Origin of the sequence: Marinobacter similis (assembly GCF_000830985.1) — a bacterium.
Classification (GTDB): domain Bacteria; phylum Pseudomonadota; class Gammaproteobacteria; order Pseudomonadales; family Oleiphilaceae; genus Marinobacter; species Marinobacter similis.
In genome coordinates, this window is sequence record NZ_CP007151.1 from 3,388,538 (window position 1) to 3,503,880 (window position 115,343).

Here is a 115,343-nt window from a genome sequence, read left to right on the forward strand (position 1 = left end):
CGGTGTTGGTGCGAACCAGGCAGAAGATCATGTTGGCGTGCTGGCCCAGCGTGGTCCAGGTCTTCTGACCGTTCACGATGTAGTGATCACCGTCACGCACGGCGCGGGTTTTCAGGGACGCCAGGTCGGAACCGGCGCCGGGTTCAGAATAACCCTGGCACCACCAGTCTTCGCCACTGAGGATGCGGGGCAGGTAGGTCTGCTTCTGCTCTTCATTGCCGAACTTGATGATAACCGGGGCGACCATGTTGACGCCGAATGGCACTGAGCGGGGAACGCCGTAGCGGGACGACTCTTCGTCCAGATGTGCTTCTGAACCGGTGACCAGGAAACGCCGCCGTACTCTTCTGGCCAGTGGCTGGCGTACCAGCTGGGCGCTGAGGATCTTTTGCCAGCGCTGGTGGTCGTCCTTGGTCAGTGGGCGGAAAGCTTTGACCTTGGCGGCGATGTCCGCCGGCAGCTTGTCATCCAGGAACGCGCGTACTTCGTCGCGGAAGGCGAGCTCCTCGGCTGTGTAGTTCATGTTCATGGGCAACCTCGTTTGGCGTCACAGCGAAAATATATACCGCATAGCAGAATTACCTAATGATCCGTCACTAATAGCGCTCCTGTCAATGTCAATGAAACATAATCCCTGAAATCCAGCAAAAATGGCTTTTAGAAATATGTATAAAGTGATTCTGACAGACAAAATCGTTATGAGGGCGAAAATATACGGAAGCATATACCGCCAAGCGGAACGGAGGCGCCAATAACTCTATCGGCCAGGGGATCGATAACGAGGCGGTTGCCTTGTTAGTTCAAAGCTAAGGTAGGAGTGTTCTTTTGGCGGTAGGGAGGATTCAGGCCCATGCCGGGCCTGATGGACAGTCCCGGGATTTTGCTGTTGCTAGAGGCGAACGGACACGCCAATGCTGGCTGTTCGCCTGTCGTAATCGTAGCGGGCAATGTTGCTGTCGTTTTTCACAATCTGCACATCCAGGATGACGGAGAGTGTGGGATTGACCCGGTATTCACCATCAATGCCTGCCGTGTAACGGTGATCCTTGCGGTTGATCACCAGCAGGCCCTCGCGCGTCTGCAATCGGTGGGCGGTACGATAATAGTTGAGACGATAGCCTGCGGACGTGCCCAGTTCGAATGCTGGGGTGAACGCGTAGCCAATGCCGAATCTCAGGGTCTGGCCCATTGGCGAGACGCTGTAAAACTCGGTGGCAGTGTCAAAGTTTTCCCGATCATCGTAATCCAGTCGATAGCGGACATCGCCGCGCCAGCCATCCTTTTTAGCCTTATAGCGTAGGTCCAGACGGTAGTGCTGACCATCGTAGGCATCTAGCCGTGTGTCGGCGTAGACCTGTTCCGCGTCGACGGAAACGATGCAGCGAGCGGCTTCGGACCCTAGCTGGCAGGCGCTGGTGGCAATCTGTCCGGACAGGCGCGCGCGCTGCTCCTGGGAGCTTCCTCCGCGCCAGAGCTGGTCGCCGCCAATGCCAAGGCTGAATCGATAAGGGGCAGAGGACCGTTCCCAGGCGGTGTCGAACCGGGCGAGGTGGGTGTTGAAATCCTGTTCGTCGGCGTACTGGCGACCGTAAAGTTGAAGTTGTGCCTTCATGCGTCGTTGCCTTTGCGCACCGGGTAGCCCGACACCACGCCGACCGATTCCAGAAAGGTGTCGTCGACACTGCTTGGCGCGGTATCCGGGAAAAGTCCGATGTTTTCTTCGTAGCCACCGGCGAGGGAGATCAGGCCCTGCCATTGGCTGGGAGGTGGAATCTCGCCCAGGTCTTTGAGTTGGGCGCGTGCCAGTTTGCCAAGTTTGTCTTCGGCGCCTTCAATGGCGGCATTGCGGAAAGCGGAACGGGCTTTACGTGGGTTGTCCTGAGCCAGCGCTACCAAGCCCAAATTATAGAAGGCGAGTCCGTGTTGTTTGGTGTCCAGGAGTTGGCGAAACTCGTTCTCCGCCAGGTCATACTCACCCAACTTGTAATAGAGCACGCCGAGGTTATAGGTCAGAGCTCGGGAATCAAGCTTGGTTGCCGCGGCCTCCAGGAGTTTTCGGGCCTGCTCAAGGTTATTGTTCTGAAAGGCGGTGATGCCCGCTCGCATCTGCTGTTTGGCTGTCGAGGTTTCGGTGTCGGAAAATGCTGTTCCTGGCGTGAGCAGGCACAGCATCAACAGCAGCAAAGAAATTCGAGACAACAAGCGGATTTCCCTCGAAGCTGAAAAAGGTTAAGCCTATCGAACGTTCCATGTCTCTGGCACGAAGGCTTAACCTAGCACAGTAAGGATCAATCACATAGCAATAGGGAAGTCTACGTAAACGGATTCGTTACGCATCTAGAGAGCTTGCTGGAGTATCGGGCAAACGCTTTTTATTGGCCCGTTACGCCGTCGATAGTGGAGGTGCTGTCTTTCAGCAGATCCAGGTCGGTATCCGGCAGTTCGCCAATAGGCAGATCTGGCTCAGGCAGATCGCCTCCGGGCAGGTCTACGCCCGGCAATTCAACACCCGGTTGTTCAAACTCGGATTCACCCGGCAGTTCAACGCCCAGCGCATCCCGTGTTTCTCGGGCTTGCAGCGAGAGGCTCTCGGACAGCTCTTGGGCTTCCGTTGAGAGCTCGCTTGCATCCAGGGTCTCGAAGCCTTCATTACCTTCCAGCTCGGTGACCGAATCCGGAATCTGCATTTCCTGCACAAACGAGGAATCAAGCTCTTCATCATCCGCAACCATGCGCATGGTGATGTCGAGATCCGATTGTGCCGAGGCCAAACCCGGCGCCAACAGCAGTCCCATCAAGAGGACTTTCGTGAGCAGTGAAGTGTGTATCTTCCATGCTGTCATGACGATGGCTCCATTAGTTTGCCAATGTCAGTTTTAAAGGTCTTTCTCTTTTCGCCATCGCCCAAGTGGGCGACGAGCGTTCCCTCGCCCGGGAAGAGCACGTTCACCGGCAGTGCCAGCAGATTGTCCCCGGGTTTCAGGTTCACTTTCCAGCTTACCTTGTGGCGCCCGGGGAACGGTGTGAGCTCCATGTTGGGCGGCAATTCAAGAGTAAGCGTTACATTCTCTACTGCCTGCGCAGATGTAAAAGCAACACGCACCGTCTGTTGCTGCGGGCTGGCTATTTCGGACGTTGCGGGCTGTGTGCTGTCGGCAACCTCGGCACCTACATCTACGGGCGTCGCCGAAAACTGGCTGCCAATAAAAACGCCCACTGCCAGTGCCGCTGCAATCGCACCGCCCCAGACAGGGGAGTGCCCGGATTTTTTTGTTCGCCCGGTCGCCTGATTCAGGATGCGCGACTCAAAGTCGCTGTCAGGCTCGGGCGCACGATCATCAGCAAGCTGTTCGGCAATGTACTGCGCGGTGGCCAGGGCCATGGCGCAATCGTTGCACGATGCTGCGTGGTCGCGCAGAGAGCGTTCGGTCGTTTCAGACACCTCGCCAGCGGCCAGGGCATCAACATCGTTTTTAAAGTCGCTGCAGTTCATCGCATTCACCTCACTGACATCCACGTCGCTGTGGCTCAAAAGGTTCCAACTCCTTTTGCAATTTTTCGCGCAGTTGGGCCCGCACTCGATGAAGTCTGGATTTGATGGTCCCCAGGGGCACGCCCAGTACTTCGGCGATGTCCTCCTGGCGCCAGCCTCGGAGTCGTGCATCAGCAGCAGGGTTCGCTGGTCGGGCTGTAATTCACTGATCAGCCGGCGGAGCAGGGTGCTCTGCCGATCGTTGTCAGTGTGGCTCATGGGGTCCAGCTCATTACTCGGTAGTGACTCGAGGAATGTAGTCTGCTGGTCGGGCCGGTCCAGGGCGCTGGCGCTGGTTTCACGGCCAGTCGGCCGCTTGCGCAGGGTGTCCACAAAGTGGCGGTACAGCACTCGGTGCAGCCAGGGTCGCAGCTCTTCTACCTGCTCAAGCTCGTCCACTTTCGGGAACAGTTTGGTCACCACGTCCTGAACCAGGTCTTCCGCATCGTGCTGGTTGCCGGTCAGCCGGTACGCGAACGTATGCAGAGTTCGGAGGTGTGGATGAACCAGGTGCTCGAAGCGTTTTGACTTGGACTGGCGAAATGTAAGCAAGGCCAAATGGCTACCCCTGATGATCACCTTGCATGGAGATCATGCGCTAGAAAACTGATGTTGTTGCTATTAGTAGCGCGAGTTTATCAGTGTGGGCACTTCAGGGGTATGCCGAAACTGTAAAAAATCCCGGTGCCCGCAAGCGATCAGACACACTTCCGCACAAAAAAATACGAGATTTCCCGTAAAAAAACCGCTTAACCTTGGAACCATTGCAATTAGACCTACGTGGAAGGATCCCAAAGGCGAAGGATCCGCTGAACTACAAAAAACCCTATAAAGGTGATTGAGTATGTTTATCCGCAACGTGTTGTTCACTGCCGTGTCGGCAGCCACGCTAGGTTTGACAGGCTGTCTTGACAGCGGCGGTCAGACTAATAATAACGCCAACCCCGAGTACCGGATTAACGGCAGCCAGACCGTGAAAGGCACTCATCCGCTTTTTGATCCACTGGAAACTGAATTTGTCATTCCCAGTGACGCTCTGTTCTTCCTGAGTGAAGTTGACGACGGCACCATGTTGAACGGAAGCGATCCGGCCAACCCTGTTACCCAGGGTATTGGTTTTCTGGACGGTGCCTCGGTGCTTGCGCCGATTGATGTCAAAATCAGCGCCAGTCTGGACAGCCAGCAGGTTCTCGATGCCCGGGATTTTGTTGAGGTAGATGGCGAAGTGGTTCCTAACCCGGACCAGAACATCTTCCTGATTCCGGTTGAGTACGCCAGTGGCGATACCGTGCGGGCGCTGATTACCGAAGCCCCGGGCCTTACGCCTGCAGCGCGTTACCGTGAAGCTCTGCGCCTGCAGGACGCGGGAGATACTGCCGCTGCCGATGCTATTTTCAGCGACCTGCTGGCCGAGAAGGTGCGGGTTGAGTTGCTGGATATTGACGGTGGCCAGAACAACTTGATCCGGGTATTGCCGCTGACCCCGCTGGCCGCCAAGACCCAGTACGTGCTCGCCGTGACCAACGACATTGTGGATGCCAACGGTGAGCCCCTGGTTGGTTCTCCAACCTATCAGTCGGTTGCTGATCCCGATCGGGTTCTGTCGAACGGGGCTTTCCAGCCGTTCCGTGACGCAATGCTCCCGGCCCGGAGACTGGCCGCCGATTATTTCGATTTCAAACGTGAGTATCCGGCGTCTGCCGGCTTCGCCGCTGATTTTGACGATGTGCCTTACGCAACAGCCATCACCACCACCGCGGTGGAAGATGTGTTGCTGGCCAATGCCGCGCCAGTCACTTACTTCCGTTCGTCGTTGAAGGTTGAGCAGCGTCAGGAAGAGCTCGAGAAGCTGTTCGACGGCTTCTACAACCTGAGCGATCAACCCCTGGCTGAGGACGCGAGCACTGCCGAGGCGAACCTGAACTCTGCGATTTTCGCGACGCTGACCGATACCTCGTTCCGTCTGTACGACGAGGCGCTCGCCACCATCCTCGCCGATGCCAACACCAGTGCACTGCCGTGGCGTACAGCGATGTCGTTGCGGACGAAGACGCTGACCGTCGCCTGGCTCACGCTATCCAGGTTGCGACCGCATTGGCCACCGACGCCAATATCGATGTGGAAGCCGACGCGACGGCCATGGCCACCGCGCCGATGCTGTGCTGGATTCCCCCAAGCCACGGCCGGTAACCATTTTCAGCCAAAAAGACGGCGGCGATGTGAATCCGGCTCTGCGCCAAAGTGTTGGTCTGGGGGAGCTCGCGGTTGATCTGGATATTCGCGTCTACGAGGGTGAGATCACGCTGCCTTATTTTCAGGCCCTGCCGGAGGAAGGCAGTGGTGATGTCTTGAAAACGTCTAGCTGGCAGCCGGCTGATTTTTCCGGAGAAGAGAGCCTGGATGCGGCACCCTCTGATCGTATCTCCTACCGTTTCCCATTCGCCGGCAAAACGGCTGATACTTCAGTTCCGATCGTCGTAGCGGCGCCAGAGGAAACCCAGGCAACGCCGACTGGCGGATTCCCGGTCATTATCTATCAGCATGCAGCCACCACGGACCGCTCGGCGATCCTGCCATTGGCCACAGCTGCCGGTCTTACCTGTATTGCTGAGCCGGCTGATGATTGCTTCGTAACCATTGGTATTGACCAACCGCTGCACGGCATTTTCGATACAGGGATTGTCGGGCTCACGCCCATCAGCTCGCAGGACGGAGCTTCAGCCGAGGCTACAGAACGTCATTTCGGCTTTGCTGCTGACGCAGATCTGAATGCAGTTGCGGCGGCAGAACTTGAAGCCCCGGAGTCTGGCAGCCTGTTCCTGAACTTTGCCAATTACGCCAATACCCGGGACAACATGCGCCAAGGCGCTCTGGACCTGTTCAATGTCAACGCGTCGTTGCAAGCCATTGAAGATGCCATCAACAACTGTGGCCCCTGCACCGGTCTGCAAATCAACACTGACCGGGTCTACTTCGTAACCCACTCCTTGAGCGGTATGGGCGGCGCGGCTGTGCCTTACGTGACCAACGTTGCTGCGGCTGACAACGCCAACCTGAACCCGATCACGGCGTCCAATTTCCTTAACACAGGCGGTGGCTTCGCGCGCCTGGTGGAGAACTCCCAATCCGTGGCGCCACGTGTGTTGCCTGGGCTGGACGATGCCTCGGACGGCATCCTGACCCAGGGCCGGACCGAGTTGAACATCTACTTCAACGTGTTCCAGGGCCTGCTGGATTCCGCCGATCCGACCGCCTTTGCGCCTCTTTACAGAGATGAACGAGTCCTACTGACAGAGATTGTCGGTGTTCCGGATGACGCCGATCGTCCGACCGATGACACGGTTCCAAATGCGGCAGATGCTGTCGAATACCTGCTTGGTCCGCTGGCGACCACCATTCCGGAAACCGGCTTTGTGATTGAGGGCGAGAATATGCCTCTGGCGGGCACGGATCCACTGGCGGCTGCGATGAATGCCGAGTCGACACCAGATGCGGGTGCGACCCTTCCGCTGATCACTCGTTACCTCGAAGGTTCTCACGGTAATCCAATTTCCGCCGGCCAGAAGGGTGCGGATGCCTTCTCCTCAAGTGCAGTGTTCACCGAAATGACTGCACAGATGCTGGAGCTGTTTACCCAGGATGCCGAGGCCGAGAACAGTCTTACTGTTGATAACCCTTGCGTGGTCAAAGGTGCCGATACCTCAGGCACCGACTGCTCTGCCGAGGGCAACAGCGATGCCGGTGACGGCAGCGAAGGTGGCTCCGGTGGCGATTCAGGTGATGACGGCGACACTGGTGGCGGCGCTGGCGACATCATCGGAGACATCTTCGGAGCCTGATGACAGTGGTGGCCCAAGCTTGCGGGCCACCTGATCAGGACACTCTTTCGAATTCAAGTAAATCAAGGCGTTAGCCTCGCCACACGGGGGAGGCTTTGCCCAAAACTTGCGGAGCAAACGCAATGACAACAAAAACTTCTAAACTGCCCAAGTCGATTCGCCTGGCAGTGGCTGTGAAGCTGGCCTGTCTCTCGGCCACGGCCGCGGCCTTCGATTTCAGCATCTACGAGATTGATGCCTCCTTCAGCACCACGCTGACCGTCGGTACCGCCTACCGCCTGGAAAATCAGGACAAGAGCCTGATCACCCAGGGTAACCTGGGTCCAGAATTCGCTTTCAGCAACGAAGGTGCGTCGTCCAACAACTTCGACGACGGTAACCTGAACTTTGAGAAGAACGAGCCTTACTCCACCATCGCCCGTGGCCGTAGTGAGCTGTTTCTGGACTACGCGCCAGACAGCGACACCCTGACCCGGGTCGGCGCACTGGCTCGTGCCAGCTACTACTACGACTTCGAGCTCAAGGATAACCCGCGCGCAACGGACCCGGTGGGCCAGCAGCGTGAGCTGAACCCCGAGGCGAAGGACAACGCTTCTGGCGTTGATCTGCTGGACGCTACGTGTTTACCGACTGGTACTTCGGCGATACCCCGGTATCCATCCGTTACGGCCGTCAGGTGGTGAACTGGGGTGAGAGTACCTTCATTCTGGGTGGTATCAACGCCGTCAGCCCGATCGACGTGCCGGCGTTCCGCGCCCCGGGTGCCGAGCTTAAAGACGTACTGCTGCCGGTTGAGATGCTATACACCTCAGCGGGTGTGACTGAAGAAATTACCGTTGAAGCCTTTGTCCAGACCGATTGGGAGCCGTTCCGCATCGACGATTGCGGCACCTTCTTCTCATCTGCTGACGTAGCTGCCGATGGCTGTGGCCCGGTACTGCTGGCTGGCCAGGTACCGGATTCCCAGGCCTTCGAAGAAGGCTTCATCGCACCACGTATCGGCGATAAAGAGCCTGGTGACAAGGATCAGTTCGGTGTCGCGGCCCGCTACTTTGCTACGGATCTGAACGCTGAGTTCGGTGTGTACTACACCCGTTACCACAGCCGCCTGCCGTACATCAGTGGCATCGTGAATAATCCCTCGGATGCGGACGAAACCCAGCAGTTTGATCCGTCCAAGCCGGCTTCTCGGTTCCCCAGTTACTTCATCGAGTACCCGAAGGGCATCGACCTGTACGGCGTGAGTATCAACACCACGCTGCCAACTGGCACCTCGCTCGGTGCAGAGTACAGCTACCGTCCGAACATGCCGATCCAGTGGAACACCTTTGAGCTGATCTACGGTGGCCTGCAGCAGCGCGGTCCGGATGGTCAGATCATCAGTAAGTTGGAACAGCGCCGGGCAGAAAAAGGCGGCACCTATGCTGGTACCGCTGTTGATGGCTATGACCGTTACGGCGTATCCCAGGCCCAGGCCACCGCGATTCACTTCATCGACCGTGTTATGGGCGCAGCCCGTTTCATCATCGTGGCTGAAGTCGGTGCGACCTACGTGCACGATCTGGCAGACAAGTCCGAAGCTCGTTACGGCCGTTCCGGTATCTACGGTGTAGGCCCGGTTCCCCTCGAAGGTGAAAACTTTACCGGCGATTTCTGCAGCAGCGGCCCGAGCAATGGCAACGAAGACAATAGACGGCGTGAAAGTGGCGATCCGACGCGCCTGAATATCAACCCGACCAACTGTGGCGGCGACGGCTTCACCACCTCCTTCTCCTGGGGCTACCGGACTCTGTTCGTCTGGGATTACCCGGATGCCGTGGCCGGTATCAACATGCGTCCAAGGCTGTTCTGGAGCCACGACGTTAAAGGTTATGCGCCGGATCCAGGCGGCAACTTCAAGGAAGGCAACAAGTCGATCGGTCTGGGGCTCGAGGCCACTTACCAGAACGCTTACAAAGCCAACATCAGTTACACCAACTATTTTGGCGGCGATTACAACGAGACCAGCGATCGCGACTTCATCGCGGCCTCCGTCTCCTACTCATTCTAAGCAACCAACGACTCGTAAAAGGAGTTAACTCGATGAGCACCATGAGAACCCTGATGTACGGCGCTGTAGCCAGCGCCCTGCTGACCTCGGGATCCGCCCTCGCGGCGGTCTCCGCCGAGGAAGCGGCCAAGCTTGGTGATACCCTGACTCCGATGGGCGCCACCAAAGCTGGTAACGGCGACGAAATTCCGGCCTGGGATGGTGGTTTGACCCAGGCACCTGCGGGCTTCAAGGGCGACGGCCGTTATGTGAATCCGTTCCCGGAAGACAAAGAGCTGTTCCGCATTGACCAGAGCAACGTGGATCAGTACTCGGAGAACCTGACTCCGGGCCAGATCGCGATGATCAAAAATTATGACGATTACTTCCTGCCGGTCTACCAGACCCGTCGCACCGGTACCTATCCGGCCGAAGTTATGGAGCAGACCATCGAGAACGCCAGTAAAGTAGAGCTGGTGGAAAGTGGCAACGGCCTGAAAAACTACCAGACCGCGACTCCGTTCCCGATTCCGCAAAACGGTCTGGAAGCAATCTTCAACCACATCACCCGTTACCGCGGTGGCTCGTTCACCCGTAACGTGGCTCAGGTTACGCCGCAGCCTAACGGTGACTTCAGCCCGGTGAAATTCACCGAGTCGTTCACTGAGCGGGTCGCGCTGACCGACTACGATCCGTCCGAAGATCCGAACGTGATGTTCTACTTCAAGCAGGCGATCACTGCGCCTTCACGTCTGGCCGGTAACGTTCTGCTGGTTCACGAGACCATCAACCAGGTTAAAGAGCCGCGCCGGGCGTGGTTGTACAACTCTGGTCAGCGTCGTGTTCGTCGCGCACCGAACGTAGCCTACGACGGTCCGGGTACTGCGGCCGACGGTCAGCGTACATCCGATAACCTCGACCTCTATAACGGTGCACCGGACAAGTACAACTGGGAACTGGTGGGCAAGAAAGAAGTGTACATTCCGTACAACTCCTACCGTGCTGCCAGCGGTGAGCTGGACTACGAGGACATTATCAAGCCGGGTCACATTGACCAGAGCCTGACTCGTTACGAGCTGCACCGTGTATGGCACGTCAAGGCGACCCTGAAGGACGAAGAGCGTCACGTTTACGAACAGCGTGACTTCTACCTGGATGAAGACACCTGGCAGATCTCGCTGGTCGATCACTACGACGGCCGTGGCAACCTGTGGCGCGTAGCTGAAGCACACACTATGCAGATCTACGATGCCAACATCCCGGCCTATGCCTTTGAAACCCTGTACGACCTGCTGTCCGGTCGCTACCTGGTGATGGGCATGACCAACGAAGAAGATACGCCGTACGAATACGGTACCGAGCGTAGCTCGCGGGAGTACACCCCTGCAGCACTGCGTCGGTCAGGCGTTCGCTAATGACGTACTGATAGTGACTACCCCCCGGCAGCGGTTTCCGCTCCCGGGGTTTGTCGGTTAACGGAGGTAATAAGCGATGATTGGAATCATGGGTAGCCGACCGTTGGTCGAGATCGACAAACGCATGCTGGCTCGGGAAGGGGAGTGGCTGGTGAAGACCCGGGAAATTCCGGAGCTTGGTCCCTATCGGTCACGACTGGAGGCTATTGAGGCGCTCTACCGTCACGTGACGATTTGTACCGGGGTATTGAGAAGGGAAAATCCGGAGCGTGTCCGGCAGTTTGTGCAGCATTCGATCACCGAGTGCAAAGAGCCAGACTGCGAGCTGTGTAACGCCCTGCTGGCTCTTGCACCCGATGCGAACGTGGTTCAGCTAAAAGCCTGAATGCCGGTCTGGCCACGGCCAAGGATCAGGGCGTGAACGTCGTGAGTACCTTCGTAGGTATTGACGGCCTCAAGATTCATCACGTGACGAATAACGTGGTATTCGTCGGCAATGCCGTTGCCGCCGTGCATGTCACGGGCAACCCGGGCAATGTCCAGAGATTTACCGCAGTTGTTGCGCTTGAGCAATGAGATAGCGTCGGGCGTAGCGGTGCCATCGTCCATCATCCGGCCCAGCTGCAGGGCAGCTTGCAGGCCCAGGGTGATTTCCGTCTGCATGTCGACCAGCTTCTTCTGGATCAGCTGATTGGCCGCCAGCGGCTTACCGAACTGGATGCGCTCCAGGGTATAGCTGCGAGCTGCGTGCCAGCAGAATTCGGCTGCACCCAATGAACCCCAGCTGATGCCGAAACGGGCTTTGTTCAGGCAGCTGAACGGACCTTTCAGGCCTTCCACATCCAGTTTGTTCTCGTCGGGAACAAACACCTCGTCCATGAAGATGGAGCCGGTTTCCGAAGCTCGCAGGGAGAATTTGCCCGGAATCTTGGGCGTGTCCAGCCCGGTGGCGCCTTCGCGCTCGATCACAAAGCCGGTTACCTTGCCATCCAGCTTGGCCCAGACCACGAATACGTCGGCAATGGGAGAGTTGGTGATCCAGGTTTTGGAACCGCTCACCAGGTAGCCGCCATCAACTTTCTTGGCACGGGTTTCCATGCCAGCGGGGTCGGAGCCATGGTTGGGCTCGGTCAGGCCAAAGCAGCCCACCAGTTCGCCGGACGCCAGCTTGGGCAGAATGCGCTTTTTCAACGCTTCCTGGCCGAAGGTGTAGATCGGGTGCATAACCAGCGACGACTGCACGCTCAAGGCAGAGCGATACGCCGAATCAACCGCTCGACTTCACGGGCAATCAGCCATAGCAGACGTGGTTCAGGCCCGGGCCGCCGTACTCTTCCGGCAGGGTAGCGCCGAGCATACCCAGCTCGCCCATCTGGTTGAAGATAGTGCGATCGAAGGTTTCGTGCCGGTTAGCCTCAATAATGCCGGGCATCAGGCGTTGGTCACAAAAGCTGCGGATGCTGTCCCGAACCTGACGTTCGGTCTCATCCAGTTGCTTGTCGAATTGCAGCAGGTCATCCCAGGGTGCAGAAGCCAGAGCCATGGTGTTTCTCCTCAGTAAAATTCAGTGGTTAACGCGTTCGATCACAGCAGCAATGCCCTGGCCTACACCAATGCACATGCTGATCAGCGCGTAGCGTCCGCCGCTGCGTTCAAGCTGGCGGGTAGCTGTGAGAGCGATACGAGCGCCGGACGCACCCAGTGGGTGGCCCACTGCAATGGCGCCGCCGTTCGGATTCAGTCGTGAATCGGTTGGATCAATGCCCAACCGGGTGGTGCATCCGAGGACCTGTGCAGCAAAGGCCTCGTTGATTTCGATAACGTCCATATCCTTGAGCGTCAGACCGGCCCGGGCCAGGGCTTTCTCACTGGCGGGAACCGGGCCATAACCCATGACCTCGGGCGAGACGCCGGCGATGGCAGACGACACAATGCGCGCCCGGGGCTGGATGCCGGCACGCTCGCCGGCCTCGAGAGAACCGATGATCAGGGCCGCGGCACCGTCGTTGATGCCAGAGGCGTTGCCGGCGGTTACTACGCCACCCTCAAACAGCGGGCGCAGGCCGGACAGGGCTTCCGCCGTGGACTGTGGCCGCGGATGTTCGTCTGCGTTTACGGTCAGGGCTGGCTTTTTGCGGCCCTGGGGAACCTCAATGGGCAGGATTTCGTTGTCGTAGAAGCCGTTTTGACGAGCGGCTTCGAACCGGGCCTGGCTCTGGGCGGCGAACTGGTCCACCAGCTCCCGATCCAGATTCAGTTCCCGGGCAATATTATCGGCGGTCTCCGGCATGCTGTCGGAGCCGAAGTCGGCTTCAATGCGCGGGTTCGGGAAGCGGGCACCAATAGTGCTGTCGAAAGCCCGGAAATCGCGGCTGAAAGGCGACTCGCTCTTGGCCATAACAAATGGGGCCCGGCTCATGCTCTCAGCACCGCCGGCAACAAACAGCTCGCCTTCGCCACAACGGATGGCGCGAGCCGAATCGATGATCGCCGCGAGGCCGGAGCCGCATAGGCGGTTAACCGTCAGGCCGCCGGTCTCAACCGGCAGGCCAGCCAGCAGGCCGGCGTGGCGGGCCAGGTTGCGGGCATCTTCGCCGGCCTGATTGGTGCAGCCGGCGATCACGTCTTCATAGGCGTCGAGTGCGAAAGCGTTGCGCTCCACCAGGGCTTTGATCACGCTGGCAAGAAGGTCGTCTGGTCGCACCTTGGCCAGGGCACCGGCGTGACGGCCGAAAGCGGTTCTCAGGCCATCGTAGATGTACGCGCTCATGGCGGCTTCCTCTATTTAAAGCGACTGTATGTCATTGTGGGCGGATTAAACCGGCGAAGATAGTCGCCGGCCAAACCACGTAATTTATGCTAATATAGTTTCATTCAGCGAAACAGAGTTTTGTAATGAGTTGCGAAAAGACTAATCCGGGTGTGTTTAAAATGCAAGCAGTCGCTAAGCTTCCATCGCTGGGTTCGGTGTGACGAGCTCAGAACTTCGAGTGATTCGTGTGAAAGGTATCGAGCACTGGTTGCTGACCATCGCCGTGGCGCTGCAGTTGCTGGCTATGTGCGTGGCCAGCAAACCCCTCAGCGCGCTGGCCGGCGGGCTGTTCCTGGTTGGCTTCCTGTTTGCCGGTCGGCGTCTGCAGGGCTATTCCCGTGGCCTGTTATTGTTGGCGCTGTCGGTCACGGCGTGGCTGACTTATCACGGCGAGCTCGCGGTACCGCAACTGATGAAGGCGTCGGCCGACGCCGGCTTTTACGCCGCATTCCTGGGTAGCCTGGGGCTGATGCAGTGCCTCGTTCGGCGTTTCGAGGTGCTGCGGCAGATTCACGATGTGCTGCTCGGAGGACGCCCACTCTGGCTGTACCCGAAATACGCGGTCGTCAGTTGCGGCGTCGCCTCGGTGCTGAATTTCGGCATGATGAATCTGCTCTGCGGCACCTTGTCCGAGACCCTGCGTGAGCGGGGCATTACTGGTCAATCGCGGTTGCGCTGGTTGCGCAGTGTGCTGATCAGTGTGTTGCGGGGCTTTGCCCTGGTGCCTTTGGTAGCTCCGACCAGCGTAGCGGTGGCCATCCTGACCCGCGAGCTACCGTCGCTGAACTGGTCGACGTTGTTGCCGTTCGGTGCCCTGGTTGCCGTGGGTCTGATCCTGCTGGGCTGGCTGCTGGAGCAGCGCCGGTTCCGGCAGGTCAGTGCTGAGCGGGTAGCCCTGGAGCGGTGGCCCGCCGGTACGTTGGGGTTGCTGGTATTGATGCTGGTGGTGTTCACCGCGATGGCGGTGCTGGTGGTACTGACCGGATTAAAAGTGTCTGCCGCGGCGATGCTGGCGGTGCCTGCCATTACCTTGTTGTACATGCTGTGGAAGGAGCGTGCCCCGGCGGCCATTGTCCGGGAGAGTGCCGAGCAGGTCGTCTCCATGAGCAATGAGATGGGAATCTTTGCGGCCTCTGCCATCCTGGGCGTGGCCCTCTCCAGCGTCATCCCGAGCGACGCCCTCAGCGGGCTGGCCAGTGCTGACGGTGGCGTCTTCCTGCTTGCCGCCGCCGGTTTGCTGATACTGCCGATGATGTCGGCGATCGGCATCATACCGATCACGGTGCTGAGCATACTCGCCGGCCTGCTGCCGCAGCTGGTGGCTGAGGGAATGAATCCGTTGCCAGTGTCAGTGGCTCTGGTGATTGGCTTCTCACTGGCCATGATGCTGTCACCGTTCGGGCCCTCGGTCATGCTGCTGTCCCGGTTTGGCCAGGTGTCCCGATGGAAGGTGGCCTTCCGCTGGAACGGCCTGTTCGTGGTCATTGCCGTACCGCTGTTGCTGGCGTTCCTGGCCTTAATAGCCCCGTGACCGATCAACCACGCCGGTGATGGTTTCGCCCTGAGCATGGGCCCGGATTTTTGCGGTGATTTGTTCCAGCGTCGATTCCCGCAGCGAACGCGCCGAGATGTGGGGCGTGACGATGATGTTCGGATGCTGCCAGAACGGATGATCCGCTGGCAGCGGCTCCTGCCGGAAAACGTCCAGAGAAGCCCGGGCTACCCGCCCGTCATCCAGGGCTTTGAGCAGGTCGTCTTCCACCAGGTGCTCGCCCCGGCCGACGTTGATAACCACCGAATCGGGCTGGAGTTGGCTGAGCAAGTCGTAATTAATCAAATCCCGGGTGTCGTCTGTGAGCGGCAGAGTGTTCACCAGTACCCGGGAAGCCTGCAGAAATGGCGTCAGGCCGTCGGGGCCGGCAAAGGTGGTTACGCCCGCCAACGAGTGCTCGCTGCGTGCCCAGCCGTTTACCTGGTAATCCAGGCTGGCCAGGGTGCTGGCGACCCGTGCGCCAATCTGGCCCATACCCATGACGCCAATGGGCCACTCACTCCGTTTGATCGGGCGGTGAAGCTGCCACTGGTGCTGAGCCTGCTGGGCGCGGTACACCTGCATGTTGCGACTGATTTCCAGTAGCTGGTGCACCACGTGTTCGGCCATCTGCACCGACATGCCGGCATCTTCAAGGCGAACCAGCGTGAGGTCGGCCGGCAGTTCGGGCAGCGACATCAGGCCGTCGACGCCGGCGCCGAGGTTAAAAATCGCTTTCAGGTGCGGCTCCCGGGTGAACAGTTCCGCCGGTGGCCGCCAGACAATGGCGTAGTCGGCGTGGACCGGGTCGCCGTTCGGAGCCCAGGTCACGATCTCGGCTTCGGGCAGAAGCTCTTGAATGGGCTGGGTCCAGCGTTCGGGTTTGGGGTCCCCGGCGACAAAAAGCACTTTCATGAAGCCTCCGTGTTCGAAAAAGCGAAACGATCTCGCTATGCTGTTCTGCTTGGCAGAATATTATCCCGAAAAGTACCGGTAGTTACCGTTAATGATGACCGAAATCACCCGTTAGCTTGAGACATTGGGGAATAGTGTTTCAAAATCGGCACGAATTTTGAACGTTTTTTGACGTGTGTCTGTGGTACTTGATTTTACCAACGATTAAAATACTGCATCTTTTCTATTCATGGGACTTATATCCCGGATACCTGATCAGGCGACGCTGTCGGAGGGCGCCCCTTTATGTCGAAAGCAGAAACCACCTCACCGGAACTGATGGTTGCCTCCGGTGACGGCGAGCCGGTAAAACCGGAAAAAGACCGCAAGTTCGTGGAGGCACTGTCACGCGGCCTGGACGTTCTGCGCGCCTTCAGTCAGGGCTCGGTCATTCTGGGTAACCAGGATATTGCCCGGATTACCGGTCTGCCCAAGCCTACCGTTTCGCGCATGACCTACACCCTCACCAAGCTGGGCTACCTGAGTTACAACGTGCAGCTGGAGAAGTACCAGCTCAGCTCCGGTGTGCTGGCGCTGGGTTACGCCTACGTGTCGAACCTGAAGGTGCGCCAGCTGGCCAAGCCGTACATGGATGAGTTTGCCCGTCAGACCAACATGTCCATTGGCCTGACCTGCCGGGATCGCCTGCACATGATCTACGTGGAGAACCGCCTGCCCCCGGAGGCCTCCCTGCTGCGCATGGACATCGGCCTGAAGCTGCCGATGGCGACTACCTCCGCAGGCCGTGCCTAGCCTCTTTTTAGGAATGTCCGCAGTAGCGGGGTAGAACCCGGCCATTGAAGCTTCGCCCAAGGATTTGGCTAAATGTCGAGGCGACGCTTTGCGACACTGTCCGTGAAGGCGAGAAGCATAGGACGAAATCAATTTTATTGCGTTCCAGAAGGGCCTTGGCCACCGAAGCAACCATGACGGTTTTGCCTGCCGCTGGCGTCGCGTGACATAGAAAGTGGGTTTGGTACTCAAACGCCTTGAGTGCCTGACCGACGCACTCGCTCTGCCAAACGCGCAATTGGATCATGCGGGAGACCCAATTTTCGTGATGACCGACTCTACAGCACGGAGTTGGCCAAGAGGCTTCGTGCTTCTCTCGCGAGACTCTAGGTACTGCTCCTTCACGGCGCTTCGAAGTGCAGGGTATTTTTGATACAGGCGTTGGTATTCCTCGGCTTCACCAATACTGGCAATCAATTCGACCTTCCTTTTAGAAAGGTCCTCCTGCAACGCCCGCTGTGTATCACCATCCATCGACGATTCAACGTGCCCATATGCAGCCCTAAATGGAGAAGGCTTGGCTTCCAGGGAAACGTCTTGGTTGTTTGAACGGTAGATAAATTTGCATCCGCGGCCAGTCGATCCCTCGTAGCGATCGATAACCTTTGCCTTTTCAAGGCGTAGAAGTTCTCTGTATATGTGCTTGCGAACTTGGTTTCGGCTTGGCCGCTGAACTTCGGGTATTTGAAGAAGATACATATCCCGAATGCTGGTATTGGAAAAAGGAGTATCTGGCTGCCGTCTCAGGAGTTCGATCAGGATCTTGTCGACGTGCAGTCGCTGTGTTTTTTTCATAGGGCGGTCCAGTTGGTCTCTAGGTCGCTCTGGTCGACCTTGAAAATGGGTAGTATATGCCGTGGCTCGCCATGCCTCAAGAAACCATAGTCTTGCCTTTTGTGAGGGCAAGAAATGGGCTCACCAGTTTGTGAGGCGTTTGGCCGGAATCTGCGGGCGATTCGAAAATCGAAAGGGTTTTCTCAGGAACGACTCGCTCATGAAACGGGAATTGATCGAAGTTATGTGGGGAAGATTGAGAGAGGAGAAGTGAATATCACTATCGAAAAAATCTACCTGCTAGCAGATCATCTACAGTGCTCACCTAAGGATCTGCTCACTTAGCCGTTGACTCCAGGTCGGCTGTTCTTCCGCTCTGGTCGATTGAATTTCAAATGCCAAAAACCATTCAGGCATGTTGTCCAGCGGCTACTCCAGAAGCCCAAGCCCATTGGAAATTATGACCGCCCAGATGACCAGTCACATCCAGCACTTCGCCAATGAAAAAAAGCCCTGGCTGATTGCTTGCTGACATCGTTTTTGATGAAAGGTCACGAGTGTCCACTCCGCCCAAGGTAACTTCGGCTGTTTTGTATCCTTCCGTTCCTGCGGGTCGCACTTCCCAATGACTTAGAACGTCAGCTATCGCCTCTAAGTCTTCATTGCGGCAATACTGGAATGGTTTGTTCCACTGTTGGAGTTCGCAGAAAGCTTTTGCAAACCTTTTCGGCAAGAAATCTTCGATAAAATGGCGGATATGGCTCTGCGGTTTTGTTTTGCGATGCTCGTGCAGCCTATCACAAACAGATACGCTCGGAAGAAGGTTGATCCTTATTAAATCTCCGGGGTGCCAGAAGCTTGATATTTGCAGCATGGCGGGGCCGCTTAGACCACGGTGAGTGAACAGCATCGGTTCGCGGAAATGTTCGTTGTTACAGTGCACGTCCACAGGGCAGCTCACGCCGGAGAGTGGCGCCAGTTGCTCCTTTAGTTCTGGATGCAGGGTAAAGGGTACAAGTCCTGCGCGGGTTGGAAGCACGGAAAGCCCAAACTGCCGTGCAACGTCGTATCCGAAGCCTGTGGCGCCCATGGTGGGGATAGACAGCCCACCGCAGGCGATGACCAGGGATTCGCAGGTAAGGGTGCCGCTGCTGGTTTGTAGCTGATAGCCGTGATCGACACCGCTGATTTTATTCACGCTTGTTTTAAGTCGCACTTCTGCGCCGGCCCACTCGCACTCAGTGAGTAGCAGGTTGAGGATATCCTTGCTGCTGTCTTTACAGAAAAGCTGGCCTGCCGCTTTTTCTTCATGCTCAATGCCGTGGCGATCTACCAATTCTAAAAAGTCTTGAGGCGTGTAACGCTTGAGCGCCGAAATGCAGAAATGGGGATTGTCAGACAAGAAATTCGCCGGCGTGCTGTTCAGGTTGGTGAAGTTGCAGCGTCCACCACCGGACATGAGGATTTTCTTGCCCGCCTTGTTGGCGTGATCGACGACCAGCACCTTGCGCCCACGGTAGCCCGCGGTTGCAGCACACATGAGACCGGCGGCACCGGCACCAATGATAATTACGTCGTAATCCGAAGCCATGAATTATCGCAGCGAGGGGAATGTGCGGGGCATTATACGTGGGGGTGGAAGCAGATAGAAATCAGTAGGAACACAGGCCCGACGATGACCGAATCAACGCCGGGCCTTTGTGCCTCAGCTGTCTTTCAGCGTTGCCATATCAATGACGAAGCGGTATTTCACATCGCCTTTTTTCATCCGCTCGTAAGCGTCGTTGATGTTGTGGATGTCGAGCATTTCCACGTCACAGCTGATGTCGTGCTCGGCACAGAAATCCAGCACTTCCTGGGTTTCTGGCATGCCGCCGATCAGCGAACCGGCCAACACCCGGCGTTTGAACACCAGGGCCCCGGTTTGCAGTGCCGGCTCCAGGGGTTCGAGCAGTCCCACCATGATGTGGGTGCCGTCGTAGCTCAGGCAGTTAAGGTACGGATTGATGTCGTGCTGAACCGGCACGGTGTCGAGCATGAAATCAAAGGTTTCCGCTGCTGCCGCCATCTGGTCTTCGTCGGTGGAGACCACCACATAGTCGGCGCCCTGTTTTTTGGCTTCGCCAACCTTGCTCTCGGAGCGAGTGAAGATGGTGACTTCCGCACCCAGTGCCTTGGCGAATTTAACGCCCATGTGACCGAGACCGCCCATGCCAATCACACCAACTTTGTGACCGGGTTTCACGCCGTAGTGGCGCAGCGGCGAATAGGTGGTGATACCGGCGCACAGCAGCGGTGCAGCCTTCGTGATATCCAGTTTGTCGGGAATGCGAACCACAAACCGTTCACTGACGACAATGCGCTCGGAATAGCCGCCAAAGGTGATGGAGTGGTCCTGGCGATCTTCGCCATTGTAGGTACCGGTCATGCCTTCGCTGCAGTATTGCTCCAGGCCGGCTTCACACGCCGAGCAGGTGCGGCAGGAATCCACCATGCAGCCAACGCCGACAACGTCACCCTCCTGATAGGCTTTCACGCCTGGCCCCACCGCCGTTACTCGGCCGACGATCTCGTGACCGGGGACGACTGGGTACTGGGTAACACCCCAATCGTTCTGGGCGAAGTGGATGTCGGTATGACAGACGCCGCAGTAATCGATTTCAATGGCAATGTCGTCGTTTCGCAATGAACGCCGGTCGATGTCATGTGGTGCCATGCCAGAGGTTGAAGACTGTGCCGCATAGGCCTTGGTCGCTGTCATGAGCTGGGCTCCTTTTTCGGGAATGAACCTGAATATACTCCGGATAGCGCCGAATCTATCACCCTCTGGCATTGCCATTATGTAACTGGCGTCTGGCCAGCGCCGCTTAGAGCTGAACCGAACCTTCCATGAAGAACGCGGCCTGCCCGGCGATGGCCACCCGGTCGCCTGTAGTTCACAGCGCAGCACGCCCCCGCGTTTCGAAACCTGCCGGGCATCCAGCTTCGTTTTCCCTAGCTGTTCTGCCCAGTAGGGCACCAGTACGCTGTGGATCGATCCGGTTACCGGGTCTTCATCGATACCCGCACCCGGGGCAAAGTAGCGGCTGACAAAATCGCAGTTGTCGCCTTTTGCCGTCACGATCAGCCCCTGGTTACCCAGCTGCTTGAGTTTGCGTAAATCGGGCTGGGCGGCGCGTACGGCCGTTTCACTGTCTAGAACAATCATGTAATTAGTGTCGTTGGGCACGAAATAGGCCGTGTCCGGCGCTGATTCAAGAGCGTCACGGATGACCGTTGGGGTTGCCTGCTGTTCAAATGCGAGGTTGGGAAAGTCGAGGACCAGCCAGCCATCGCTATTCTGGCGAACACCAAGCGGCCCGCTCTTGGAGGCAAAGCGAATGCTGTCTTTGTGCCAGCCCAGCTTGTTGAAAATGATCCAGGCACTGGCCAGCGTGGCATGGCCGCACAGGGGCACTTCGATACCCGGGGTAAACCAGCGGATGTGAAAGTCGGCGTCATCCTGTTCGGGCAGTGGCACGAAGAACGCAGTTTCGGACAGGTTATTTTCAACGGCCAAGGCCAGCATGGTGGCATCCGGCAGCCACTCATCCAGCGGCATGACAGCAGCGGGGTTTCCGCCGAAAACCCGGTCGGTAAAGGCGTCTACCTGGTAAATGGGGTAAGTCATAGTCGGTTCTCCTTCAAAGGTGTTGTCAGCATGGGATTATTGTGCCGAATGGTCAGGGCCCAGTGTGAAGCGTCACAGACACGCGTAACAGATTCAGTTAGGATTTCTTTGAACCGGTACAGATTGTTCTGACAAGAAACTGTGCTGGTCATATTTCCGGCAAGCTGTGCTCATGGGGTAGCCCGGAAATCTGTTGCAATGGCAGTCTGGCAGTCAGAACCCAGGGCGTGTCAGGGGTGATGGAACGAGGGCGACAAGATGGGCGTTTTATACAACCAGGTGGCGGATCAAATGCAGGCCCTGATTCAACAGGGTGTCTATCGGGACGGTGACCGCCTGCCCGGCGTGAGGGTGCTCAGCCGGCAATTCGGCGTGAGTATCTCCACTGTCCTGCAGGCGCACCAGACACTCGAAGGGCGCGGCTACCTGGATGCCCGGGAGCGCAGCGGCTACTTCGTGCGTCTGCCGGCCCTGGATGCCCCGGAGCCGGTCATGCAGAAACACCGGGCCAAGCCGGTGCCGGTGACGGCGCGAGAGATGGCGCTGGACCTGTGTGCCGACGAGCAAAAGCAGATGGTGCCCCTGCTACCGCCATTCCGCACCCGGATTACCTGCCGCTGCGTCAGATTCAGCAAAGCACCCTGTGGGCGGCCCGACGTGGCCTGGAAATCATGGATTACGCGTTTCCCGGCAAGGAGTCATTCCGGCGCCAGATTGCCCAGCGCATGGCGACCCTGGGGGTGCCGGTTTCGCCCGACGACGTGCTGGCCACCAACGGTGCCCAGGAAGCGATTATTCTGGCGCTTCGGGCGGTGACACAGCCGGGAGACATAGTTGCGGTGGAGACACCGTCGTTTCCGGGCATTCTGCAGGCCCTGGAAGTGGTGGGGCTTCAGGTTATCGAGATTCCGACCCATCCTTCTGACGGTTTGAGCCTGGAGGGATTGCAGCTGGCCCTCGATAAGTGGCCCTTGAAAGCCTGCGTGGTGGTGACCAATCATAGCAACCCCATGGGCGCGAGAATGCCCGATGAGCGCAAACAGCAGCTGGTATCCATGCTGGCCGCGGCCGGGGTGCCACTGATTGAGGACGACATCTACGGCGATCTGTACCACACCGGCGACCGGCCAAAGCCAGCCAAGGCATTTGACCGGACTGACAACGTTATTTACTGCAGTTCGTTCTCCAAGACTATTTCGGCGGGGCTGCGCCTCGGCTGGATGCTGCCCGGGCGGTACATGGCGGCGGCCCGTCAGCACAAGTATTTCGCGAATCTGGCGACGTCGTCCATTTCTCAGCTGGCGGTGGCGCATTTTCTGGAACAGGGCAGTTACGACCGCTACCTGCGTTCAGCCCGGCAGCACTACCGGGAATCCTGCGAGCGTATGAGAGCGGCCATCACTCGCTCGTTCCCGGAGGGAACCGCAGTCAGTCGGCCCCAGGGTGGCTTTGTGCTGTGGGTGCAGTTGCCCGATAACATTTCCGGCACTGGCGTGTTCCAGAAAGCCCGGGCCGAGAATATCAACGTCTCGCCAGGCCTGATGTTCTCGACCACCAACAAGTACGACAACTGCCTGCGCCTGAACAGCGCCAACCCCTGGACCGAGCGGATCGAACAGGCAGTGGCCCGGCTGGGTGCACTGGCACATGCGGAGCGGGATGGCAGCACCTAGGGTGGCATTGGGCGCTGAGGTCATGCGCCTTTGGTGTGATATATCCACTGTTCCAGTTCAAATACTATGCTTTGAAGAGCAAGGACACGGAAGCGCTGTGAGCGTCCCGAATCCGCCATAAAAATATTCGCCATAAGAACAACAGTGCCCAGAGAGGAACCCCTTATGACCTCAATCTTCGATCAGGCCTTGCGCCCGTTGACGCCAATTACGCCGTCCAGTCCCCCGTCGATTTCATTGAACGCACCGCCAGTGTGTACCCGGAGTTCCCGGCAGTCATCCACGGCAAGCTGCGCTACACCTGGGCCCAGACCTACGAGCGCAGTGTGCGCCTTGGCTCGGCGCTGAAGAAACGTGGCATTGGCCGGGGTGACACCGTCGCGGTGATGCTGCCGAACATTCCGGCCATGGTGGAGAGCCATTTCGGGGTGCCCATGATCGGCGCGGTTCTGAATACCCTGAACGTGCGGCTGGATGCCGAGGCCATTGCCTTCATGCTCGAACACGGCGAAGCAAAAGTCATCATCGCCGATCGCGAGTTTGGCGCGGTGATCAACGACGCGGTCAGCCGGCTCAAGCACAAACCCCTGGTGATTGATGTTGATGACCCGGAATACGGTGAAGGCGTTCAGGTCAGTGACTTCGACTACGAAGCATTGCTGAAGGAAGGCGATCCCGACTTTCAGTGGAGTTTCCCGGCGGATGAATGGGACGCCATATCCCTGAATTACACCTCGGGCACCACCGGCAACCCCAAGGGGGTGGTCTACCACCACCGCGGCGCCTACCTGAATGCGCTGGGTAACCAGGCGGTGTGGTCCATGGGCATGCATCCGATCTACCTCTGGACCCTGCCGATGTTCCACTGCAACGGCTGGTGTTTCCCCTGGACCATTACCGCCATGGCAGGCACCCATGTGTGTCTGCGCCGGGTTGATCCGGAAAAGATTCTGCAGCTGATTCAGGAGCACCAGGTGACCCATATGTGTGGTGCACCGATTGTCCTCAATGGTCTGCTTAATGTGCCTGAATCCGCCCGGGCATCCATTGATCACGAAGTGAAGTCCATGACCGCCGGTGCGGCGCCGCCGGCCCAGGTGATTGGTGCGATCGAGGAAATGGGTATTCAGGTGACTCACGTCTACGGCCTGACTGAAGTGTATGGCCCGGTCACCGTGTGTGCCTGGAAATCGGAATGGGATCAGCTGCCCCTGCATGACCGCGCCCGTAAGAAGGCCCGTCAGGGCGTTCGTTATCAGACCCTCGGTGGCACCATGGTGGGTGACCCCAACACCATGGAGCCTGTACCGAAAGATGGCGAAACCATTGGTGAAATCTTCCTGCGCGGCAACACCGTGATGAAGGGCTACCTGAAGAATCCAAAGGCGACCGAAGAGGCCTTCCGGGGTGGTTGGTTTCACACTGGAGATCTGGCGGTGTGGCACGAGGATGGCTACATGGAGATCAAGGATCGCCTGAAGGACATCATTATTTCCGGTGGCGAGAATATTTCCACCATTGAGGTGGAAGACACTCTTTACCGTCATCCCGGAGTCATGGAAGCGGCTGTAGTGGCCCGCCCCGATGAGAAGTGGGGTGAGACGCCCTGTGCCTTCATCACCCTGAAGCCGGATGCGGGGGAGGTCAGCGAGGCGGATATCATTAGCTTCTGTCGCCAGCACCTCGCCGGCTTCAAGGTGCCGAAAACCATTGTTTTTTCAGAGCTGCCAAAGACCTCGACCGGCAAGATCCAGAAGTTTGTTTTGAGGGATCAGGCGAAAGATCTGGACTGACTTTGCGGTGGCGATCTCTGGTTTAACGCTGGAGACCGCTGCTTGAGTGATTCCATAAGGAGGCGAAAGCCTCCTTTTTTTGTGCCTGTCGCTTGTCATGACAGGATGTCATTTGGTGACAAATTGTCCTGCTGGCCCCGCAAGGCCTTTCTCTGCTTCAAAGTTCGGGTTTAAACTGAACTTGATGGCGAATTTTTGACCGCTGTTCGCAACCAATAACAATACGCCCCAGTGCAATAACAACAGGAGGCAGCCATGACCATCAGTTCCACACCTGAAGGGGTGTCTGTTCAGCCCAGGCACATCCGGTTTGATGTCAGCGAGGATCTCAAATCCTTCTGGCACGGCAACAACGCGTTCAGAACTGCCTTTTTCAATGCCTTGTCACTCCAGTTTCCTGATGGCGAGCAGCAGTTCATTAACGCGGTTCGTCTGTACCGCGATCGCATTGACGACCCCAAGTTGCAGTCGGAAATTCGGGGATTTATCGGCCAGGAAGCCCTGCACAGCCGGGAGCACAGAAGCTACAACGAGGGGCTGAAGGCACGGGGCTACGACATCGATGCCATCGACCAGCGTTTCGCCCGTCATATGCAGTGGGTTGGCAATTTGCCGCCGAGCCGGCAATTGGCGGGCACCTGTGGTGCCGAGCATTACACGGCGGTGCTGGCTAATGCCATTCTCGAACACCCGGAATGGATGGAAGGCGCGACGCCGGCCATGGCTCGCCTGTGGCGCTGGCACGCAATTGAGGAAACCGAGCACAAGTCGGTGGCGTTCGATGTCTATCGTCAGTGTGTGGGTAACGAGCGCCTGCGTCGCATCGTATTCCTGTTCGTGACCTGGAATTTCTTCAAGTACACCTTCCTCAATACCTGCAGTCTGCTGAAAACAGACGGCAAACTCTGGAGCCTGAGGACATGGCTGGGAGGACTGAATTTCCTTTGGGGCAAACCCGGGATTATTCGCAAGTGCCTGCCTGGCTTTCTTGCCTATTTCCGAAGGGATTTCCACCCATGGCAGCAGGACAATCGCCGGCTTCTGGAGCGCAATCTCAAGGAGCTTGGAACGGTCTGAATTGGAAAAATGTGAGGTGCTGAATTATTAACCGGGTTGTGCAAGACTGACAGACCTGAAAACAATAATGACAATAAAGGGCCCCTCCCATTGAGGATCGGTCCGCCTTTGGAGACGTAACCATGCGAGTTGGTCTGATCGTCGATTCCGCGTGCGACTTGCCCTATGAGTTCAGTCGCAAGCACGACCTGTTTATCCTTCCTGTGACCGCCGTTATTGATGGCGAGACCTACATAGACGAACACGATCCAGTCAGAACCCAGGAGTTCTACCAGAGTGGATTATTGAAAAAAGGGCACCACGCTGAAACCCGAGCTTTTTCCCCGGAGCAGATCCACAGCCTGTTCATGGAAAAGATAGTGACTCAGTTTGACGTCGCCTTCTGCGAAACCGTCGCGCGCAGCCGCAGCCTGATCTATGACAATGCCACCGAGGCGATGAACACTGTCATGGCAAATTACGACAAGGCCCGATCGGCGGCCGGCCGCGAGGGCAAATTCTCCATGCGGGTGATCGACACTAATCAGATCTTTGCAGGGCAGGGCCTGCTGGCGGCTCACACGCTGAAACTGATCGAGAAAAAACTGTCGAAGAATGCACTGCGCCATGAGGTTGAGACCTTCTCGGAAAGCATCTTTACCTGCGTGATTCCCCGGGATCTGCATTACATCCGGGAGCGTGCCCGCCGCCGGGGCGACAAAAGCGTCTCGGCCTTGGTGGCGTTTCTGGGTAAGGCACTTAACATCACGCCGGTGCTGTTTGGCAAAGGCGCCGAGGCCCAACCGGTGGCCAAGACCCGCAGTTTTGATGTGGCCGTTGAGAAGGTCATGAACTATGCCGCCGCCCGTGTAGAGGCAGGCCTGCGTACCCCCTATGTGAGCTTGTCCTGTGGCCTGACCTGGACAGAGATCGAAGACCTGCCCGGGCTGAACGTGCTGCGGGAGTCTTGCGAACGCAATGGGGTTGAGCTGCTACTGTCGCAGATGGGCATTACCAGCAGCATCTACGTGGGCCCAGGCAGTCTGTGCCTGGCGCTGGCGGCTGATCCTCACAGCTTCAGCGATTTCCAGTAGCCTTCCAGAAATAATCTAACAATCGCGATTGATCGGTGTTCGCTGTGGCTGGGATTTGCCCCGCCGCAGCGATAAACCGGTAACTACGGCAAACTCTTCCGGTGCGCCATCGTGTTAGCCTCGCAGTTCTTCCTCAAACGTTTCCACAAACAGGACGGTCAAAGCCATGAGCGACAGCAGCGCGGATCTCGCCAGCCAGCTATTGGAACAGCACGTGAAACACGAAATGGCGGCTTTAAAGGGAGCAAAGCTGCGCAAGTTCCTGGAGCGGGAGGTGTCTGAGCTGTTGAACTACGCCGAGTCGATCACCCTGAACCGGCTCAGTTCCGTGGACCAGGTGATGGGCGTCATCCAGCGGGTGGTGGTGAATATGGAGCTGGACGCCGGTATTCCAGAGCTTGCCGCTGAGATGGCCACCGAGGTGATGAACGCACCGGTTCAAGCCAAGACCACACTGGGCGAAGTTATCACCCGGGAGCAGGCCACCGGTTTTGTTGAAGAGGTGCTGGAACTGCGGCAGCAGCGGGAGCGGGTGATCAGCGAGATCATGGCGCATCCGGTGTATCAGGAACTGGCATCCAACTTGGTCTACACCGGCCTGGTCAATTACTTGTACGAAGACAACCTCATCACCAAATCGGTGCCCGGGGTCGGGTCGATGATGAAGTTCGGCAAGAAGATGGCAAACAGGGCCGTGCCCGGACTCGATGAGACCTTTGAGCGACGGCTTAAAAACTGGCTGTCCGACAGTCTGCCTGGATTGATCTCGCGCAGTGAGCAGTTTCTCAACCACGCGCTGTCTGATGATGAAGTGCGCGACAGTGTGATGGCAGCCTGGGTATCCCTGGAGAATCGCACCATCGCCGACTTGCGCGAGGGCCTGGGCGATGTCGAGCTGCAGGAGTTTGTGGTGCTGGGCTACGATTTCTGGCTGCAGTTCCGGCAAACCGCCTATTTTGAGGGTTGCGCCCGGGCCGTGGTTAACCACCTTTTTGCCAAGTACGGAGACCAGCCGATTGCCGACCTGCTGGGTGATATCGGTGTTACTCGCGAGGTGATCATGGCCGAGGTGGACGCGTACGCTATTCCGGTTATGGACGTATTGCGTGAGGAGGGCTATGTTGAGGCCCTGGTGCGCCGCCGGTTAAGTGGGTTTTACCACTCAGCCGCCGCGAGCAAGATTCTTGAACCGAAGGCCTGACGTGCAGGGCTTTCGGAGCATTAGCGGAGATTTGCAGTGTTTACCGAATTGTTCTGGGCTTACCTGGTGGCTATAACCCTGCTGACGGTGACGCCGGGTGTCGACACCCTGCTGGTGATGCGCAATACCGGGCGCGGTGGCCTGCGCGATGGCTGCGTGACCAGTGTGGGCATCTGCAGTGGTCTGTTCCTGCACGCGATTCTGTCGGCGCTGGGTATCTCCATTCTGCTGGTGGAGACCGCCTGGGCCTTTTCGGCACTGAAATGGGCGGGGGCCTGCTACCTGGTGTGGTTGGGGCTGGTGTCTCTGCGCCAGGCGATTGTGCGAGAGCGAGAGCAAGGGCCTGCCGCCGAAGCGCCGGCTGAGCGCAAACGCCGGGTGTCTGCGGTGATTTCTTTCCGGGAAGGGGTGCTGTCCAATGTACTCAATCCCAAGACCGCCTTGTTCTACATGGCGTTGCTACCCCAGTTTGTTGATCCCGCTGGCAATGCCTTTCAGCAGTCGCTGCTGTTGGCCAGTGTGCACTTCTTCCTGGCCATGCTCTGGCAGTGCGGGTTGGCGTTTGTGGTGGTCCGGTTCAAGGGCCTGGGGGCCAGTCGGCGGGTACGGCGGGCGCTCAACGCCACCACCGGTGGTTTCTTTGTCGCTATGGGTGCGAAGTTGGCCAGTAGCTGACTGAATACCAGGCACAAAAAAGGGAAGCCCGAGGGCTTCCCTTTTTAAATGGTCTCATTCTGCCGTCAGGCTGCGCCGCACTTCTCCAGATACCTTCTCCTGGTACCTTATTTTTCCAGGTACTGGAGCTTGTTGGGCTTGCCATCCCACTCTTCGGCGTCCGGCAGCGGATCCTTCTTCTCGGTAATGTTTGGCCATTTACCGGCTAGGTCAGCGTTGAGCTCAACAAACTCGACCTGATCGGCCGGAAGCTCGTCTTCAGAGAAGATCGCTTCCGCCGGGCATTCTGGCTCACACAGGGCGCAGTCGATGCACTCGTCGGGATCAATTACCAGAAAGTTCGGGCCTTCGTAGAAGCAGTCTACCGGGCAAACTTCCACGCAGTCTGTGTATTTGCACTTGATGCAGTTATCAGTAACGATAAACGCCATAATCAGATCCCTGGTCCAGTGGTCAATCTCATCCGGAGCTTGTGGTCACGCTCCATGGTTATGTTTTAATGCGCGATATTGTAGGGAGCACCCCGCAGACCCGCAAGCGTTAGCCCGCTATATCCTTATTACTCGCCTCAATATTCCGAAATTTTCTGTTATTTGGCCATCAGAGCCTTCAGTTCATACAGCCGATTCATGGCTTCCCTCGGTGTCAGGTCGTCCAGGTCCAGTGTCTTCAGCGCCTGCTCGACCGCGCTCGGCTCCAGGCTGGCAAACATGTCGCCCTGCATGACCGGGTCGCTGGCTTGGGTGACTGGCTTGGCCGGGCGTTCGGATTCGCCGCTGGCAGCGATCGGTGACCGGGTAGCTGTCGGTGTTGCACTGCCTTCCAGGTGCGCCAACTGGCCCTTGGCGTTGCGAATCACGTCCTGGGGTACACCGGCCAACTTTGCCACCTGTAAGCCGTAGCTTTGACTGGCCGGGCCATCGTGGACGTTGTGCAGAAACACAATGCTGTCATCGTGCTCGGTGGCGGTCAGGTGCACATTGACCGCGTGCTGGAGATCGTCAGCCAGCTGGGTGAGCTCGAAATAGTGCGTCGCAAACAGGGTGTAGCAGCGAATGTTCTTGGCCAGGTGCTCGGCGGTGGCCCAGGCCAGTGACAAGCCGTCGAAGGTACTGGTGCCGCGACCCACTTCGTCCATCAGCACCAGGCTGAATTCGGTGGCGTTGTGGAGGATGTTGGCGGTTTCGGTCATCTCCACCATGAAGGTAGAGCGGCCACCGGCAATGTCATCCGAGGAGCCATGCGGGTGAAGATCCGGTCCACTGGCCCGAGTACTGCCCGGTTTGCGGGTACAAAACTGCCGGTGTAGGCCAGCAGGGCAATCAGTGCGGCCTGGCGCATGTAGGTGGACTTACCGCCCATGTTCGGGCCGGTGATCACCAGCATGCGTCGCTCGGTGTCCATCAACAGGTCGTTGGGCACGAAGGGTTCGTCCAGCAATTGCTCCACCACGGGGTGCCGGCCTTCCTCGATGTCGAATCCGGGTTGGTCGCTGAACTCGGGCGCCGAAAAGCGCAGGCTCGTCGCCCGTTCGGCAAAGTTACTCAGCACGTCCATTTCCGCCAGAGCCTGCGCGGCGTCCTGAAGCGGGGCCAATTCCGCGGCCACGGTTTCCAGCACCTCGTCGTACAGGGCTTTCTCGCGGGCCAGGGCACGGCTCTTGGCACTCAGTGCTTTGTCTTCGAATTCCTTCAGTTCCGGGGTGATGAACCGCTCGGCGTTTTTCAGGGTCTGGCGCCGGATGTAATCCACTGGAGCCTGATCCGATTGGGCCCGGCTGATTTCGATGTAGTAACCGTGCACGCGGTTGTAGCCCACTTTCAGGGTGCTGATGCCGGTGCGCTCGCGCTCCCGGGTTTCCACGTCCAGCAGGTATTGGCCGGCGTTTTCACTGATGTTCCGGAGTTCGTCCAGTTCTTCATCGAAGTGCTCACGAATCACTCCACCTTCGCGAATGACCACCGGTGGATTGTCGATAATGGCACGTTCGAGCAGGTCGGCCAGTTGCGGATACTCGCTGATCACGGTTGCCAATTTCACGATGTGGTGTGAATTGACCGGTTTCAGTGTCTCCTGCAGCTTCGGCAGTGCCTGGAAGGCATCACGCAGGCGGGCCAGATCCCGGGGCCGGGCCGAGCGCAGGGCAACCCGCGCCAGTACCCGTTCAATATCACCGACGGCTTTCAGCAAATCGTGAACCGGCTCGTAATGGAAACCGTCGAGCAGGGCCGATACCGCCTGTTGGCGCTGGGATACAGTGTCGACATCCCGCAGTGCCGATTCAGCCAGCGCCGAAGCTCACGGCCACCCATAGAGGTGGCGGTGCGGTCCATTACCCAGGCCAGGGTGTGCAGGTGACCGCCCATCAGGTTGGTGTCGATTTCCAGGTTCCGGCGGCTGGCAGCATCCATGATCACCGCCTCGTCCCGGCGCTCCCGCGTCAGCTTGCGGATATGGGGCAGGGCGGTGCGCTGGGTTTCCTTGGCGTACTGCAGCAGGCAGCCGGCGGCACAGATGGCCAGGGTCAGGTCTTCGCAGCCAAAACCGGTCAGGTCCCGGACCTGCAGCTGGTGGGTGATGACCCGTCGCGCGGTGTCGGATTCAAACAGCCAGGGGCCCTGACGCCGAATACCGGTGAAGCCTTCCAGTACGTCTTCGTACGGGAAATCCTCGCTGATGAGGATCTCTGCCGGGCGCAGGCGCTGGAGTTCACCCTGAAGGGCTTCCAGGTCGTCCAGCTCAGAGACCGCAAAGCGACCACTGGAAATGTCCAGCGAGGCAAAACCGAACTGCTCGCGGTGGCTGTAGATGGACACCAACAGGTTGTCGCGACGGTCTTCAAGGTAGGCGTCATCGCTCAGTGTGCCGGGGGTGACGATCCGCACAACCTGACGATCTACCGGCCCTTTGCTGGTGGCCGGGTCGCCAATTTGCTCGCAAATGGCGATGGATTGACCTGCCCGAACCAGCCGTGCAATGTATCCCTCAGACGAATGAAATGGGATACCGGCCATGGGAATGGGGTTGCCCCCGGACTGGCCCCGGGCGGTCAGGGTGATGTCCATCAACTCGGCGGCTTTCTTGGCGTCCTCGTAGAACAGCTCGTAGAAATCCCCCATCCGGTAGAACACCAGTTCATTGGGGTGCTGGCCCTTGATCTTGAGGTACTGCTGCATCATGGGCGTGTGCTTGGAAAGATCGGTCTGGGCTGCTGACATGGACGGGTCCGGATTGCCTTGCTTTGGATGAAGGCGTGAATTGTAAGAAAATAACGCCTCGGATGAAATGAAGGAGGTCATTATGACAGCCACGGATCAGGAACTTTTCGATGCCGGCGAAGGGCTCGGCGAACTGCTTAAGCGCCAGGGACGTATGATTGCCACGGCTGAGAGCTGTACCGGCGGCTGGGTCGCCAAGGCTTTGACCGACAAGGATGGCTCATCCAGCTATGTACTGGGTGGCTTGGTGACCTACAGCAACGAGGCCAAAGAGGCATTGCTGGGGGTTACCCGGAAATCCCTGGATGAGCATGGTGCCGTCAGCGAGCCCGTGGTTCGGGAGATGGTGGCCGGTGCCCTGGCGGCTACCGGAGCTCAGGTGGCAGTCGCGATCAGCGGTGTGGCCGGCCCCGGCGGAGGCAGCGAGGAAAAGCCAGTAGGCACTGTATGGTTTGCCTGGGGGGGCGATCCAGCGTCCACGGAAGCGGTGGTGAAGTACTTTGACGGTGACCGGGAACAGGTCCGGCGACAGGCCGTTCTCTTTGCCCTGGAAGGGGTTCGGGCGTATCTGGAAGAGTCCGAGTCGGTTTGAAAGGGCGGCACTAAACCGGGCCAGTGAGATTCACTGAGGAAGGGGTTGGTCTACTCTTCTGGTTATGTTTTAATACTGTTCAAATATACAGGGAATTTCCAGTTTTCTACTGTGCGAATTCCCGACTCCTTATTTCACGGCTGGTATTGAGTAGTTCCGGTCGTCATGGCGACAGAGGGTTTTGCACTGATGGAAGACAACCGTAAGAAAGCACTTAGCGCAGCATTGGGCCAGATTGAACGTCAGTTTGGTAAAGGCGCTGTGATGAAAATGGGCGATCAGCCCGCGAGGCCATTCCTGCGGTTTCCACCGGTTCCCTGGGGCTGGACGTTGCTCTCGGCATTGGTGGCCTGCCTTACGGTCGTATCTGTGAAATCTACGGTCCTGAAAGTTCCGGTAAGACTACGTTGACCCTTCAGGTCATCGCCGAAGCGCAAAAGCAGGGCAAGACCTGTGCGTTCGTGGACGCCGAGCACGCCCTGGATCCGGTTTACGCCGAAAAGCTGGGCGTAAATGTGGACGATCTGCTGGTTTCCCAGCCAGACACCGGTGAGCAGGCGCTGGAAATTTCTGACATGCTGGTTCGCTCCAACGCTGTAGACGTGATCATTGTCGACTCCGTGGCCGCGCTGACGCCGAAGGCGGAAATTGAAGGTGAGATGGGCGACAGCCACGTTGGCTTGCAGGCCCGCCTGATGTCCCAGGCCCTCCGGAAACTGACCGGTAACGTAAAGCACGCCAACTGCCTGATGATTTTCATCAACCAGATTCGTATGAAGATCGGCGTGATGTTTGGCAGCCCGGAAACTACCACGGGTGGTAACGCACTGAAATTCTATTCGTCTGTACGCCTGGATATCCGTCGTATTGGCGCGGTGAAAGACGGTGACGAGGTTGTCGGTAACGAAACGCGTGTGAAAGTGGTGAAGAACAAGGTTTCCCCGCCGTTCCGTCAGGCCGAGTTCCAGATCATGTACGGCAAGGGCATCTACACATGGCCGAAGTGCTCGACATGGGCGTGAAAGAAGGCTTCGTAGACAAGTCTGGCGCCTGGTACGCCTACAACGGCGACAAGATCGGCCAAGGCAAGGCCAACGCCTGCAAGTTCCTGGAAGAGAACATGGATATGGCGACCGAAATCGAAGCAAGGTTCGTGACAAGCTGATGCCCAAGCCGGAGAAGAAAGAAAAGCCGGCTGAGGCAGAGACTGAAGCTAACGGTGAGCTGCTTTAACTGAGTTAACCGGCGTTGGTGCTTTAACCGAAACCTGGGGAGGGCTATGGCTGACACAAAGCGACTGCTGATTGTTGCCCATGCGCCCTCCCCGAATACCCTCAGACTCCGGGACGCTGTGCTGCAGGCGCCCGCCACGACGATATCGAGAATGTCGAAGTGACGGTTCGCGCGCCCCTGGATGCCGGCCCGCAGGATGTGCTCGCCTGCGACGCCATCATCCTGGGCACCACCGAAAACCTCGGCTATATGAGCGGGGCATTGAAAGATTTCTTCGACCGCAGTTACTACCCCTGTCTTGAGAAAACCCAAGGCCTGCCTTTTGCCTACTATATCCGCGCCGGCCACGACGGCACCGGAACCCACCGTGCCATCGAAAGCATCACCACGGGGCTGCGCTGGCGGCGCATTCAGGATCCGTTGATCTGCCGTGGTGAATTCCAGGACAGTTTCGAGGATCAGTGTCAGGAGCTTGGGCTTTACGTGGCGGCCAGTCTCGATGCGGGGCTCATCTAGCCGAAGTGGTTAAATGAGGCTGCTAGCCGGCAAGCCGGCTGTAAAGCCCCTCAATCCGGGACAGGGCATTGTCCACAGTGCGTGAATAACCTTTCTTGTCCAGGCAGTAGCTGAATTGCACGCTGACCCGGTAACCCGTTTGAAACGGCTGACACTCCACTACTTTGGCACCAACCCGGGATTCCCGGATGTATTTGCCGGCGAAGTCCATGAACAGCCGAGCGCCGGGCTCTACCGGTCTCGGGCAGAGCACGGCCATCCCGTAGCGGTTGAGGTCGAGACAGGTCACGGGAGTCGTCTGCTTGCCCCAGCCAAAGAAGCCGCGTTCTCTTAAATGAACCTGAAGGCAAGATGCTGGATAGCGATCTTTGATTCTGCGATCTGTTGAATCACTCGTCATAGAAAGGCGTCCATTGCGTGTCTTGTCTTTGTTATCGGCCGGCTAGCGACGGCTTGGGGATAGCCGGGAAGGGAAGTTTAGTTCCGGTGCGGCTGTCTGAAAAATGACCGATCGCAAAACTGTGAACTGGGTGGCACTTCGGTAAAGGCGTGCCATGGCAGCAGAAATCTTATGCACACACGCGACAGGGGCCGCTCCAGAATCTACAATGACCGGCCATTGATTCAACCGTTACAGGACCGCACCTTGAAGTCACTGTCTCTGCACCAGCTGTACAAAGCCTGTGTTCTGAAAGACTTACCGTTTAAAACGACCCGGCAATTAAAGCCCCTCGCCGAGATTGTCGGGCAGAATCGGGCTCAGGAAGCCGTGCGTTTTGCGCTCGCCATGCCGCACGGCGGTTACAACGTCTACGCCGTCGGACGGAACGGGCTGGGTAAGCGGACCATGATGCTGCGCTATCTTGAGCATCATGTGGACACCAAGCAGAAGAGTCACGACTGGTGCTACGTGGCGAATTTTGAGGAGCCCCGGGTTCCCCGCCTGCTGCAGTTGCCTGCCGGACAAGGCACTCAGCTGAAGCAGGATATGGAAAAGCTGATGGCCCGGTTGGTCAAGGTAATTCCGCAAACCTTCGACAGCGACAGCTTTCTAGAGCGTTCCGAGCAGCTCAAGAACGAGTACGCCAAGATGCAGGAGGATGAGCTGGAGAAGGTGGCGGCTCAGGCCAGGCGCAAGAAGGTCAGCCTGACGGTATCAACGCCCGGCGGCTACCGCTTGGTGGCGATGAATGGCGAAGAGCCCCACACGGCGGAATCCTTCCAGGCGCTGACCGATGCACAGCGGGACAAGTTTGAGGATTCCATCAACCGGCTCGAAAAGAAGCTGCGGGCTGCCCTGCGCAAGCTGGCGGACTGGGAGCAGGAGTACGCCGATAAGCAGCAGGCCCTGAATACCGAGACGCTGGAAGGTATTTCCGGGCATCAGATCGACGAGCTGAAAGAAAAATACAGTGACCTGCCGGACGTGGTGTCGTTCTTTGAAGCTGTACGCAAGGATCTGGCTGAAAACCTGGACATCTTCCTGGATGACGACGACGAGCAGGCGGCCATCGCCTATGCCTCCCTCGACAAGAAGATGCCCCGTCGTTACCTGGTGAACACGCTGGTACACCAGAAAACCAATGAAGTGCCGGTGGTGGTTGAAGACAACCCCAACTACCACAACCTGTTTGGCTACGTGGAAAACGTCACCTATAAGGGCACGGTGTTTACCGACTTCTCCCTGATCCGGCCTGGCAGCCTGCACCGCGCCAACGGCGGCTATCTGCTGATGGACGCGATCAAGGTGCTGGAGCAGCCCTACGTCTGGGATGGCTTGAAGCGGGCGCTGCGTTCCAAGTCTATCCAGATCAACTCTCTGGAGCGCGAGCTGACCCTGTCCGGCACTATTTCCATTGAGCCGGAGGCGGTTCCCCTGGATGTCAAAATCGTCCTGTTCGGTGATCGTGAGACCTGGATGCTGCTGCAAGAGTACGATTCTGAATTTGCAGAGCTGTTCAGGATTACCGCTGATTTCGAGAACGAAATGTACCGGTCGGACGACAGTCAGCTGCTGTACGCCAAGTTCATTGCCAGCCTGGTGAGCGAGAAAGAGCTGCTGCATTGCTCCAATAAGGCCGTAGCCCGGGTGATTGAGCACAGTGCCCGTATGGCCGAGCATCAGGACCGGTTGTCCCTGCACGCGGCCGATATCGCCAATTTGCTGAGGGAATCCGATTATTGGGCCCGTCAGGCCGGTGCCAAGCTGATTCAGGACACCCACGTTGAGCGGGCCCTGGAAAGCGCGAAATACCGCAGCAGCCGTATTCGCGACCAGTTTTACGATTCCATTCGCGATGGCTCAACGCTGGTGACCACTCACGGCACTTGTGTGGGCCAGGTTAATGCGCTCTCGGTGTTGTCGACCGGCGGTTTCGAGTTCGGCTTGTCTAACCGTGTCACTGCGACCTGCTACTATGGAGATGGCGCGGTGATGGATATCGAGCGCGACGTCAAACTGGGCGGCAACATCCACTCCAAGGGTGTGATGATTCTCAGCTCATGGCTGGCCTCGCACTTTGCGGTTACTGATCCCATGCATCTGTCTGCCAGTCTGACGTTTGAGCAGAACTATGGCGAGGTGGATGGCGACAGTGCTTCTCTGGCAGAACTCTGCGCCCTGATCTCGTCGTTGGCGGAGATTCCGGTGCGCCAGGATCTGGCCATTACCGGATCGGTTAACCAGTTTGGTGAGGTTCAGCCAATTGGTGGCGTAAACGAGAAAGTCGAAGGCTTCTACACCACCTGCCAGCTCAAGGATGGCCTGACCGGAACCCAGGGCGTGATCGTACCCAGCACTAACGTTCAGAACCTGATGCTGGACAGCGAAGTGGTTCAGGCCGCCCGCGAGGGTAAGTTTGCGGTGTACGCGGTTAGCCGGCTGGAAGAAGCGGTTACCTTGCTGCTGGGCATTCCTGCGGGCAAAGCCGACGACAAAGGTAGGTACCCGAAGCAGAGCGTTTTTGGCATTATCCAGCAAAGGCTCGAGAAGATGCGCGAACATGAGCGCCAGGAGCACAACCGTGATGACCACAAAGATCCGTCAATCCACTGACCGGACATCATAAGAAAACGGACAGGAGAGAACACACAGATGACTGATATCCAGCAGACCGTATACGTAGTAGAGATGATGAGGCGGTTCGTGATTCATTGGAATTGCTGCTGAAATCCGACGGCAAGCCGGTTCAGACCTTTGAGAGTGCTACCAGCTTCCTCAAAGAGTATTCCGACAAGATGGCTGGCTGCATTGTGCTGGATATCCGCATGCCCGGTATGGACGGCATGGAATTGCAGAAGAAGCTGAACGACAAGCATTCGATTCTGCCCATCATCTTCGTCACCGGCCACGGCGATGTGCCCATGGCGGTGGATGCCATGAAAGAGGGCGCGGTCGATTTTATTCAGAAGCCGTACCGGGAAGAGGCGCTGCTGGAGAAAATCGAAGCGGCACTGGCGCAGGACCTTGAGCAGCGCAAGACTCTGGACGAAAAGCAGGAAATCATTCGCCGGGTGAAAAGCCTGACCCCACGTGAGCATGAAATCATGGATCGGATGATTGCCGGGCAAGCGAACAAGGTGATTGCGATCGAGCTTGAGATCAGCCAGCGTACGGTGGAGATCCACCGTTCCCGGGTCATGCACAAAATGGGTACCCATTCACTTGCGCATCTGGTCCGTATGGTCTTGTCCGTAAAGGACCTTATCGACGCCCGTTGATCCAGGCGGCATCATACGGAGACGTTTTTAACCGGCTCCCTTTATATGACTGAAGTTGTCAGTGAGAACTCGGAGGTGACGGTTCTGCTTGTGGATGACAATCCGCAGAACCTCAAAGTCCTCTATGAGACCCTGAAGGATAAAGCTATCGCCTGCTGATCGCCAACGAGGGCCAGAAAGCACTGGACCTCGCCCACCGGCATCAGCCCGAAGTGATCCTGCTGGATATCATGATGCCCGACATGGACGGCTACGAGGTGTGTGAGCGCCTCAAGGCTGACCAGGCGACCGCTGACTGTGCGGTTGTATTTCTGTCGGCGCTGGATGACCTGCAGGCCAAGGTGAAGGGTTTCTCGCTGGGTGGTGCTGACTACATTTCCAAGCCCTTCCAGTCCCTTGAGGTAATTGCCCGGGTAAAGACCCACGCCCGCGTCATCCGGTTGGAGCGCGAGCTTCAGGCCCGTAACCGGGAGCTGAAGGGTGATCAGGCCCGCATCCTGAACTCGATCAGCGAAGGTATTTACGGTCTGGACGAAAACGGTGTCATCGAATTTGCCAACCCGGCTGCGGCACAGATCATGGGATGTCCGGTTGATGAGTTGATCGGCCGGAATTTCTTCGAAACCCATTTTGCCACCTGCCAGGAAGGCCAGGACGGTTTGCCTGGTCACACTACCTGCAGTCAGGGCGTGGCTGAAAATCAGCGCAACATCCGGATGTTGCGTATGGACGGCAGCGGTTTTCCCGCCCAGTACCGGTCTACGCCAAAGCTGGACCAGGGCGAGCTGCACGGTGCCGTAGTGGTGTTCGATGACATAACCGCCGAACTGCAGGGCGAAGCCGCCCTGGAAGAGGCGCGGGCACTGGTGCAGGAGCAGCGAGATCAGCTGGCTCATGCCTCGCGTCTGACCACTATGGGTGAGATGGCAGCCGGTTTTGCCCACGAGGTGAATCAGCCGCTTACCGCGATCACCAATTACGCGCGTGTATCCAAGCGCATGATGGCCAAGGAAGAGCCGGATCTGGGGCTGCTGGGTGAAACCCTGGATAAGATTGAAGCCCAGTCACACCGCGCCAGTGAAATTATTCGCCGCATCCGTCGATTCATGAAAAAACCGGCCACAGGTAAGGAAGTCATCTCGGTACCGGCGCTTCTTGAGGATACTCGCCAGTTTGCTGAAGTGGATATGCGCAACAACGAGGGCGGCATTGATTTGTCAGTGCCCGACGACCTGCCCGACGTGACCGCCGATCCGATCCAGGTTCAGCAGGTTGCTCTCAACCTGATCCGAAATGCCCTCGAGGCCACCCGAAGCGCCGACGCTTCAGTTCCGGTCCATGTGAGTGCTGCGCTGCTGGGTTCCAGTTGTGTCCGGGTGCAGGTGCGGGATCACGGTATTGGCCTCCCAGACGACGCCGAGGACAAATTGTTCCTGCCGTTCTACACCACCAAGGACGAAGGCATGGGGATCGGCCTGGCAACCTGTCGGTCGTTGATTCAGCCCAAGGCGGCGATATAGGCTTTGAGCGTCCAGAAGGTGGCGGTGCCTGTTTTTACTTCACCTTGCCGATCGCGGGCTCCTCAGGCGCTCCCTGTGCTCCAGAGCAACCGTCAGGATTTGAACAGGGCTAGTGGCTCGGCTAGAGCCATTCAATGCGGCCGCTTAGATGCGGCGCATTGCCCTGGGCATTCAGCAATTGAAAGTCCCACCCGGATTCACCTGTCCGCCAGTTTAATTGCGCGGTTCCCGGCAGCAGTAAAGGTTTCTTGAACTGGCAGCTGATCCTTACCGGGCCTGGTTGCCAGTCCTTTTGCTGTTCCAGCATGGCCAGCGCCTGAGCTTTACTCCACATTCCGTGTGCAATGGCTTTCGGGAACCCGAAGGCCCGGGCAGTGACTGCGTGCATGTGAATAGGGTTGCGGTCACCGGAGACGCCAGCGTATCGACGTCCGGTCGGCTCGGGCGCGTTTATGCTGACGGTATTGGGGTAGCGCTCAAGTTCAGGTGGCGGGGCCTTCTTTGTGGTGGTGCTCTCGGTTCCCGATCCTCGGGACAGGTTTATGCTCGACTCCTCCCACACCAACTGCCCGGCTGAATAGACCTCGGTAATCAGGTCAAACTCCAGGCCCCGGCTGGTGCGTTCCTGTGCGCCCAGTCGCACCCTCAGGTCCAGAATTTCACCCCGCCCTATCGCTCGATGCTGGGTGATGGTGTTGCGCAAGTGCACCAGTCCCAATAGGGGTAAAGGAAAGCGCTTGTCGGTCAGCAGCTTCAAGTGCAGCGGAAAAGCCATAACATGGGGCCAGGTAACGGGCACCCGGATGCCGGGTTGGAAGCCGCAAATTGCATCGTACCTGGTCAGGGTTTCGTTGTAGGTGCTGGCGCCAATCAGTTCGGCTGATAGGGAAGGTAGGGCAATGTCACCGTTATTCTTGGGGTTCTTCGGTGCCAGGGCTCTGGTGTAAAGGGGCAGCAATTTCGGTGGCTGGCGGTAATAGATCAGCGGATCTGGCATGTCGTTATTCTCCTGGCTTGAATCGTGCCTTTTGAGTAAATTCGCATCTGATCGCTTCTGTTCAAGCCGCATGGGTACCAATCCTTATTTTCATTTTGGTACAACTGTGCCTCTGTGGCCTGATATGCTCTAATACCAGAGGTTAGCCTGCGAACATTTATATTACAGGTTTCAACTCTGGCAAATTCAGCCGGATCAGGCATTGACCGGCGTGCATGGCCGACTGTCCGGTGGGTCAAAGTGGTATTTGATAAATAAGAAAGCGGGATCGTATGCAGGAACTTCGTGACGCGGGAGTGATGTTGCGCCTGATCTATGAGGCGATGAAGCAAAAGGGTGTTGATACCGACGCGATATTCAGTCGTTTGGGTGTTGATGAAGCTTACGTTTACACCGAGCAGCTGCGGACACCCCACAGCGCCCAGCTGTATTTCTGGCAGGCGGTGGAGGACGTATCTGGCGATCCGGATATCGGATTGCACCTGGGTGAATTGCTCCCGGCCTACAAGGGCCAGGTGCTGGAGTATCTGTTCCTGAGCAGCCCCACCTTTGGTGAAGGCCTACGACGGGCGCAGAACTACCAGCGTTTACTCAGCGATGCCGCGAATACGGATTTCTTTATTGAGGGCGATGATGCGTGCATGGTGCTCGATGCCGCCTCCGACGAGGTTAGCCGCCTGAAGCATTTTAATGAATGCTTCGTGCAGGGTGTGATCATCTTTTTCCGCTCGATTACCAACAATTCGTTCTATCCGTCCAGGATTGAATTCGAACACGAACGAACCGAAGGGCAGGCGCACGTTGCTGAGATTCTTGGATGCGACGTGGTGTTTGGAGCCGAGGAAAACCGGCTCTACTTCCCGGTAAAACTGCTGGCTCATGCGTCGCCCCATGCCGAGCCGGAACTGCTGGATTTGCACGAGCGGTTTGCCAGTGAGCAGGTCGCGCGGTTGGAAAAAAGGGACATTGTTGGCCAGGTTGAGCGTATTGTCGCCGAGTTGCTGGACAGTGGTGAGGTCACTCTGGACGCGGTCGCCGGGCGCCTTGAAATCAAACCGAGGACTTTGCGCACTCGGCTGGCGGAGGCGGAAACCAGTTTTAACCAGGTACTGGCAGATTTCCGCTATCGGCTGGCCCGTCAGTTGCTCGCGACCACCGACGAGTCCATTGACGAGATTGTGTACCTGACCGGATTTTCCGAGCCCAGCACTTTCTATCGGGCCTTTAAGCGGTGGTCGAACATGACCCCGATTGAGTACCGGAAAACAGCGCAGGGCAAGGACGCGATGGTCGCTGCTATGTAGTTAATATGTAGCGAATATGCAGCAAAGACGGATTCCGAATATTTTTTCGGAAAAAGCGTTGACATAAATAAGGGCGTCTTTATAATGCGCCCTCGTTGTCACAGAGCAATCACACCCTTGATTGCGCAGCCCAAGTTGGGCGAGACGTGATGACCAACGCGGAGCGGTAGTTCAGCTGGTTAGAATACCGGCCTGTCACGCCGGGGGTCGCGGGTTCGAGTCCCGTCCGCTCCGCCATTTTTTCCTTCCCCGCTTTACCTTTTTCTTCTCTGTTTTATCGTTCTCAGCTCTTACATCATTTTGTCATTTCTTTGTCATCACTGTGCTTCAGTGTTTGCTTTCGTGTGTTGTAAAAAAACGGGAGTGACTCATGCTGGATTACGAGGAAGAGCTGATCGAAAGTCAGTTCGAAGAGTTTGACGACGACGATGGCTGTGACGACGCCACCGAAATCTGACTGACTGATCTTAGTTGTTGCCGGTGTTCGCCGGGACTGATTGCAAACCAGCGCTTGTAAGCTTTGTGAAACGCCGCCGGATTGGCAAAGCCCAATAGCCAGGCAATCTCTGCCAGTGAGGTATCCGTCTCCCGGATGTATTCGGTGGCCAACTGTTTCCGGGTATCATCCACCAGTTCTCGAAACCTTGTGCCCTCAGCGCTTAATTGCCGTTGCAGTGTCCACGGGGCCACGCCCAGTTTGGTAGCGACGATATTCAGTCCCGGGCTTTCGCCCCGGAACAGGGGGGGTAGCAGATGCCTTACCCGGTCGGCTGTCGTCCATCCCCGCTGTATTTGCTGCAGTTCCCGTTCACAGATTTCCACCAGTTGCTCATGCGTGGCCGGTTGCGCATTCAGGGACGCCTGCGCCCACGACTCGGGTTTCACGGTGATGCTGTTCTCCTCCGCGCCAAAGTGCACCGGGCAACGGAACCAGCTTTCAAACAGATCATCCTGACCGATGGAGGGATACTCGATGGTAACCCGTTCAAGCACCTCATACCGATTGGTGATAGTGCGAACGAACTGAGTCCACGCCGCGAGAACCGAATCCACCACAAAGTAGTTGAACGCGTTGTAGGGCCGGATCGAATAGAACAGAACTTGCCGATCCCGGGATCGCACCGAGGGGGCGCCTCGGCTGTTGTGGCTTGAAAGGGTGGAATAGCGCACCAGGGTGGGCAGAGCCGCTCCCACAGTGGGCGCGCATTGGCCTGCCAGTCCGGCAATGCCGGTATCGACCGGGCGGGTCAGTGCGCCCATGCGCAAGCCCAGAGCACGGTTGCCGGTTTGAGCAATAGCGGCGTGTCCGAGGCGCATATAGCGCGGAATACTGATGCGGGCGACCGGCGAGGTCAGGGTCTCGTTGCTCAGCCGGAAATCAGAAATCAGTTGTTCGATATTGACGCCTTCCGCCGCGGCAGCCCGCAACAGTACCGAGGCGTATCGAACGCTGATGTCGCCAAGGGCATTTTGGCGTTGTGGTTGGGGCGACGGTCGTGTGCTCATCGAGGGCTAAAGATAGATTCTGTCTGACATGTAATTTCAGGATAACAGAATGTTATCCACGGATATTGTTGATCGCAAGTTAGCCGGGTAGCTTAGAGCCATACAAAAAGCTGGACCCCTTGAAGGTCCGCCCCTGACGAGCATGAGGAGACCACCATGACCGCAACCGCCACGCCAGGCGTCGCCAAATACCCGAACCTGCTTGAGCCGCTTGATCTAGGCTTTACCAAATTGCGCAACCGGACCCTGATGGGTTCCATGCACACGGGGCTGGAGGAGGCCAAGAACGGTTTCGATCGGCTCGCTGCGTTCTACGCCGAGCGGGCCCGTGGCGGCGCTGGCTGATCGTGACCGGCGGTATTGCGCCCAACGTTGAGGGTGGGGTTTTTCAGCACGCGGCCAAGATGACCGGTCAGGACGAAGTCGAGCAACACAAGATCATCACCCGCGCTGTGCATGAGGCTGACGGTAAGATCTGCATGCAGATCCTGCACGCCGGGCGCTATGCCTATTCGCCGGAGCTGGTTGCGCCCTCGGCCATTCAGGCACCGATTAACCCGTTCAAGCCTAACGAACTGGACGAGGCCGGCATCGAGAAGCAGATTCAGGATTATGCCGACTGTGCGGCCCTGGCCCAGGGCGCCGGCTATGACGGTGTCGAGATCATGGGTTCTGAGGGGTATTTCATCAACCAGTTCATTGTCTCCCACACCAATCACCGTACCGACGGCTGGGGCGGCAGTTACGAGAACCGCATTCGCCTGCCCCTGGAAATCGTTCGCCGGGTTCGTGAGCGCGTTGGCGAGAAGTTCATTCTGATTTACCGGTTGTCGATGCTGGATCTGATTGAAGATGGTAGCACCTGGGAAGAGGTGGTTCATCTGGCCAAGGAAATCGAGAAGGCTGGTGCTACGATCATCAACACCGGCATTGGCTGGCACGAGGCGCGGGTACCGACCATTGCTACCTCAGTGCCCCGGGGCGCCTTCACCAAGGTGACCGCACGCCTGAAAAGCGAGGTCAGCATTCCGCTGGTCACCACCAACCGAATCAACATGCCGGACGTGGCAGAGAAGATCCTGGCCGAGGGTGACGCTGATATGGTCTCCATGGCTCGTCCGTTCCTCGCCGATTCGGACCTGGTATTGAAGGCCGCCGAGGACCGGGCTGATGAAATCAACACCTGCATCGGCTGCAACCAGGCCTGTCTGGACCATACCTTCAGCGGCAAGCTGACGTCCTGCCTGGTTAACCCGCGGGCCTGTCACGAAACCGAGCTGACCTGGGTGAAAGCAGCGTCACCGAAGTCGATCGCCGTGGTCGGTGCCGGTCCTGCGGGCCTGGCCTTTGCGTCGGTCGCGGCCGAGCGTGGCCACAAGGTCACCCTGTTCGACGCTGGCAGTGAGATTGGCGGTCAGTTCAATGTCGCCAAGCGTATCCCGGGCAAGGAAGAGTTCTACGAAACCCTGCGCTATTTCCGAGTCATGCTGGATAAGCATGGTGTTGATGTTCGGCTGAACACCCGGGTCGATGTCGAGGATCTCAAGGCAGGCGGGTACGACGACGTGGTTCTGGCGACCGGTGTTCACCCGCGTACGCCCGAGATTGAAGGTATCGATCATCCGAAAGTCATCGGTTACCTCGACGCCTTGCTGGAGCGTAAGCCGGTCGGTCAGAAAGTCGCCGTTATCGGTGCCGGTGGAATTGGTTTCGACGTCTCCGAATTCATCGTGCACAAGGGTACCTCAGCGGCCCTGGACACGGACCACTTCATGCGCGAGTGGGGTGTGGATCTCAGCGTTGAGCACCGTGGCGGTATTAAGGGGGTAACACCGGAAGTGCCGGAGCCGGCCCGCGAGGTTTACCTGCTGCAGCGTAAAGCGTCGAAAGTGGGTAAGAACCTGGGTAAGACCACGGGCTGGATTCACCGGACGTCGCTGAAGAATCGTGAGGTACAGATGGTGCCGGGGGTCAGCTATCGCAAGATTGACGACGATGGCCTGCACATCACGGTAACGCCCAAAGGCGCAGAGCAGGGCGAGGATCGTGTATTGCCCGTGGACACCATCATCGTCTGTGCAGGCCAGGAGCCTCTGCGTGAACTGCAAGGCGGGCTGGAAGCCGCTGGCGTTGCCGTGCACCTGATCGGCGGCGCGGATGTTGCGGCCGAGCTGGATGCCAAACGCGCCATTGATCAGGGCAGTCGCCTGGCCGCCGAACTGTAGGGTTCTGTGTGAGCGCCAGTGGTTTACCGCGGCGCTCACAAAACGTTGCAGTTTTTCCCTGTGCACAAGAAATTGACTGACTAGACTGTTAGCCGAAGTCTGCCAGTTTGTGGAGCCGCCCTTGTTGGATTACATTGGCGGTTCTGCCAGCACCGCATGCGTTGGAACATTCCGTGTGGTTTCGACGTGTTGGTGGTATATCTTGTGATATTTAGGGAGTAGTAGATGGTATCTGCCGACCAGTCGACGGACGGTTACGCGGCGGTCTTTTTCATGGACGAAGGTCAGGTCGTCCGCCAGATGCGCGCCAGCGAGTTTGGTGCGTTCCTGGATGGTTACGTGGGGTTGTCCGACCTCGCGGAGACCGATGTCAAAGCCGTGCTGGTTGAACTGGACCCGGAGCTGCGTGTCCAGGCGCTGGTGTTTTTCCGCATCTGGTTCGATGAAGAAGGGCGGGCGGACGCCAACTGGAACGTTCCCATCGAAGATCTCGCCAAGCGGGGTGCCAAAGGCCCTGATCTGGGCGGTGGTGCGATACGGCTGGTATGCCGTAGCCAATGCCCAGAACCGCGGTTCGCCGACGAGTTGTGGGATCCTGACATGACTCCCGGCAACAACCACTTCCAGGCCATCCGCAAGGCCGTTGACGGCAATTCCCTGAAATTCCGCAAGATTGAGGCTCGGCCAGCCCGGCGTGAAGAGGATATTCCGGTACTCAGTGCCGACTCCGACTCTGCTGACGATGATGAGGATTCGGGCACTTCCGCGGATCGCGTGCGCCTGGCCCAGGTCATCCGCGAGCAGCGCCTGCGCATCAAGACGTTGCAGAGTGTTCATCGTGACACCATGTCTGATCTGCAGCGCGAACACCGCCTGGAGCTGCAGGCCCTGCGGGGTGAATTCGCCGAGATTGAGCAAAAGTACGAGCGCCAGCGTCTGAGCAATGAGCAGCTGAAGAAGAGGTTGTCAGAGCGTAATGAACAATATCTGACGATGCAGGAGCAGATCGCGGAGGGCGGTGAAGCCAAGGAGCGGGAAGACGCCAACACCAATGCCGAGATGGTGTTGCTCCGGGAGCAGCTGGATCGGAAGCAGCGTGAGCTGGAACTCCGCGACGACCGGATTGTGGCGCTGGAGCAGGAAAATCATGACCTGAGAAATCAGGAGCCGGTCGAAAATTCGATCATGGACCACCTCAAGAAGCAGTCGGTGTTTCTGGTGGCCTATCAGCCCGGAGCCGGTCACGTCACCCTGAAGTTCGAGGATATCAACACCTATTTCGCCAATCCGGTGGGCTATGCGGCCCAGCGGTGCGGTATGAATGAGCCTGCCTATCGGGACTGGCTCGAACACTACGAGCATCCCGTCTGCCGGTATGCCGACAAGAATGGCAGCCCCTGTGGCGAGCCGGTCATGCGCATCAGTCAGCCTGGAGAATTTCGCCCGGGTGTCGACGATCGTTGCGAGCAGCACAAGGCCTGACCTCGCGATCTTTTTTCAGTATCGGGGCGACTTTCGTTAAACTGTGAGCCAGATTGTCACGGGGCTCTGAGATTTGACAGGCCCCATCGCATCCCGACACCACAGGAAGTCTCATGGATCAATTCAGGAATATTGGCGTTATTGGCCGGATGGGTAGCGTGAAGGTGGTTGAATCCCTGCGCCAGCTCAAGCAATACCTGATTGCCAATCATTATCACGTCATACTGGAGGAAGACACCGCGGGTATGCTGCCCGGCCACGGTCTGCAGGTGGCCAGCAAAAAGCTGCTGGGCGAAATCTGCGATCTGGTTATCGTGGTGGGGGGCGATGGCAGCTTGCTGGGTGCCGCGCGTGAGCTGGCCAAATCGAAGATTCCGTTATTGGGCGTTAACCGTGGTCGACTTGGTTTCCTGACCGATATTTCGCCCTCGGATCTGGAAGAGCGCCTGGGTAAGGTGCTGGAAGGTGAGTACATCGAGGAGACTCGCTTTCTGCTGGACGGCAATGTCGAACGCAATGGTCAGCCACTGGGCTTCGGGACTGCGCTCAACGACGTTGTCCTGCACCCGGGCAAGTCCACCCGGATGATTGGCTTTGATCTCTTTATTGATGGTCACTTTGTTTACAGCCAGCGCTCGGATGGCCTGATCGTGGCTACCCCTACCGGCTCCACCGCATACTCGCTGTCTGCAGGCGGCCCGATCATGCATCCCAAGCTGGATGCCGTGGTTTTGGTGCCGATGTTTCCCCACACTCTCAGCAGTCGCCCCATCGTTGTCGATGGCAAGAGCGAGATCAAACTGGTGATCGGGGAGACCAATGAAACCTATCCGCAAATCTCGTTTGACGGCCAGATGAACATTGCCTGCGCTCCTGGTGACATCATTCGTATCACCAAGAAGCCGTTCAAGATCCGACTTATTCATCCGACGGATCACAATTTCTACGCCACCTGCCGTGACAAGCTTGGCTGGGCAAGCGACATTTCATCGAGTTGATCATGGCTGTAAACAGACAAGCCGCACACCGCGGTTACGACATCATTGGCGACATCCATGGCTGCGCCAACACCCTGATCCGGTTGCTGGAGCAGATGGGCTACCGCAAGGTGAACGGGGTGTATCAGCACCATCGCCGCCAGGCCATCTTCATTGGCGATATCATCGACCGGGGGCCGCGAATTCGCGAAGCCCTGCATCTGGTTCGCGACATGGTGGAACATGGCTCGGCCCGGATAGTAATGGGCAACCATGAGTACAACGCCCTGGGTTACTGCACCCGGGCTCGTCCCGGTAGCGGCAAGAAATGGCTGCGAGAGCACAACGCCCGCCACAACCGTCTGATCCGGGAAACGCTTGATCAGTTCGATGACCATCCCCATGAATGGAACGAGTTTCTTGAGTGGTTCTACACTATTCCCCTGTTTATCGAGGAAGAGGGTTTCCGGGTGGTCCACGCCTGCTGGGATGGAGACCTCATTGAGAAGTTCAAGCGGGTCCAGGGTGGCGCCTGCATCGATGAGGATTTCCTGCATGCCTCGGCTGCTATTGAATCCTTTGCCGGCCAGGTGATGGACACCTTGCTTCGTGGCACTGACCTGCGATTGCCGGAAGGTACCAGTATCACCGGGCGGGACGGCTATGTCCGGGAGTTTTTCCGGACCAAATTCTGGGCCGACGATCCCGAGACCTACGCCGATGTGGTGTTCCAGCCGGATCCTCTGCCGCCGGAGGTGGCGCGCAAGATATTGACGGACCAAGAGCGTAAGCAGTTGATCAGCTATCCGCTGAGTGCGCCGCCGGTTTTCGTTGGTCACTACTGGATGGAAGGCGAGCCGGCGCCGCTGAAGGGCAATGTCGCCTGTATCGATTACAGTGCGGTCAAGTACGGCCGGTTGGTGGCTTATCGCTTCGATGGAGAGGCAGTTCTCTCCCCGGACAAGTTTGTCTGGGTGGATGTGTCCCGCCCCGAGCAGTTCGGCTACCCCAACATGGAAGACAGTGTTGAGCGTTAACGCCGTTAATGCCTGTTACCCCGAGAGTCGAGGTAGTTTGTGTACCGCGTAAAGCAGTTGGATACCACGGTCGATCTGGCTGGCTTCAGTCAGTGGCTGACCGGTCAGGGTGTACCGCACCGAATCACCGAGGAAAATGACCAACAGGTTCTCTGGTTGGAAAATCCCCAGCACGCGGAACCAGTCCTGGAAGCCCTGGAGCGTTTTCTCGCCGAGCCTGAACTTCGGGACGCGGTTGATCGCCAGCAGCGTTCCCCGGTCTTCGTTGGTGGGCGCTGGCAGCCGTCGCCCAGGCACGCACCGCTGGTGCTGAGTGCGATTGTCGTTGCTCTGCTCATGGTCTGGGTGACATCCATGGGCCGCAATGAGCTGGCGGCTGGGCTGATGATGATCGATCCGCGCGATTTTGATTGGTCGACCCTGGCCGGTCGGATTGATGCGATTTCCAGTACCCTGGCTAGCGGACAGGTCTGGCGCCTGCTGACACCCGATTTCCTGCACTTCAGCTGGACCCACATCATTTTTAACTCGGTGATGCTGTGGTTCCTCGGCAGTCAGATTGAATGGTTTGATGGGCGAGGGCGGTTACTCACGCTCTTTCTGGTCACCAGTATTTTCTCTAATGGTCTTCAGTACCTGGTATCAGGTCCACTGTTCGGTGGGCTGTCGGGTGTGGTGTACGGCATTCTGGGTTATTGCTGGCTCAGTCAGCGCAAGTCGCCGCGATTCCAGTTTCCACCGGCACTGGTAACGTTCGCTGTAGCCTGGATGGTGATTGGCTTTACCCCGTTTACCGAAATGCTGGGGCTGGGCCGAATGGCCAATGAAGCGCACCTTGGCGGGTTTGTCAGTGGAGTGGCCCTTGCGTTGCTTTTGCCCGTAAAAAGACGGTGACAGCTCAAAAAAAGCCCCACCAGAAGGTGAGGCATTAAAAGAGCTTTTAGCTCCTGATGAGAGAGACCAAATGAAACGACCGTTGTCATTTGGTGGATTAATGATAATTATTATCGTTTGCATCTGTCAAACGATTCCGGCACATTTTTTTGAAGAGCGTTTCGGGAGTACCGAATGACTTACGATGAATTGATCGAACGACTGGATCCCACCGTCTACCGCAGCTTGCGTCTGTCTATTGAGCTGGGTAAGTGGCCGGATGGACGAAAACTGACGCCGGAGCAGCGGGAAATCAGCCTGCAGGCGGTGATTTACTATGAAAACCTGCACGGCGTCCCGGAAGAAGAGCGCACCGGTTATATCGACCGTGGTCGCAAGGCGGGTACTGCTTGCGATCCGTCGGTACAGCGCCAGAACAGCGCGGGCAACGATGTTGATCCGGACCAGTTTGTTGAGGTTAAGTCTTGAGTGATCTGATCGACGTATCGGGCCGGCTGCGCAAGATGCCGGCCGAGGCCGGAGAGCCGGTAACCTATTCCATTGCGGTCGGCGACAGCCGGATCCCGCTCAATGAATACCTCGGCAAGCAGGTTCGCATCGATTTCGAGGGTGTTATTCGTTGCATCAACTGCGATCGCACCACCAAGAAAAGCTTCAATCAGGGCTTTTGTTTTCCGTGTTTTCGGAAACTGGCGGCCTGCGACACCTGCATCATGAGCCCGGAGAAGTGCCACTATCACCTGGGCACCTGTCGCGAGCCGGAGTGGGGCGAGACCCATTGCATGGTGGAGCACGTGGTTTACCTGGCCAACTCGTCTGGTCTTAAGGTGGGCATTACCCGTGGAACCCAGGTTCCCACCCGCTGGATCGATCAGGGTGCCGTGGATGCCATCCCCATGGTTCGAGTGGCAACCCGATACCTGGCGGGCCTGGTGGAAGTTGCCTGCAAGGCCCACGTTGCGGACCGGACCAACTGGCGTGCCATGCTCAAGGGCGATGTGCCGGAGTTGAATCTGGCGGAAGAGCGGCAGAGGATATTAGGTCTGATCGCGGACGATATGTCGGCGCTGAAAGAGTCTCACGGTCCGGATTCAATCCGTGAGGTTGATGAAGACGGTCTTGGGCTCAGTTACCCGGTGGCTGTCTGGCCGGAAAAAGTGAAGACTCACAACCTGGACAAGGCTCCTGAGGTTGAAGGGGTGCTGGAGGGGATCAAGGGCCAGTACCTGATCCTCGACACCGGCGTGATCAATATCCGGAAATTTACCGGGTACGAAGTTCGTTTTCGGGTGCTGGGCGACTGATTCGTCCGACACCCGCCTGACCTGACACATTCCCGCCTGCCGGATTGCCGGCAGTGCGCGGCTGAGTAACCTGGAGATAGACAATGCGCACCAATCAACCCCAGACCATTTACCTCAGCGACTATAAAGTGCCGCCTTACCTGGTTGATCACGTCGACTTGCGCTTTGAGTTGTTCGAAAACGGAGCGCGGGTTCACAGTGCCCTGGTTGTGCGTCGCAACCCTGAGGCTGGCGCCGGTGATATTCCCCTTGAGCTGGATGGTGACAGCCTGGTCCTGGAATCGGTCGGGCTGGACGGCGTCACCCTGAATGAAGCGGCTTATGAAAACCGCGGCGACAAGCTGATCATTGCCTCCGTGCCTGAGCGCTTTGAATTGACGGTGGTTACCTGGCTCGAGCCTCAGAACAATACCCGCCTGGAGGGGTTGTACAAGTCCTCCGGCATGTTCTGCACCCAGTGCGAGGCGGAGGGTTTTCGCTGCATCACCTATTTCCCCGATCGTCCCGATGTCATGTCCCGTTTCCGCACCCGAGTTGAGGCCGACAAGCAGGCCTACCCGGTGCTGCTGTCCAACGGCAACGATGTCGATCGCGGTGACCTCGACGATGGCCGCCACTTCGTCACCTGGGAAGATCCGTTCCCCAAGCCCTGTTACCTGTTTGCCCTGGTGGCCGGTGATCTGGTTGAGAAACGTGACACGTTCACCACCTGCTCGGGTCGGGACATCGATCTGAGGATGTATGTTGAACCACGTAACTCCGAAAAGTGCGAACACGCCATGGACTCGCTGAAGCGCTCCATGCGCTGGGACGAGGAGGTGTACGGCCGTGAGTATGATCTCGACATCTTCATGATCGTTGCGGTTGATGACTTCAACATGGGGGCCATGGAAAACAAGGGCCTGAACATCTTCAACTCGTCCTGCGTTCTGGCCAGCCAGGATACCGCCACGGACCTTGCCTTCCAGCGGATTGAGGCGATCGTGGCTCACGAATACTTCCACAACTGGTCGGGCAACCGGGTTACCTGTCGCGACTGGTTCCAGCTCAGCCTGAAAGAAGGCTTCACGGTGTTCCGCGACTCCCAGTTCTCGTCCGACATGGGGTCGCCAACGGTGAAGCGGATCGAAGACGTAGCCTTGCTGCGCACCGCGCAGTTTGCCGAGGACGGCGGCCCGATGGCGCACCCGATTCGTCCTGCGTCGTACATGGAGATTTCCAACTTCTACACCCTGACCATCTATGAGAAGGGTGCCGAAGTGGTGCGCATGATCCACACCCTGTTGGGCCCGGAACTGTTCCGGAAGGGCAGCGATCTCTATTTCGAACGCCACGACGGCCAAGCTGTGACCACCGACGACTTCGTCAAGGCGATGGAAGATGCCTCTGGCCGTGATCTTTCCCAATTCCGGTTGTGGTATGAGCAGGCGGGCACACCGGTGCTGAACGTGTCCGATGAGTTTGATGCGGAGCAGGGCGTCTATCGCCTCACCATCAAGCAGGCCATCCCTGATACGCCGGGCCAGACCGACAAGAAGCCTCAGCACATCCCCTTTGCGCTGGGGCTCCTCGGTGGCAAGCGTGAGTCTCTGCCGCTGCGCCTGCAGGCAGGTGAGCAAGATGCACCCACGGAGCGAGTGCTGGAACTGACCGGTGAGACCGAGGTGTTCGAATTTCATGGTCTCGATGAATGCCCGGTGCCGTCGCTTCTGCGGCAGTTCTCGGCACCGGTCCGTGTGCGCTACCCCTGGACTCGGGAGCAGCTGTTGTTCCTGATGAGCCACGATCCGGACGGCTTTAACCGTTGGGACGCTGGCGAGCGGCTGGCGGTGGATGTGATTCAATCGTTGGTGGGCACGCCGAAGGACGCACCAGTAGATTCCAGACTCGTGACCGCCTATCGGCACCTGGTGTCGGATTCATCTCTCGATCAGGCGCTGGTCGCCAAAATGTTGCAGCTGCCGTCGGAGGCCTACCTGATCGAGTTGGCGGAGAGTGCCGATGCACCTGCCATTCATGACGCCCGCGAGCGGGTGCTCAAGCATTTGGCCATAGCGCTGCGTGATGACCTGATTGCCTGCTACCGTCGCAATGTCGAGGCAGGAGCCTATCAGGTTACGCCTGACCAGATTGCCCGTCGCAGTCTGCGCAACACCGCGCTGGCGTGGCTGCTGCAGATTAACGACGAAGAAGGTCGGGAGCTTGCGCTGCGTCAGTTCCGGGAAGCGGACAACATGACCGATCGTATTGGCGCACTTCGTGCGTTGGTGAACTCGGATTATGAAGCTGACCGCGCCCAGGTTCTGGAGCAATTCTACGAGCGCTTCAAGGACGATCCTCAGGTGGTCGAGCAATGGTTCTCGGTGCAGGCCGCCAGTGACCGTGCTGGTCAGTTGCCACAGATTCACCAGTTACTCGAGCACGAGGCATTCGATTGGAAGAACCCGAACAAGGTGCGTTCCGTGGTGGGGGCCTTTGCCGGTCAGAATCTGGCCGCTTTCCACAGTCCCGACGGTTCCGGCTACGATTTTCTCGCCGATCAGGTCTGTCGCCTGGATGACAGTAACCCCCAGATTGCGGCCCGGCTGGTCACTCCGTTGACCCGCTGGAGGCGCTTTGCGCCGGCCTATAGCCAGCGCATGAAGGCAGCGCTGGAGCGGATCCGTGATAAAGCAGGTCTGTCACGGGACGTTTATGAAGTGGTCCATAAGAGTCTGGCCGGTTAATCGTTGAAGGGGTGTTCCGGCTGTGTCGGTCAAGTGAAGACACAGCCGGATACAAAATCGCACTTTTGATCGATAGACAATCTTGGACGTTCGTCTAGTCTGTGGCAAAGTCTGTGTCATGAGCAGACAACAATAAAAAGCCCTTCAGAGGCTTCCAGACGGACTAAGGTTATTCAATGAAATACAATAAGAACGCTATTCTCGGCGGCCTTATGGCCCTTTCTGTCGCCGCGGCACCAGCTTATGGTGCGGTGTCATCCAGCCAGGCTGCACGCCTCGGCAACGACCTGACCCCCTTCGGTTCACCGATGGCCGGTAACGAGGCGGGCACTATCCCGACCTGGGATGGCGGTATTACAGAGCCACCGGCAAGTTATGAGGGCAGTGGTCACCATCATCCGAACCCGTTTCCGGACGATGAGGTGCTGTTTACCATCAATGCCGACAATGCAGACCAGTATTCCGAGCATTTGACCGATGGCCTCAAGGCCATGTTCGAGGCTTATCCGACCACGTTCGAGATTCCCGTCTACAAAACACGCCGAAGCCACTCGCTACCGGAATTCGTCGAGAAGGATACCCGTGAAAACGCCACCAGCGCGAAGATCGTTGGTGAGGGTGCCGGACTTGATGGCGCCTTTGGCGGCTACCCGTTCCCGATTCTGAGTGGCAATGACGAGCAGAAAGCCTGGCAGGTAATCTGGAACCATCTGACCCGCTGGCGTGGTATCTCTCTGACCCGTCGTTCCAGTGAAGTGGCTGTCCAGCAGAACGGCGATTACACGCTGGTGACGTCGCAGCAGGAAGCGTTCTTCAATTACTACAATCCCGAGGGCGGTGAAGACACTCTCGATAATGTGATTTTCTACTACCTATCGTTTACCCAGTCGCCACCCCGTCTGGCCGGTGGTGCGATTCTGGTTCATGAAACCCTGAATCAGATTATCAATCCGCGAAACGGCTGGGGCTACAACGCCGGCCAGCGCCGCGTACGCAGGGCACCTAATTTGGGTTATGATTCCCCTATCGCGGCAGCCGACAACCTTCGTACGGCGGATGACACCGATATCTTTAACGGTGCCTTGGATAGATACAACTGGACGTATGAAGGCAAGCGGGAAGTGTACATCCCCTACAACAACTATGAGATTGCCCAAAAAGGACTGTCTTACTCCGAGATTCTGGGCAAGACCCATCTTAATCCGGACCTGATGCGTTGGGAATTGCACCGTGTTCACGTAGTTACGGCTACACTGAAGGACGGCGAGCGACACATCTACGCCAAACGGCGCTTCTACGTGGATGAGGACAGCTGGAATACTGCGCTTCTTGATCAGTACGATGGCCGTGGCGAACTGTGGCGTGTGAGCATGGGCGTTCTGAAGAATTATTACGAGCTGCCAGGTACCTGGACAGCGCTGGAGGCCTTCCACGATCTGCAGGCTCGTCGCTATCACGTTCAGGGTCTGGACACGGAAGAGCAGAATACGACGGTCTTCACCGATGATGTTCCTAACAAGCGATACTTCTCGCCGGCTGCGTTGCGTCGTCGGAGTGTTCGCTAAATTTCAGCGAAAATGGAACCCTCTGTACCAACTCAACGTTGGCACATACCATACCGGCAACTTTCGGGTTGTCGGTATGTTTATGCTGAAGGGCTCGAAAACTGATTCAAGTTACACAGTTACCAACAACTATAGGCAATCCGAATGGCTACAAGCTTTATGTGTAAAACCCTTGGTGCAGCATGCCTCGGGCTTTCCATGGCCTGTGCGACCCCTGTTGCATTTGCAATTGCGGACGTCATTGAGACACCGGCGCGTCCAACAGAGCTGGCTCCCGATAATCTTCTGAACGATGTTGAGCGTGCTGGCGATCGCCTTGTGGCGATTGGTGAGCGCGGTCATATCATCTTTTCAGATGATGAGGGGGTAACCTGGACCCAGGCAGAGGTCCCGGTTTCTGTCACGCTGACCGGCGTTGATTTCGGCAGCGAGACTCATGGCTGGGCTGTTGGCCACAGCGGTGTGGTGCTCCATTCGGACGATGCCGGCGAAACCTGGGAGCTTCAACTGACCGGTATCCGCGCCGCGGAACTGGCCATTGAAAGCCAGGAAGAAGCCATTGCAGAGATGGAAGAGCGTATTGCAGCCGCCCCGGAAGAAGAAAAGTCGGACCTGGAATGGGCGCTGGATGATCTGCTCTTTGCCCTTGAGAACATGCAGGCGGATCTCGATATCGGTCCGGTCAACCCGTTCCTGGATGTCTGGTTCGGCGATGAGGACACCGGTTTTGTCGTCGGCGCCTATGGTCTGTTCTTCCACACCCAGGACGGTGGCGAGACTTGGCAGGATTGGTCGCCGCGACTGGAAAACGCCCAGAACTTCCACTTGAATGCGATCACCCAGATTGGCGGCGGCGCCATGGTGATTGCCGGTGAGGCGGGGCAAATTCACGTTTCGCAAGATAATGGCCAGACCTGGGAGCGTCGTGAAAGTCCCTATCCTGGTTCGCTGTTTGGTGTGACTGGAACCAGTCAGGCGGAAGAAGTGTTGGTCTTTGGTCTACGAGGTACGCTGATGCAGTCCTCTGACCTCGGCCAGACCTGGACTACGGTCAATACTGGCTCCACCGCAACGCTCAATGACGGTGTGTACCTGAATTCCCGGATCATCCTGGTCGGTAACGGCGGCGCCGTACTTACCAGTGGTAATGGTGGTGATACCTTCCAGGAGTACCTGCGTGACGACCGATTGGGTCTCATGAGCGTGGTGCCGATTTCTGGCACTGAATTGCTGCTGGTCGGTGAGGGTGGTGTCACCACAACCAATGCCAAAGGCAAAAACCTTCAATAATGCCCTGATGTGGCAACAACCGAACAGACAATTAAGGGGCTTTTGAATGTCTAACCTTAAGCATGGCAAGGACGAGCATTACCTGACGACGCCAAAAGCGGAGCCGTTCCTGGAACGCCTGATCTTTAATAATCGCGCCGTTATCCTTTTTGGCTTCGTGCTGCTAACGCTCTTCCTGGGCTACAACGCTGCGAAGATCCAGCCGGACGCCAGTTTCGAGCGGATGATTCCGCTTGAGCATCCGTACATCATCAACATGCTCGATCACCGGGACGATCTCCAGAATCTCGGTAACTTCGTCCGTATTGCGGTGGAAGTGGAAGAAGGCGATATTTTCACCGCCGAGTACATGGAAACCCTTAAGCAGATCACCGACGAGGTGTTCTATCTGGACGGTGTTGACCGTTCCGGTCTGAAATCCATGTGGACCTCGAACGTCCGCTGGGTTGAGGTGACAGAGCAGGGCTTCCAGGGCGGCACGGTCATCCCGGATGACTACGACGGATCCGACACCAGCCTGGAAACTCTGCGTCAGAACGCGCTGCGCTCCAATGAAGTAGGGCGCCTGATCGCCGACAATTTCAAGTCGACGATTGTTTACGCGCCACTGTATGAAACCAATCCTGAAACTGGCCAGCCGCTGGACTACGGCGAGTTCTCTCGTCAGCTCGAGGAGAAAATCCGCTCGAAGTACGAAGAGCAGAACCCCAACGTTGAAATCCACATTGTTGGTTTTGCCAAGAAAGTCGGTGACCTGATTGAAGGTATCGGTTCAATCGCCTGGTTTGCCGGTATCACCATCGTACTGACTACGCTGCTACTGTTCTGGTACTCCCGCTGCATTGCCGGCACCCTGGTTCCGGTATTTACCTCCATCGTTGCCGTGTTCCTGCAGTTAGGCGCCCTGCGCCTGCTGGGTTACGGTCTCGATCCGTACTCCGTTCTGGTTCCATTCCTGGTGTTTGCGATCGGTATCAGTCACGGGGTTCAGATCGTCAACGCCATGGCGGTTGAAGCGGCCAAGGGTTTTGATGCGATAACGGCGGCACGTTTGGCGTTTCGTGCGCTCTATATTCCGGGCATGCTGGCCCTGATTTCAGATGCTTTTGGCTTCCTGACGCTGTTCTTTATCGAGATCGACGTAATCCGGGATCTGGCGGTTGCGGCCGGTATTGGTGTTGCCTTTGTAATTATCACCAACCTGGTGCTGCACGTCCTGATCATGTCTTATATCGGCATTTCTAAAGGCGGCGTGAAGCATGTCCAGAACCATGGAGAAAAACAGGACCGCAAATGGCATGCGCTGTCGTACTTCTCCCATCCCGGTGTTGCACCGATTTCCCTGCTGATCGCAGTAATTGGACTTGGGCTAGGCCTGTACTATAAGCAGGACCTGAAAGTGGGCGATCTGGATCGCGGTGCTCCTGAGCTGCGTGCAGATTCCCGTTACAACAAGGACAATGCCTTTATCATCGACAACTACTCCACCAGTGCCGACGTGCTTGTAGTGATGGTGAAGACACCGGTTGAGCAATGTACCCAGCACGACGTTCTGCGTGCCATGGACAGCCTGCAGTGGGAGTTGCAGAACACCCCGGGCGTCCAGTCGTCGGCCTCTCTGGCAGACGTCTCCAAGATCGTAACCAAGGCGCTGAACGAGGGTAACTGGAACTGGTACGAGATCTCCCGTAACCAGACCATCATCAACGCGTCTATCCGTAACGCTCCGTCAGGCCTCATCAACACGGACTGTAGCCTGACTCCGGTGCTGGTGTTCCTGGAGGATCACAAAGCAGAGACCCTGCAAACCGTGGTTGAGCGGGTTGAGGAATTTGCCTCAAGCGCCAGCAACGAGCAGCACACGTTCCTGCTGGCAGCCGGTAACGCCGGCGTGGAAGCGGCCACCAACGAGGTCATTTCCAACGCCAAGGACAAGATGCTGATCATGGTTTATGGCGTGGTGAGTCTGCTGTGTCTGCTGACCTTCCGCTCGATCCGGGCCGTACTGTGTATCGTGGTGCCGCTGGGGCTGACTTCCATCCTCTGTGAAGCGATCATGGCGGTCTCTGGTATCGGTATCAAAGTTGCCACGCTGCCGGTTATCGCGCTTGGTGTTGGTATCGGTGTCGACTACGGTATCTACATATACAGTAAGCTCGAGAAGTTCCTGTTGGAGGGCAAGCCGCTTCAGGAAGCTTACTTCGAGACGTTGAAGTCCACAGGTAAAGCGGTTATGTTCACCGGCGTGACCCTGGGTCTTGGCGTAGTGACCTGGATCTTCTCTCCGATCAAGTTCCAGGCAGACATGGGCTTTCTGCTGTTCTTCATGTTCCTGTGGAACATGGTGGGCGCAATCTGGCTGCTGCCGGCCCTGGCGCGCTTCCTGCTGCGCCCGGATCGCATGTTGGCCAAGGCTCAAGCCAAGAAATAATCGCTTTTCTGATTTGCAAAAAAGCCCGCTCTGCGGGCTTTTTTGTTTAATGGTCAAACGGTTAGCGGTGAGGGTCCTACTTTATTTATAATGTGATCTGGTCTATGTTCTAAAACGAACCATAAGCTCCTTCGAGCGCATCGTTGGGCTTTGAATACAACTAATCAGAAAAAGGAAGAACTCCCATGACATTGAAACTAAAGGTATCCGCGCTCGCTGTCGCTGCTGCGGTTAGTGCTGGTTTTGCCTCAACGTCCGTTTCTGCCCAAGAGCAGCGCTTTGTAACGATTGGCACTGGCGGTGTGACCGGTGTTTATTATCCTGCCGGTGGCGCGATCTGTCGTTTGGTCAATATGGATCGTAAAGAACACGGTATTCGCTGCTCTGTTGAGAGCACTGGCGGTTCCGTCTACAACCTGAACGCGATTCGCCAGGGTGAGCTGGATCTCGCTGTAGCCCAGTCTGACTGGCAGTACCATGCTTACAACGGCACCAGCCAGTTCAAAGACGATGGCGCCAACAAAGACCTGCGTGCGGTCTTCTCCCTGCACCCTGAGCCGTTCACTGTCGTTGCCAGCAAGGGCTCTGGCATCGAGAACTTTGAGGATCTCGAGGGTAAGCGTGTATCCGTAGGTAACCCGGGCTCAGGCCAGCGTGCCACAGCCGAGGTGCTGATGGACGAAATGGGCTGGACCATGGACAAGTTCTCCCTGGCCGCTGAGCTGAAAGCGGCAGAGCAGTCCCAGGCCCTGTGCGATGGCAACATCGACGCCTTCTTCTACACCGTAGGCCACCCCTCTGGTTCCATCAAAGAAGCAACCACGTCCTGCGACAGCGTGCTGGTTAACGTCGACAACGAGTCTAGCCAGAAGCTGATTGCAGACAACCCGTACTACCGTGAAGCGGTTATCCCTGGGGGTATGTACCGTGGCAGTGATGAAGACGTCACTACCTTCGGTGTGGCAGCAACATTCGTGTCTTCAACCGACGTTGCAGACGAAGTGGTTTATGAAGTCGTAAAAGCCGTATTTGAGAACTTCGACAGCTTCAAACGTCTGCACCCGGCGTTCGCTAACCTGAAGAAGGAAGAAATGGTATCTGACGCGCTGAGTGCACCTCTGCACCCAGGCGCGGCGAAGTATTACAAGGAAGCGGGCCTGATCGACTGATCTGACCGAAACCTTGCCCGGCCGCGGGCACAGTGTGCCCGCGGCTACTAATGACCCTCCGTTTTCCTCTGACAGGATTCAGCTATGACCAATAGCGACCCGAGAGCTGGGAACGACATCGACAAACAGAAAGTCGAAGAGTTCCTACAAACCGAATCCGGTGGAAGAGCGACGACAGGCCCTGCTGCCGTTATTCTGTTTGTTGTTCCACTGCTCTGGTCCCTTTTTCAGCTTTGGATAGCGTCACCGCTTCCTTACATCTTCGAGATGGGCGTCTTCAATTCCACGGAATCGAGATCCATACACCTTGCCTTTGCGGCGTTTCTGGCGTTTGCAGCTTCCCGATGATTCGCGGAAAGCATTCCAACCATGTGCCCGTGTATGACTGGATTCTTGCGCTGACGGCAGCATTCGCCGCATCGTACCTGTACATCTTTTACGACCAGCTAGCGACTCGTCCTGGTGCCCCGAACACCCAGGATATGGTGATTGCGCTGGGTGGTCTGGTATTGCTTCTGGAAGCCACCCGTCGTTCGTTGGGTTTACCACTGACCATCGTGGCTGGTGTATTCATCGTTTATTCTCTGGCTGGCCCCTACATGCCGGACGTTATCTCGCACAAAGGGGCGAGTCTGAGCAAGCTGGCATCGCACCAGTGGCTTGGCACCGAAGGCGTGTTTGGCGTGGCGCTTGGCGTCTCGACCAGTTTCGTCTTTCTGTTTGTGTTGTTTGGTGCTCTGCTTGAACGTGCAGGCGCCGGTAACTACTTCATCAAGGTGGCCTATGCGCTGCTGGGCCACATGCGTGGCGGACCCGCCAAGGCAGCCGTGGTATCCAGTGGCCTCAGTGGCGTGATTTCCGGTTCCTCCATTGCCAACGTGGTGACACTGGTACCTTTACCATTCCGCTGATGAAGCGGGTGGGCTTCCCTGCCACCAAGGCGGGTGCGGTTGAAGTCGCTGCTTCTACTAATGGTCAGCTGACACCGCCGATTATGGGGGCCGCGGCCTTCCTGATGGTGGAGTACGTGGGTATTTCCTACCTCGAGGTCATCAAGCACGCGATCCTGCCGGCAATGATTTCGTATGTCGCTCTGATCTACATCGTTCATCTTGAGGCCTGCAAGCTCAATATGAAGGGCATCGAGCGTCTGGACCGGCCAACCTTGGCCCAGCGCATGCTGAACTGGGTAGTGATCCTGCTAGGGCTGAGTGTTTTGACTCTGGTGGTCTATTACGGCATCGGCTGGATGAAAGACTGGCTGGGCGCGGCGGCCATGTGGGTGCTCACGCCCATGCTACTTGCGGCTTACATTGGACTGGTCTGGTACGCGACCCGTTTCCCGGCTCTGGAGGAAGATGACCCCGAGCAGGCAATGGGTGAACTGCCACCGGTGGGCCCAACGGTCAAGACCGGGCTTTACTTCTTGCTTCCGGTAGTGGTCCTGGTCTGGTGCCTGACTGTTGAGCGCTTCTCGCCGCAGTTGTCCGCATTCTGGGCGACGGTGTTCATGATCTTCATCGTGGTTACTCAGGGCCCGCTCAAGGCGTTCTTCCACAAGCAAGGCGAGTATGGCAACCAGTTGAAGCAGGGTGTGGTCGATCTGGCCCATTCGCTGGTGACTGGCGCCCGAAACATGGTGGGCATCGGTGTTGCCACTGCGACCGCGGGTATCGTTGTCGGTACAGTTACGTTGACTGGCATCGGGTTGGTAATGACCCAGTTCGTGGAGTTCATCTCCGGCGGTAATCTGCTGCTGATGCTGATCTTCACCGCCATCATCAGCCTGATCCTCGGTATGGGGTTGCCGACCACGGCCAACTACATCGTGGTGTCGACTCTGATGCGCCGGTGATCGTGACTCTTGGTGCGGCCAATGGCCTGTTGGTGCCGCTGATTGCGGTGCATCTGTTCGTGTTCTACTTCGGCATCCTGGCGGACGATACGCCGCCGGTGGGGTTGGCGGCCTACGCGGCCGCGGCAATATCCGGGGCTGATCCAATACGAACGGGTGTGCAGGGCTTTACCTACGATATCCGAACCGCGATATTGCCGTTCATGTTCATCTTCAACACTCAGCTATTGCTGATTGGACTGACCGGCTGGATTGACCTGTTGATTACCATCTTCAGTGCGGTCACGGCGATGCTGGTGTTCTCGGCTGCCACCCAGGGCTACTGGTTTACCAAGACCCGCTGGTGGGAAACCGTGCTGTTGCTGCTGATCACGTTCACGCTGTTCCGGCCGGGCTTCTGGTGGGATAGGGTCTATCCGCCCACCGAGGACCGTCCAGGCGCAGAAGTGCTTCAGCATGTGGACGATGTACCGGCCGATGAGGCCATCATCCTTCAGGCCTCTGGTATGTCCATTGACGGTGAGGAAGTGTCCAAGTACCTGAGGTTGCCATTGCCAGAAGCGGAAACCCCGTCTGAGCGGCTGGCCGCAGCTGGTCTGGAGGTGTCACCCCAGGGTGAGGAGATGGTGGTTGATTTCGTTAACTTCGGAAGCATCGCCGAGAAGGCTGGTATCAGCTATGGCTGGAGCATTGACGCGGTCCAGATCCAGAAGGAGCGGCCGCCGAAAGAGCTGATGTTCATTCCGGCTCTGATCCTGCTGGCTGTGCTTGCCTTCGGGCAGTTGCGACGACGGGCCCGGGAGCGCGCTGAGCCTCAGGGCGCTGAAGGTGCCCAGGGCACCTGACGCTAACCTGGTCCGTAAAAACCCGGCATTAACCTGCCGGGTTTTTTTCTGGTAGACTCCGGATCGAATCGGCCCGCGGTTTGTATCGCGGAACGCCGTCATCATGTGATCTCTGGTATAGATCACCGCTGAGTAACCAATTGGAGCTTTTCATGCCCGTCGTAACTTTGCCGGATGGCAGCCATCGCAGTTTTGCAGAACCCGTAACCGTTCATGACGTTGCCGCCGACATTGGCGCAGGTCTCGCCAAGGCCGCATTGGCTGGCCGCGTGAATGGCCAGCTGGTGGATACCAGTTACCGCATTGAAGACGATACCGAGCTGGCGATTGTTACCGATCGCGACGAAGACGGCGTCGATATTATTCGTCATTCCACCGCCCACCTTCTGGCTATGGCGGTTAAAGAGCTGTTCCCCGAGGCCCAGGTAACTATTGGCCCTGTGGTCGACAACGGCTTCTACTACGATTTCAAATTCGATCGCCCGTTCACCAATGAAGATCTGTCGCGCATCGAAAAGCGCATGGAAGAGTTGTCCAAACAGGATATTCCGGTGTCCCGGTCCGTGCTGTCCCGTGACGAGGCGGTGAAGCTGTTTGATGATATGGGCGAAGAGTACAAGGTCCGTATTATTGAGGACATTCCGGGTAACGAGGATCTGTCGTTCTACCGCCAGGGCGATTTCATCGATCTGTGTCGTGGCCCGCACGTGCCCAGTACTGGCAAGCTGAAGGCGTTCAAGCTCACCAAGGTGGCCGGTGCTACTGGCGTGGTGATACCAACAACGAGCAGCTGCAGCGGGTCTATGGCACCGCGTGGGGCAACAAGAAGGATCTGAAGGCCTATCTGCACCGCCTGGAAGAGGCGGAAAAGCGGGATCACCGTAAGATCGGCAAAAAACTGAACCTGTTTCATATGCAGGAAGAAGCGCCAGGTATGGTGTTCTGGCACCCGGACGGCTGGTCGCTGTACCAGGAAATCGAGCAGTACATGCGCGACAAGCTGCATTTTCACGGTTACAAAGAGATCAAGACACCGCAGGTGGTCTCCCGTGCGTTGTGGGAAAAGTCGGGTCACTGGGACAAGTTCCACGATGACATGTTCACCACCGAGTCAGAAAAGCACGATTACGCCATCAAGCCGATGAACTGCCCGTGCCACATTCAGGTGTTCAACCAGGGCCTGAAGAGCTACAAGGACCTGCCGCTGCGGCTGGCCGAGTTTGGTTCATGTCACCGTAATGAGGCGTCTGGTGCGCTGCATGGTCTGATGCGGGTGCGTGGCTTTACCCAGGATGATGCGCATATCTTCTGCGAAGAAGATGCGATTCAGGAAGAAGTCTCCCGCTTCATTGATCTTCTGCACGAGGTCTATCAAGACTTCGGTTTTGACCAGATCCTCTACAAGCTTTCCACTCGTCCCGAGAAGCGGGTAGGGTCGGACGAGGTCTGGGACAAGTCAGAGGCCGCGCTGGAAGAGGCGCTGAACCGTGAGGGCGTTGACTGGGAACTGCTGCCGGGCGAGGGTGCTTTTTATGGTCCGAAGATCGAATTTTCCCTTAAGGACTGTATCGGACGGGTGTGGCAGTGTGGCACCATTCAGGTCGACTTCTCGATGCCGGGCCGATTGGGTGCCCAGTTTGTCGCGGATAATTCAGAGCGGAAAACACCGGTCATGCTGCACCGGGCCGTGCTGGGATCGTTCGAGCGTTTCATCGGCATTCTGATCGAAGAATACGAAGGCGCGTTTCCGACCTGGCTGGCACCAACCCAGGTGGCGGTACTGAATATTACCGATAATCAGCGTGATTATTGCGAGAATCTGGCGAAAAAGTGGGATTCTTTGGGTTATAGGGTTAATGCTGACTTGAGAAACGAGAAGATCGGCTTTAAAATCCGCGAGCATACTCTTAACAAGGTTCCCTACCTTGTCGTTGTCGGCGATAAAGAAGTCGAGAACAACGCCGTTGCGGTGAGAACCCGCAAAGGTGAAGATTTGGGAACACTATCGCTCGAAGCGTTCGAACAGCTTTTACAGAAAGAAGTTGAGCGCAAGGGCAACACAAAGACGGAGATCTAATTATTAAACAGCGAGCGAATCGGGGTGGGCGTACACCAAAGGCGCCGATCAATGAGAATATTGACGCAACCGAAGTCCGACTCATCGATGCCGAAGGCAATCAGGTCGGTGTAGTACCAATTGAGGACGCCATCAAGCAAGCTGAAGAGGCGTCTCTTGACCTGGTCCAGGTTACGGATTCCGATCCGATCGTCTGTAAGATAATGGACTACGGCAAGAAAATCTTCGACGAGAAGAAGGCCAAGGCGGCTGCCAAGAAAAAGCAGAAGCAGACGCAGGTCAAAGAGCTTAAGTTCCGACCAGGAACTGAAGAAGGGGATTATCAGGTCAAACTACGCAACCTGGTACGTTTCCTTGAAAACGGGGACCGCGGCAAAATCACTATTCGCTTCCGTGGACGTGAGATGGCACACCAAGAGATTGGTATGAAACTCATGGGCCGCATTGAAACGGATATTGAGGAGCTGGCAACGGTTGAGATGCGGCCGAAAATGGAAGGCCGGCAGATGACCATGATTGTGGCGCCCCGAAAAAAGAAGTGATCCTGTTCGGGTGATAATCCCCCGCGCTTGCGGGGGATTTGTCGTTCAGGGCCACATTTGATGTTCTTAAAAAATAGAATGCGGAGTTTTAAAAATGCCTAAGATGAAAACCAAAAGCGGAGCCACGAAACGGTTCAAGAAAACCGCCACTGGCTTCAAGCACAAGCAGTCCTTCACCAGTCATATCTTGACCAAGAAGAGCCCCAAGCGTAAGCGTCAGCTCCGCGGTACCAAGCTGATCGCTAAATCCGATGTGGCTTCCATCAAGCGTATGACCGCGTGCTAATAGCTCGCTAATCATTCCTGACAAGGTTTATTAAGGTAGAAGGATTAAAGTATGGCTCGTGTTAAACGTGGTGTGGTAGCACGCCGTCGTCACAAAAAGATTCTCAATCAGGCCAAAGGTTACTACGGTGCTCGTAGCCGTGTATTCCGTGTAGCCAAGCAAGCGGTTATCAAAGCCGGTCAGTACGCATACCGTGACCGTCGTAACCGTAAGCGTGCCTTCCGCGCTCTGTGGATCGCTCGTATCAACGCTGGCGCCCGCGCTAACGGTCTGTCATACAGCCGTCTGATCGCTGGTCTGAAAAAGGCTAACGTCGAAATCGATCGTAAGGTTCTGGCCGATCTGGCCATGAACGAGCAGCAGGCGTTTGCCGCTGTTGTCGAGAAAGCCAAAGCATCTCTGTGATCGCTTAAGCTCTTCATCGATTGATGATCGATCCGGGCGTCTCATGTCATCATGGAGACGCCTTCTGATAGGGGAAGGGCACGCTCTTCCCCTATTTTTGTTTGTAGAATTCGTATTTTGTACTCCCATTTCTGGTTTGGAGCAGGGTCAATGGAAAACCTGGAGCAATTGGTTCAGGACGGATTGGCTGCGGTAGACAAAGCCGACAGCTTGCAAGCGCTTGATCAAATTCGCGTTGAGTACCTTGGTAAGAAAGGCGTGATTACCCAGCAGGCAAAGACACTGGGCAAGCTTTCCGCCGAAGAGCGTCCCGCTGCAGGCCAGAAGATCAACGAAGCCAAGGGTCAGGTAGAGCAGGCGATCAATGCCCGTCGCACCGACCTGGAGCGCGCGGCTATCGAGCCAAGCTGGCCAGCGAATCCATTGACGTTACCCTGCCAGGCCGAGGTCAAGATCTGGGTGGGCTGCACCCGGTAACCCGCACCCTGCAGCGCATCGAGCAGTTTTTTTCGAGGGCGGGCTACACCGTTGAGCAGGCCCTGAGATCGAAGACGACTACCACAACTTCGAGGCTCTCAATATTCCCGGCCACCACCCGGCCCGTGCTATGCACGACACTTTCTATTTCAATCCTGGCACTCTGCTACGCACCCACACCTCACCGGTTCAGATTCGCACCATGGAAGCGGGCAAGCCGCCCTTCCGGATGATCTGCCCGGGGCGCGTCTATCGTTGTGATTCCGATATGACCCACACCCCGATGTTTCACCAGGTGGAGGGGTTGCTGGTTGAGAAGGATGTCAGCTTTGCGGATCTGAAGAGCACCGTGGAGGAATTCCTGCGGGTATTCTTCGAGCGCGATCTTGAAGTGCGTTTTCGTCCTTCCTATTTCCCGTTTACCGAGCCCTCCGCCGAGGTGGATATCGAGTGGGGCAGGGAAGCTGACGGCAGCATCAAGTGGCTGGAAGTCATGGGTTGCGGCATGGTGCACCCGAAAGTATTTGAACACTGCGGTATCGACGCCGAGGAGTACCGTGGCTTTGCGTTTGGTCTTGGCGTTGAGCGCCTGGCCATGCTGCGCTACGGCGTGAATGACCTGCGCATGTTCTTCGAGAACGATTTGCGCTTCCTGCGCCAGTTCCGTTAATACGGCGATTACGGCATTCAAATCAACAGGCGAAACCGCATCAGGACAAGGCATTAACCATGAAATTCAGTGAACAGTGGCTGCGCGAGTGGGTAAATCCGGCAATCGGAACCCAGGAATTGATGGATCAGATCACCATGGCCGGTCTGGAAGTGGACGGCTTTGAACCGGTTGCCGGTCAGTTCAGTGGTGTCGTGGTCGGTGAGGTGCAATCAGTGACCCCGCATCCGGACGCCGACAAGCTTCGGGTTTGTCAGGTAAGCGATGGCACCCAGACGGTTCAGGTAGTGTGTGGCGCACCCAATGTTCGCGATGGGTTGAAGGTGCCTTTTGCGGTTGTTGGCGCGGTCCTGCCCGGCGACTTCAAGATCAAGAAGGCGAAGCTTCGTGGCCAGCCGTCCGAGGGCATGCTGTGTTCGGAATCAGAGCTAGGGCTTTCCGAAAGCCACGACGGCCTGATGGAGCTGCCTGCGGACGCCCCGGTAGGTCAGGATGTTGCCGACTACCTGAAGCTCAATGACGTCACTATCGACGTTGATCTGACACCCAATCGCAGCGACTGCCTTTCCATCAAGGGTATTGCCCGGGAAGTGGGCGTGCTCAATAGCCTGGTGGTTGAAGGTCCGGAGGTGGGCCCGGTTGAAGCGGTGCATTCGGACGTGCCGGATATTCGTATCGAGGCGACTGCCGGTTGCCCGCGTTACCTGGGTCGGATCCTGCGCAATGTGAATCTGCGCGCGCAGTCGCCGTTGTGGATGCAGGAAAAGCTGCGCCGCTCCGGCATCCGTTCCATTGACGCCGCCGTGGACGTAACCAACTACGTCATGCTCGAGCTGGGTCAGCCGATGCACGCCTTTGACCGCACCGAAATCCAGGGTGGTATCGTTGTGCGGATGGCCAAGCCCGGTGAGAAGCTGGTGCTGCTGGATGGCCAGGAAGTCGAGTTAACCGAGCAGACCCTGATCATTGCCGACCACGAAAAGCCGGTGGCTATCGCTGGCGTTATGGGTGGTGAGCACAGCGGTGTCAGTGCCCAGACTGGCGACCTGATTCTCGAGTCGGCTTATTTCGACCCCATTACCCTGGCCGGCAAGGCTCGGGGTTATGGCCTGCATACCGACGCGTCGCATCGGTTCGAGCGCGGTGTGGATTATAAACTGGCGCGTGAGGCCATGGAGCGTGCCACGCAACTGCTGCTGGAAATCGTTGGTGGTGAACCTGGCGAGATCATTGAAGTGGTCAGCAAGGATGATCTTCCGAAAGATCACTCCGTGGATCTGCGTGCTACCCGTCTCTACGACGTACTGGGCTGAACATCGATCGCACCACGGTCGAGGAAATCCTGACCCGTCTTGGTTTTCACATCGACAAACTGCTGAAAGACGGTTGGCGCGTGAGTGTGCCCAGTTTCCGGCCGGACGTTGCCATCGAGGAAGACCTGATCGAGGAAGTTGGTCGGATCTTCGGCTACAACAACCTACCAGTCACTGAGCCCACAGGTTCTCTGGGTTTGCGCCAGGAAGACGAAGCCACCCGACCGATCTCGGCGATTCAGAGCTTCTTTGTCGATAATGGCTACCAGGAGGCAATCACTTACAGCTTTGTGGATCCCAAGGTTCAGCAACTGATCGATCCGGAGCGGGAAGGAATTGCCCTGGCCAACCCCATCTCTGCAGACCTCTCGGTGATGCGCACCAGTCTCTGGAGTGGCCTTCTCAAGACCGCTGCCTACAACCAGAACCGTCAGCAGCCCCGCATTCGTCTGTTTGAAACTGGCCTGCGATTCGAGCAGGTGGGAGAGCGGATTGATCAGCAGCAGATGCTGGCCGGTGTCGTCGTGGGTTCGCAATACCCTGAAAACTGGGCAAACGGTCGCAGAAACGCGGATTTCTTTGATGTAAAAGGAGATCTGGAAAGCCTGTTCCGTTTGCTTGGCATCGAGATTCAGTTCGTTGGCAGCCAGCATCCGGCCTTGCACCCGGGTCAGACCGCGGAGCTGCTCCGGGATGGCGAACATGTCGGCTGGTTAGGCACATTGCATCCGCAAGTGCAGAAAAATCTTGAACTTAATGGCACGATCCTGGTGTTTGAGCTATTCTTGGATTCTATCGTTACCGGTTATGTGCCTAATTTCAAAGAAATTTCGAAATTCCCGGAAGTTCGCCGGGATTTGGCTATGATTATCGGAAGTGACGTCGCGTTTGCCGATGTCGAGCGTGTAGCCAAAAAACATGCCGGTGAGCAACTGACAGCGTTACGAGCCTTTGATGTGTACGAGGGCGAGAGTCTGGGTGAAGGGAACCGTAGCCTGGCTCTGAGTCTGTTCTGGCAACATCCGGAACGTACGCTGAATGAAGATGAAGTTCACTCGCTCTTCAATGGTGTGATAGACGCCTTGAAAGAAGAGCTGGGGGCAACACTGAGGAGTTGAGAGACATGGCGGCTTTGACGAAAGCGGAAATGGCTGAGCGGTTGTACGAGGAGTTGGGCCTGAACAAGCGTGAAGCCAAGGAAATGGTGGAAGCTTTTTTCGATGAGATCAGAGGCGCCCTCAGCCATAACGAGCAGGTAAAGCTGTCAGGATTCGGGAACTTTGATCTGCGGGACAAGAAACAGCGTCCCGGCCGGAACCCCAAAACCGGTGAAGAAATTCCCATCAGCGCACGGCGGGTCGTTACGTTTCGCCCCGGGCAAAAACTTAAGCAAAAAGTAGAAGCGTATGCTGGAACCCAGTCATAACAACGAACTCCCGACCATTCCGGGAAAGCGATACTTCACCATTGGAGAGGTCGCTGACCTGTGTGCCGTAAAGGCGCACGTCTTGCGTTATTGGGAGCAGGAATTTCCCCAGCTGTCGCCGGTTAAGCGCCGGGGCAATCGCCGGTATTACCAGCGGGCTGACGTTATCACCATTCGTCAGATCCGCAGCCTGCTCTACGATCAGGGGTACACTATTGGCGGTGCCAAGCAGAAGCTGAGCAGCCACGAAGTCAAAGACGACACCTCCCAGTACAAGCAGCTGATCCGGCAGATGATCACCGAGCTGGAAGATGTTCTGGAAGTGCTGAATACCCCGGTAAAGTAGGGGCGTTCTGAAAGAAAAACCGAGCTGGCGCAGGCCACCTCGGTTTTTTTGTGTCTTTTTTGCGATCTCGACTTTGTATTGGCGCTTAACCAAAATCCGAGCCAAACTTTCTTTGTCTGACCAAGGCAACATCGGACAAAAAACGGCGTACCCCGATTGATCCACGAGAGGCCGGCCCAGTGAGAATAGGGCGGCTGATCAGCGCAGCATTTTGGTCGAGGTAATCAATATAGTCGTGACACGCGTCCTGCGAAGGTCTGCGAACGATGGAAAAATGAAAACGATGTTTCTTGCCCGGTTCAAAGCCGCGATCGTTCATCCACGAAGCTTCTATACAGGTTGGCTGATTGTGTGCCTGTACGCTGGCATCGCCTCTTCTACGACGGCAACGTTGGCTGAGCCAGGAAGCGAGACATCAGGGCAGGGCGGTTATTCTGCGTCAACTCAATACCTCTTCACTGAGGACATCGAGGAGCTCACGGAGGGGCATACCCTTGAAGACTCGGCCGACCGATTTGGTCGACCATTATCAGCGAGCGTTCCAGCGCGGCCAACCATCAATTTGGCAGCGCCTGAAAATGGATTTGTTCAAGATATTTCAGTCAGAATACTACGAAAAGCTTACGATAAATTGGGTTATCAGCTTGTCGTCCATGAATTACCAAATCTTCGCTCATTGATATCCGTGAACAATGGCCAATACGATGGTGAAGTTTCACGTATTGCTAATCTCAGCTCAATCTACCCTAATTTACACGCTGTACCAGCAGCAATAAACGTCATTAATATTGTTGCACTAGGACAGCTGGATAGCGCCAAGATCCACAGAATAGAAGATATTCGCGACGATCCATTGTGTGTAAGAGGGATTATAATAATAGAGAGGTTAGTCAGTGCAAATCGCATTGAATGCCATTTTGTTGTCAACGTAAATCAGGCGCTAACGATGGTGCGTCTGGGGAGAGCTAAATACGCTCTCCTTCCTGAAACCAATTCGAGAATCTCTCTTTCACACACCCCAGTTCGAAACTTCAGATCGTGAGCCCTGTGCTCCATTCAGAAGCGCTTTACCATTATCTGCATGAAAAAATCTCAGCCTCGTCGAACCACTCGATAAGATATTAAGTGAGATGCGTTTGAGTGGAGAAGTAGACCAAATACGCTCCGATTATCTTGATAGCATATTAAGTCCGGCTGGTATGGGTTTTGACGACCTCAAGCATCGACCTATTCAGTCAGAGTAGAGCGCAGGATTTCCAGGTCAGTGCGGCCGAAGTTGCATTCTTGACGGTCATTCTGGGGCTCGGTGCAGGTCGAGTTCTGTCAGATCGAGGTTGTCATGAAATCCGGGTAGATGCCCGAACGGCGGATACATTCCTGAATGTCCATGCCTTTTAAGGCGCCGTGACCGGTCACCAGCAGCGTGGACATTCCGGCTGCCTGACCGCCCAGGATATCGGTATGCAAGGTATCTCCGACCATCAGAACCCGCGCCGGGGCAATGCCCGGGAGCCTGGCCAGCGCGGCCTCAAAGGCGGTGGCGAAGGGTTTGCCAAAGAACTCAAGGCTGGCGCCGGTTGCGGTGGCCGCCAGATGGGAGAAATACCCCGGTTCCAGTGTCAGCAGGTCGCCCCTGGGGGCGACAAGGTCCGGATTGGCAACCTTTACAGGTCTGGGCCGACGAGTGAGGCTATTGGTTAACCGGTGCTGCAGGGTCTCATTCCAGCCTTCGCTGCTCAAAAAAATGAAGCCATCCAGTTGATCCAGGGTCGCCTCGTCGACGTCGGCACGGATGGCTCGCAGTGAGTGGCGCGGCAATGGCAAGGACTCTGGTTCTGACTGCTCCGGGGCAATCACGCCCCAAGTGCCGCTGTTTGGCGTTTGCTCAAGTGTTGTTCCAGCAACCAGCGGCTGGAAATCACTGTTTCTTCATCCAGGTTAAAGCCCATGCGCTGGTACTTTACGGCCAGTGCCGGGTGGCTTGCTGTGGCGGCGTTCGACAACACCAGAACCGTTTTGTTGTCAGCCTGCAGGCGCGCCAGCCGATCGAGGGCTCCGGGTATGACACTGGGCCCGGTATTGAGCACACCAAAGGCATCAAAGACAAAGGCGTCGAATTCGTTCATCAGTGGGGCCAACGAATCCACAAGGCGGGGTTGGGTTCGTCGAGCCGAGGCGCTCGGCAGCCGCTCCCTGATGCTCTCGTACTGCTCGAACGCCCAGGCGGGTGTGGGCTGGATGCCGGCGAAAGATGTGGGGTGCTGATCGATCATGGGCCTACAGCACCGCCTGTCGGACACGGCAGATACCCACTCGGAGATCACCACGGTACCGAGGATCAGTAAAAAGATGGTGGCGACCTGGTTCCAGGCGAGAGTGGCCAGTGAGGCATTGAGCTGGATGCCCAGGCCTCCGGCGCCTACCAGACCGAGGATGGTGGATTCCCGAATGTTGATGTCCCACCGGAACACGCTGATGCCCCAGAAGGCGGGGAGAATCTGGGGCACGATGGCGTAGTCGATGACCTGCGCGCCGCTGGCGCCGGTGGCCCGAACTGCTTCCACCTGGGTAACGTCGATTTCTTCAATGGCTTCATAGAGCAGCTTGGCAACAAAGCCGATGGAGCGAAGTCCGATGGCGATGATACCCGCCAGCAAGCCGGGTCCAATGATGGCCACCAGTAACAGCGCCCAGATCAGGGCGTTGATTGAACGTGATGCCACGATGATCAGCAACGCCAGCGGTCGCACAAAGCGGACGCTGGGTGTGGTGTTGCTGGCCGCCAGGAAGGCAACCGGCACCGCGATCATAATGCCCAGCAGGGTGCCAAGGGTGGCAATGTTGATGGTGTCCCAGAGCGGCTGCCAGAGCTCACCCACATAGCTCCAGGCCGGCGGGAACATGCGGCTGCCGATGTCCGCTGCCTGGGCGGGCGCATCGCTGACGAAGGCCCAGATGGTGTTCTCGTTCATCAGCTGCCAGCAGAATACGGTCAGGGCAACCAGCCAGAACCAGCCGAGCCAGCGGAGCAGGGTTTGTTTTCGGGTCCGGTGCTGCCAGACGGGAGAAGAAGAGCTTGTCACTGGACCCACCTGCGAATGTACGAAGAGGAATATTCCACCACCAGGACGATGGCAATGATGAGAATCAGGATGGCGCCGGCCGAATCGTACTCGTAACGATCGATGGCGGTATTCAGCGTGGCACCGATACCGCCTGCCCCAACAATGCCGATCACCGCCGATTCCCGAAAGTTGATGTCCAGGCGATACAGAGACAGGCCAACCAGCCGTGGCATGACCTGAGGTTGTACCGAGTAGTTCACCACTTGCCACCAGGAAGCCCCGGTAGCGCGGATGGCTTCGATCTGGCTGCGATCGCAGCTTTCGATTTCCTCAGCCAGCAGCTTTGACAGAAAGCCGATGGTGGCAAATGCCAGAGTCAGGAACCCGGCAAAGGGTCCGAAACCGAACATGGCTACCAGCAAAATCGCGATGATGATTTCCTGGAACGAACGGGACAGGGTAATGATACCGCGACAGGCCAGATATACCGGTGCCGGCGCCAGATTTCGGGCCGCGCCGATGCCAATGGGCACGGAGATCAGGATACCGGCGACGGTGGAGGTGAGGGTGATCGTCAGGCTTTCGATCAGGCCTTCGTGGATGTCCCGCCAACGGGTGGTGAAATCAGGTACCAGAAAGCCCTCGATAAAACGCCAGCCGCGCTCAAGGCCAAGGTAAACCCGTTGCCAGTCCACCTCGACAGTTTGCACCGCCAGGACCAGATAGACCAGGGCACCGGTATAGATCAGTCGCCGCCAAAGGGTATTGGTTAACAACAGGGGAGGCCGCTTCCAGGTGGAGCGTACAGTGGGCTGTCGGTCCATCATACCCCCTCGGCAAGGTCGACGGAGGGTGCGTCATTCGAACCGTCGGTGCTCTCCCCATCACTCTCTTCGCCGCGCAGCTGGGTCCAGTCCTCGTCGCCGTATATGCGGGTCAGAACGTCGTTGGTCAGCTCGTCGGGGGCGCCGTCAAACACCACCTCGCCGTTTCGCAGGCCGATGATCCGGTCAGAGAACTGCTGAGCAAGCATCACGTCGTGAATATTGATGATGGCCGGCAGACTGCGTTCCTGGCAGGCGCCGCGAATCAGCCGCATGATCTGGCGGGAGGTTTTCGGGTCGAGTGAGGCGGTGGGTTCGTCGACCAGCAGCAGTTCCGGATTTTGCTCCAGCGCCCGGGCAATGCCCACCCGTTGACGCTGGCCGCCGGAGAGGGCGTCAGCGCGCTTGTTGTAATGGTCCGCGAGCCCCACTTTCTCCAGAAGGGCGAAGGCCTGGCTTACGTCTTCCGGGCTATAGCGGCGCAGAAAGGAGCGCCAGGTGGACACGTAGCCGAGGCGTCCGGAGAGCACGTTCTCCATCACGGTCAGCCGTTCTACCAGCGCGTATTCCTGAAAGATCATGCCGATACGCCGTCGGGCCTGGCGCAAGTTGCGGCCGTTAAGGCGGGTCAGGTCAGTATCGCCCAGAAGAATGGAGCCCGCTGTGGGCTCCACCAGGCGGTTAATGCAGCGGATCAGGCTTGATTTGCCGGCACCGGAGGGGCCGATCAGCCCCACCACCTGGCCAGCGGGGACTTCGAAGCTGATCCCCTGTAGTGCCTTGTCTCCGGTCTTATAGGTCTTGGATACGTTCTCGAGTTTTAGCACAAGGTTCGCCGAGTTGGTTATTTGCAGTTGTATTCAACGCCGTTGGCCGAATCGATCTTCCGGATCACTTCCCAGTGGTTCTTGAAGGTGATCGGGACAAACTGGGCTTCGCCGGACTTGGAGAACTCCTCTTCCAGGGCGGTACCCTCCCACTTGAACGAGAAAAAGGCGTCCTGAATCTTCTGCTGCAGCTCAGGCTTCAGGTTGTGGGCAAGACCATAGCTGGTGGTCGGGAAGGTCTGGGATTTGTAGAGGCTGACCAGCTGATCCTCATTGACCACATCACGGCGAAGCATCCGGTTCAGTACCGAGTTTGCGACCGCTGCCGCCTGGTAGTCCTGATTGGCGACCCCGAGAATGGAGTTGTCATGCTTGCCTGAGAATACCGGTTCGAAGTCTTCACCTGCGACCATGTTGTAGTCGGCTTTCAGGATGGCAGAAGGTGCCTTGAAGCCTGAGTTCGAGGTTTGGGAGGTGAACGCCATTTCCTTGCCGCGAATGTCTTCCACCGCATCGATGCCAGATCCAGGGTAGGTCAGTATCTCCATTTCATAGCCAAACGAGCCATCGGCCGCGGCCATCATGGTGAAGGGGCGGTAACCGGCACAGGCGACAGCCAACGGGTTGGAACCGGTGTTAAAGCCGGCAATGTGCAGACGGCCCGCACGCATGGCTTCAATCTGGGCGGCGTTGGATTGTACCGGGAAAAACTGGACCCGCTTGCCGGTGACGTCGGACAGGTGAGCGAGGAATTCGGACCAGACCTCCCGGTATACCGCAGGATCTTCGACCGGTGTGTAAGCGAAGATCAGGGTGGAGGGATCAATCAGTTCCGACTCGGCGCTGGGAATGTCGGCAATCAGGTCGCCGTCCTTGTCCTGGTAACGGCTGTCGAGCTGAAAGGCTCCTTGGGCGAGTGCGGGGGTAAGAAGGGTGGCGCAGGCCAGGGTCAGAAACTTCTTCATCGTCACTATCCTTTGTTTTTATCCCGACGGGATGTCGGTATGGACGTGAACTTAAGGTAGTCCGATGAAGGTTTTATGACAAATTATTGGTTTCTGGGAGTCGGCGGCTGTATATCGGGGTAGGCAAAATTCAGACACAAAAAATCAGCGACCCGAAAGTGGCTGATTTCAATGTACTGAATTGGTCGGGACGGTAGGATTTGAACCTACGACCCCCTGCACCCCATGCAGGTGCGCTACCAAGCTGCGCTACGCCCCGAATTGCTATTGCCTTTGAGAAACTTGAGAGTTATCTCAGTGGCTTAGCGGGAGCGAAGTCTACACCAGCCTTCAGGAAAAATAAACAGGCTTTGAGCCATTTCGCTCCCGGTTTTTTACCGGAGTTTGGTCTCTCTGAGTTTCAGGATAAATTCTGGCGGATCAAAGCTCTCAGAGGTGGCTTTTGGCCAGTACTTATCAAACACTTTGAGCCCCGTTTCGGCCTCAAGCAGCGCACCCGGTTCCAGAAATTCGAACAGGTCCAGATAGGAGTGTACTTCGGTCTTGGAAACCCGGCGTACGATATGCTCAGGGCCGAGCTCAGACGGGTGGCGCAGCCCTGAAGCTTCTAGCAGATTCTGAAGCGCATCGAGCGTGGTTTTGTGGAAGTTGAAGACCCGCTTGCTCTTGAGTTCAACATCGAGCTTGTTGCCGCGCCGGGGATCCTGGGTGGCCACGCCACTGGGGCAGCGACCGGTGTGGCAGTTCAGTGCCTGAATGCACCCGAGCGAGAACATGTAGCCGCGGGCTGAGTTACACCAGTCCGCCCCCAGAGCCAGGGTGCGGGCAATATTAAAGGCCGAGGTGATTTTACCGGCCGCGCCAATGGCAATGTCCTCGCGCAGGTTGGTTCCTACTAGCGTGTTGTGGACCAGTAGCAGGGCCTCAGTCATGGGCATGCCCAGCCGGTTGATGAACTCCAGAGGCGCAGCACCGGTACCGCCTTCACCACCATCGACCACAATAAAGTCGGGTTTGCGGTTGGTTTCCAGCATCGCCTTGACGATGGCAAACCATTCCCACGGATGACCAATCGCCAGTTTGAATCCCACGGGTTTCCCACCCGAAAGCTCTCGCAGCTGATCCACGAATTCGAGCAGTTCCACCGGAGTGGAAAAGGCGGAATGGCTGGCTGGTGACACACAATCCTCACCCTCCTCTACACCGCGGGCTTCGGCAATCTCTGGCGTTACCTTGGCACCCGGTAATATTCCGCCGTGGCCGGGTTTGGCGCCCTGAGATAGTTTGATCTCTATCATTTTCACCTGATCAAGCGTTGCATTCTCCCGAAACATCTCCGGGTTGAACGAACCATCCTTGTGACGACATCCGAAGTAGCCTGATCCGATTTCCCAGACCAGATCGCCGCCCGGTTGGCGATGATAGCGGGAAATCGATCCCTCGCCCGTATCGTGGTAGAAACCACCCATTTGGGCGCCGGTGTTCAGGCTCAAGATCGCATTCGCGGAGAGTGACCCGAAACTCATGGCCGAGATGTTGAATACGCTCGCGCTGTAGGGCTTTGCGCAGTCTTTGCCAATCAGGATCCGGAAGTCGCTGTTACTGATTTTTGAGGGGTTGAGAGAATGGTTCATCCATTCGTAGCCTTCCTCGTACATACTCAGCTGCGATCCGAACGGGCGCTTGTCCAGGACGTTCTTGGCACGCTGGTAGACAATGGTGCGCTGCTCTCTGGAAAACGGCCGTTCTTCGGTATCGGATTGGATAAAGTACTGCCTAATCTCGGGACCGATGGATTCCAGCAGATAGCGGATATTGGCGAGAATAGGGTAGTTGCGGCTGACCGTGTGTTTCTTCTGCACGAGATCGTAGGTGCCAAGCACGGTTAAGGCGCCGAATACGATCGGGAAGAGATAGCTGGCGTCAATCAATAGGGCCAGCGCCAGAGACACAGTAAAGCCTGCGATGCTTAGCGCGTATACGGTGTAACGTACCGGAAACGTCGTTGTTTTCTCCATGTATACCTCAGTTGGATCCTTTTAGTCGCAAGGACTTGGTGCAGTACCAGCTTACATCGGTACGCTATGAATTCTGTAGCCGATCGCCAGGCAGAGAGCTATTCACGGCGCATTCTTGGTCTATGATGAAGGAGGATGCAGCAATTCGCTGCATTTTTGATGTTTTGAGTTCAAAACATTACCATGACGCGCTTGTAACGTTTGATCACCGATTCCCAACAAGACTTTCCACTTCAGGAGGCGCCAAACGTGGGCGAGGTAGTAAAAGACGAATATCAGACGGATTACGTCGCGGGCCAGGATAATATAAATCCTTTCGGCTGGATCTTCACGCACCGGTATTTCCGATTACGGCGATACTGGTCGTGCTTTTCGTGGTAGGTACCCTTATTTTCCCGGCCGAGTCGAAATCGCTGCTGGACGGTGCAAAATGGGACATCATTGCCACGTTTGACTGGTTCTTTTTGTTAAGTGCCAACGTTTTTGTGGTGGTGTGCCTGGCGTTGATCTTCATGCCGGTGGGCAAGATTCGCCTGGGTGGTATGGACGCCAAGCCTGAGTTCTCAACTTTATCCTGGTTTTCGATGCTGTTCGCAGCCGGCATGGGCATTGGCCTTATGTTCTGGGCGGTTGCCGAGCCGACAGCTTATTTCACCGGCTGGTACGAAACACCGTTTAACGTTGAGCCAAACACCCCTGAAGCGGCCAACCTGGCCATGGGTGCCACCATGTACCACTGGGGCCTGCACCCGTGGGCAATTTATGCCATTGTCGCACTGTCGTTGGCGTTCTTCTCCTTTAACAAGAATATGCCGCTGACCATCCGCTCAGCCTTTTTCCCGCTGCTGCGTGACAAGGTTTGGGGCTGGCCGGGCCACATCATCGATATCCTGGCGGTGGTGGCTACCATTTTCGGTCTGGCAACCTCCCTTGGCTTCGGTGCCCAGCAGGCTGCCGCTGGCTTGAGCTATCTGTTCGGTGTTTCCGACGGAATTAACGTACAGATGGCGATCATCGTGGGTGTCACCGCACTTGCGCTGATTTCTGTACTGCGCGGCCTCGATGGTGGTGTGAAAGTGCTCAGTAACGTCAACATGAGCCTGGCCGGCATTCTGCTGTTCTTTGTTATCTTTGCCGGTCCCACCATGACGGTATTGGAAACCCTATGGGTGACTTCATCCAGCTATGTGGGCAACGTTCTTCAATTCAGTAATCCGTTTGGTCGTGAAGACGAAGCCTGGTTCCAGGGTTGGACTGTGTTCTATTGGGCATGGTGGATCTCCTGGTCACCGTTCGTTGGTATGTTCATCGCCCGCGTTTCCCGCGGCCGTACCGTGCGTGAGTTCATCACCGCAGTTTTGATCATCCCTACCGTGATTACCGTGGTGTGGATGAGTGCGTTTGGCGGTACTGCGCTGGAGCAGATCCAGAACGGTATCGGTGCGCTGGCAGCGAATGGCCTGACCGACGTGCCGCTGGCCATGTTCCAGATGTTTGAGAACCTGCCGTTGACCGGTATTATCTCCTTCGTCGGTATCGTCCTGGTGCTGGTGTTCTTCGTAACCTCATCGGACTCCGGTTCGCTGGTTATCGATAGCATTACCGCCGGTGGTAAGACCGACGCACCGACAGCTCAGCGTGTATTCTGGGTGGTCATGGAAGGTGCGATTGCCGCAGCGCTGATCTTCGGCGGCGGTGAGGATGCCCTTGGGGCTATTCAGGCGGCTTCCATCAGTGCGGGTCTGCCGTTTACTGCCGTCCTGCTGATCATGACGTGGGGTCTATTGAAAGGCCTTACCCATGAACGCAAATTGCTGATCGCTCGAGGCGAAATGTAATTGCGCCAGTAAGGGCATAAAAAAACCGGGGCCTTGCCCCGGTTTTTTTATGCCTGAAATTTGATTGAAATGCTTGATCTGATGATGAGCGGATCAGAGCGCGCCAAAGACGTCCATGGCGTAATTCGCTCTCTCGCGAGGGGTGAAGTGGGGGCGCTTGAGGCTCTCGATGGTCCGCAGTCTGGGGAGCAGGCCACGGCCATTGGCCATCTGGATAGCCAGGCCCGGGCGGGCATTCAGTTCCAGTAGCAGTGGCCCTTCGTTGGCATCCACCACAAGATCCACGCCCATATAGCCGAGACCGGTCGCCTCATAGCAGCGCGCAGCCATTTCCAACATGTCTTCCCAGGCTTCAATGTCGATGTTCTCGAGCGCCAGGCCGGTATCGGGATGCAGGGTAATAGGGCGGTTGAACTGCACCGCATTCAGGCTGCGACCGGTGCCGATGTCCAGGCCTACACCCACGGCGCCCTGGTGCAGGTTGGCCTTGCCGTCTGAATCCTTGGTGGCCAGGCGCAACATCGCCATCACCGGGTAACCCTGAAACACCACGATGCGGATGTCGGGCACGCCCTGATAGGAAAACTTGGCCAGAGACGGCGCTGACTCCACCAGGTTCTCGACAATGGCGACGTCCGGGCTTCCTGCCAGCGAGTATAGTCCGGCAAGGATATTGGTCAGGTGACGCTCGAGGTCGGGCGCTGCAATCCGTGATCCGGAGGCTTTGATGTAATAGTCATCTTCGCGGCCGGTAATAACGGTGATGCCTTTGCCGCCGGACCCCTTTGCGGGTTTGATGGCAAAGCCGCCGAGACCCTCGGCCATTTCGCGGAAACGGGAGATTTCGTGCTGTTGCCGAACAACCTGCAGCAGGCGGGGCGTGGTGACCCCGTATTCTGCCACGGCCAGCTTGGTTTTCAGCTTGTTGTCGACCAGCGGGTAAGACGAGCGCTCGTTGTAGCGCGCAATGTAATCTACATTGCGCCGATTCATGTTGAGCATACCCAGCCGGTTCAAACGTCGGGGTGAGATCCAATCCATGTTAGTCGTACACCCTCATGGGCGTGAACCGCTTGAGTTCGCTCAGTTTGTAGCCGGTGTATTGCCCCATGAGCAAAATCAGGCCAAGTACGGCGAAATGCAATTCGGGGAAATTGAAGGTCAGGTGTCCGGCCAGAGGTGTGCTCATCAGCAGGTAGGCGCAGATGGCAACAAATAAACTGCCGGCGCCCTGGATGGCGACTTCGTGCGCACCTTCTTCTTCCCAGAGGATGGACATGCGCTCGATGGTCCAGGCAATGATGACCATGGGGAAGAAAGTGACCGTCATGCCGGTGTTGAAGCCCATCTGATAACCAATGATGCTCAGGCCGGCGGTGATGAAGATCACCAGAATGATCAGGGCCGATATCCGCGATACCAGCAGCAGGTTCAGGCTGGACAGGTAACCGCGCATCATCAGGCCAATGGAGACCACCGACAGGAAGGCGATCAGCCTGGTACCAGTGTGGTTTGCACGAACGCCACCGCAATCAGTACCGGCATGAATGTCCCTGAGGTGCGGATGCCGATGACTATCCGCATGAACGCAACTACGAGTGCTCCCAGCGGCAGCAGCAACAGCATGCGGAACATGCTTTGCTCCTCAATGGGGAGTGCGTAAAAACTCAGGAAACCGAGCCCGTTAGACTCCACCTGCATCGTCGCCAGTTGCAGGGCGGGGACGGTTTGCCGAAGCATGGAGAAGCTCACTTCAGAGTTTTCGCCGCCCACCACGTCCAGCAGTGATGCAGAGCCTGGCGCCACAGCAGTAGCTCTCCGGAACGCCTTGTTCAGCGTTGCTCGGGTCAAAGGTCAACCATTGCTGGCCATTGTAGATCTGCAGGAAAGGCATCAGTGACTGGCGACGCCGGGCATCCTCCAGCTTCAGTCCGTCGGCGGTGCGGGCCGGAATGCCTGAATGGTTCAGCATGTCTACCAGCAGATCGAGGTAGTTTTCTTCGGCTACCAGCAGGGTGGTGTTCTGAGTGCGGGTATCGGGCTGCATCAACCGGATCAGTTCCCGAGTCATGCTTTCCGGTGTGCTGGAGCGTGCCTTCGCCTGGGTAAGAACTTCACGCACGGCAGTGGCCTGGGGCTCTTCCCAGAACACGTTACGGGCCTTGGGCTCCTTGGCAGGTTTTCGTCCGAGGGCGTTTTCGTCCGGGATAAACTGGGCCTTAAAGTACAGGGTTTGCGGACCTGAAACGCTGCGTTTGGTCCATTCCGCCGTACGATTGCCAGACTTCTCGATGATTGAGAAACCGTAGCCCGGGGAGGCCGCCTGTTCGCTAAGGATGCGGAATCCGGGTGGCTGATCCGGCACGTTCAAGCTGGCCTGCACCGCATTGTCGTCGGCCTCGAAATCGATACGGGCCTCAATCATCCAGACCGGGCGTTGTTCGCCAGTCAGCCAGGGGATACCAAGATCAATATGGCGCCAGACTGCCAGGGAGATGCCTGCAGCGATGAGCAAAAATACGGCTACATAAAAAGGAAGGCGAGAGCGGGGCTTCACGAGTCATTCCTGTTCTTGGCGATGGCTTCGGGCAGCTTGGTGTTAAATTCCCTGCCGACATCAATCAGCATAACGTCCCGGAGGACATTGCGACCAATCAATACTTCGTTCTCGAGGTCGTTTCTGTCGGTGAGGGTAAATTCGGCTAGTTGTTGATGATTGCCGATCGCGAATTGGAGCTCCACGACCACGCGACGTTCCGGATCTTCGGCAGCAGCCTGGGTGACTCTGACGCGCCGAACGATTTCTTTCTCGAGGGTAACCAGCTCATCGGAGCTGGGGACCGGGACATCAAAGCGAACCCAGTTGCTTCCGTCGCGCTCGAAGCGGGTGATGTTGCGGGCGTCTATAGAGGAGGTTTCCGCGCCACTGTCGATGCGTGCGTTATACACCTGCTCAGTCGCGGCAATGTAGATCTTCTCAACTTGACCTACGATTATTTTACCCTTCAGCCGCGCGTCCTGAGTCTTGGCGGTCTCTACAGCTGGGCAGACTCGCTGCGCGGGGACAGGTGGGCAACTGGGTTGTTCAACCTGAGTCTTGATGGCATCAATGATCGAATCGGTGCTGTCCTGCTGCTTTTCCAGCATTTTTTCGTGGCGGAACTGGGCATTGTTTTCAATGGTGACCAGGGTCGCCCGTTGGGTATTCACGGACGTGTTCAGCTCGCTCAAGTCCTGCTTCGGCACCATGAAGTAACGGTCTGACGAGCAGCCGGCCAGCAAAATAAGCATGCCAGTTGCCAACAGGACTCTTGGTTGAGGAAAACCAGCCCGTAGCTTTTTGAAACCCATTGAATACCCCTGCGCCGGCAGTTCTCAGGCCGCTTCCATGGCTGGTACCACGGCCAGTGTGAATGTATTTGAAGATAGTAGGCGCGAGAGTATACAACAACCGAACTGTGTAGTTGCTTTACAGTTGGTTAAGGGCGAAATTTTTCGACGGGTTCTCAGGTTCTGCGCGTAAGTGATTACCGGAACAGGAGGTTGCCGTCACCCAGGTTGGTTTCTGAACGCAGGAATTCCTGAATCACCGGTGAGCAGTTCAGGTAGAACAGCAACAGTTCGCGCTGAACATCCTGATCCTGAATTCGCGCTGCGTAACTGATCAAGTCGCGCAGTGCTTCGTCTCCGGAATCTCCGCTGACCGTATCAAAAGCCTTGCTATAGCGGCCTTTCAGCAGGTTGGTCAAACGTTCAAGGTGGAATTCGCCGGTGTGAGTGATGTGGGGAAGTACACGGGATCGCCCGGTAAAACTGCGCATTTCTCGCGTTCCAGCCAGTCCGGCATAGGCAGCGGGTGCAGAACAGTCCGGTTGCATGAAGTCCGTTCCAAGTTTTCGCCAGAGTTCTTTTAGCATGGTTTTTCGTCCGTTTGCGATCCTGTCGTCGTCCCAGGCACGGTTAACAAAACGTAATGCCTAAAGACAAAAGGACATTCCATCCTTTTAGACGATATTACGAGGCGCGTCTATAAACAGATGCGCTAGGTTCCGGGATTTGCCAAGCAGTCGAGATCAAAGCAGTGATCCACAATAACTGTCACGGGCCGGTGGGAAAAAGGTTCCATTGATGAGGTAGACTGTGTGCGCTGATTCTCAGTCTGTTTTTTAAAGATTTTCGCCGCAGATACAGGAGTGCATGCAGTGCCAGAAGCTGTCACTGATTTGATGATGTCCCAGCCGGCTGTAATGGCTGGCTGGGTACTGGTGTTGATGGTCGGCGTGTGTGCACTTGCAGCCTTGTTAGTACGGAGTGCTGGGGTACGTCGAAATTTGGTGTCGGAGCTTGAGGCGCTGGAGCAGGCCCGCACCGAGGCTGAGCAGTCGCTGCTGGCGGCCCATCATGAGCGGGCCATGGAGCGGCAGCAGGCGGAGCACCTGCAGCAGGCGCTTGTCGAGCAGCAGAATCGGTTAACAAAGCACGAACGGGATTTGGAGCAGTGGCGTCAGCGCGCAACCGGCCTAGAAAACCGGGTGGCCGGGCTGGAATCGGATCTGGAAGCGCGGCGCTCACGGATCACCCAGCTTGAGCAGGAGCGGGCCAGTCAGCAGCAGCGCGCGGATGAGCTGTCCCGCGAGCTGCACGAGGCCCAGGTAACCCTTCGCGAGCAGGAAGTGACACTGGATAAGGAACGGCGCGCCACCGCGGAAAAGCTGGAGTTGCTGGAGCGCAATCGCGACGCCCTCAAGCAGGAATTTGAGAATCTGGCGAACAAGATCTTCGAGCAGAAAAGTGAGCGCTTCAGCCAGCAGACTCGCACCAGCCTGGATACGTTGCTGAACCCGTTCCGCGACCAGCTTCAGGATTTCCGCAAGCGGGTAGAAGACGTCTACACTACAGAAACAAGGGATCGTCAGGCGCTGCGAAGTGAAATCAAGTCACTTCAGGATCTGAATCGACAGATCACCGAGGAGGCCTCGAATCTGACCCGGGCGCTGAAAGGCGACAAGAAGATCCAGGGTAACTGGGGTGAGCTGATCCTTGAGCGAGTGCTGGAGAAATCTGGCCTGCGCAAGGGCGTGGAGTACGAAACTCAGGGTAGCTACCGCGATGGTGAAAACCAATTGCTTCGGCCTGATGTGGTGGTTTACCTGCCGGACAGCCGGAATTTGATTGTCGATTCCAAGGTATCCCTGCTGGCGTACCAGCAATGGGTCACCGAAGAGGACGATGCGGCGCGTGAAGAGGCCTTGAGACAGCACGTGGAGGCAGTTCGAAACCACATCCGGACACTGAGCGAAAAGGATTACAGCCAGCTTCATGGGCTGCATTCTCCGGATTTTGTATTGCTGTTCATGCCCATTGAACCCGCGTTTGTGGCGGCATTTCAGCAGGACGAGAACCTTTTCGCAGAAGCGTTTGAGCGAAAGATTATTGTGGTAACACCTACCACCTTGCTGGCGACGCTGCGGACGATCGAAAACATTTGGCGGTATGAGCGACAGAGCCAGAACGCTCGCCGAATTGCCGAACGCGCCAGTGCGGTGTATGACAAGCTGCGGGTGTTTGTGGAGGCCATGGAACGACTCGGAGGGCAGTTGCACACCGCCCAGGGCACCTACGATTCAGCCATGAACACGCTGACCCGTGGGCGCGGCAACCTGATATCCCAGGCGAACCGGTTTGTTGAGCTGGGTGTTCGGGTGAAGAAGGAATTGCCCAAGGGCATTATGGATCAGGCGGAAGTGGATGCAGAAGACGACCCCGACGATGAGAGGGCGGGAGCTTCTCCAGAGCCGGAAGAGCAGGCGATTGGCGCGGATAACGATCAGGAGTAAGTGTCATGGCAGTATCGTACGGAAAGGCCCGTCAGCGGGCTCTGGGGCTGGTTCTAGCATCGACGTTGCTGGCTGGTCAGGCTTGGGCTCTGGCTCCGGAACATGAGACCCGTCGCCTGATGCTGGCGACCGAAGAGGCGGTGACCGCAGAACGCTGGGGAGAGGCAGGCGAATACCTCAACCGGCTCCAGCAGCTTGAAGGCCCCAAACCCGCGGACTACTTCTTTTATCGTGGTCGGGTGATGTTCCAGGCAGGACATCTGAACGAGGCACAATCAGCGCTGGAAGCTTATGTGGAGAGTGCTGGAACAGATGGCAGCCACTACCAGAAAGCGTTGAAGCTGATCACTGTGGTAGAGAAAACCCGCAAAGACCAGGCTGCGGCGCCTCAGAACGGTAACGGCGAGTCGAATAAAGTGGCTGTGATCGAGCCGGCCGGGGACCAGCAGATGGCCTCCCTGCGTAAACTCTACCTGGTCAACTCTGATCGGGAAGCACTCGTACTGCATCTGAACAGTCTGCTGGAAGTCGCGGGCTGGCGCGCGGACCAGACCATCGTGCAGTTGGACGAGGCAGCTGATGTTGAGTATCGGATTCGTGCCGAATCCAGTGCTATAAACCTGCAGGAAATTCGCCGAGATACCGAAGGCGGATGGTGAGAACCACTCAAACCTTGTCGGTTTACGGAGTTAATCCCCAGGTGGAATGGGCCTGCGAGGCAACTGCGACTACCTGCTGGGTGTATGACCCGCGAGACGGATCACGTCTGTTACAGCTGTCACTGGATAGGGACCAGGCTCAGGAAATCGCCCGAACCTTTGGTAAGCTGATCCGCAATCTACAGAACCCCGCAAGTTCCTGAAGACCTTCAGTCAGACAGGTTGCCCCGCTCGCCGTCGCGGTAGGCGCCCGGGGTAACACCTGTCCATTTCTTGAATGCCCGGTGGAAGGTGGATGGCTCGGTGAAGCCGACCTTGCTGGCAATATCGTTGATTGGTAACTCCGGCCGGCCCAGGTAGTAGATCGCCATGTCCCGGCGCAGCAAATCTTTGATCTCCTGAAAGGATGTATTTTCCTGCTTCAACCGCCTGCGTAGTGTTTGCGGGCTGGTGTGCAGTTCGGCGGCAATCCATTCGAAGTCGGGCAGGGGCTTCGAAAAGTCTCGGCCTATCAGCGCCCGGATCTTGCCGGTGAAGGTGTTGCTTTCGTCAGGACGGGACAGCAGGTCCGCTGGCGATGTCTTCAGGAACTGGCGCATTTCCGATTTGTCCCGAATCACCGGCGCACTGAGAAAGCGCTTATCGAAGGTGAGGGCCGTGCGATCCGAGTCGAATGCCAATGGGCAGTGGAAAATGTGGCGGTATTCATCGCCGTGAGCCGGCCGGGGATAGGCGAACTCAGCTTTAGTTAATTCCACCGGCTGACCGATCAGCCAGCTGCCGAGTCGATGCCAGATCACCAGGATGCTCTCACGAAGGAAGTAGCCGGGGTCGTGGATCTCGCCTTCCATGCGCGTGACCAGCCGAGCCTTATCGCCACCGGTTTCCAGCTCCATGGTCACCATTGGCTCGAAGAGCCGGGAAAACTGGTAAGCCTGGCGGTAGACCGCTTCAAGTGTTGGGCAGTCAATCACCAGTGCACACATGGTGGCGAAGGTTCCGCTGCGGGCGCGGCGTGGGCCAAACCCCATGAACTCGTCATCAAGACGTTGCCACAGCAACTGCATCAAGCGGCTGAACTGGTCACTGCTGACCCGTGCCATGTCGATGCGCAACAGGTCTGGAGATATACCGGCGTCCTTCAGCATCTCATGGGTATCAAAACCCAGACGCTCGGCACCTTCCAGTGCGGCCTGCACAAAGTGTCTTGAAACCGTCAGGTTGGGCATATCACTCGCTATTTCCTGAAAACGAGCCCCATCATAAAACCCCCGTGAAACAATGCAACCGGCCAAATATCAACAAGCTGGCAGAATCGGCCAATGGGAATGAAGGAACCGGCAGTTGGCCCCGAAGGCAAAACCGGGCAGCATGAGATCTACTGACAAATCCGACAAAAATAACCTGAACACCAAAGGAGAAAGCCATGGCAGGTCCACTGACCTCATTGAGAATACTGGACTTCAGCACCCTGTTGCCGGGCCCCTACGCCACCATGTTGCTGGCCGATATGGGTGCCGAGGTGCTGCGGGTAGAGGCGCCGGATCGGGTGGACCTCACCAAGGTAATGCCGCCGTTTGATGGCAAATTCGCCACTGCGTTTTCCTACCTGACCCGCGGCAAGCAAACGTTGCCTCTGAACCTGAAGCAGGCCGAGGCGGTAGAGCAAGTGAAGGAGTTGGTGAAGGACTACGACATCGTGGTTGAGCAGTTCCGGCCCGGTGTAATGGATCGCCTTGGAATTGGCTACGAGACACTGAAAGCCATCAATCCAAAGCTGATCTACTGCGCCATCACTGGCTACGGCCAGACCGGCCCCTATCGTGATCGCGCTGGCCACGATATCAATTACCTCGCACTGGCGGGCGTCAGCAGCCACTGCGGCCGCGCGGACAGTGGTCCACCGCCTCTGGGTATCCAGGTAGCAGATGTGGCTGGCGGCTCCCACCACGCGGTCATGGGCATCCTTGCGGCCGTTATAAACCGGCAACAGACCGGTGAAGGGCAGTTCGTTGATATCAGCATGACCGACGCCGCCTTTGCCATGAACGCCATGGCCGGTGCCGCCTGCTTGGCTGGAGGGCAGGAGCAGAAGCCGGAGAGTGCACTGCTAAACGGTGGTTCGTTTTACGACTATTACCGAACCCAGGACGACCGCTGGCTGTCTATTGGCAGCCTTGAACCGCAGTTCTCTGCACGGTTGTGCGATACGTTGGGGCTAGCGGATATGAAGGGACTTGCGCTGAGTCAGGATCCTGAGCAGCAAAAGCAATTGAAAGTGGCGCTTAAGGAGAAGGTAGCTGAAAAGACATTGGCGGAATGGCAGGAGATTTTCGCGGATCAGGACGCTTGTGTGGAGCCGGTTCTGACGATTTCGGAGGCGGCGGAGCATCCGCAGTTGAAGGCCAGGGGGATGGTGGTTGAGGTTGATCGGGGGATGGGGTGATGCAGAGGCAGATAAGCACGCCGCTGCGTTTCAGCAGAGCATGATAGGCCAGTGATAACTGAATTAGGTCGGTAGAGCGAGTTGCAACCCAGCCTAAGAAGACGCCCTGCAAATGCAGGGCGTCTTCTCTACTCCACTTCTTGATTACTGATCCTGATCCAGGGCCTGTTCTATTGTCACACTGACGCCCAGAGAGGCTCCTACTGCAGGGTCAGAAGATCCTGAAACATCCAGTCCACTAACGGCTTCCGCTGTCTGAGTGACCATGGCCGTGAAGGCAATTGATGTATCTGCAAGACCGTTAGAGCAGTTTTCGTTCGGTGCTTGAGGCCCTACAAATGTTCCATGGTTCGCGTCACTACAAGGGTTGGTGCCGTCGAAGAACACGGCTACAGGTGCGGGTTTGTCGGAGCTATCCCCCGTGTCGATCAATGCCACTTCTGTCCCATCAGAGAGACTGGTGCCACCTTGGCCGATGTCCAGCAGCGCCATGTAGGGCTCTGTGCCGGCGAGGGGGGCTGAATATGCTTTGTTAAGTGGATTAACGTTTGCCTCATTGGGGACCGTGCTATCGCCTGTTACCTCAGTTATCAGTAATCCATTTGTGCTGTTACCAAGACTGACGGCGAAGTTGATTGGATCCGTACCATCGAGCAGCGACTGAAAAATGTAGAAGAAACTCTCGTAGCTTGAGGTTTCCTGAGTGATGCCTTTGGCTGCAAGCCCGTCGAGAAGATCCCCGGATCGGCTTACAGAGTTCTCCAGAAGCCGAGTTACCTGGCCGCCCGTGTTGTGCAAAACGACCGAATTCATCGACGGGAACGTGAAGGGTTCCAGTTGAGTGTTGGAATCCCAGATGCCATTGATGGTCGCATTAAGCGTAGGGTCGTTCACGATAGACGCAAAGGTACCACCCGAAATTCCGCCCAAAGAATGACCGATGAAATTCACGGGTACATCAGCCAAGTCGCCTTGCGTGATGTAATTATCATCAATATCGAAGATCTGAATAGAGGCTGCCACGTTTATCAGATCAACAACGCCCTGGCGCAGATTGTCTCTGCTATTAAGCATGTTGAGCGCATTAATAAAGAGACTTCCGGACTCGATATCTACCGGATCAGCTTCAACTGCGCCGCCTTGGTCATCCACGGTAAAGCCAAAGTGACGCTCTCCGATGAAGTCAGCGCTGATTAATGCATTCAATTGGGCTTGAAGCGCAGCCGAACCGCCAACTACCGGGTTATTGTCCAGTTCGTCGTTAACTGCACTAATCAGTGTCTCCGATGATAGCGGCGTGAGCCTGGAACGAGGCCTTGTGCGGCGCCAGCTAGTCCGTGCAGCGGCTGGTCAATGGCTACTATTGCTTGGCAGGAACTTTGAGCCAACAAAATAGCTGGCAGCATCGAGACGCTACGATCTACCGTAATGCCATGCTGAAAAATGGTTACGCCATTAGGCTTCGAGGGATCCGCGCAGGCCGTCGGTCGTTCGCCAGAACTGAGCGGGGCAGGGTGAAAAACTACCACTGGGGTAGTTACTGTGGCCTGCTGTTCGGCAAATGGGAAGTTACCGTTTATGTTGAGTGTACCGTTGCCATCACGGAGGAACTGGAACACTCCGCCGCCGGAGTCGAGTCGTTCATTGAGGCCTTCTTCCAGTTCCTCATTGCCTTGCCAGCTTCCATCGGTGATACCTGCTCCTGTTTCCCCCGGTAGGGATTGGAAATAAGGTAAGGCAATTGCACCTTCGGAAACTCGGACCTGTGCGGCAGCCGCTTTAATTTGGTTGCCTGCGGACAATGCCAAGATCGTTGTTAATTCGTCGGCGCGTTTAGGATCGAAAAAGTAGGATGGGCGAGGCTGCGGCAAATGGATCGTTCCATCAGCAACTTCTTCTCCAATTGCAGTTTCGATTGCTGCAGGCGTAGTAATGCCATTCAGTTCACCCAAGCGCGCAATCACTTGCTGTTCTTTCGCGGGCAGGGTGGAAATGTCCAAATCACCTGATGCAACCAAGGCTGCTTTTGCCCCGAGTTCACCCAGTTTCTCCGACAACTCGGAGAAGTTGAGCTTGTCACCATCTGCTGTGCCGGGCGGATTGTACACGTCACGTACTGCCTTTAGCTGAGCCGTGAAACCAACTTGCTGTCCCAATTTTGTGCCTGAGATGGATGGGGCCAGCATGGTGCGAAGCACTTCCGCATCTGCGTTCGTGGTGAATGTGTACGCTAGCGCGACGTCAAGACCACTGCCGTCAAGAATCTGTCGTCCGAGATCGTTTAATCCAGCAACGAGGTCGGTTATCGAATCTAATGGAAGTCCATCAGGGTTCTCGGAAAGCGCGCGCCCTTGGACTGATTGGTCAATGTTTTTTCCGTTTGCTCCCTCTACGCCGTCACTTACTAGAACCAAATACTTGCGCTGCTCTTGGAGCGGCTCAAGAGGAGTAACACGGATTGCGTTGTTTCTACCACCGTCGACATCCACGACATCCAGGCGGTAATTAGGCTGGTCTGCCCCTGGCGCGATACCGGTAATGTCTTCTGGGTTTACTGGAGGCAGTGCAAGCGGGGCGCTGGTGCCTTCTAAGGGAGAGGCGGTATCAAGGGCAATCAGAGAAACCGTCTGGCCCTCAATGACTGTGTCTGGGTTTAGCTCACCATCAAAACGAACGTTGAAGGCACTGGTTGTAGAAAAGCCCGAGAGCGCGTTTAGTCCACTGGAAACAGGCTCAGGACCAGAGGCGGGGGCCGTAAAATCGTGATTTTCTCCAGTCGTCGCACCAAGAAGCAACAACAGATCAAAGTGCGTGGGTACGTCGAATGTTTTAGAGATGGGGCTCGGATCAAAAATAGGCCTTACCAGGCTCTGATCGATGGTGGTGTCGGTTATTTTGTAGTCCGGATTCGCATTACTCCCCGAATCGCCGCTATCGAAGCAGCCTGTAAGTCCAAGGGAAGACGCCACGGCAACGCTTATTAGAGTTTTCTTGAACATGGGTGGAACCTTTTCCTGTTGTTGTGTCGTTACATTCGGCAGCTGACGGGGCCGGTCCGATCCGGTAAGCCCGTTGTCAGTGGCCTGTTCTGTTTTTTTTTAACTGTTGTCTGAAATTGTAGCCAGCGCATTAGGCCAATTTCTGTAGCTTCGACTATAGCGACAGTATGGCAAGTGTTGATCAGCCGAAAGTGTGATTCTTTCGCTTTGAATACTCCACGCACGAATGGAGATTGGCCAAATTGCAAAATAGTTGGCGCTGAGCGGTTTGTCGAGCAATGAGGTGCTGGTCGGCTGCCTACTTAAAGGTCGAAAAATCCGGGTCCCGCTTTTCCTCGAACGCCCTGAACGCTTCTGCCGCTTCTGGCGCCTTCAGCAGGCCAGCAAACCGTTTGCCTTCCGCAATCATGGTGTCCCTGAGATCGGCTTGAGTTGGCCGGTTGAGCAGCGCTTTGGTGGCGCGCATGGCTGCTGGTGCTTGTTTGGCCAGCCTCGTGCAAATCTCGCGGGCTGTGGTTTCAGTTTCAGCCGGATCGCATACCCGGTTGATCAGGCCCAGGCGGGCGGCATCGTCGGCGGTAAACGCATCGCCCAGCATCAGCAACTCAGCGGCTCGAACCCGGCCTAGCCAAGACGGCAGCAACAGGCTTGAGGCGCCTTCCGGACACAGGCCCAGGTTCACGAATGGCATTTGAAAGCGGGTGTTGGCGCCGGCGAACACCATGTCGCAGTGCAGTAGCATGGTGGTGCCGATGCCAACGGCTGGGCCATTAACAGCAGCCACGACCGGTTTGGTGGCACTGGCCAGCAAGAACAGAAAACGGCCGACCGGTGTATCTTCGAAGGCACCCGGTAACCCCGCCGCGAATTCGCCGAGATCATTGCCGGCGGTGAAGCAGTCATCGCTCCCGGTAAATAGCACGCAGCGGATGTCTGGATCGTTTTTGGCCTGTTCGAGAGCGTCACCCAGCCCGGTGTACATGGCGTGGGTCAGGGCGTTCTTGCGATCTGGCCGGTGAATGCGCACGGTCAGGATATGATCGGCTTGCTCGGTCAGGATGAGGTCAGTCATTGGGCCTCCGGCTCGGATTGTTGTTAGGTGCTTTTTTTGTAAGGCTTACTTTCAGGTGTGGTTTTCAGAGAGTAATTATTATTTTGTTAGCATGGTAGCTTTTTAGCGGCGAGCTGTTACAGCTTTTGTACACGGCTTTACCATTGGCCAGATGCCGCGTCTGAAGGATTTTCTGGTAAACTCTCGGCCTCTTTTTATATCGCGGCTTATATCGCGAAACCAAACAACGACATCTAGCTGATGAGGCGCCTATGACCACGGTAATCCGCCAGGACGACCTGATTGAAAGCGTAGCGGACGCGCTGCAGTTCATTTCCTATTACCACCCGAAGGATTTCATTGATAGCGTGCACGAGGCTTACCAGAAGGAAGAGTCTCAGGCGGCCAAGGACGCCATGGCGCAGATCCTGATCAACTCGCGCATGTGCGCGGAAGGCCACCGGCCGCTGTGCCAGGACACCGGGATCGTGACGGTGTTTGTAAACATCGGCATGAACGTCCAGTGGGACTGCGAACTGCCGCTGGATGATGTGATCAACGAGGGAGTACGCCGCGCCTATACCCACCCGGATAACGTGCTGCGTGCTTCTATTCTGGACGATCCGGACGGCAAGCGTGCGAACACTGGCGACAACACTCCGGCCATCATTCATTACAAGATGGTGCCGGGCGATACGGTAGAAGTGCACGTGGCCGCCAAAGGAGGCGGTTCGGAAGCGAAATCCAAGTTCGCCATGCTGAACCCCTCCGATTCCGTTGTGGATTGGGTGCTGAAGATGGTGCCGCAGATGGGTGCTGGCTGGTGTCCGCCGGGGATGCTCGGTATCGGTATCGGTGGTACTGCCGAGAAAGCCATGCAAATGGCCAAGGAGTCGCTGCTGGATCCGATCGATATTCACGATCTTCAAGAGCGTGGCGCCTCCAACCGGGCCGAAGAGCTGCGTCTCGAGCTGTTCGACAAGGTTAACGATCTGGGTATTGGCGCCCAGGGCCTTGGCGGCCTGACCACCGTTCTGGATGTGAAGGTGAAAGATTATCCGACCCACGCCGCCAACAAGCCGGTGGCGATCATCCCGAACTGCGCGGCTACCCGTCACGCGCACTTCACGCTGAATGGCAACGGTCCGTCCCTGCAGACGCCGCCGAGCCTCGACGACTGGCCGGAAATCACCTGGGAAGTGGGTGAGAACGTACGCCGGGTGAACCTGGATACCGTCACTCCAGAAGACGTGAAGGACTGGCAGCCGGGCGAAACCGTACTGCTGTCCGGCAAGATGCTGACTGGCCGTGACGCTGCCCACAAGAAGATGGTCGATATGATCGAGAAGGGCGAAGAACTGCCGGTCGATCTGAAAGGCCGCTTCATCTATTACGTGGGCCCGGTTGATCCGGTACGCGAGGAAGTGGTTGGTCCCGCTGGCCCGACCACCGCAACGCGGATGGACAAGTTCACTCACACCATGCTGGAGAAGACAGGCTTGACCGGAATGATCGGCAAGGCTGAGCGTGGTCAGGTGGCTATCGACGCTATTCGCGAGTTTGGTGCGGTGTACCTGATGGCCGTGGGTGGCTCCGCCTACCTGGTGTCTAAAGCCATCAAGAACGCCGAAGTGGTTGCCTTCCCGGAACTGGGTATGGAAGCCATTTACGAGTTCGAGGTTGAGGACATGCCGGTTACCGTAGCGGTGGACTCTCGCGGCTCCTCGGTGCATCAGACCGGTCCGGCCGAGTGGCAGGAGAAGATCATCGCGGCCAAGGCCGTCTGATCGGTTTCTCCGTTGGAAAAGAAAAAAGGGTGAAGCTTCGGCTTCACCCTTTTTTTATGACCGCTGTTTTGTAGCGGGTACTTGTCATCAAGATTGCTCAGGACGAGCAGCTGATGTTCATGTGCTTGCCCCAATCCGGTGGTGGCGCGGCGTATTGCTCGTGTTCGGGTTGCTCGTCGAACGGACGCGCCAACACTTTTATCAGCTCGTGCATGGGCGCGTAATCGCCATTCTGGGCCTCCTGGATAACCTGCTGGGCCAGGTAGTTTCGCAACACGTACTTGGGGTTCACTGCACGCATGGCGTATTCCCTAGCTCATCAGATCGGCTTTCGGTCTGCAGCCGCTGTTCGTAGCGTTGCAGCCAGTCGCTGGCGGTGCTGCGGTCCGCAAACAGGTCCAGTACCGGGCCGTGGCCATGTTGGCGAAGGTTGGAGAGTGCCCGAAAAAAACCGGTGTAATCCACATGGTGCTCATGCAGCATGCTGAAGGTGTCCATGATCAGCCCCAAATCGGACTCATGCTCCTGCTGCCAGCCCAGCTTGTCCCGCATGTTCTGCAGGAAGCGGTCGTTGTAGGCTACCTCGTAGCGGCGCAGTCCCCGGCGTACCGCATCCTCGTCCATCACCGGCAACAACGCGTTGGCAAGATAGCGGCAATTGGTGAAGCCAATCTGCGGTTGCCGATTGTAGGCGTAACGGCCGCCCTGGTCGGTGTGGTTGCAGATGTAGCCGGCGTCGAAGTCATCAAGGAAGGCGTAGGGGCCGTAATCGAAGGTGTCGCCAATGATCGACATGTTGTCGCTGTTCATCACGCCGTGGCAGAACCCGACGGCCTGCCAGTCTGCAATCAACCGGGCGGTGCGCTCCACCACCTCTTCGAACCAGCGCTGGTGACGCTCTTCCACTGAAAGCTCGATTAAATGTGGGAAGTGCAGGGCAATCACATGCTCAAGCAGGGTTTTGACGGTTTCCGGGCCTTCGTGATGGGCGGCAAATTCAAAGTGGCCAAAGCGGATGTGGCTCTCGGCCACGCGGACGAGTGCGGATGCCGTTTCAATGGTTTCACGACGCACCGGTTCCTTCGCGCTGACCATGAATAAAGCTCGGGTGGTGAGAATGCCCAGTCCGGCCATGGCCTCACTGCACAAGTACTCCCGCATGGTTGAACGAAGCACGGCCCGCCCGTCGCCAAACCGGGAATAGGGCGTGGTACCGGCCCCCTTCAAATGCCAGTCCCAGTGCCGGCCATCCGGCCCGACGGTCTCCCAGAGTAACAGCCCACGGCCATCGCCCAGTTCCGGGTTGTACATGCCGAACTGGTGACCGGTGTATTTCATTGCTACCGGGTCCATGCCCTCCAGGAGTTCGGCGCCGGCGCCGATCTGGGTCCACTCGTCGGCGTTTTCGGTGTGAAAGCCCATGTCGTCGGCCAGTGCATGATTGAAGCACACCATACGGGCTTCTTTCAGGGGGCTGGGCTGAACGCGGGTGTAGAAACTGTCCGGGAGTTCCAGGTAGCGATGTTCAACTCGAAAATCGTTGTTGCTCATAAAATGCCTATACTCCCACTGGTACGAATACTGCTGTGCTTATTAACCATTCAACGACTGCCGGGACTCCAACATCGTGTCTGAATCTGAGCTGAGACAAACCCTCAACGCCCTGATCAAGCAGGAGGCGCTTCCTGACACCTACGTGAACACCGCCGAACAGACCATCCTCCCATTGGTTGAGCACCTTGTTGCGCTGCAGCGCAGTGCCAACCGAACCATTGTGGTTGGCATACACGGCGCGCAAGGCACCGGGAAATCGACTCTGGCGCTGTTCCTGCGGGAGATCCTGGGCAAGCACTATCAGTGCCCAACCGCCAGTTTTTCCCTGGATGACATCTACCTTACCAGAGCTGAGCGCTGCGAACTTGCTGACCGGTTCATCCCCTGTTTCGAACCCGGGGCGTGCCTGGCACCCACGATGTCGAGTTGGGTCAGCAGGTGATCGAGCGGCTTCGAGCTGCGCAGCCGACCGACCAGACGCCCATCCCGATGTTTGACAAGTCTGTCGATGACCGGGTTCCACGCGCTGAATGGCCTGTATTCCAGGGGGCGGCGCAGGTAATCCTGCTTGAAGGCTGGTGTGTGGCCGCGCGGCCCGAGCCGGATCAGGCTCTGCAGCAGCCGCTAAACCCTCTGGAGTCTGAGGAGGACATGGACGGCACTTGGCGCAGAACAGTGAACGACTGCCTGAGGGGCAGCTACCGCCGGTTCTTCGATGATCTGGACACGCTGGTGATGCTGAAAGCCCCGTCTATGGACAGTGTCCGGGAATGGCGGACCCTGCAGGAGCACAAGCTGGCAGAAAAGATCAAAAACGCACCAAAATCGGGCGATGGTTCTAGCGCCGCCCCATCATTGCGCATTATGACCGATGCCGAGGTGGATCGGTTCATCATGCACTACGAGCGCGTCACCCGTGCCTGCCTGACTGAAATGCCCGAGCGAGCCAATGTATTGATTGAGGTGGCTGAGGATCATTCCCTTGGGTTGCCGCAGTTCCGAACCTAGTAACGGAGTATTTCCATGACCAAGCCGAAGCTACTGATCATATCTGACCTGGATGGCACTCTTCTCAATCACGAGAACTACCGCTGGGAGGCGGCCGCGCCTGCGCTTAAGCGGCTTGATCAGGCCGGAATTCCTCTAATTCTCAACTCCAGCAAAACCGCCCCGGAGATCCGCAAGGTGCGCCAGGAATTGGGTAACGGGGCGCCTTTCATTGTCGAAAACGGTGCAGCGGTGGTGATTCCGGCCGGCACCTTTGACAACGCGGAAGAGCAGGTGGTTAATTTTGGGGCATCCCGGGCAGATGTCCTGGCGGTGCTGGCGACTCAACGCAAGGCCGGTGCCCGGTTCAAAGGCTTTGAGGACATGTCGGCCAAGGAATTGGCTAAGCTGACCGGGCTGGATGAAACATCCGCTGAGATGGCAAAGGATCGGCTCGGTACCGAGCCCCTGTTGTGGGAGGGCCCAGACGACGAACTCGCTGAATTTCAGACAGCCTGATGGCCGAAAAGCTGCGCCTGGTGCAGGGCGGACGGTTTTATCACGCCATGGGTGTCTTCGATAAAGCCGATGGGGCCCACTTTTTGCTGGGTAAATACCGGGAGCACTATGGTGAGCAGCCGGTAGTTGCCATTGCCCTGGGAGACAGCCCCAACGATCAGCAAATGCTGGAGTCGGCGGATATCCCGGTTGTGATTCGAGGCGTTCACAGTGACGACGTGCAACTGCCATCGGCCAAGCACGCCATGCGCTCCCTCAAGCCCGGCCCGGATGGCTGGAATGAGTGCGTACTCAATCTCCTGTTTGAGTACGGCTACTAACAAGAATACCGGTTCCAAAGAGGAGAGCCGCCATGGGCGACTTTTACCAGAATGGCATTGTCACCACCCTGCATAACCTTGTTCGTCGGCCCGTGGAGGACCTGGAGGCGGAACTGATGGAGTTCCGCAAGGCCCGCCCCATGTCCTTGGTTCTACCTTCGCTTTATTCCGAGCTGGAAGGGCCAGCGCTCAAGGACATCGTACACGAACTTACCAAGGTGCCGTATCTGGACCAGATTGTCATTGGCCTTGATCGCGCCAATGAGGAGCAGTATCGCCACGCCCTGGAGTATTTTTCGGAGCTGCCCCAGAACTTCAAGGTGCTGTGGAACGATGGCCCACGGCTGAGGGATCTGGACCTGAAGCTACGAGAGCAGAACCTGGCGCCCACGGAGATGGGCAAGGGGCGAAATGTCTGGTACTGCTTTGGCTATGTGCTGGCCTCGGGTGTGAGCAAATCCGTGGCGCTGCACGATTGCGATATCCTGACTTATTCGCGGGACCTGGTGGCCCGATTGATCTATCCCGTCGCCAACCCGGGCTTCAACTATATGTTCTGCAAGGCTATTACGCGCGTGTTGCCGATGGAAAAATGAATGGCCGGGTCAGCCGGCTGCTGGTGACGCCGCTGATTCGCGCCCTGAAGAAGGTATGCGGCCCCAGCGACTTCCTGGATTATCTCGACAGCTATCGTTACCCACTGGCGGGTGAGTTTTCCTTCCGTACCGACGTTATCAACGACCTGCGCATTCCCAGCGACTGGGGCCTGGAGGTCGGCGTGTTGTCCGAGATGAAGCGCAACTACGCCACTAACCGTTTGTGCCAGGTGGACATTGCCGATGTCTACGATCACAAGCATCAGGAATTATCAGCGGAAGACGCCAGCCGTGGCTTGTCCAAGATGAGCATGGACATTTCCAAAGCGCTGTTCCGAAAGCTGGCCACCAACGGCGAGATTTTTTCTTCGGAGAAGTTCCGGACCATCAAGGCTCGTACTTCCGCATTGCCCTGGATTTTGTCGAGACCTACCAGAACGACGCTATCATCAATGGCCTGACTTTTGATCGCCACAAGGAAGAGAAAGCGGTCGAGCTGTTCGCTCAAAACGTGATGCGCGCCGGCGCCTATTTTCTCGACAATCCCATGGACACGCCGTTCATTCCCAGCTGGAACCGGGTGACCAGTGCGATTCCGGACATCAAGGAACAACTGCTGGAAGCTGTGGAACTCGACAACCAGGAATTCCGCCCATGACCCAGGTGCTGAAAGCAAAACTGGAGTCCCTGCTGACCATCGTTTACCCGGATCTGGAGTGCGATGGTCTGGCAGACCAGTTGCTGAAAACCATGGGGCTGGAGCCCGATCAAACGCCACCACCGGCACACCAGAACAATTGGAATGAGGCCGATGTGGTACTGATCACCTACGCCGACTCGGTGCAACAGCCGGACGAGAAACCGCTGGTCACTCTGCATCAGTTCTTAACAGATTGCCTGGAGGACAGTGTCTCCACGGTGCATATCCTGCCGTTCTTTCCGTTCAGTTCGATGATGGGTTTTCTGTGATGGATTACCTGGCGGTTAACGAGTCCCATGGTACCTGGGAGCATGTTGAAGGTATTGCCGCCGACTTCAAACTGATGGCGGATCTGGTGATCAATCACATGTCGGCCCGAAGCCGTTGGTTTGAGAATTTCCGCAAGCGGGTGGATCCGGGCAAGGATTACTTTTTTGAGGGCAACCCACGGGACGATCTGAGTGCCGTGGTCCGGCCCCGAACCTCGCCGCTGCTGAACCCGGTACAGACTGAGGACGGTGAACGTCACGTCTGGTGCACGTTCAGTGAAGACCAGGTCGATCTGAACTTTGCCAACCCTCAGGTCCTGATCGAGTTTGCCGGTATCATCCGGCAGTACCTGGAGCGCGGGGTGATCGTGTTTCGGCTGGATGCCGTGGCGTTCCTCTGGAAAGAGCCGGGCACCTCCTGCATTCACCTGCAGCAGACCCACGAACTGATCAAGATTTTGCGATTGCTGATTGAACATCACAGCCCCTCGGCGGTGGTGATCACCGAGACCAACGTGCCTAATCGCGAGAATCTGACCTACTTTGGCAACGCCAACGAAGCCCATGTCATTTACAACTTCTCGTTGCCGCCGCTGCTAATCAATACCCTGGTGACCGGTAACTGCCGGCACCTGAAAACCTGGCTGATGAGCATGCCGCCGGCGCAGATGGGCACCACTTATCTGAACTTCATTGCCTCACACGACGGCATTGGCATGCGGCCCACTGACGGCCTGTTGAGCGAGGAAGAGAAGCAGCGGCTGATCAATACCATGGATTCCTTCGGCGGCAAGGTGTCCTATCGGCGCACCCCGGACGGTCGGGACCAGCCTATGAGATCAACATTGCCCTGTACGATGCATTGAAGGGCACCGCGGAATCCGGTGCCGATCACTGGCAGTTCCAGCGGTTTATTTGTGCCCATACTGTGATGCTCGCCCTGGAGGGCATTCCGGCGTTTTACATTCACAGCCTTTTAGCCACGGAGAACGATCTGGAGCGGGTTGAGAACACTGGCCGGCTGCGGTCGATCAATCGGAGTCAGTGGCAACTGGATAAGCTGGAGCATACGCTGGCGGATCCGCTGACTCATCACAGCAAGGTCTTTCACGAGTTGCAGCGACTGATCGCCATTCGCCGCAAGCAGCCAGCATTTCACCCCAACGCCACCCAATTCACCCTGCACCTTGGCCTGCAGCTATTTGGATTCTGGCGCCAGAGTATGCGGCGGGACCAATCCATTTTTTGCATCCATAACATCAGCAACGAAATCCAGCAGGTGGCTTTGAGTGACATCAACCTGATTGGCACCGATGAGTGGATGGACCTGATCTCGGGCATGACCATCGACGACCAGTCCGGCAGCATTACCCTGAAACCCTATCAGAGCGTCTGGTTGTCGAATCGGGAGTAGGGCAGAATGCTTGCATGCCCGATAAGACCCCAGCCCGAAAACCCCGCATCCTGTTGCTCTCAGCCTATGACGCCGACAGCCACCGGCGCTGGCGGGAGCAGCTGGTCGACAGCCAGCCCAACTTCGACTGGCAGACACTGACCCTTCCAGCGCGCTTCTTCCGCTGGCGGATTCGGGGTAACGCACTCACCTGGCTCAACGAGCCCCTGATGCAACAGCGATGGGATCTGCTGCTGGTGACCTCGATGGTGGATCTGGTTTCCATCCGAGGCCTGCACCCACACCTCGCTGCAACGCCTGCCGTTCTATACATGCATGAAAATCAGTTTGCCTACCCGGAGTCGCAAGGACAGCACGCCAGCGTCGACCCGCAAATGGTAAATCTCTACAGCGCCCTTGCCGCCGATGTTGTCCTGTTCAACAGTGACTGGAACCGTCGCAGCTTTCTGGAGGGGGTAGCCCAACTCTATCGCAAGCTGCCCGATGGTGTGCCCATGGAGACACTGGGCCAGCTGGCAGAAAAATCCCAGGTGTTACCCGTTCCCATTGAGGACCGCCTGTTCGTAGATCGAACGGAGCCCCTGAACCGAACCTGTCCGCATCTGTTGTGGAATCATCGATGGGAATACGACAAGGGTCCGGATCGTCTGTTCGCGCTTCTGGATGAGCTGGACAGCCGAGGCCAGGATTTTCGTCTGAGCGTGGTGGGGCAAACCTTTCGGCAGCAGCCGGAGGCGTTCGACGCCATTCGCCAGCGCCATGGGCGCCGCCTGGAACATTGGGGCTTCCTGCCTCAGCGCTCGGATTACGATAAGCTTTTACAGCAGGCAGATGTGGTGATTTCCACGGCACTGCACGATTTTCAGGGGCTGTCGATGCTCGAGGCCATGGCTTCCGGCTGCCTAGCCCTGGCGCCTGACCGTTTGGCCTATCCCGAATACGTGCCATCCTCGCAGCTCTATCCCAGCGTTACTGACGATGCCCAGGCCGAAGCGCGCGGTGCCGCCGACCGGCTGACAGCAATGCTGAACCAATCTGTTGAACCCCTGGAACCTTTGGAATGGGGCATGGGCAGGCTTGCGGCCGCTTATGAAAATATTCTCATTACAACGCTGGAAAAACATCGGGTATGCTGAGCTGATGTTCTAAAACCGAGACCTCAGACATGATGAAAGCGATCAAGGTAATCGGAGACAAACTCAGCTGGGAGGACTGTGAAGATTACACAGAACTGCCGGCCGACCATGTCGAAATCGATGTTGTCTGGACTGCAATCAATCGCGCTGATCTGATGCAGCGGGCCGGCGTTTACCCACCGCCACCGGGTGCATCCGATATTATGGGCTTGGAAGTCAGTGGCCGCGTTGCGGCACTGGGTGAGTCGGTCAGTGGCCTGGAAGTAGGACAGGATGTTTGCGCTTTACTGACTGGTGGCGGTTACGCCACCAAGGTCGTTGTGCCTGCGGTTCAGGTATTGCCCGTGCCCAAGGGCTATTCACTGGACCAGGCGGCGGCCATTCCGGAAGTGTTCGCCACCGCCTGGCTCAACCTCTATCAGGAAGCGGAATTGCAGCCGGGCGAGCGCCTACTGCTTCATGCCGGAGCGAGCGGCTTGGGCACGGCAGTTATCCAGTTGGCAACAGCGTTTGGTAATCCGGTGTTTGCGACCGCAGGCGATGCAGCAAAGCTGGAAACGTGTCAACAGCTGGGCGCGACCGGTGTCTGGAACCGCAACGACGGTTCTTTTGTGGAGGCGGTTAAAAGCTGGGGCTGCGTTGATATGGTTCTGGACCCGGTGGGGGGCAGTTACATCGGCGAGGACCAAAAAGTCCTGAACGTGGATGGCCGTATCGTACTGATTGGCTTGATGGGCGGCCGCAAAGCCGAGGTGGATCTGGGGCTCATGCTGGTGAAGCGTCATCGGTTGATTGGCTCCACGCTGCGTTCGCGCACCGTGGTCGACAAAGGCAAGGTAATGCAGGCGCTGCACCGGCACGTATGGCCGTTGCTGAGCGCAGGCAGATCCGCCCGCAGATCGACAGCGAGTGGCCGATCACCAAGGTTGAAGAGGCGATGACCTACGTTGCCGAGAACCAGAACACCGGGAAGGTTCTGCTGAAGGTCGCAGACTGACCTTCCCGGTTATCACACGGCTGCCAACCAATCAGTCGGCGATGTGTACCAGCTGCTTGCCGAAGTTCTTGCCGTTGAGCATACCTTTGAAGGCGTCAACGGCATTCTCCAATCCCTCTGCAATGGTTTCCTGGTACTTCAATTCTCCACTGGCGATGCGTGAAGCCAGGATGTCCGTGATTTCCTGATGCTTGTCCTGCCATTCAGTGACGAGGAAAAAGCGGTGCTCGGGCACGGGATCCAGAGCCTTGAGAACGTGGAAAGGTGTTTCCACCGAGCCATGTCAGTGGCGTTGTAGGCTGACACATACCCGCAGATGGGTACGCGGGCACCGTTGTTCAGCAGAGGTGCAACGGCTCGGGTAACGGCACCGCCAACGTTTTCGAAATAAACGTCAATGCCGTCGGGGCAGGCGGCCTTCAGATCAGCCTCAAGGTTGCCCGCCTTGTAATCGACGCAGGCGTCAAAGCCCAGCTCGTTAATCACGAAATCACATTTTTCCGGACCGCCTGCGACGCCGACAACCCGACAGCCTTCGCTTTTGGCGGTCTGGCCAACCACGGTGCCAACCGGGCCCGAAGCCGCAGAGACCACCACGGTTTCGCCGGGCTTGGGCAGGCCAACGTACATCAGGCCGCAATAACCTGTGCGGCCCGGCATGCCGGCCACGCCCAGGTAGGTTTGCAGAGGTACGTTATCCTTCTGGTGGATCTTGTAGACCATGGGTGCGTCGGCGGGGAAGGTTACGTATTCCTGCCAGCCTGAATAACAGGTCACCAGATCACCAACCTCCAGTTTGTCGGACCGGGACTCCACAATGCGGGCAACACTCTCGCCCACAATGGGCTCATCAATACCAATGGGATCCATGTACCCTTTGGAGTCGTTCATGCGCGGGCGCATGTAGGGATCCAACGATAGCCAAAGAATCTGAGCAACGACTTCGCCGTCACCAGGCGCTCTTACGGAGCGCTCTTCTATGACCAGATCCCCATCCTGGATTTCCCCTTGCGGGCGTTGTTTGAGGACTATGGCTCGATTTTTATATTCGCTCACATTGATCTCCGGTTGCGTAATGAAACCAGATTAGGGTGCAGCAGAATCAGCCTGTGGTCAACTTCTCATCCTGAAGAGGTGAACGAGGCCATTTGATTACATTCCCCTGGACCGCCGGTATACTCACGTTCTCGCTCAGGATGAGCAGGAAATTTTTCTTCAAGGACGGAAGACATGCCCCAGGCAAGCGGATTGCAGTTCACCGCCCGTGTAGGTGAGCTCCCACCCGATGTTTTTTCTGTGGTTGGCTTTGCGCTGACCGAAGCCCTTTCCGAGTTGTTTCATGGCCGCTTGCAGCTGGCGAGTACCGATCCCGCTATTGGCGCCGCTGATGTGCTCGAGCAGCCCGTCGAACTGTTGGTCTGGCAGGATGGCGATCCGCTGCGTCGCTTCACCGGTGTGGTCAGCGAATTTGTTCGCGGCGACTCCGGCCGCCGTCGAACCCGCTATGAACTGGTCATCCAGCCGCCGTTGTGGCGGTTGGGATTGATGTACAACAGCCGGATTTTCCAGAAGCAACGTCCCGACTCCATTGCACGCACACTGCTGGAAGAGCGGGGCATTGTGGATTCAGTGTTTGAACTAAAACGCGAGCCTGCGGAGCGGGAATACTGCGTTCAGCATCGGGAAAGCGATCTGGCGTTTCTGGAACGGCTGGCTGCCGAGGAAGGCTGGCATTTCCGCTATCAGCTTGGTTCAGTAGACCGCAGTGCATCGGCTGGGCTGATTTTTTCCGACCATCACGCGATGCGCCGGTTCTGGTTCCGGCCGGATATAACGCCTCTGCGGGTGGCAGTCACCGGCAGCTGTCGGTGTTCAAGTTCCGCTACCAGGAACGCGTTCGCGCCGCTTCGGTGGCGCTCAAAGACTACACCTTCAAGAATCCCGCCTACGCTCTGATGCACGAGCAGGGCGCCAGCGCCCCCAACCATCGCGACGACTATCAGCACGTCGACTACCCGGGCCGGTTCAAGGCTGATGCCAGTGGACAGCCATTTACCCGGGCCAGACTGGATGCACTTCGAAACGACGCCAGCACCGCCCAGGGCGAAAGCAATCGCCCGGACTTCGCACCGGGCGCTAAGGTTGAGCTCACTGATCATGACCAACCGCACCTGAACCGGGACTGGCTGCTCACCGCTGTTACCCATCAGGGCCAGCAGCCGCAGGCACTGGAGGAAGAGGGCGGATCGGAACCGACTACCTACCGCAACAGCTTCAGCGCCATCCCCGCGAACCTCACCTGGCGCCCGCGGTGTGTACATCGCCCCATCATGGACGGACCGCAGATTGCAATCGTGACCGGCCCCGAGGGTGAAGAGATTCACTGCGACGAACATGGCCGAGTAAAGGTCCGCTTTCCCTGGGATCGTTACAGCCAGAACGACGAACACAGCAGCGCCTGGCTTCGGGTTAGCCAGGGCTGGGCTGGTGGGCAATATGGTTTCATGGCCTTGCCTCGCATCGGCCATGAAGTGATTGTGTCCTTCCTGGATGGCGATCCGGATCAGCCGATTATCACCGGGCGTACCTATCACGCTACCAACAAACCACCGTACCCACTGCCGGAACACAAAACCCGCACCACCCTGAAAACCCAGACTCACAAAGGCGAGGGCAGTAACGAATTACGATTCGAGGACGAAGCGGACAAGGAGCAGATCTATGTCCACGCCCAGAAAGACCTGGACCTGCTCACCGAACACAATCGCACCGAGGTCATCAGAAACGACAGCCACCTGACCGTGATAAATCACAGTTTCAGCCACGTTAAAGGAAACGAACATGCCGGCGTCGGCGGCGAAAAGCGGGAGCCTACGGTGCAGATTTCAGTCAGGACATCGGTGGCACCTGGCACAGCTCTGTCGGTGAAGTCTCCGCAAGTGAGGCCGGGAGCGAGGTTCATCATAAGGCTGGCTCCAAAGTCGTACTGGACGCCGGTGCGGAGCTCACAATTTCAGGTGGCGGCAGCTTCATCACGCTGGATGCTAGTGGTGTGACCTTGAGCGGCCCGGGCATCAAGATCAATTCAGGCGGCTCACCGGGTAGGGGCTCGAATATTGATCTGTTGAGCGCTGAGCTGCCCGCGGGCCTGAGCATGGATGGCTGTGCCGCTGCTCCTCCTGAAAAACTCGCGGAAGTCGGCCAGAGACGCAACGCCGCGGCGGAATCTGTTCCACCTCGCGAATTTGAGAAACCCCGCAGAGAGCTGATCGTCGACGTCATTGGAGGCACGTCCGCTGGTGAAGATGTGGTTGTCATTAACTCTGTAGCGGGAGAATCAGAGCAATGACCAATACCCTGAGTTTTATGGATGAAACCCTGGAAAATTCGGTGCGCCGCCGTGCCGAGTACGATGACAGCAATCCTGGTGAGCTGATTCTATCGGTTCCGAAACGCGCCGGCGGGTACATCAATCTCACTCTTCTGGAGCGTGCCCAATCGAGTGTCGAGCAGGACGAGCACCAGGAAAACACGCTGCTTCGCATTAAACCGCTGGCGGAGCTTGCCGAAAATCTTCCCTTTAAATCCGGTGGACTGACTTTCCATACCGGGCGGGCTGTTGCTCTGCTGCGCCCGGGTTATTTGTACGTGTTCCGAGGGAGCGAGCTCTGGCGTGAGCTGGAAATTGACACTCATGGGTTGATGAGTGATGTCGACCTCCAAAGTGTTCGTCTGGCCCGGGCGAAATTCGAGAAGCCCGGAAGCGTAGTCCGAGCCAGCGAAGGTGAATGGCTATCAAACCTCCTGGTGCCTGTTCTCTTGCAAGGGCGAGCTGTCATCAATGAAATTCGTGTTGCCTACAGCGAAGTCCAGTGGGACTGGCGTTACATAACTCGTCTTGAGCAGGACGCCAATGCGAGGCTCACCCGAACCAGTGGCATCGAGCATGCCTGGCCAGCCGTCACGGTCGACGACCTTGTCTTCGAGAAGGGCTATCCGGCATCGAGCATTGCGAATGTGACTGCTCTACGGGCCCGGGATCTTGGTATGGAGCTGATGCTGGAAAACCCGGCTGTCTACCAACCTGACTTCGCAACACCTGATGACACCGAACTGTGTATGCGCCTGACTCGTCGCCTCGAGCAGATTGCCTCTGACGATGGCCACGATTCAATGGGTATGGACCTCAACGGGGAAGCAGGCGAAGACCTGCTGAAAGAGCTTCGCAGTCAAAAGGGGGTTGTCGGTGTTTCAATCCCCGACCCGCTTTTCCAGCTGCGTCACTCATTGGCCCAGCTGCACCTCGCACTCCATTACCTCGATGCCGTGGATACCTCGATCAAGCAGAAGCCTATGGCCCACTCCGCCATGCTGATCCGACAGGCTGTATTTGATCCATTGACCCTGGATGGCAAAACCGATCTGCAGAAATACGCAGATGCCATCGACAAAGAAAAGCTTGATGCGGTGCTCGATACCAAAGAAAAGGACCACGCGGTTGCTGTCATTAACCGGCATGTGGAACGACTTCAGGAGATGATGAAAAGCTCGGTTCTGGCGGCGGTGCTGGATGATTACCGAGAATGCGGGGACCTGGCAATCTGCGAGGGATACCTGCTGATTGCGGATAAGTTGAACCTTTTACAGCAGATACCGGGGGTTCTCAGGGCAAACGGCTTTGCCAGAGAGAGTGATCTCTTCAAGAGCCTCAAGCGGTGGCTCTTTGACAGCGACTTCCTGACGGCCTGGGCACCTCAATCTCCAGATGCTGATGACGACGAATTGTCCGAAGAGTCCAAGTCGGCACATGACCTGCTCCTGCGGCTGACGGAGGATCGTAGTGAGATTACGGAGGAGATGCTGGACCGATTGAATCTCCAGTCCCTTGCTTATCTGGAAAAACAGCTCCACGACCGCGAGGCTGGCGATGGTGGAATCGTCAAAAATATTTCGGACGCAGGCAAGGTGGGTAGCCTGGTCGCACGCGCCTTGGAGGAATGGAGCACAGCAGTCCTGAAGGTAGGCGAGCGGCTCATGGAAGAGGGCGTGGTGAGTCAGGTCGACATACAAAGGGTGATGCAGTCTGCAGCCTCGAACTTCACTCTGGCTGACCCGGCACTTGCTGGCATCAGCATTGTCAGTCGTCGCGGTGTTGAGTCGTCGGGCACGATTCTTGGGGTGAGAGGCGAGGGCCTGACTCGCGGGCTGACGGAGTTCGACCGGACTGAAGGCATCCTGACGCGTAAAAACGATTATCTCTACGCCGATCTAGTCGACGATACCGGCGAGATGTTGGGTTCGACCAGCCCCTCCAGGGCGGTGGACGAACTGGAGTTAGCGATCCAGAAAGCCGCCGGTCATGCATCGGTTTTTTATGCTCCGGCGGGGCATGCGGAAGCAAAGAAACTTGGTTTGATTAGGGTCGATTTTGCCAAGAGTGTTAACGATATTGTCGATGGGCCGGCGGTCTCGCGAGGGCTTCTTGCGTTAGCAGTATTCAACTTGGCGGTCGAGTTAATATCGATAAACGCGGCACGCGATAAATGGACTGGCGAAGAACTCGCGTGGGCTTACGGGAGGGCGGCCGCCGGAGGTCTATCTGAAATCACCGCGGCATCCCTAAAGTTGTCGATAGTCCTAAACTCGAACGCCGCACAGGGCACAGGTAACAAGGTTTTTCGATTCGCAGTCAGGCCACTTTTTGACCTCAAGAATTGGTTTTTTATTGGCAACCGGTTGAGAAAAGTGGGGGCCTCGACCTTGGTGCGAACCGTTGGTTTGGCCAGTTTCACTGCTGGTGCCATCGGAGCGTCTATTAGCGGCCTCAATCTGCATAAAAGCCTAGCGAATAACGATTATGATTCGGCGACTGGGCACGCCGTTGCACTGGCTGGTGGGATAATCTTTTTCTCAAATCCGCTGATGGCCACAATTCTTGCTATTCCTGGGTGGGGATGGGCCGTTCTTGGAATGTCGATGGTTGTGGGAGGTGCCCTTTATGCTGGCCTGGCGGCGGACGATTGCTTTGAGCAGCTCTTAAAACACGGTCCTCTGGGTAAATACGAGGGCCAGGGTGATAAATCAGTGAATGATCCGGCTTATTTTGGCCAGTTACTCACTTTGCTATCTCCAATTTCTGTGACTGCCCAAAAGTATGGGGACTCTGATCAAGATCCGGATCTCTCAAATGAAGACCACCCTCCGACCTCGGACGACTATGTAATCACCATTAAAACCCCTCTCGTAAGCCAACTGACGATCTCAGGTTCTCTGCAACCAAGCTTGCCGCAGAATTCGTTTAAACTCGTCGTTCAAGAGTTGGCCTATGTCTCATCGACCACGGCAGTGCCGGGTTCAGGTGGGGCAGTGCACGATTATTATCTCCGGAGTACTTCCCAATTAAGAAAGGTTGTCTCTCGACAATCTCTGCCTACACAGTCAGCTGTGAGGTTCCTCGTGAAACGGAATTTGCATGAGAGGGCTCTACAAGGTTTCGGGTATCACGAGTCGATAATTACAGCTGTTAGGGTCGGGTTGCAGGCGGTCATTTCAACAGAACTGGGGTCTATCGCATTCCCTTCCCCGATATCTGAAAAGTATGAACCTTTCGATATGGCTCGTCATAGTAGCCCTCCGGCGAAAAGCAAAGGCGGCGTTGCCCCCGGTGGTCAGACCGAATCCCCTTACTGGTTTTTTACTGAGGTGGCCATATGAGCGAGGCGGAAGAATTCGAGATTCGTAAGACAGCGTTCGAGGCCTCGGCTATTGCGCCGCTACCTACAGCGAACGCCAAGCGCAATCGAATGGGAGATGAACTTCAACCGACGGGCGTCTATGCGCGCATCGACCCTTTCTACAGAATATTGCAGGATGCAGAAATCGTTCAGGAGCATGAGGTCACCGATCCAGACTTTCAAAGTAAGCACTGGTGGTGGAACCATCAAAAAATTCGATTTCTCAACGAAAAAGTAGGCTTGAAAATTATACTGTTGGCGCTTCCTTTTGCCTGGGTCCTCTTTCTCTGGTTTTCCGTGCCGGTGGCAATTTCTCAGGTCGTAGCTCATTGGTTGTACGGAAGTTCTGTGTCGGATTTCCTCTACCTCCTAGCCCTATTTGGGGGCGTTGGCGTCGGCTTTGCTTGGATTGTTTTCGCGATTTGGATAACTCCTTGCACCACCAACTGGCTAATGAGCACCGGAATTGCGTTTTTCCTCAAGCCATTCGAGAAAACCATAGAGAGAAAATTCGACAAGGCTTTGGAGGATGGATGTAGTGAGTTCAATCGTTTAACTGGCCAGGTTCGTTTCGCGATGGGACGCAAGCGATTTTTCGAAGCGCCGTTTGTGGAGTTCGATGCCTACGTTGAGCGGGTTATCCAGCACGGCGGTATCTTCTACCGACTGATGTTCGTCCATCGCTACACCCAAAAGACTTTCAACCAGACTTGGCTCAGCGGCATTGAGGCTACGAAGGGAGAAGTACTGGCACTGTGGATATGCTTCAACGCTACATGGACGTGTCTGAACCGTTACCTGATGTGCCTCGGTTGGAACCATTTCGTCATCTGGACCCCGTGACTCGCAAACATGACAACGAGACCAACCGAAACCCCAGGTACTGGCGTGACCTCGACCTTGAGCCTGGAGAGCAAGCGAGGGCGCGGAGATGTTAAGACGGCAAAATCAGTATCCCTGGGCGTCTCGCCAGTGCAAATTGACACCTCACCTTGGCAAGGTGTCCATGGCCGAGTATCGGGAACTGCGCCCGGAGGGCGCTTGGCCTATTTGATAAATCGAAAGGGGCATATTCTCCGTCTTCGCCTCGAATCACTTCGATGCGTAGATCGACTACTTGGGCTGCGCAGGCCAGGACGAAGGTACAACAAAGATTCGCCTTCGTTCCTGCCAGTGGTCGGAAGCGCTATCGCGACTCAGTTCTGAGAACAGTCGCGGAATGCGGTCGACTTGGATGTCAGTGATCGCTTGTCTGGCTTCGGTGCCCGATGGTGTTGCGGACTGGCACCAGGGGCCCACCCAGTGTGGCTTGTTCAGTTGGACCCAGGTTGAGGTATCCGTTTCTTCCAGCGTGTCGGCATAGGTCCAGCAGCCGCGAAGATGGTTTTGGGGTGTTGTCGAAGGTGCTTCAAGGGCAATGGCTAACGGATAGAACAGGTAGCCGGGCATGAATATCCGGGCGGTTATTGGGCCGTTTATTCCGTGGCTTGAAAGTAATGCCAGTGTTTCCGGCTGCTGGGTGCGGGTGCTCTGATGATTGACCAGCCGATCACCTTTTATATCCAGTCGATCCCGGGCATTGGGGCCGTACCAGAGCGCTTCGCTGCCACCGTTGGGTACCCCCAGATAGTACTTGATGGCAATCTCATGGTGTTCAATTCGATCGTCTGTGGTGTTGTGAACGATAAAATCCAGTTCTCCCAGCGTGTGTCTGTTGGATTGGATCTGGACATTCTTCAGCAGGATCTCCCAGCCGAGCAGGTCGGAGAGCATTACTTCGTAGAGTCGCTCGAAGTAAAAGCCAAGCCTGCGCTGGGGAACTTCTCTAAGCAGCGCTGGTGCGGTCTCGGGGTTCTGGTCCCATTTTTTCAGGGTTTCGAGATAATCCGGGGGCAGGTAATCGCTGGGCTGAAAGGTTGCCGGCGAATGTAACAGCTGAGGCGCAGAACACAGCCACCCCAGGTGGCGAACCGCAGGATGCTGGAAATCAAGAAGGCTATTGTTGGGGGTACGTACAGTCATCCGTCCAGAATACCGTAAACTGGTTGTCAGGTAAGGGCGAACCCACGCCCGACATCAGTTAGCCGTAAACAGGAGCCGATATGCAATACCTGCACACCATGATCCGTGTCAGCAACCTCGACGAGACTTTGCACTTTTTCTGTGACCTTCTGGGCATGAAAGAAATCAGTAGGAAGAGCAGCGAAAAAGGCCGTTTTACCCTGGTGTTCCTGGCAACTCCAGAGGATGAGGCGCGCGCCCGGGAAGAGAAGGCGCCAATGATTGAACTGACCTACAACTGGGATCCGGAAGAGTATTCCGGCGGCAGGAATTTTGGCCATCTGGCGTACCGGGTGGACGACATTTATGCGCTGTGTGAGCACCTGCAGGCGAATGCTGTCACCATCAATCGTCCTCCCAGAGATGGGCATATGGCCTTCGTGCGCACCCCCGACGGCATTTCCATTGAGCTCCTGCAAAAAGGTGAGGCGCTTGCGTCAAAAGAGCCGTGGGCCAGCATGGAAAACACTGGTAGCTGGTAGGCTGCCGGTTCCGGGGAGCTTAGTGCTTTAGCCCCAGCTTTTTGCATCAGGATGATGCGGTTTCAACATGGAGCGTGTGATGGATGATTGGCAAGGATGCCTGGCGCCTGAATGCCAGGCGGCGCTGGTAAAAGCGCGAGACAGTGTCGGTGAGCGCGGTGGTGCCGTTATCACTGTGGAAGATTTTCTGCTCGCGCTTCTTGATACCTGCCCCGATATTCCCCGTTTTCTGCGCGGCTGCGGGATTGATCTTGATGAGCTGGTGCGAACGGTACAGTGTGAGCAACCGATCGTCACCGAGGTTGGTGCAGAGGGCGCGTTGTCGTCTCAGCTGGTCGACTGGTTTGCTTGCTCCCGAGAGCTCAGCGACGCACCCTGGCTCGAATGGAATCTGCTCCTCAGCGTGCTCACGACGGGCATGGAGCGATTGCGGGATAAGGCTTATGTTGCGGTGCTTGAGTTGGTACCCCATTGGCCATGTGAAAGCATAGATACTGTCCCAGCCGGAATCGCATCCAATACCGGTGCGCCTCTGGTGGCTACCAATGCGCAGTGGGTGGAGCTGGCGGAGGATGTTGCCATCACGGTTTCTGCCTCATCCTCTTCGTTGCTTTGGATTCGAGCAGAATCTGGAGCGGGTAAGTCCAGTTGGCTGCCCATTATGCTGGCGGCGGTAAACCGGGATTATCTGGAGCTGGATCTGCGTCGTGAGGCCGAGGTAATGGCAAACGACCTGCCGGCTCTCGCTGCGTCCGATCAGACCTCACCGCGTGAATGGCCATTGCTGGTGCTGGACAACACGTCGCCATCGGACCTGATGCTCATGATGGAACGGCCGGGAAGCCTGGCGTCTGAGCTGGTCAGCAACTGGCGAGGACCGATCCTGTTACTCGGGCCGGAGCGCGCAGAGGACGATCAGTGTTTCTTAGAGCGTCGTTTGGGGCGAGCTCTCGAGATTGTTGATTTGCCGGATTCCGATGCTGTTCAGCGCGAGGCGATACTGACTGCGCATCAGCCTGACATCGAAAAGCGTTGGAAGGTTGAGCTGTCCGGACCGGTCCTTCGGTTTGCGGCCCAATGTGCAAACAACCGTATAACCACGCCCGGTGCCATGCTGGAGTGGGTGGAACGGGCCGCCGCCAGGCTGGATCTTTTTGCCCGTTGCGGACCCATGGGCAGAGTGGCTCTGGCCGGGGCGGCAGATACTTTGCACCGGCAGAATCTGGTGGCGTTGGCGCGTGCGGAGGCGCCGCCTCCAATCGCTGAGACGCTGGGCGACATCGAGCGCCGGCAAGCTGCATTGGAAAGAACCTGGTGTGAGCGAAAAGCTGCAGGCACGCTGAGGCGATTGTCGGTGGCTGACCTGCAGCGTGAACTGGAACGTTGGCTTGCAGCAGACACCGGCCCGGTTCACTATGTGCTGCATTGTAATCAACAGGATGGAGATTCAGCCGGTGCAGGATCTGGAAATATACATTCGTGACCTTGCAGAGGGCACTGTTTCACAATGGCTGACAGGTCATCTGGACAGTCTGGAGTTGGATGACAGTCAGGTGACGTCAGTGATCAAGGGGCACGCCCTGTGTGCGGGTACACGGTTGAGGATATCGCTGTATCCGGGTGCATTCGGAAAACGTTTCACCTGTCTGGTGATGGAAGGGGAGAGTCTGCCCTGGCATACCGACCTGGAGTGCGCGAGGAGCGCCTGGCGTTCAATGGATACGGAGATCCGATGCAGTCCGGGCGATTGGAAGGAAGGAGAGCCGGTCGCTGAGGAAAAATGGTGGCGGTTGGATCACCGGGGTGAAAACCTGGTCGTCTGGAACTAAAAAAGGCAGCCCGAGGGCTGCCTTTTTCTTGAACACCGGTGTCAGTCGCTCAGGATAGACACGTTGTCCGCCTGCAAGCCTTTGTCCGCTTCCACAACATTGAAGCGAACCAGTTGACCCTGGCGCAGAACCCGGCGGCCGCGGCCACGAATGGCGCGGAAGTGAACGAATACCTCGTCACCACTGTCGCGAACGATAAAGCCGAAGCCTTTCTTCACGTTAAACCACTTTACGGTGCCTTCTTCGTCACCCTCGGGGCTGCCGTCGTCGTAGTCGCCGTCATCTTCATCATTGTACGACTGGCTCTGTGAGCGTGCGGTTGAACCAGATGAGCTGCGTGCTGTGCTCTTCTGCTTGGCCGACAGGGATACTGCCAGGAAACCGGCCACGGTGAAGATCACCAGTGCAATGATATAGGCGGCAATCCCCTGGGCACTACCAAGGACAAACGTGTGCTGTTGGCCAATTCGCTGGATTCGGACTGCGACAGGATCTGGAACAGTTCCGGGGTAAATGATACCAGCAGGAAACCGAGGATAAAGGGAGCTGGAATGGCGATCAGAAGAGCAACAAGGATCGCTTTGGCTGGATTACGCATTGACTAAGATTTCTCCATTCTTGTAACGCTAACGATAAAAAAC

General features: G+C 56.9%; 77 protein-coding genes, 2 tRNA genes and 24 pseudogenes (1 of these 103 cut by a window edge). 65 read left to right on the plus strand and 38 right to left on the minus strand.

Going from position 1 to position 115,343, the window contains the following annotated elements:
- The 5 genes from AU14_RS15670 to AU14_RS24065 all read right to left on the minus strand — a co-directional run.
- Window positions 1–529 carry the beginning of an acyl-CoA dehydrogenase family protein gene (locus AU14_RS15670; protein WP_236744143.1) on the minus strand. Its footprint begins 665 nt before the window's first position, so the window shows 529 of its 1,194 coding nt (coding positions 1–529); its start codon is at window positions 527–529; its stop codon lies beyond the left edge, outside the window.
- Between the two features lie 360 nt (window positions 530–889).
- Window positions 890–1,612, minus strand: a complete 723-nt coding sequence (locus AU14_RS15675) for an outer membrane beta-barrel protein (protein WP_041342337.1) — start codon at window positions 1,610–1,612, stop codon at window positions 890–892.
- Complete coding sequence (locus tag AU14_RS15680) at window positions 1,609–2,199, minus strand: tetratricopeptide repeat protein (protein ID WP_148312763.1); 591 nt, start codon at window positions 2,197–2,199, stop codon at window positions 1,609–1,611. The genes AU14_RS15675 and AU14_RS15680 overlap by 4 nt, the downstream gene beginning before the upstream one ends.
- Before the next feature lie 173 nt (window positions 2,200–2,372).
- Window positions 2,373–2,843, minus strand: coding sequence for a hypothetical protein (locus tag AU14_RS15685; protein ID WP_148312764.1), 471 nt, complete (start codon window positions 2,841–2,843; stop codon window positions 2,373–2,375).
- Complete coding sequence (locus tag AU14_RS24065; RefSeq protein WP_456237726.1) at window positions 2,840–4,090, minus strand: sigma-70 family RNA polymerase sigma factor; 1,251 nt, start codon at window positions 4,088–4,090, stop codon at window positions 2,840–2,842. The genes AU14_RS15685 and AU14_RS24065 overlap by 4 nt, the downstream gene beginning before the upstream one ends.
- A gap of 286 nt (window positions 4,091–4,376) precedes the next feature.
- On the opposite strand from AU14_RS24065, the gene AU14_RS15700 reads away from it, so the two are divergent.
- The 5 genes and pseudogenes from AU14_RS15700 to AU14_RS15720 all read left to right on the plus strand — a co-directional run bounded on the left by AU14_RS15700 (window position 4,377) and on the right by AU14_RS15720 (window position 11,200).
- Complete coding sequence (locus AU14_RS15700) at window positions 4,377–5,801, plus strand: hypothetical protein (RefSeq protein WP_041342343.1); 1,425 nt, start codon at window positions 4,377–4,379, stop codon at window positions 5,799–5,801.
- The gene (locus AU14_RS15705) at window positions 5,752–7,371 is read left to right on the plus strand and encodes a hypothetical protein (RefSeq protein WP_041342346.1); all 1,620 of its coding nucleotides are present in this window, start codon (window positions 5,752–5,754) and stop codon (window positions 7,369–7,371) included. Before AU14_RS15700 ends, AU14_RS15705 begins: the two co-directional genes overlap by 50 nt.
- 122 nt (window positions 7,372–7,493) lie before the next feature.
- Window positions 7,494–9,421 (plus strand): annotated as a pseudogene (locus AU14_RS15710) (DUF1302 domain-containing protein).
- A gap of 32 nt (window positions 9,422–9,453) precedes the next feature.
- Window positions 9,454–10,815 carry a DUF1329 domain-containing protein gene (locus AU14_RS15715; RefSeq protein ID WP_041342349.1) on the plus strand — a complete coding sequence of 454 codons (1,362 nt, stop codon included), beginning with the start codon at window positions 9,454–9,456 and terminating at the stop codon, window positions 10,813–10,815.
- A gap of 88 nt (window positions 10,816–10,903) precedes the next feature.
- Window positions 10,904–11,200 (plus strand): hypothetical protein, encoded by a 297-nt coding sequence (locus AU14_RS15720; RefSeq protein ID WP_148312766.1) that lies wholly within the window; start codon window positions 10,904–10,906, stop codon window positions 11,198–11,200.
- On the opposite strand, the pseudogene AU14_RS23030 reads toward AU14_RS15720, so the two are convergent.
- A pseudogene (locus AU14_RS23030) lies at window positions 11,185–12,358 on the minus strand (acyl-CoA dehydrogenase). The gene AU14_RS15720 and the pseudogene AU14_RS23030 sit on opposite strands and share 16 nt — an antisense overlap.
- A 21-nt stretch (window positions 12,359–12,379) precedes the next feature.
- Entirely contained in the window at window positions 12,380–13,585 is a 1,206-nt protein-coding gene (locus AU14_RS15730; RefSeq protein ID WP_041342355.1) for a 3-oxoadipyl-CoA thiolase, read from the minus strand.
- Between the two features lie 229 nt (window positions 13,586–13,814).
- On the opposite strand from AU14_RS15730, the gene AU14_RS15735 reads away from it, so the two are divergent.
- Window positions 13,815–15,158, plus strand: coding sequence for a hypothetical protein (locus tag AU14_RS15735; RefSeq protein ID WP_041344052.1), 1,344 nt, complete (start codon window positions 13,815–13,817; stop codon window positions 15,156–15,158).
- On the opposite strand, the gene AU14_RS15740 is transcribed toward AU14_RS15735, so the two are convergent.
- A complete protein-coding gene (locus tag AU14_RS15740; RefSeq protein WP_041342358.1) occupies window positions 15,144–16,073 on the minus strand; it encodes a 2-hydroxyacid dehydrogenase in 930 nt (309 codons plus the stop codon). The two genes, AU14_RS15735 and AU14_RS15740, sit on opposite strands and share 15 nt — an antisense overlap.
- Window positions 16,074–16,391: 318 nt before the next feature.
- Between AU14_RS15740 and AU14_RS15745 the strand changes: the two are divergent.
- Window positions 16,392–16,862 (plus strand): annotated as a pseudogene (locus tag AU14_RS15745) (IclR family transcriptional regulator); the annotation flags it as partial.
- A gap of 10 nt (window positions 16,863–16,872) precedes the next feature.
- Here AU14_RS15745 and AU14_RS19185 read toward each other — a convergent pair.
- Both AU14_RS19185 and AU14_RS15750 read right to left on the minus strand, forming a co-directional pair.
- Complete coding sequence (locus tag AU14_RS19185) at window positions 16,873–17,151, minus strand: DEAD/DEAH box helicase family protein (RefSeq protein ID WP_094191239.1); 279 nt, start codon at window positions 17,149–17,151, stop codon at window positions 16,873–16,875.
- Window positions 17,148–17,699, minus strand: coding sequence for a hypothetical protein (locus AU14_RS15750; protein ID WP_041342361.1), 552 nt, complete (start codon window positions 17,697–17,699; stop codon window positions 17,148–17,150). Before AU14_RS15750 ends, AU14_RS19185 begins: the two co-directional genes overlap by 4 nt.
- A gap of 114 nt (window positions 17,700–17,813) precedes the next feature.
- On the opposite strand from AU14_RS15750, the gene AU14_RS19190 reads away from it, so the two are divergent.
- Window positions 17,814–18,023: a helix-turn-helix domain-containing protein gene (locus AU14_RS19190; RefSeq protein ID WP_041342364.1), complete on the plus strand. Its 210-nt coding sequence runs from the start codon at window positions 17,814–17,816 to the stop codon at window positions 18,021–18,023.
- A 64-nt stretch (window positions 18,024–18,087) separates the two neighbouring features.
- Here AU14_RS19190 and AU14_RS15760 read toward each other — a convergent pair whose 3' ends face one another.
- The 3 genes and pseudogenes from AU14_RS15760 to AU14_RS19415 form a co-directional block, all read right to left on the minus strand.
- The gene (locus AU14_RS15760) at window positions 18,088–19,269 is read right to left on the minus strand and encodes a BaiN/RdsA family NAD(P)/FAD-dependent oxidoreductase (protein WP_041342367.1); all 1,182 of its coding nucleotides are present in this window, start codon (window positions 19,267–19,269) and stop codon (window positions 18,088–18,090) included.
- 114 nt (window positions 19,270–19,383) lie between these two features.
- On the minus strand, window positions 19,384–20,439 hold the full coding sequence (locus AU14_RS19410; RefSeq protein WP_041344054.1) for an NAD(P)-dependent alcohol dehydrogenase: 1,056 nt from the start codon (window positions 20,437–20,439) through the stop codon (window positions 19,384–19,386).
- Window positions 20,440–20,545: 106 nt separating this feature from the next.
- Window positions 20,546–21,348 (minus strand): annotated as a pseudogene (locus AU14_RS19415) (PhzF family phenazine biosynthesis protein).
- A gap of 258 nt (window positions 21,349–21,606) precedes the next feature.
- Between AU14_RS19415 and AU14_RS22140 the strand changes: the two are divergent.
- The 7 genes and pseudogenes from AU14_RS22140 (at window position 21,607) to AU14_RS15795 (ending at window position 28,840) form a co-directional block, all read left to right on the plus strand.
- The gene (locus AU14_RS22140; protein ID WP_236744144.1) at window positions 21,607–22,164 is read left to right on the plus strand and encodes a GntR family transcriptional regulator; all 558 of its coding nucleotides are present in this window, start codon (window positions 21,607–21,609) and stop codon (window positions 22,162–22,164) included.
- Window positions 22,074–23,021 carry an aminotransferase-like domain-containing protein gene (locus AU14_RS15770; protein ID WP_236744643.1) on the plus strand — a complete coding sequence of 316 codons (948 nt, stop codon included), beginning with the start codon at window positions 22,074–22,076 and terminating at the stop codon, window positions 23,019–23,021. Before AU14_RS22140 ends, AU14_RS15770 begins: the two co-directional genes overlap by 91 nt.
- A 165-nt stretch (window positions 23,022–23,186) precedes the next feature.
- Window positions 23,187–24,814, plus strand: a pseudogene (locus tag AU14_RS15775) (acyl-CoA synthetase).
- A 255-nt stretch (window positions 24,815–25,069) separates the two neighbouring features.
- Window positions 25,070–25,891 (plus strand): metal-dependent hydrolase, encoded by an 822-nt coding sequence (locus tag AU14_RS15780; RefSeq protein ID WP_041342370.1) that lies wholly within the window; start codon window positions 25,070–25,072, stop codon window positions 25,889–25,891.
- Window positions 25,892–26,013: 122 nt separating this feature from the next.
- The gene (locus AU14_RS15785; RefSeq protein ID WP_041342373.1) at window positions 26,014–26,964 is read left to right on the plus strand and encodes a DegV family protein; all 951 of its coding nucleotides are present in this window, start codon (window positions 26,014–26,016) and stop codon (window positions 26,962–26,964) included.
- 166 nt (window positions 26,965–27,130) lie between these two features.
- Complete coding sequence (locus tag AU14_RS15790; protein WP_041342376.1) at window positions 27,131–28,165, plus strand: hypothetical protein; 1,035 nt, start codon at window positions 27,131–27,133, stop codon at window positions 28,163–28,165.
- Between the two features lie 36 nt (window positions 28,166–28,201).
- Window positions 28,202–28,840: a LysE family translocator gene (locus AU14_RS15795; RefSeq protein ID WP_041342379.1), complete on the plus strand. Its 639-nt coding sequence runs from the start codon at window positions 28,202–28,204 to the stop codon at window positions 28,838–28,840.
- Window positions 28,841–28,947: 107 nt separating this feature from the next.
- Here AU14_RS15795 and fdxA read toward each other — a convergent pair whose 3' ends face one another.
- A complete protein-coding gene (gene fdxA / locus AU14_RS15800) occupies window positions 28,948–29,271 on the minus strand; it encodes a ferredoxin FdxA (protein ID WP_041342382.1) in 324 nt (107 codons plus the stop codon).
- Window positions 29,272–29,429: 158 nt separating this feature from the next.
- Window positions 29,430–32,058: pseudogene (gene mutS, locus AU14_RS15805) on the minus strand (DNA mismatch repair protein MutS).
- 82 nt (window positions 32,059–32,140) lie between these two features.
- Here mutS and AU14_RS15810 point away from each other — a divergent pair.
- The 3 genes and pseudogenes from AU14_RS15810 to AU14_RS15820 all read left to right on the plus strand — a co-directional run bounded on the left by AU14_RS15810 (window position 32,141) and on the right by AU14_RS15820 (window position 34,399).
- Entirely contained in the window at window positions 32,141–32,650 is a 510-nt protein-coding gene (locus AU14_RS15810; RefSeq protein ID WP_041342385.1) for a CinA family protein, read from the plus strand.
- Window positions 32,651–32,839: 189 nt separating this feature from the next.
- A pseudogene (gene recA, locus AU14_RS15815) lies at window positions 32,840–33,883 on the plus strand (recombinase RecA).
- 46 nt (window positions 33,884–33,929) lie between these two features.
- Window positions 33,930–34,399 (plus strand): annotated as a pseudogene (locus tag AU14_RS15820) (flavodoxin family protein).
- A 22-nt stretch (window positions 34,400–34,421) separates the two neighbouring features.
- Here AU14_RS15820 and AU14_RS15825 read toward each other — a convergent pair.
- Window positions 34,422–34,688 (minus strand): PilZ domain-containing protein, encoded by a 267-nt coding sequence (locus tag AU14_RS15825; protein ID WP_236744145.1) that lies wholly within the window; start codon window positions 34,686–34,688, stop codon window positions 34,422–34,424.
- Window positions 34,689–35,045: 357 nt separating this feature from the next.
- Here AU14_RS15825 and AU14_RS15830 point away from each other — a divergent pair, with 357 nt between their 5' ends.
- The 3 genes and pseudogenes from AU14_RS15830 (at window position 35,046) to AU14_RS15840 (ending at window position 39,752) form a co-directional block, all read left to right on the plus strand.
- The gene (locus tag AU14_RS15830; protein ID WP_041344056.1) at window positions 35,046–37,454 is read left to right on the plus strand and encodes a Lon protease family protein; all 2,409 of its coding nucleotides are present in this window, start codon (window positions 35,046–35,048) and stop codon (window positions 37,452–37,454) included.
- Between the two features lie 39 nt (window positions 37,455–37,493).
- A pseudogene (gene fixJ / locus AU14_RS15835) lies at window positions 37,494–38,119 on the plus strand (response regulator FixJ).
- A gap of 45 nt (window positions 38,120–38,164) precedes the next feature.
- Window positions 38,165–39,752 (plus strand): annotated as a pseudogene (locus tag AU14_RS15840) (ATP-binding response regulator).
- An 8-nt stretch (window positions 39,753–39,760) separates the two neighbouring features.
- On the opposite strand, the gene AU14_RS15845 reads toward AU14_RS15840, so the two are convergent.
- A complete protein-coding gene (locus AU14_RS15845) occupies window positions 39,761–40,636 on the minus strand; it encodes a MaoC/PaaZ C-terminal domain-containing protein (protein WP_041344057.1) in 876 nt (291 codons plus the stop codon).
- 272 nt (window positions 40,637–40,908) lie between these two features.
- Here AU14_RS15845 and AU14_RS15850 point away from each other — a divergent pair, with 272 nt between their 5' ends.
- Both AU14_RS15850 and AU14_RS15855 read left to right on the plus strand, forming a co-directional pair.
- Window positions 40,909–41,940: an AraC family transcriptional regulator gene (locus AU14_RS15850; RefSeq protein ID WP_041342390.1), complete on the plus strand. Its 1,032-nt coding sequence runs from the start codon at window positions 40,909–40,911 to the stop codon at window positions 41,938–41,940.
- 160 nt (window positions 41,941–42,100) lie between these two features.
- Window positions 42,101–42,177 (plus strand) — tRNA-Asp (locus AU14_RS15855).
- Window positions 42,178–42,342: 165 nt separating this feature from the next.
- On the opposite strand, the gene AU14_RS15860 is transcribed toward AU14_RS15855, so the two are convergent.
- Window positions 42,343–43,446 (minus strand): AraC family transcriptional regulator, encoded by a 1,104-nt coding sequence (locus AU14_RS15860; protein ID WP_094191241.1) that lies wholly within the window; start codon window positions 43,444–43,446, stop codon window positions 42,343–42,345.
- 156 nt (window positions 43,447–43,602) lie between these two features.
- On the opposite strand from AU14_RS15860, the pseudogene AU14_RS15865 reads away from it, so the two are divergent.
- The 22 genes and pseudogenes from AU14_RS15865 (at window position 43,603) to AU14_RS19420 (ending at window position 71,830) form a co-directional block, all read left to right on the plus strand.
- Window positions 43,603–45,671 (plus strand): annotated as a pseudogene (locus tag AU14_RS15865) (oxidoreductase).
- Window positions 45,672–45,896: 225 nt separating this feature from the next.
- Window positions 45,897–47,153 (plus strand): hypothetical protein, encoded by a 1,257-nt coding sequence (locus AU14_RS15870; RefSeq protein WP_041342393.1) that lies wholly within the window; start codon window positions 45,897–45,899, stop codon window positions 47,151–47,153.
- A 113-nt stretch (window positions 47,154–47,266) separates the two neighbouring features.
- Window positions 47,267–48,151 carry an NAD(+) kinase gene (locus AU14_RS15875; RefSeq protein WP_041342396.1) on the plus strand — a complete coding sequence of 295 codons (885 nt, stop codon included), beginning with the start codon at window positions 47,267–47,269 and terminating at the stop codon, window positions 48,149–48,151.
- 2 nt (window positions 48,152–48,153) lie between these two features.
- Window positions 48,154–49,167: a metallophosphoesterase gene (locus AU14_RS15880; RefSeq protein ID WP_041342400.1), complete on the plus strand. Its 1,014-nt coding sequence runs from the start codon at window positions 48,154–48,156 to the stop codon at window positions 49,165–49,167.
- 39 nt (window positions 49,168–49,206) lie between these two features.
- Window positions 49,207–50,061: a rhomboid family intramembrane serine protease gene (locus AU14_RS15885; RefSeq protein ID WP_041342401.1), complete on the plus strand. Its 855-nt coding sequence runs from the start codon at window positions 49,207–49,209 to the stop codon at window positions 50,059–50,061.
- A gap of 174 nt (window positions 50,062–50,235) precedes the next feature.
- Window positions 50,236–50,529, plus strand: coding sequence for a YeaC family protein (locus AU14_RS15890; RefSeq protein WP_041342404.1), 294 nt, complete (start codon window positions 50,236–50,238; stop codon window positions 50,527–50,529).
- A complete protein-coding gene (locus tag AU14_RS15895) occupies window positions 50,526–51,365 on the plus strand; it encodes a DUF2797 domain-containing protein (protein ID WP_041342407.1) in 840 nt (279 codons plus the stop codon). Before AU14_RS15890 ends, AU14_RS15895 begins: the two co-directional genes overlap by 4 nt.
- An 83-nt stretch (window positions 51,366–51,448) precedes the next feature.
- Window positions 51,449–54,091, plus strand: a complete 2,643-nt coding sequence (gene pepN, locus AU14_RS15900; protein ID WP_041342410.1) for an aminopeptidase N — start codon at window positions 51,449–51,451, stop codon at window positions 54,089–54,091.
- 176 nt (window positions 54,092–54,267) lie between these two features.
- Window positions 54,268–55,656, plus strand: a complete 1,389-nt coding sequence (locus AU14_RS15905) for a DUF1329 domain-containing protein (RefSeq protein WP_041342413.1) — start codon at window positions 54,268–54,270, stop codon at window positions 55,654–55,656.
- 144 nt (window positions 55,657–55,800) lie between these two features.
- Window positions 55,801–56,946 (plus strand): WD40/YVTN/BNR-like repeat-containing protein, encoded by a 1,146-nt coding sequence (locus AU14_RS15910; RefSeq protein ID WP_236744146.1) that lies wholly within the window; start codon window positions 55,801–55,803, stop codon window positions 56,944–56,946.
- Between the two features lie 46 nt (window positions 56,947–56,992).
- Window positions 56,993–59,377, plus strand: coding sequence for an efflux RND transporter permease subunit (locus AU14_RS15915; protein WP_041342420.1), 2,385 nt, complete (start codon window positions 56,993–56,995; stop codon window positions 59,375–59,377).
- A gap of 185 nt (window positions 59,378–59,562) precedes the next feature.
- Window positions 59,563–60,546 carry a TAXI family TRAP transporter solute-binding subunit gene (locus AU14_RS15920; RefSeq protein WP_041342423.1) on the plus strand — a complete coding sequence of 328 codons (984 nt, stop codon included), beginning with the start codon at window positions 59,563–59,565 and terminating at the stop codon, window positions 60,544–60,546.
- A gap of 84 nt (window positions 60,547–60,630) precedes the next feature.
- Window positions 60,631–63,246, plus strand: a pseudogene (locus AU14_RS23500) (TRAP transporter permease).
- Window positions 63,247–63,398: 152 nt separating this feature from the next.
- Window positions 63,399–65,323: pseudogene (gene thrS, locus AU14_RS15930) on the plus strand (threonine--tRNA ligase).
- Window positions 65,324–65,325: 2 nt separating this feature from the next.
- A complete protein-coding gene (infC, locus tag AU14_RS19200) occupies window positions 65,326–65,865 on the plus strand; it encodes a translation initiation factor IF-3 (RefSeq protein ID WP_094191242.1) in 540 nt (179 codons plus the stop codon).
- 94 nt (window positions 65,866–65,959) lie between these two features.
- Complete coding sequence (gene rpmI, locus AU14_RS15940) at window positions 65,960–66,151, plus strand: 50S ribosomal protein L35 (RefSeq protein WP_007151842.1); 192 nt, start codon at window positions 65,960–65,962, stop codon at window positions 66,149–66,151.
- A 51-nt stretch (window positions 66,152–66,202) separates the two neighbouring features.
- A complete protein-coding gene (gene rplT / locus AU14_RS15945) occupies window positions 66,203–66,556 on the plus strand; it encodes a 50S ribosomal protein L20 (protein WP_008170485.1) in 354 nt (117 codons plus the stop codon).
- A gap of 150 nt (window positions 66,557–66,706) precedes the next feature.
- A pseudogene (gene pheS, locus AU14_RS15950) lies at window positions 66,707–67,703 on the plus strand (phenylalanine--tRNA ligase subunit alpha).
- A 59-nt stretch (window positions 67,704–67,762) separates the two neighbouring features.
- Window positions 67,763–70,134: pseudogene (gene pheT / locus AU14_RS15955) on the plus strand (phenylalanine--tRNA ligase subunit beta).
- A gap of 5 nt (window positions 70,135–70,139) precedes the next feature.
- Window positions 70,140–70,442, plus strand: a complete 303-nt coding sequence (gene ihfA / locus AU14_RS15960) for an integration host factor subunit alpha (protein ID WP_007151838.1) — start codon at window positions 70,140–70,142, stop codon at window positions 70,440–70,442.
- Window positions 70,423–70,788, plus strand: a complete 366-nt coding sequence (locus tag AU14_RS15965) for a MerR family transcriptional regulator (RefSeq protein WP_041342430.1) — start codon at window positions 70,423–70,425, stop codon at window positions 70,786–70,788. Before ihfA ends, AU14_RS15965 begins: the two co-directional genes overlap by 20 nt.
- Before the next feature lie 274 nt (window positions 70,789–71,062).
- A complete protein-coding gene (locus AU14_RS19420) occupies window positions 71,063–71,830 on the plus strand; it encodes a hypothetical protein (protein WP_148312768.1) in 768 nt (255 codons plus the stop codon).
- 281 nt (window positions 71,831–72,111) lie between these two features.
- Here the strand turns inward: AU14_RS19420 and AU14_RS22165 are convergent, their stop codons facing one another.
- The 7 genes from AU14_RS22165 to AU14_RS16010 all read right to left on the minus strand — a co-directional run bounded on the left by AU14_RS22165 (window position 72,112) and on the right by AU14_RS16010 (window position 78,487).
- On the minus strand, window positions 72,112–72,645 hold the full coding sequence (locus AU14_RS22165) for an HAD hydrolase-like protein (RefSeq protein ID WP_052472090.1): 534 nt from the start codon (window positions 72,643–72,645) through the stop codon (window positions 72,112–72,114).
- Window positions 72,642–73,871 (minus strand): phosphonate ABC transporter, permease protein PhnE, encoded by a 1,230-nt coding sequence (gene phnE, locus AU14_RS22170; RefSeq protein ID WP_236744148.1) that lies wholly within the window; start codon window positions 73,869–73,871, stop codon window positions 72,642–72,644. Before phnE (AU14_RS22170) ends, AU14_RS22165 begins: the two co-directional genes overlap by 4 nt.
- Entirely contained in the window at window positions 73,868–74,629 is a 762-nt protein-coding gene (gene phnE, locus AU14_RS15990) for a phosphonate ABC transporter, permease protein PhnE (protein WP_236744149.1), read from the minus strand. Before phnE (AU14_RS15990) ends, phnE (AU14_RS22170) begins: the two co-directional genes overlap by 4 nt.
- Window positions 74,630–74,676: 47 nt before the next feature.
- Window positions 74,677–75,504, minus strand: a complete 828-nt coding sequence (gene phnC, locus AU14_RS15995) for a phosphonate ABC transporter ATP-binding protein (RefSeq protein ID WP_041342442.1) — start codon at window positions 75,502–75,504, stop codon at window positions 74,677–74,679.
- Between the two features lie 17 nt (window positions 75,505–75,521).
- Window positions 75,522–76,469: a phosphate/phosphite/phosphonate ABC transporter substrate-binding protein gene (gene phnD, locus AU14_RS16000; protein WP_041342445.1), complete on the minus strand. Its 948-nt coding sequence runs from the start codon at window positions 76,467–76,469 to the stop codon at window positions 75,522–75,524.
- A gap of 182 nt (window positions 76,470–76,651) precedes the next feature.
- Window positions 76,652–76,728: transfer RNA gene (locus AU14_RS16005), tRNA-Pro, on the minus strand.
- A gap of 115 nt (window positions 76,729–76,843) precedes the next feature.
- Entirely contained in the window at window positions 76,844–78,487 is a 1,644-nt protein-coding gene (locus AU14_RS16010) for an FMN-binding glutamate synthase family protein (protein ID WP_041342448.1), read from the minus strand.
- Between the two features lie 249 nt (window positions 78,488–78,736).
- Between AU14_RS16010 and AU14_RS16015 the strand changes: the two are divergent.
- Window positions 78,737–80,325, plus strand: a pseudogene (locus AU14_RS16015) (BCCT family transporter).
- 93 nt (window positions 80,326–80,418) lie between these two features.
- On the opposite strand, the gene AU14_RS16020 reads toward AU14_RS16015, so the two are convergent.
- From AU14_RS16020 to AU14_RS16035, 5 genes and pseudogenes are all read right to left on the minus strand, one after another.
- A complete protein-coding gene (locus AU14_RS16020) occupies window positions 80,419–81,366 on the minus strand; it encodes an alpha-L-glutamate ligase-like protein (protein WP_041342451.1) in 948 nt (315 codons plus the stop codon).
- Window position 81,367: 1 nt separating this feature from the next.
- Window positions 81,368–82,065, minus strand: a pseudogene (locus tag AU14_RS23985) (7TM domain-containing protein).
- Window positions 82,066–82,078: 13 nt separating this feature from the next.
- On the minus strand, window positions 82,079–82,840 hold the full coding sequence (locus AU14_RS22185; protein WP_236744152.1) for a UUP1 family membrane protein: 762 nt from the start codon (window positions 82,838–82,840) through the stop codon (window positions 82,079–82,081).
- 38 nt (window positions 82,841–82,878) lie between these two features.
- On the minus strand, window positions 82,879–83,616 hold the full coding sequence (locus tag AU14_RS16030) for an ATP-dependent zinc protease family protein (protein ID WP_236744153.1): 738 nt from the start codon (window positions 83,614–83,616) through the stop codon (window positions 82,879–82,881).
- 236 nt (window positions 83,617–83,852) lie between these two features.
- Window positions 83,853–84,203: a hypothetical protein gene (locus AU14_RS16035; RefSeq protein WP_236744154.1), complete on the minus strand. Its 351-nt coding sequence runs from the start codon at window positions 84,201–84,203 to the stop codon at window positions 83,853–83,855.
- 348 nt (window positions 84,204–84,551) lie between these two features.
- Here AU14_RS16035 and rmuC point away from each other — a divergent pair, with 348 nt between their 5' ends.
- From rmuC to AU14_RS22190, 3 genes are read left to right on the plus strand one after another with little or no spacing between them, the layout of a single operon-like run.
- Window positions 84,552–86,162: a DNA recombination protein RmuC gene (gene rmuC, locus AU14_RS16040; protein WP_041344061.1), complete on the plus strand. Its 1,611-nt coding sequence runs from the start codon at window positions 84,552–84,554 to the stop codon at window positions 86,160–86,162.
- 5 nt (window positions 86,163–86,167) lie between these two features.
- Complete coding sequence (locus AU14_RS16045; protein WP_236744155.1) at window positions 86,168–86,821, plus strand: hypothetical protein; 654 nt, start codon at window positions 86,168–86,170, stop codon at window positions 86,819–86,821.
- Window positions 86,815–87,024 (plus strand): hypothetical protein, encoded by a 210-nt coding sequence (locus tag AU14_RS22190; RefSeq protein ID WP_236744156.1) that lies wholly within the window; start codon window positions 86,815–86,817, stop codon window positions 87,022–87,024. The genes AU14_RS16045 and AU14_RS22190 overlap by 7 nt, the downstream gene beginning before the upstream one ends.
- A 6-nt stretch (window positions 87,025–87,030) precedes the next feature.
- Here the strand turns inward: AU14_RS22190 and AU14_RS16050 are convergent, their stop codons facing one another.
- Window positions 87,031–88,050, minus strand: a complete 1,020-nt coding sequence (locus tag AU14_RS16050) for an AraC family transcriptional regulator (protein WP_041342461.1) — start codon at window positions 88,048–88,050, stop codon at window positions 87,031–87,033.
- 197 nt (window positions 88,051–88,247) lie between these two features.
- Between AU14_RS16050 and AU14_RS16055 the strand changes: the two are divergent.
- Window positions 88,248–89,311 (plus strand): annotated as a pseudogene (locus AU14_RS16055) (CaiB/BaiF CoA transferase family protein).
- Between the two features lie 100 nt (window positions 89,312–89,411).
- Here the strand turns inward: AU14_RS16055 and AU14_RS22195 are convergent.
- The 3 genes from AU14_RS22195 to AU14_RS16065 form a co-directional block, all read right to left on the minus strand.
- Complete coding sequence (locus tag AU14_RS22195; protein ID WP_236744157.1) at window positions 89,412–90,473, minus strand: hypothetical protein; 1,062 nt, start codon at window positions 90,471–90,473, stop codon at window positions 89,412–89,414.
- Window positions 90,474–90,541: 68 nt separating this feature from the next.
- Window positions 90,542–92,266, minus strand: coding sequence for a hypothetical protein (locus AU14_RS22200; protein ID WP_236744158.1), 1,725 nt, complete (start codon window positions 92,264–92,266; stop codon window positions 90,542–90,544).
- Window positions 92,267–92,564: 298 nt separating this feature from the next.
- Window positions 92,565–93,338 carry an enoyl-CoA hydratase gene (locus AU14_RS16065; RefSeq protein WP_041342465.1) on the minus strand — a complete coding sequence of 258 codons (774 nt, stop codon included), beginning with the start codon at window positions 93,336–93,338 and terminating at the stop codon, window positions 92,565–92,567.
- 251 nt (window positions 93,339–93,589) lie between these two features.
- Here AU14_RS16065 and AU14_RS16070 point away from each other — a divergent pair, with 251 nt between their 5' ends.
- Entirely contained in the window at window positions 93,590–95,104 is a 1,515-nt protein-coding gene (locus AU14_RS16070; RefSeq protein ID WP_041342467.1) for a fumarate hydratase, read from the plus strand.
- Window positions 95,105–95,201: 97 nt separating this feature from the next.
- Here AU14_RS16070 and AU14_RS16075 read toward each other — a convergent pair.
- Window positions 95,202–96,655 (minus strand): annotated as a pseudogene (locus AU14_RS16075) (protein adenylyltransferase SelO).
- 76 nt (window positions 96,656–96,731) lie between these two features.
- On the opposite strand from AU14_RS16075, the gene AU14_RS22205 reads away from it, so the two are divergent.
- The 8 genes and pseudogenes from AU14_RS22205 to AU14_RS16105 all read left to right on the plus strand — a co-directional run bounded on the left by AU14_RS22205 (window position 96,732) and on the right by AU14_RS16105 (window position 103,596).
- A complete protein-coding gene (locus AU14_RS22205; RefSeq protein ID WP_236744159.1) occupies window positions 96,732–97,100 on the plus strand; it encodes a nucleoside/nucleotide kinase family protein in 369 nt (122 codons plus the stop codon).
- Window positions 97,061–97,666, plus strand: a complete 606-nt coding sequence (locus tag AU14_RS22210) for a hypothetical protein (protein WP_236744160.1) — start codon at window positions 97,061–97,063, stop codon at window positions 97,664–97,666. Before AU14_RS22205 ends, AU14_RS22210 begins: the two co-directional genes overlap by 40 nt.
- Window positions 97,667–97,681: 15 nt before the next feature.
- Window positions 97,682–98,164: an HAD-IIB family hydrolase gene (locus AU14_RS23505; RefSeq protein WP_330217916.1), complete on the plus strand. Its 483-nt coding sequence runs from the start codon at window positions 97,682–97,684 to the stop codon at window positions 98,162–98,164.
- The gene (locus AU14_RS23510; protein ID WP_330217917.1) at window positions 98,164–98,484 is read left to right on the plus strand and encodes a hypothetical protein; all 321 of its coding nucleotides are present in this window, start codon (window positions 98,164–98,166) and stop codon (window positions 98,482–98,484) included. The genes AU14_RS23505 and AU14_RS23510 overlap by 1 nt, the downstream gene beginning before the upstream one ends.
- A 32-nt stretch (window positions 98,485–98,516) precedes the next feature.
- A pseudogene (locus tag AU14_RS16090) lies at window positions 98,517–99,738 on the plus strand (glycosyl transferase).
- Window positions 99,735–101,463 (plus strand): annotated as a pseudogene (locus tag AU14_RS16095) (alpha-amylase family glycosyl hydrolase). The pseudogenes AU14_RS16090 and AU14_RS16095 overlap by 4 nt, the downstream one beginning before the upstream one ends.
- Before the next feature lie 14 nt (window positions 101,464–101,477).
- On the plus strand, window positions 101,478–102,599 hold the full coding sequence (locus AU14_RS16100) for a tRNA-queuosine alpha-mannosyltransferase domain-containing protein (protein ID WP_041342472.1): 1,122 nt from the start codon (window positions 101,478–101,480) through the stop codon (window positions 102,597–102,599).
- Between the two features lie 32 nt (window positions 102,600–102,631).
- Window positions 102,632–103,596, plus strand: a pseudogene (locus AU14_RS16105) (NAD(P)H-quinone oxidoreductase).
- 138 nt (window positions 103,597–103,734) lie between these two features.
- Here AU14_RS16105 and AU14_RS16110 read toward each other — a convergent pair.
- On the minus strand, window positions 103,735–104,652 hold the full coding sequence (locus AU14_RS16110) for an NADP-dependent oxidoreductase (protein ID WP_236744162.1): 918 nt from the start codon (window positions 104,650–104,652) through the stop codon (window positions 103,735–103,737).
- A gap of 174 nt (window positions 104,653–104,826) precedes the next feature.
- Here AU14_RS16110 and AU14_RS16115 point away from each other — a divergent pair.
- The 3 genes and pseudogenes from AU14_RS16115 to AU14_RS16125 all read left to right on the plus strand — a co-directional run bounded on the left by AU14_RS16115 (window position 104,827) and on the right by AU14_RS16125 (window position 111,173).
- Window positions 104,827–106,945: pseudogene (locus AU14_RS16115) on the plus strand (type VI secretion system Vgr family protein).
- Window positions 106,942–110,310, plus strand: a complete 3,369-nt coding sequence (locus AU14_RS16120; RefSeq protein WP_052472092.1) for a toxin VasX — start codon at window positions 106,942–106,944, stop codon at window positions 110,308–110,310. Before AU14_RS16115 ends, AU14_RS16120 begins: the two are co-directional and overlap by 4 nt.
- Window positions 110,307–111,173, plus strand: coding sequence for a hypothetical protein (locus AU14_RS16125; protein ID WP_052472093.1), 867 nt, complete (start codon window positions 110,307–110,309; stop codon window positions 111,171–111,173). The genes AU14_RS16120 and AU14_RS16125 overlap by 4 nt, the downstream gene beginning before the upstream one ends.
- A gap of 270 nt (window positions 111,174–111,443) precedes the next feature.
- Here the strand turns inward: AU14_RS16125 and AU14_RS16130 are convergent, their stop codons facing one another.
- Window positions 111,444–112,352, minus strand: coding sequence for a DUF1853 family protein (locus AU14_RS16130; protein ID WP_041342475.1), 909 nt, complete (start codon window positions 112,350–112,352; stop codon window positions 111,444–111,446).
- Window positions 112,353–112,432: 80 nt separating this feature from the next.
- On the opposite strand from AU14_RS16130, the gene AU14_RS16135 reads away from it, so the two are divergent.
- The 3 genes from AU14_RS16135 to AU14_RS16145 all read left to right on the plus strand — a co-directional run bounded on the left by AU14_RS16135 (window position 112,433) and on the right by AU14_RS16145 (window position 114,702).
- Window positions 112,433–112,873 carry a VOC family protein gene (locus AU14_RS16135; protein ID WP_041342478.1) on the plus strand — a complete coding sequence of 147 codons (441 nt, stop codon included), beginning with the start codon at window positions 112,433–112,435 and terminating at the stop codon, window positions 112,871–112,873.
- A 79-nt stretch (window positions 112,874–112,952) separates the two neighbouring features.
- The gene (locus AU14_RS16140; RefSeq protein WP_041342481.1) at window positions 112,953–114,356 is read left to right on the plus strand and encodes a hypothetical protein; all 1,404 of its coding nucleotides are present in this window, start codon (window positions 112,953–112,955) and stop codon (window positions 114,354–114,356) included.
- A complete protein-coding gene (locus tag AU14_RS16145; RefSeq protein WP_041342484.1) occupies window positions 114,328–114,702 on the plus strand; it encodes a hypothetical protein in 375 nt (124 codons plus the stop codon). Before AU14_RS16140 ends, AU14_RS16145 begins: the two co-directional genes overlap by 29 nt.
- A gap of 41 nt (window positions 114,703–114,743) precedes the next feature.
- On the opposite strand, the pseudogene AU14_RS23515 reads toward AU14_RS16145, so the two are convergent.
- Window positions 114,744–115,300 (minus strand): annotated as a pseudogene (locus AU14_RS23515) (cold-shock protein).
- Window positions 115,301–115,343: the final 43 nt, after the last annotated feature.

What these genes read in the sequence shown, in the direction of transcription:
- AU14_RS15675 (WP_041342337.1), bottom strand. Translation starts at nt 1,612, where the DNA reads ATGAAGGCACAACTTCAACTTTACGGTCGCCAGTACGCCGACGAACAG.
- AU14_RS15685 (WP_148312764.1), bottom strand. Translation starts at nt 2,843, where the DNA reads ATGACAGCATGGAAGATACACACTTCACTGCTCACGAAAGTCCTCTTG.
- AU14_RS15700 (WP_041342343.1), top strand. Translation starts at nt 4,377, where the DNA reads ATGTTTATCCGCAACGTGTTGTTCACTGCCGTGTCGGCAGCCACGCTA.
- AU14_RS15715 (WP_041342349.1), top strand. Translation starts at nt 9,454, where the DNA reads ATGAGCACCATGAGAACCCTGATGTACGGCGCTGTAGCCAGCGCCCTG.
- AU14_RS15720 (WP_148312766.1), top strand. Translation starts at nt 10,904, where the DNA reads ATGGGTAGCCGACCGTTGGTCGAGATCGACAAACGCATGCTGGCTCGG.
- AU14_RS15730 (WP_041342355.1), bottom strand. Translation starts at nt 13,585, where the DNA reads ATGAGCGCGTACATCTACGATGGCCTGAGAACCGCTTTCGGCCGTCAC.
- AU14_RS15740 (WP_041342358.1), bottom strand. Translation starts at nt 16,073, where the DNA reads ATGAAAGTGCTTTTTGTCGCCGGGGACCCCAAACCCGAACGCTGGACC.
- AU14_RS19185 (WP_094191239.1), bottom strand. Translation starts at nt 17,151, where the DNA reads ATGATCCAATTGCGCGTTTGGCAGAGCGAGTGCGTCGGTCAGGCACTC.
- AU14_RS15750 (WP_041342361.1), bottom strand. Translation starts at nt 17,699, where the DNA reads ATGAAAAAAACACAGCGACTGCACGTCGACAAGATCCTGATCGAACTC.
- AU14_RS19190 (WP_041342364.1), top strand. Translation starts at nt 17,814, where the DNA reads ATGGGCTCACCAGTTTGTGAGGCGTTTGGCCGGAATCTGCGGGCGATT.
- AU14_RS15760 (WP_041342367.1), bottom strand. Translation starts at nt 19,269, where the DNA reads ATGGCTTCGGATTACGACGTAATTATCATTGGTGCCGGTGCCGCCGGT.
- AU14_RS19410 (WP_041344054.1), bottom strand. Translation starts at nt 20,439, where the DNA reads ATGACAGCGACCAAGGCCTATGCGGCACAGTCTTCAACCTCTGGCATG.
- AU14_RS22140 (WP_236744144.1), top strand. Translation starts at nt 21,607, where the DNA reads ATGGGCGTTTTATACAACCAGGTGGCGGATCAAATGCAGGCCCTGATT.
- AU14_RS15770 (WP_236744643.1), top strand. Translation starts at nt 22,074, where the DNA reads ATGGCGACCCTGGGGGTGCCGGTTTCGCCCGACGACGTGCTGGCCACC.
- AU14_RS15780 (WP_041342370.1), top strand. Translation starts at nt 25,070, where the DNA reads ATGACCATCAGTTCCACACCTGAAGGGGTGTCTGTTCAGCCCAGGCAC.
- AU14_RS15785 (WP_041342373.1), top strand. Translation starts at nt 26,014, where the DNA reads ATGCGAGTTGGTCTGATCGTCGATTCCGCGTGCGACTTGCCCTATGAG.
- AU14_RS15790 (WP_041342376.1), top strand. Translation starts at nt 27,131, where the DNA reads ATGAGCGACAGCAGCGCGGATCTCGCCAGCCAGCTATTGGAACAGCAC.
- fdxA (WP_041342382.1), bottom strand. Translation starts at nt 29,271, where the DNA reads ATGGCGTTTATCGTTACTGATAACTGCATCAAGTGCAAATACACAGAC.
- AU14_RS15810 (WP_041342385.1), top strand. Translation starts at nt 32,141, where the DNA reads ATGACAGCCACGGATCAGGAACTTTTCGATGCCGGCGAAGGGCTCGGC.
- AU14_RS15845 (WP_041344057.1), bottom strand. Translation starts at nt 40,636, where the DNA reads ATGCCAGATCCGCTGATCTATTACCGCCAGCCACCGAAATTGCTGCCC.
- AU14_RS15850 (WP_041342390.1), top strand. Translation starts at nt 40,909, where the DNA reads ATGCAGGAACTTCGTGACGCGGGAGTGATGTTGCGCCTGATCTATGAG.
- AU14_RS15860 (WP_094191241.1), bottom strand. Translation starts at nt 43,446, where the DNA reads ATGAGCACACGACCGTCGCCCCAACCACAACGCCAAAATGCCCTTGGC.
- AU14_RS15870 (WP_041342393.1), top strand. Translation starts at nt 45,897, where the DNA reads ATGGTATCTGCCGACCAGTCGACGGACGGTTACGCGGCGGTCTTTTTC.
- AU14_RS15875 (WP_041342396.1), top strand. Translation starts at nt 47,267, where the DNA reads ATGGATCAATTCAGGAATATTGGCGTTATTGGCCGGATGGGTAGCGTG.
- AU14_RS15880 (WP_041342400.1), top strand. Translation starts at nt 48,154, where the DNA reads ATGGCTGTAAACAGACAAGCCGCACACCGCGGTTACGACATCATTGGC.
- AU14_RS15890 (WP_041342404.1), top strand. Translation starts at nt 50,236, where the DNA reads ATGACTTACGATGAATTGATCGAACGACTGGATCCCACCGTCTACCGC.
- pepN (WP_041342410.1), top strand. Translation starts at nt 51,449, where the DNA reads ATGCGCACCAATCAACCCCAGACCATTTACCTCAGCGACTATAAAGTG.
- AU14_RS15905 (WP_041342413.1), top strand. Translation starts at nt 54,268, where the DNA reads ATGAAATACAATAAGAACGCTATTCTCGGCGGCCTTATGGCCCTTTCT.
- AU14_RS15910 (WP_236744146.1), top strand. Translation starts at nt 55,801, where the DNA reads ATGGCTACAAGCTTTATGTGTAAAACCCTTGGTGCAGCATGCCTCGGG.
- AU14_RS15915 (WP_041342420.1), top strand. Translation starts at nt 56,993, where the DNA reads ATGTCTAACCTTAAGCATGGCAAGGACGAGCATTACCTGACGACGCCA.
- AU14_RS15920 (WP_041342423.1), top strand. Translation starts at nt 59,563, where the DNA reads ATGACATTGAAACTAAAGGTATCCGCGCTCGCTGTCGCTGCTGCGGTT.
- rpmI (WP_007151842.1), top strand. Translation starts at nt 65,960, where the DNA reads ATGCCTAAGATGAAAACCAAAAGCGGAGCCACGAAACGGTTCAAGAAA.
- rplT (WP_008170485.1), top strand. Translation starts at nt 66,203, where the DNA reads ATGGCTCGTGTTAAACGTGGTGTGGTAGCACGCCGTCGTCACAAAAAG.
- ihfA (WP_007151838.1), top strand. Translation starts at nt 70,140, where the DNA reads ATGGCGGCTTTGACGAAAGCGGAAATGGCTGAGCGGTTGTACGAGGAG.
- AU14_RS15965 (WP_041342430.1), top strand. Translation starts at nt 70,423, where the DNA reads ATGCTGGAACCCAGTCATAACAACGAACTCCCGACCATTCCGGGAAAG.
- AU14_RS19420 (WP_148312768.1), top strand. Translation starts at nt 71,063, where the DNA reads ATGAAAACGATGTTTCTTGCCCGGTTCAAAGCCGCGATCGTTCATCCA.
- phnD (WP_041342445.1), bottom strand. Translation starts at nt 76,469, where the DNA reads ATGAAGAAGTTTCTGACCCTGGCCTGCGCCACCCTTCTTACCCCCGCA.
- AU14_RS16010 (WP_041342448.1), bottom strand. Translation starts at nt 78,487, where the DNA reads ATGGAGAAAACAACGACGTTTCCGGTACGTTACACCGTATACGCGCTA.
- AU14_RS16020 (WP_041342451.1), bottom strand. Translation starts at nt 81,366, where the DNA reads ATGGATTGGATCTCACCCCGACGTTTGAACCGGCTGGGTATGCTCAAC.
- AU14_RS16030 (WP_236744153.1), bottom strand. Translation starts at nt 83,616, where the DNA reads ATGCTTATTTTGCTGGCCGGCTGCTCGTCAGACCGTTACTTCATGGTG.
- AU14_RS16035 (WP_236744154.1), bottom strand. Translation starts at nt 84,203, where the DNA reads ATGCAACCGGACTGTTCTGCACCCGCTGCCTATGCCGGACTGGCTGGA.
- rmuC (WP_041344061.1), top strand. Translation starts at nt 84,552, where the DNA reads ATGATGTCCCAGCCGGCTGTAATGGCTGGCTGGGTACTGGTGTTGATG.
- AU14_RS16045 (WP_236744155.1), top strand. Translation starts at nt 86,168, where the DNA reads ATGGCAGTATCGTACGGAAAGGCCCGTCAGCGGGCTCTGGGGCTGGTT.
- AU14_RS22190 (WP_236744156.1), top strand. Translation starts at nt 86,815, where the DNA reads ATGGTGAGAACCACTCAAACCTTGTCGGTTTACGGAGTTAATCCCCAG.
- AU14_RS16050 (WP_041342461.1), bottom strand. Translation starts at nt 88,050, where the DNA reads ATGCCCAACCTGACGGTTTCAAGACACTTTGTGCAGGCCGCACTGGAA.
- AU14_RS22200 (WP_236744158.1), bottom strand. Translation starts at nt 92,266, where the DNA reads ATGTTCAAGAAAACTCTAATAAGCGTTGCCGTGGCGTCTTCCCTTGGA.
- AU14_RS16065 (WP_041342465.1), bottom strand. Translation starts at nt 93,338, where the DNA reads ATGACTGACCTCATCCTGACCGAGCAAGCCGATCATATCCTGACCGTG.
- AU14_RS16070 (WP_041342467.1), top strand. Translation starts at nt 93,590, where the DNA reads ATGACCACGGTAATCCGCCAGGACGACCTGATTGAAAGCGTAGCGGAC.
- AU14_RS23505 (WP_330217916.1), top strand. Translation starts at nt 97,682, where the DNA reads ATGACCAAGCCGAAGCTACTGATCATATCTGACCTGGATGGCACTCTT.
- AU14_RS23510 (WP_330217917.1), top strand. Translation starts at nt 98,164, where the DNA reads ATGGCCGAAAAGCTGCGCCTGGTGCAGGGCGGACGGTTTTATCACGCC.
- AU14_RS16100 (WP_041342472.1), top strand. Translation starts at nt 101,478, where the DNA reads ATGCCCGATAAGACCCCAGCCCGAAAACCCCGCATCCTGTTGCTCTCA.
- AU14_RS16120 (WP_052472092.1), top strand. Translation starts at nt 106,942, where the DNA reads ATGACCAATACCCTGAGTTTTATGGATGAAACCCTGGAAAATTCGGTG.
- AU14_RS16125 (WP_052472093.1), top strand. Translation starts at nt 110,307, where the DNA reads ATGAGCGAGGCGGAAGAATTCGAGATTCGTAAGACAGCGTTCGAGGCC.
- AU14_RS16130 (WP_041342475.1), bottom strand. Translation starts at nt 112,352, where the DNA reads ATGACTGTACGTACCCCCAACAATAGCCTTCTTGATTTCCAGCATCCT.
- AU14_RS16135 (WP_041342478.1), top strand. Translation starts at nt 112,433, where the DNA reads ATGCAATACCTGCACACCATGATCCGTGTCAGCAACCTCGACGAGACT.
- AU14_RS16140 (WP_041342481.1), top strand. Translation starts at nt 112,953, where the DNA reads ATGGATGATTGGCAAGGATGCCTGGCGCCTGAATGCCAGGCGGCGCTG.